This window comes from Burkholderia sp. ABCPW 14 (assembly GCF_001523835.1).
Classification (GTDB): Bacteria; Pseudomonadota; Gammaproteobacteria; order Burkholderiales; family Burkholderiaceae; genus Burkholderia; species Burkholderia mayonis.
Genome location: NZ_LOVS01000192.1, coordinates 1 through 84,588, shown reverse-complemented (window position 1 = coordinate 84,588; position 84,588 = coordinate 1). Strand labels below are relative to the sequence as shown.

Sequence of the window (84,588 nt, the reverse complement as noted above, 5' to 3'; positions counted from 1 at the left end):
CGGCAGCGGCGGAGCCGCGAGCTGCGGGGGCTCGGGCGGCGGCGGTGCCGGCGGCGGAGGTTCAGGCGGCGGTGCTTCGGGCGGCGGTGCTTCCGGCGGCGGTGCGTCGGGTGGCGGTGCTTCGTGCGGCGGTGCTTCGGGCGGCGGTGCTTCGGGCGGCGGTGCTTCGGGTGGCGGTGCTTCGGGTGGCGGTGCTTCGGGCGGCGGTGCTTCGGGTGGCGGTGCTTTGGGCGGCGGCACTTCGGGCGGCGGCACGTCCGGCGGCGGAACTTCCGGTGGCGGAACTTCCGGCGGCGGAACTTCCGGTGGCGGAACTTCCGGTGGCGGAGGCCATGGTGGACACAGCGGCGGCAACGGCAGTGGTCAAGGTAACGGCAGTGGTCAAGGTAACGGCGGTGGCGCTTGTGGGGGCGGCGGCGGCGGGAACACGCCGGCGATGACAGCGGCGGCAATGGCGGAGGTCACGGCAACGGCGATGGCAATGGCAATGGCAATGGCGGTGGTCACGGTAGCGGCAACGGCGGCCATGGCAACGGCAACGGCAACGGCAACGGCGGCCATGGTAACGGCAGCGGCAATGGCGGCAACGGCGGCCATGGCAACGGCGGCAGCAACGGCAATGGCAACGGCAGTGGCGGCGCCGGCAACGGTGGTGCTAACGGCGTTGGCAATGGCAACGGCAATGGCGGCAGCAACGGCGGCCATGGTAATGGCGGTGGTAATGGCGGTGGCAATGGCGGCAGCAACGGCAGTGGCGGCACCGGCAACGGTGGTGCCAACGGTGTTGGCAATGGCAACGGTGGCAGCAACGGCGGCCACGGCAACGGCAACGGCAACGGCGATGGCAATGGCAATGGCAATGGCAATGGCAATGGCGGTGGTCACGGTAGCGGCAACGGCGGCCATGGCAACGGCAACGGCAGCGGCAACGGTGGTGCCAACGGCGGTCACGGCAACGGCGGCAGCAACGGCAACGGCAATGGCAGCGGCGGCGCCGGCAACGGTGGTGCCAACGGTGTTGGCAATGGCAACGGCAATGGCGGCAGCAACGGCGGCCATGGCAACGGCGGCCACGGGAACGGCCACTGATCCGCGGCGTCGCTCAGGTCAAAGCAATGGGAGCGAGCGTTTGCTGCGCGGCGGATCGAAGTGCGCGTCGAGCTGCGCGCGCTCGTCATCGCTCGACACGAGATCGAGCGCGGCGCGGTTGTCGCGCACGTGCTCGATCCGCGCCGCCTTCGCGGCCGCGAACACGCCAGGCTGAATGAGCACCCAAGCGAGCGCGCCGCGCAACCGTGCGATCTCGTCCAGGGCGAACGCTTCGGCAGGCACGCGCGATCGACCAGGCTATAGGGCATCGCCGGCATTCGACGCTCTGCGAGCCGCGGCAGCAGGTCGAATTCCGGTCCGCGTCCCGCGCGATGTTGTAGGGAATCTGGTTGGTCACGCATGTCGTGCCGCCTGCGTCGTCGACGCGCTCCTCCATGCCGGCCGTGTCGAAATTGCTCACGTCCCAGTGGCGGACATGGCGCTGCACGGCCCATGAAACGAAAGCCCGTCCGGCAACGGACGGGCTTTTTGTTGCCTGCCTGCGTACGATTCGATCGGGCGGGCGCGACGCGCTGCCCGCGCATTGCGCGAACCGCCGCCCGCTCGCATCGATCGCGTCGCCGCGGCGCGCGCCGCTACAGCATTTCGAGCGGCCGCTTGCCGCGCGGCGGTTTGAAGTGCGCGTCGAGCCGCGCGAGCTCGCCGTCGTCGAGCACGAGATCGAGCGCCGCGCGATTGTCGCGCACGTGCTCGACGCTGGCCGTCTTCGGAATCGCCAGAACGTTCGGTTGCCTAAGCACCCACGCGAGCGCAACGCGCATCGGCGACACGCCGCGCTCGCGCGCGATGTCGTCGAGCGCCGTGCGCTTCGGCAGCCGCATGTGATCGATCGGGCTGTACGCCATCGCCGGCATCTCGCGGCGCGCGAGCCATGGCAAGAGATCGAACTCGGGGCCGCGGCGCGCGAGGTTGTAGAGAATCTGATTCGTCGCGCAGGCGACGCCGCCCGCGACGGCTGCGAGTTCCTCCATGTCGTCGACGTCGAAATTGCTGACGCCCCAGTAGCGGATCTTGCCCGCGTCGCGCAGCGTCTCGAAGCCGGCAATCGTCTCAGCGAGCGGAATCGAACCGCGCCAGTGCAGCAAATAGAGATCGATGCGGTCGGTGCGCAGGCGCTTCAGGCTCGCCTCGCACGCGGCGACGACGCCCGCGCGGCTCGCACGATGCGGCAAGACCTTACCGACGACGAAGAGGTCGTCGCGCACGCCGGCGAGCGCTTCGCCGACGAGCGTCTCGGTCGCGCCGTCGCCGTACATCTCCGCGGTATCGATGAGCGTCATTCCGAGGTCGACGCCCTCGCGCAGCGCGGCGATCTCGGCCGCGCGCTTCGCGTGCCGCTCGCCCATTTCCCAGGTGCCCTGCCCGAGCTTCGGTATGCGTTCGCCGCCGGGCAGCGCGATGGTTTCGAGCATGCTGGTCATATCGCTCCTCGTCACGTGTTCGAGCGCGGAACGCGTCGCATGCGGCCCGCGCGTGATTCGTCAGTGTAGCGATTCGCGCGGCTTCGGGCGGCATTCAGCGCAAAACCCGGCTATAAGCGCGGCACGCGATGTCTTAGAATGGCCGCACCGTTTTCTATCTCCACTCCATGAAGCCATCGACGGAAGACCGCTGGTCCGACCTGCGCCCCGACCCCGACAACGACACGCCGCTCTATCTGCAACTCGCCCGCAAGCTGGGCGACGCGATCCACGACAACCGCTGGACCGCGGGCGAAGCGCTACCGTCGGAGCGGTTGCTCGCGGAATCGCTCGGCGTGTCGCGGATCACCGCGCGCAAGGCGATCGCGCTCCTCGTCGAACAAGGGCTCATCCGGCGCACGCAAGGCGCGGGCAACTTCATCCAGCCGCGCTATGAAGATCCGCTGTCGCGGCTGTCGAGCTTCAGCGAGATGCTGAAGCGCCGCGGCTTCACGCCGAGCTCGACGTGGCTCGCGCGCGAGATCCAGCCCGCGAACCGCGACGAGGTGATCCAGCTCGGGCTGTCGCCCGCCGCGTCGGTCACGCGCCTGAAGCGCCTGCGGCTCGCGGACGGCATCGTGATGGCGGTCGAGAACTCGACGTTTCCCGCCACGATCGTTCCCGATCCGCAGGCGATCGGCGATTCGCTGTACAGCTATCTCGAGCAGCGCGGCACGCCGATCGTGCGCGCGCTGCAGCACTTCCGCGCGGTCAACGCGACTGACGAAATTGCCCGGCAGATGGGCATCGCGCCGCACGACGCGCTCCTGCTCATCACGCGAATCGGCTTCACGCACGATCAGCGTGCGATCGAACTCACCGACACTTACTGTCGAAACGATTATTACGATTTCGTCGTCGAGCTGCGCAAGTAGGCCGCCGGCGGCAAGCACGCGTCACGGCAGCCAGCGCGGCGCATCGCTGCCGAGCGGCACGGGTCCGCGCGCGAAGCGCGGCGGCGTCGCCGACAGCCTCTCCGCCGGCCGCACTCCGCGCACCGCGCCGAACGGCGATGCGAGCGCGTCGTCGAGACAATCCTGCACATCGTCGAGCGTCGTGTCGGGCACGCGCTCGCCGCCTTCGACGAGACCGAACGACTGCAGCCACCGCCCCGTCTGCGCGAGCGACACGCGCACATGCCAGCTGCCGCCTTCCCGCGCGCGCCGCACGAGCGCCGTCATCGCGCCGAACGCGGCGAGATAGCCGGTCGCATGATCGAGCGCCTGACACGGCAGATGCCTGGGCACGCGCCCGCCCGCCGCCTGCCGTTCGACCCACGCGATGCCGCTCGCCGACTGCACGAGACTGTCGAAGCCGCGCCGCGACGCCCACGGCCCGTCGCCGCCGTATGCGCACACCGATACGCAGACCATGCCCGGATGACGCCGCGCGAGATCGTGCGCGCCGAAGCCGCACGCATCGAGCGCACCCGGCCGATACGACTGCACGAACACGTCCGCTTGCGACGCGAGCGCATCGAGCGCCGCCCGGCCCGCCGCGTCGCGCAGATCGACGAACGCCGAACGCTTGCCTCGGCCGTTATCGATCACGAAAGCGGGAATGTTCGGCAGATGCGGGCCGGTGACGAGCAGCGTCTGCGCGCCGTGCGCGGCGAGCGTGCGTCCCGCGACGGGCCCCGCGATGATCCGCGTCAGATCGAGCACGCGCGCGCCGGACAGCGGCTGCGCGGCCGCCCCCGAGCCGATCGGCCGAGGCGGCGCATCGCCGATCCGCTCGATCTCGAAGAGCGGCCGCCGCGCGAGCGCGCGCGCCTGCTCGTGCGTCTGCCATTCGCCGGGAGACCGTATCAGTGCCGCGCACAAGCCCGCATCGGCGAGCGCGGCGTCGAGCGCCTCGCCGTCCCGGCTGCGAATCGCCGCCGCGACCCGTTCGCGCTCGCCGCCGCAGCCGAGCACGTCGAGCACGCCTTGCAAGTGATGCGGGAAATTCGCGTGCACTTGAATCCAGCGCGCGTCGCGCGTCTCGTAGAAGCCGGTGACGGGATGCCGCGGCTCGGGCGGCGCGCGTCCGTCAACGCGCAGATACCGTTCGCCGCGAAACGCCGCGAGCGCGTGCCGCACCGATACGCGGACACGCTGCGCGCGCCCTGTTCGCACGCGATCGCATTCGGCGGCGGCGAGGCCCGCCGCCGCGATCGAGGCCGCCGCGAGCGTGCCGACCCGATGGACCGACGGCAGGCATGGATCGTCGCCGTCTAGATCGACGCGTTCGAGCGCGGCCGGATCGCCGCCCGCGAGTTGCCACAGATGCGTCAATGCGTGCCGGGGGTTCATCGCGTCGGCCTCGTCGTGGTGAACATGCAAACGAGTCTAGAATTGCGCGCAGACGCATTCAATCCCGATTGCAAGAATCCATGCTCGACGAACGGCCGCGACGTAAACGCCCGCGCGCGCCGCATCCGGTCGTCCGGTCTTCGACACGAGGAACCGTCGCCATGTCCCGCTTGAGCGCGAACGAGGCCGCGCAACTGCTCGGCGTCAGCGTGCCGACTCTCTACGCGTATGTGAGCCGCGGTTTGCTGCAGTCGCGCGCCGACGGCACGAGCAAGCGCCGCTATTACGACGCTGACGAGGTCCGCCTGCTCGCGCGGCGCGGCGCGGACGCGAAGCGCGCGGGCAACGTCGCCGAACGCACGCTCGATTGGGGCGTGCCCGTCCTCGAATCGCGGATCACGCAGATCGCGGACGGCAAGCTCAGCTATCGCGGCCGCGATGCGATCGCGCTCGCGACGACCGCGACGCTCGAAGAAGCCGCACAAGCCGCGCTCGGCGAGAAGCCGACGATCGATTTCGCGCTCGCCGCGCTCGAACGCATGCTCGCGCTGCCGGCGGGCGCGGCATTCACGCTGTTCGCCGCGGGGCGCGTCGCGGGCTGGATCGCCCATGCGCTCGAGCAGCGCGCGGACGGCAAGCTGATTCGGCCGCGCGCGCGTTACGTCGGCGTCGACCCCGCGGCGTGACCGCGGCGCCGGCGCGCCGACCACCACGCGCCGACGTGCATCGCGATCGCGCGAAAGCACGGTTGCACGCCGACGACGGCAGCCCGCGCCACTTCGATCCGCGCGCCGCCGCGTCCCGCGCCGATCCACACGCGCCATCCGCGCGGCAGCGCGAACGATTGGCCGGCCGCGAGCCGATAGTCGTCGCGGCGGCCATCGACGGTGAGCCAGGCTTCGCCCGCTGTCACGCGCAGCGTCGCGTGCGGCGCGCCAGGCGGCGGCCGGCTCGCGACAGTCGAGAACGCGGGGGCGGATTTCGCGCATCGCCCGCTTCGGTAGCGAAGATCGTTTGATATCCCGATTATCGCGACGCACGCGCGTCGCATCCCATGCACACTTGCGTGCGTATCGTCCCGCGCTGTACCGGCGCGCGCTCAGGCACGGCCGGTCAGGCACGGCCGGTCAGGCGTAGCCGGTCAGGCACGGCGGCCGCACAGCCGCGCTGCACGCATCGCCGGCTTTCCCTACAATGTCGGCTGCCTGCTCCGAACGCGCTCGCCGCGCCTCGCCTTCATGCTCCAAGCCCCGCCCGCCGTCTCCCCCAGCGAGAAATCGCTGACCGTGATGCTGTGGCTCGTCGCCACCGGCTTCTTCATGCAGACCCTCGATGCGACGATCGTCAACACGGCGCTGCCGTCGATGGCGGCAAGCCTCGGCGAATCGCCGCTCAGGATGCAGTCGGTCGTGATCGCGTACTCGCTGACGATGGCCGTGATGATCCCCGTGTCCGGCTGGCTGGCCGATACGTTCGGCACGCGGCGCGTGTTCTTCAGCGCAATCCTGATCTTCACGCTCGGCTCGCTGCTGTGCGCGAACGCGCATACGCTGTCGCTCCTCGTCGCGTTCCGCGTGATCCAGGGCATCGGCGGCGCGATGCTGCTGCCCGTCGGGCGCCTCGCCGTGCTGCGCACGTTCCCCGCCGAGCGCTATCTGCCCGCACTGTCGTTCGTCGCGATTCCGGGCCTGATCGGCCCGCTGATCGGCCCGACGCTCGGCGGCTGGCTCGTGAAGATCGCGTCCTGGCACTGGATCTTCCTCATCAACGTGCCGGTCGGCATCGCGGGATGCATCGCGACGTTCTACTCGATGACCGACGCGCGCAATCCGGCCGTGGGCCGCTTCGACCTGAAGGGCTATCTGCTGCTGACGATCGGGATGATCGCGATCTCGCTGTCGCTCGACGGCCTCGCCGACCTCGGGATGCAGCACGCGATGGTGCTCGTGCTGCTGATCCTGAGCCTCGCGTGCTTCGTCGCGTACGGCCTCTACGCGGTGCGCGCGCCGCAGCCGATCTTCTCGCTCGAGCTCTTCAAGATCCACACGTTCAGCGTCGGCCTGCTCGGCAACCTGTTCGCGCGGATCGGCAGCGGCGCGATGCCGTACCTGATTCCGCTGCTGCTGCAGGTGAGCCTCGGCTACAGCGCGTTCGAGGCGGGCCTGATGATGCTGCCTGTCGCGGCCGCGGGAATGTTCTCGAAACGGATCATCACGGTGCTCATCACGCGCCACGGCTATCGCAAGGTGCTGCTCGCGAACACGATCATGGTCGGGCTGATGATGGCGAGCTTCGCGCTGATCGGCGACACGATGCCGACGTGGCTCAAGATCGCGCAGCTCGCGCTGTTCGGCGGCTTCAACTCGATGCAGTTCACCGCGATGAACACGCTGACGCTGAAGGATCTCGGCACGGGCGGTGCGAGCAGCGGCAACAGCCTGTTCTCGCTCGTGCAGATGCTGTCGATGAGCCTCGGCGTGACGGTTGCAGGCGCACTCCTCGCGACCTTCACCGGGATGATGCCGAGCGTCACGCCGACCCACTCGCTGCCCGCGTTTCATGCGACGTTTGTTTGCGTCGGCATCATCACCGCCGCGTCCGCATGGATCTTCGCGCAGTTGTCGCCCGACATCCGCGGCGCCGCGCGGCGCAAGACCGATCCGTCCGAGCGCGCGTGACGCGGATGTGACCGGCGCGTGACTGACGGACATGCGGCTCGCGCCGCGGCGGCGGCGTGCTCGCGGCGGCCGCCCGGTGCGCGGGTGTTCGGCGCAGATCGGGCCGGACCGACGCACGGCTACGCTGGCGTCGCGGTGCCGGCGTAAAGCGCGCTCGCGCGAGAGGCGCTCGCATCAAAGGCGCTCGCTTCCGAATCCGAATCCGAATCCGAATCCAAGTCCGAGTCCGAGTCCGAGTCCGAGTCCGATTGTCGCAGCGCGGCCGGCTCCGCCGCCGCCCGGCGTCCGTTCGCGGGCGCCCCGGAGAATCGGCCCGACGTCCGCGCACCCTGCTCCCGCGCCACCGCGAAGCGCGGCGCACCACGCGGGTGCACGAACCCCGCGCCGCGCGCGATGCGGCGGCACGCCGGGGCGGCTTTTTGCGCACGGTTCTTGCTCGCCTATTCTGTAGGTAAACTGACGGTTCTCAAGCAGCCGACATCATGAGCATGATCGACATCGATCCCCCAAGCTTCCAGTCGCCGCGCCCGATCGCGGGTGACGACGGCAACCGGCGCACCGTGCTGTACGGCGACTACACCGTATTCAGCGTGTTCCAGCCGGTCTTCTCGGTGTCGCATCGCCGTGCGATCGGCTACCACGCGTCGCTGCGCGCGCACGATTCGCACGGCAACCAGGTGCCGTCGCACGAGGTGTTCACGCAGGCGGCGCGCCGCGGCGACCTGCTCGAGCTCGGCCGCCTCGCCGAATCGCTGCATCTCGGCAATTTCCATACGTTCGACAGCCACGACGAATGGCTCTTCCTGAGCCTGCATCCGGCCGCGCTGATGGACACCGTCTACGGCGACGCGCTCCTCGCGAACCTGAAGACGCTCGGGCTGCCGCCGCAGCGCGTCGTGCTCGAAGTGCCCGAGCAGGCGGGCGGCGAGACGCCGCGCTTCGCGGCGATCGTCGACGGGCTGCGCAAGGCGGGCTTCCTGATCGCGCTCGGCGGCTTCGGCGCGAAGCACTCGAACATCGATCGCGTCTGGCACCTGCATCCGGACATCGTCACGCTTGATCGCGGAATCCTCGCGCAGGCGAGCGAGCATTCGCATCTTGAGCGCGTGCTGCCAGGCCTCGTGTCGCTGCTGCACGAATCGGGGCAACTGGTGCTGATGGGCGGGATCACGACCGAGCGCGAGGCGCTCATCGCGCTCGAATGCAACGTCGATTTCGTGCAGGGGCAGTACTTCGCCGGACCGAGCGTCGAGCCGGTGCAGCCGCAGGTCGCGGCGGGAATCATGGATACGCTGTCTGCGGCGCTGCGGCTGCGCGTCGCCGAGCGCGCGCGCGCGCAGGACGCGCGCCTCGCGCCGTACGTCGCGGCACTGCTGCAGGCGGGCGCGCTCTTGCGCGGAGGCCGCAATCTGACCGATGCGTCGAAGGACCTGCTCGAGCTGCCGGAGGCGGCGCGCTGCTTCCTGCTCGACGCGTCGGGCCGACAGATCGGCGACAACGTGCTGCCGCGCGTCCACGCGTCGCAGCGCGCGAAGCGCTTCAGCCCGCTGCTGCATTCGGAAGGCGCGAGCTGGGAGCGCCGGCCGTACTTCATCGAGGCGATGCGGGTGCCGGGGCGCGTGCATTTCACGCCGCCCTATCTGTCGATCAACGAAGCGCACCTGTGCGTGACGGCGTCGATCGCGACGCCCGCCGCACAAGGCATGCAGGTGCTGTGCGTCGACATCAACTGGGAAGCGGCCGCGCACCGCGACTAGACGAGGCGCGCCTGCGCCGCCCCCGCTGCTCCGCCGATCGCGCGCGCAGCCGGCATCAGCCGGCCGCGCGCGCGTCCTTCCTGACGACGAGCCGGTGCACGCGTTTGCCGGACGACTCGCTCACCTGCTCGTGCTCGAACAGCACCTCGCATGCGTCGCCGAGCGCCGTGTGCACGCGCGGCGTGTCGACGACTTCGTAGAGACGGCCGCGGCCGTCGCGCTGCGCGTCGCCCGTGGTCACGCGCCAGCTCAGATACAGCGTGCCGCCCGGCGCGAGCAGCGCGACGAGCCGCGCGAGCGCCGCGTCGACGTCGCTGCTCGGCAGATGCATGATCACCGTCTCGCACAGCACGTTGCGGAACGCGCCGGACGGCACGCCCGCGAGTTCGGGCAGCAGCGCCTGCTCGAAGCGCAGCGCCGGATGGCTGCGCCGCGCTTCGGCGACGAGCGACGCGCTGCCGTCGTAGCCGCACGCATCGAAGCCGCGGCTCGCGAGCCACGCGACGTCGCGGCCCGCGCCGCAGCCGACGTCGACGGTCGGCCCGGGCTCGAAGTAGCGTTCGAGCAGCGCATACATGTCGTCGGGCGCGGGTTGTTCGTGCCATTCGCGCGCATAGTCGGCCGCGTGGCGGTCGTACACGTCGAGCGTCGTGCGGTCCATCGTCGTCTCCTCGGTTGACGGTTGCGCGCCGTGGTGCGCGGGGCGCGAACGCGCGCTGACGCCATGTTAATCGCGGCGGGCGATCCGCCCAGGCGAGCGCCGCGCGTCGACGACGGCGCAGCGACCTGCTCGAACGGCCCCGCCCGCTACGCCCGCCGCTCGGCGACCACCTTCCCCGCCCGCGCCGCCGCGCGCAAATCGGCGAACAGCGCGTCGCCGCCCCACGCCGGCCGCGCACCCGCACGCTCCGCGTCATGCACGAGCGCGCAGAGGCGCGCGTTGACGGGCGCCGCGCGCCCGAGCCGCTCGGCAAGATGCACGATCTCGCCGTTGATCCAGTCGACCTCGGTTATCCGCCCGGCAGCCAGATCGTCCGACATCGACGAGCGCGCAAGCGGATCGATTTCGAGCATCGTCCGGCCAAGCCGCGCGAACAGCGCGTCCGGCATGCTCAGGAATCGCGGCACCCACGCGGCGGGCAGCGGCGTGAGCCGAGCCGGACGCACGCCCGCATAGGCGAGCAGACGCAGCGCTTCCGTCTGCGCGAGCGCGAGACAACGCCGATAGCCGCGCGCCGAAAGCTCGTCCTTCAGCGGCCGGTTCGCCAGCGCGTTGATCGCGTTGTTGAGATTGAGCAGCAGCTTCGCCCATTGGACGGCGCACATGTCCGCGCGCTGAACGAGCGGCAGTCCCGCGCATTCGAATGCGTCCGTGAAACGCCGCAGCGCGGGCGCGGCCTCGACCTGCAGGTCGCCCGCCGAGCCTTGATGAAATCCGCCCGCGCCGCGCGCGATCACATTAAACGGCACCATTCCGGCGAGCACGGTCGCGCCCGGCAGCGCCGCGCGCAGCGCGTCGGCGTTGCGCATGCCGTTCTGGAAGCTGACGACGACCGCGTCGGGCCGCGCGACATGCGCAAGCGCGGCGGCGACGGCGGGCGTCGCGGCCGACTTCACAGTCACGAGCACGAGCTCGGCGGTAGCGGCCGCGACGTCGCTCGTCGAAAACGCGATCGCGGACGGCGGCACCCGCGCGTCGCGGCCGCGGTAATCGGACAGCGCAAGACCGTGCGCGCGCAGTTCGGCGCCGATCCGCTCGCGGCCGATCAGCGCGACGTCCGCGCCGCCCGCGAGCAGCCGGCCGCCGATGTAGCAGCCGACCGCGCCCGCGCCATAGATGCAGATCGTCGCCATCGACGCGGATCAGACGCGCGCATTGCGCGCGCCGACGCGCACCGGCCCGACGCGCCGCTCGACCTCGTCGCGCACTTCGCCGCGCAGCCCGGCAAAGAACGCGACTTCGGCGACGACGAACAGCGGCCCGACGATGAGCCCGACCAGATCGTCGACGAACGCGGGCTTGCGCCCCTCGAAGTAATGGCCGACGAACTGGATCACCCAGCCGACTAAAAAGAGCCCGAGCCCGGCGCCGAGCCACAGCGCGGTCGTCTGCGCGGCGAGCGCGCGGCCGGCCCAGAGGCTCAGCGCAAGCAGCACGGCCATCGCGACGCCGAAACGCAGATCGAGCCGCAGATAGAAGATCACCGCCGCGAGCGCGACGAGCGCCGCGGGCGTGAGCGCGAAAGCGCCCGAGACGCCGAACGCCGGCCGCGACAGCAGCACCGTCACCGCGACGACGATCATCGGAATGCCGACCAGATGCGTCGCGATGTTGCGCGCATCGCGGTGATAGGCCGCGTACTGCGCGAGTTGATCGACCAAGGTTTTCATCGTGTCTCCTCCTGATGCGAGTGCGCGCTATCATGCCCGTCACGCGACGATTTCTCTGTCAGCTACCCGACACCGCAACCGCCGATGCATCCGCTTTTCGAACCCTACCGATCCCAGCTCGATGCGCATCCGTGGTTCGGCGCGCTGCCCGCCGAGCTGCGCGATGCGCTCGTCGCGGCGGCGGCGCAGCGCCGGCTCGCGGCGGGCCAGATCCTGTTCCGCCGCGGCGACGCGCCATGCGGGCTCTACGCGGTGCTGAGCGGCGCGCTGTCGGTGGGCGCCGTCGACGCGAGCGGCAAGGAGGCGCTCCTCACGGTCGCCGAGCCGACGACGTGGTTCGGCGAAATCGCGCTCTTCGACGAGCTGCCGCGCACGCACGACGCGATCGCGCTCGAGGACGCGCTGCTGATACACGTCCCGCAAGCCGCACTGCAGCAATTGCTCGATGAAACGCCGCGCTACTGGCGACATTTTGCGCTCCTGATGGCGCAAAAGCTGCGGATGTCGTTCATGAACGTCGAGGCGCTGACCCTGATGCCCGCCGCGCAGCGGCTCGCGTCACGGCTTCTCATGATCGCGGACGGCTACGGCGGGATCAGCGCGCGGCATCGGCGGATCAAGCTGTCGCAGGAGCGGCTCGGCGCGATGCTGTCGCTGTCGCGGCAGACCGCGAACCAGTTGCTGAAGGATCTCGCGGCGCGCGGCGTCGTGAAGCTGCACGTCGGCGAAATCGAGATCGTCGATCTGGACGCGCTGCGGGCGGCGAGCGGCGCGGCGGATCGTGCGGCGGATCGTGCGGCGGATCGTGCGGCGGATCGTGCGGCGGATCGCGCGGACGGCGGCGCGCACGGTTCGAGCGATGCGCACGGCGTCGACGATGTCGCGCGTGGCGGCGGCCGAGGACAAGGCGATGCACGGGCTTCCGGCAATGTGGACGCCACTGGCGACGCAAGCGGCGCGGATACATCGCGCGCATCCCGCAGCCGTCCGTAGTCACGCAGGCGGCGACAGCCGCGCGAACGTGCGCCGTCGTCGATGCCCTTCTCCGCGCAATGCGCACGCTCGTTTGCGCGCACTGCGGCAAACCATGACGACTGCGATGCGGAACGTCGAAGCAGAGCGCGCAACACGCGTGCCGTTCGTTTCGTGCGTTCCGTGCGTTTCGTGCGTTTCGTGCGTTTCGTGCGTTTCGTGCGTTTCGTGCGTTTCGTGCGTTTCGTGCGTTTCGTGCGTTTCGTGCGCATCGATCGCTCGCTTTCGTCGAGCCGCCCGCGACAAGGGTATTCACGCCCGTCCCACGGCGCGCTCGCGTTTCGCACCGAACCATTCCCGCGCGTTCCGCCGACGCCCACGCGCGTCCGCTATCATCGCGCATCGTCCTCCGTCCGCACGCACGCGCGCAGCCGCCACCACATGCCCGAATCCCGCACCGCCCACGGCCGCGCCTGGCCGATCTTTCTCGTGTTCCTGCGACTCGGCCTCACGTCGTTCGGCGGCCCGATCGCACACCTCGGCTACTTCCGCGACGAATTCGTCGTCCGCCGGCGCTGGCTCAGCGAGCGCAGCTACGCCGATCTCGTCGGCCTCTGCCAATTCCTGCCCGGTCCAGCGAGCAGCCAGGTCGGCATCGCGATCGGCCTGTCGCGCGCGGGCTATGCGGGCGCGCTCGCCGCGTGGGCGGGCTTCACGCTGCCGTCTGCGCTCGCAATGATCCTGTTCGCGTACGGCGTTGCCGGCGCGGCCGGCCACACGCTCGCGCCGGGCGCGCTGCACGGACTGAAGATCGTGTCGGCGGCCGTCGTCGCGCAAGCCGTCTGGGGCATGGCCCGCAACCTGTGCCCCGACGCGCGGCGCGTGACGATCATGACCATCGCCGCGAGCATCGCGCTCGTCGCGCCGTCGACGTGGACGCAGCTCGCCATCATCGCGGGCGCGGGCTGCATCGGGCTCCTGCACGTCGATCCGGCGCGCGACGGCACGCACGACCCGCTGCCGATCTCCGTGGGCCGCCGCGCCGGCGCGGTCTTTCTGGTGCTGTTCGGCGCGCTGCTGATCGGTCTGCCGTTCGCCGCGCGCGCGTCGGGCAGCCATGCGCTCGCGATCGTCGATGCGTTCTATCGCGCAGGCGCGCTCGTGTTCGGCGGCGGGCACGTCGTGCTGCCGCTGCTGCAGGCGTCCGTCGTTGCGCCCGGCTGGGTCGGCGATCAGGCGTTTCTCGCGGGCTACGGCGCCGCACAGGCGGTGCCCGGGCCGCTCTTCACGTTCGCCGCGTTTCTCGGCGCATCGATGAAGGATGCGCCGTCGGGCTGGATCGGCGGCGCGCTCGCGCTCGTCGCGATCTTCGCGCCGTCGTTCCTGCTCGTGACGGGCGCGATCCCGTTCTGGGAGCGCTGGCGACAGAACGCGCGGATGCAGGCCGCGCTCGCGGGCGTCAATGCGGCCGTGGTCGGCTTGCTGCTCGCCGCGCTCTATCAGCCGGTATGGACGAGCGCGATCCGCGCGCCCGCCGATTTCGTGCTCGCGCTCGTCGGCTTCGTCTCACTGACGTTCTGGCGCGTGCCGCCGTGGATCGTGGTCGTCGTCGCGTGCATCGCGGGGTGGGTTGTCGTGACTGCGTGATCGGGCGTCACCGGCCGTCGGCCCATCGTGGCGACCGGATCGCCGCCGGCTATCGAACGCTCGACGATTACCGTCTCGCGGCAACGGCGGCACGCTCGGTTTCAACATCGAGCGCCCGCCCGACTGAGCAGCGGGCCGGACGAAATTTGAACATTGCACGCGACCCGCGTCCCGAATCGTCGGATACGTCGATGCTTGTCGCCACCACGCTCGCCGATTTCGAGCGAGGCGGCGCATCCGCCTCCGGCCGGCCCGAGTCGCCCCGAGTCGCCCCGAGTCGCCCCGAGTCGCCCCGAGTCGCCCCGAGTCGCCCCGAGTCGCCCCGAGTCGCCCCGAGTCGCCCCGAGTCGCCCCGAGTCGCCCCGAGTCGCCCCGAGTCGCCCGCGCAGCCGTCGCCGGCTGCGCGGGCGCGCCGGACGCCCCTCGCGGGCGCATCCGGCGGCGGCGGAGGCGGAATCCGGCCGGCGCTCGACGCTACCGGCCGGACTCACGTCCCGCTCAGGGGAACGCCTTCGTCCCGAGCAGCGCCGCGACCGCGAAACCGGAGACGTTCAACTCCTGGTCCGGCGAGCCGGGGTAATCGTGGATGCCGTACGTCTGCGGATCGAGCACGTTGTTCACGATCCACGGCAGCGTCGTCGACGGCGCCTGCATGCCCTGCGTCGGCGCCCCGAGCAGCAGGATCACGTTGGAGAGCGCGTAGGCGGGATCGGTCGACGGCGAGCGAATGCTGCCGTCGGCGGCCGTCTGATTGATCATCCACTGGATCGAACCCATGCTCTGCGAATTCGCGCCGAACACCCACGGCAGGTAGCCCTGCGGGAAGATCGTGTCGATGCCGAGATCCGAATCCAGCGGAGCGCCCGTGTCGCGTCCGACCGAGTAACGCTGCGCGTTCGCCATGTAGAACTGCGACGGCACGTTGCTCTTCAGGAAGGACGCCTTCGCCGCGTAGTTCGGATTGTCCGGGAACAGCAGCCCGCCCGCGTTCATGCCGAGATAGACGTCGCCCTGGTCCGCCGCGTACTCGTACGGCCAGAACTGCCACGTGGTGCTGCCGACGGGCAGTTGCCACGAGCTGCCCGAGTAGCCGCTCGGGTTGATGTTCTTCGCCAGGACGAAGTCGAGTGCCGCACGCGCGTTGGCGCCGTACTGGGTCACGAGCGCCGTGCTGCCGGTCAGCTGACGGTCGAGGTACAGCAGGTAGGCGAACAGCGCGGACGTCGCATCGACACCGCGCACGTCGGCAATGCCGGTGCCCGGCGACGTCGGGATCGGATTGTACGGCGGCGTCATCGAATACACGTAGCGCCAACTGCCTTTCCAGTTCGGATCGGTCATCTCCTCGCGGGCGGCCAGCCACGCGATGCCCTTTTCGAGGCCGGTCAGGTATTTGGCGTCGTGCGTGGCGCCGTAGGCAGCGGCGAGGCCGATCAACGCGTACTCCATGTCGGAGTCCGTGTTGGCGGTGCCGGAGTCGGCCTCGTCGGGAATCGCGCCGTTGATGTCCTGCTGCGCGAGGATGAAGTTCGCCATCTGCAGCGCCATCGTGCTCTGGGTGCTGGTGCTGCCGGTGCCGCTCGTATTGCCGGAACCACTCGATGTGCTCGAACCGTGCGGCGATTTAAGGATGCTGGCGCTCGTCGCGCCGCCCGAATCGTCCGAGCCGCCGCAAGCGGCGGTCATCAGGGTAACGGATGCGCAAAGCGCCGCACCGATCAAGGTCCGAGTGCCTCGTGAAAGTGCCATGGTGTCTATCTGCCTTTTCCAATAAGAAAGAAAAGTACCGCGCCCCCCCGGACGCAACGGCACGCTATGTGCCGGACGACGGTACGAACACCGCCGTCCGGCGAAATCGGGCACGGCGGGTATGCCGCCACGCCCTTAAAAAACGATGGAACCGCAATCGCTCACGCGAAGCGCACGGTGAACGGAGCATCGGTCGGCCGCTGCGATTCGACCCCTGGCGAGCGGGTGCGCGTTGCTCGTCGGCGAAAAAATGCACGACCACCGGCCAATCTGCTGATGGAACGACAACGTGACGCAAGTAGGGTGGGCCCCCGTCAACGGCGAAAAAAAAGCCCTCCGATGGAGGGTTTTTTCTTCGAGACCGATTCGAAATCCTGTCACTACGTATCGCTCGATTTTTTCCGAACTGAAATGGTCAGATGACGAAGGCCGCTTACGCGAAGTTCTTCGCCGCGAAGTCCCAGTTCACGATGTTCCAGAACGCTTCGACGAACTTCGGACGCGCGTTGCGGTAATCGATGTAGTAAGCGTGCTCCCACACGTCGATCGTGAGGAGCGGCTTGTCGGCCGTCGTGAGCGGCGTTGCGGCGTTGCTCGTCGACACGATGTCGAGCGAACCGTCCGCCTTCTTCACGAGCCACGCCCAGCCCGAGCCGAACGTGCCGACCGCGGCCTTCGTAAACGCTTCCTTGAACGCGTCGAACGAGCCCCACTTCGCGTTGATCGCGTCGCCGAGCGCGCCCGTCGGCGCGCCGCCGCCCTGCGGCGACAGGCTGTTCCAGAAGAACGTGTGATTCCAGATTTGCGCGGCGTTGTTGAAGATGCCGCCCGACGACTTCTTCACGATCTCTTCCAGCGGCAGGTTCTCGAACTCGGTGCCGGGGATCAGATTGTTCAGGTTCGTCACATAGGTCTGATGATGCTTGCCGTAGTGATACTGGATCGTCTCCTGCGAGATGTGCGGAGCGAGCGCGTCTTCAGCGTACGGCAACGGCGGGAGCGTATGAGCCATGATCGGTTCCTTCGAAGTGTATGTAGGGAGGGCAATATTGGATGCCGCGGAACGCCTGATTGTAGGCGACTCCGAATAACCCCGCAAACCCGCGGGCCTTTATCCGTCGTATCCGAAAAATCGACGTTGATGCGGCGTGCGCGGCCCGCCGATCGACGCCTGGAAAAGCGCGCGTCATCTGCGGGCCGCGCACGCGGCGCACAATCAGAATGTATCCGAAAGACGTGGTTGCACGTCGGCAAGCGACACGTCCGCCGAGCCTTCCGCGAGATGCACGGTCAGCCGGCGCTGCGGCTTGAGCGCCGCGGGCGCACGCACCGCGCGGCCCGTCTGCGCATCGATGAGCGCCGCGTAGCCGCGCTCGAGCGTACGTCGCGGGCTCAGCACCTCGAGCCGCGCCGCGCACGCGGCGACGCGTGCGGTGTCGCGCTCGTGGCGCCGCTGCAGCGCGGCGTCGAGTCTTTGCGCGAGCGTCGCGAGCACCTGGCGGGCTTGCGAGACGTCGGGCCGCGCGCGCTGCCAGCGCAGTTGCACGAGCGCGAAGCGCGCACGCGCGTCGCGCACGGGCCGCGCGCCCGCCGCCGCGAGCCGCGCCGCAAGCTGGCCCACGTGCATGGATTGACGCTGCAGCCGCTCGGCCGGACTGATCATTCGACGCGCGAGCCAGTCGAGCTGCTGCGCGCGCAGATCGAGGCCGCGTCTCAGGCCGCGCGCGAGCGCGTTCTGCCGGTCGTTCAGCTCGCGCAGCAACAGCGCGCGCTGCGGACTCACCAGCTCGGCCGCGCCGGTCGGCGTCGGCGCACGCACGTCGGCCGCGAAATCGGCGATCGTGAAATCGGTCTCGTGGCCGACGCCGCAAACGACGGGCACCTCGCTCGCCGCGATCGCGCGCGCGAGCCCCTCGTCGTTGAACGACCACAAGTCTTCGATCGAGCCGCCGCCGCGGCAGACGATCAGCACGTCGACCTCGCGCCGCGCGTTCGCGGTCTCGACCATCGCGGCGAGCTTCTCCGCCGCGCCCGCGCCCTGCACGGGCGCCGGGTAGACGATCACCGGCACGTGCGGCGCGCGACGCGACAGCGTCGTCAGCACGTCGCGCAGCGCGGCTGCCTGCAGCGACGTGACGATGCCGATCGAACGCGGATGCGTCGGCAGCGGCCGCTTGCGCTCGGGCGCGAAGAGCCCTTCGGCCTCGAGCTGCGCCTTCAGCCGCAGGAACGCTTCGTAGAACCGCCCCTGCCCGGTGCGCCGGACCGCCTCGACGTTCAGTTGCACTTCGCCGCGCGGCTCGTACATCGTGACGAGCGCGCGCACTTCGATCTTGTCGCCTTCGCGCGGCGTGAACTCCGCGTGCTGCGCGCGGCCGCGGAACATCACGCAGCGCATCTGCGCCTGCTGATCCTTGATCGAGAAGTACCAGTGGCCGCTCGCCGCGCGCGTGAAGTTCGACACTTCGCCCGCGACCCACAGCAGCGGGAAGGTGCGCTCGAGCATCGTGCCGATCGCGCGGTTGAGCGCGGACACGGGAATCACGCCATCGCCCGCGGGCGTGCCCCCGGGGCCGGCGAAGGTGGTTTCGGAATGCATGGACGCTCGGAAAATTTCAGGCGGCCCAACGATAGACCGCCTCGGCGCGCGCGGCAAGCTGCTCGTGCAAGGCCTCGCAAGTGTCCACACCACGCGGGAAACGGGGACGGGATTGTAACAATCTCCTCGAAACCCCAGATGATTTCGATCAACCCTTTGATTTCAATCATTTTTTTATAGAATTCGACGCGCATATCGCCGACCGGAAGCCCGCCGCACGGCCCTGCCGGACGCATCGGCGCGGAGTTTTTCACAGAGTTATCCACAGGTCGTTCAAATCCGCGACAACGCGGCGCGCGCCGCTCGCCGCATCCGTGCGACTTGCCGGCCGCGCGGCCGGCGCGCTAGAGTGCCGCCTTTCGAAGACCGCGCGGCCGCCGGCCGCCTTCCGGAGAAACGTGTTGACGAATCCGTCCTCAGCCGCGCTGCGCGGCGCCCCGCGCTTCGCGTCATGAACGCACAGCCGGGACTCCTCGCGCGCGCCGAAGCGCGCCTGACCCGCGAGTGGCAGCGCCGCGGCGCGCTCGCATGGGCGCTCACGCCATTCGCATGCGTGTTCGGCGCGATCGCCGCGCTGCGCCGCGCCGCCTATGCGCGCAGCTGGAAGGAGCGGATCGATTGCGGCGTACCCGTCGTCGTCGTCGGCAACGTGACGGTCGGCGGCACCGGTAAAACGCCGACCGTGATCGCGCTCGTCGACGCATTGCGCGCCGCGGGCTTCACGCCGGGCGTCGTGTCGCGCGGCTACGGCGCGAAGATCGTCGCGCCCACCGCGGTCACGCCCGCGTCGCCGCCGCAGCGGGCGGGCGACGAGCCGCTCCTGATCGCGCGCCGTACGCTCGCGCCCGTGTGGGTGTGCCCGGACCGCGTCGCGGCCGTGCGCGCGCTCACGGCCGCGCATCCGGGCGTCGACGTCGTCGTCAGCGACGACGGCCTGCAGCACTACCGGCTCGCACGCACGGCCGAGATCGTCGTGTTCGATCATCGCCTGGGCGGCAACGGCTTCCTGCTGCCCGCCGGGCCGTTGCGCGAGCCGCTTTCGCGCCGCCGCGACGCGACGCTCGTCAACGATCCGTACAGCCGCGCACTGCCGCCGTGGCCCGACACGTTCGCGCTCACGCTCGCGCCCGGCGACGCGTGGCACCTCGATCAGCCGTCGCGCCGCAAGCCGCTCGCGCAGTTCGCGGGCGAGCGCGTGCTCGCCGCGGCGGGCATCGGCGCGCCCGAGCGCTTCTTCGCGACGCTGCGCGCGGCAGGCGTCGCGCCCGCGACGCGCGCGCTGCCCGACCATTACGCGTTCGCCGACAACCCGTTCGTCGACGATCATTTCGATGCGATCCTGATCACCGAGAAGGATGCAGTAAAATTGGGGACTTCGTGGCGCGACGCTCGAATCTGGGTCGTCCCGGTCGAAGCCGCGCTCGACCCCCGCCTTATCGCTCTCGTTGTGGAGAAACTCCGTGGACGCACGCCTGCTTGAAATCCTTGTATGCCCCATTTGCAAGGGCCCGCTCCACTACGACCGCGGTGCGCAGGAGCTCGTCTGCAACGCGGACAAGCTCGCGTACCCGATCCGCGACGGCATCCCGGTGATGCTCGTCGACGAAGCGCGCCAGACGGTCGAAGGCACGCCGGTCGATCCGGCCGGCCCGGCCCAGGGCCGCTGACGAACGCGCCGCGCGCCGATCGTTTCGCATCGCGCGCGCCTTCGTCGTTCCGCCCGAGCGCCGGCGCCGAACCGCTGAGCGCTCGGCACAACGCCGCCGCCCGCCTCGCCAGGCGGGCGCATTTTCCGAACCCTATCCGCTTCGCGCACGTCCGATGACCTCCCCGCTCCCTTTCGTCGCCGTCGTTCCCGCCCGTCTCGCGTCGACCCGCCTGCCGAACAAGCCGCTCGCCGATCTCGGCGGCAAGCCGATGGTGGTGCGCGTCGCCGAACGCGCGCGCGAAGCGGGCGCGCAGCAGGTGCTCGTCGCGTCCGACGCGCAGAGCGTCCTCGACGCGGTGCGCGAACACGGCTTCGACGCGGTGCTGACGCGCGCCGACCACCCGTCCGGCACCGACCGTCTCGCGGAAGTCGCCGCGAAGCTCGGCTTTGGCGACGACACGATCGTCGTCAACGTGCAGGGCGACGAGCCGCTGATCGATCCGCAACTGGTCCGCGACGTAGCGTCGCACCTCGCCGCGCATCCGTCGTGCGCGATCGCGACGGCCGCGCACCCGCTGCACGACGCGCAGGACGTGTTCAACCCGAACTACGTGAAGGTCGTGCTCGACGCGAACGGCGTTGCGCTGTACTTCTCGCGCGCGCCGATTCCGTGGTCGCGCGACGCGTACCTGCCGCACTGGCCGAACGTCGCCGCGATGCCCGCGCCGACGTGCCCGGTCTATCGGCACATCGGCCTTTACGCGTATCGCGCGCGCTTCCTGCGCACGTATCCGACGCTCGCGCAAGCCCCGATCGAGGCGGCCGAGCAGCTCGAGCAACTGCGCGCGATGTGGCACGGCGAGCGCATTGCCGTGCTCATCACCGAGCACGCGCCCGAAGCCGGCATCGATACGCCGGCCGATCTCGAACGGGTGCAGGCCCTTTTTCGGTCTCGCGCCAAATAACCCATGGCATAATCAGGCGATTGTGCGAGCGATCCGCCCGCGCCGCTCACCGAGATTCGCTCCAAGCCCGCCGTCATTCGCCGGCCGCCGCGTGTTGCTTCCGACACGCCGCAGTCAGACCGGCCGACCCCGCTTGCGGCAGAACCGCCGAGCCGCGCAACCGATGCCATAGCGTCTCGCGCCAAAGCATTCACATACCGGAGATATCACCATGCGTTTGATCCTGTTGGGCGCGCCCGGCGCGGGAAAGGGCACCCAGGCAAACTTCATCAAGGAAAAGTTCGGCATCCCGCAAATTTCGACGGGCGACATGCTGCGCGCCGCCGTGAAGGCCGGCACGCCGCTCGGCGTCGAGGCGAAGACCTACATGGACGAAGGCAAGCTCGTGCCGGATTCGCTGATCATCGGCCTCGTCAAGGAGCGCCTGAAGGAAGCGGACTGCGCAAACGGCTATCTGTTCGACGGTTTCCCGCGCACGATCGCGCAGGCTGACGCGATGAAGGAAGCGGGCGTCGCGATCGACTACGTGCTCGAGATCGACGTGCCGTTCTCGGAGATCATCGAACGGATGAGCGGCCGCCGCACGCACCCGGCGTCGGGCCGCACGTACCACGTGAAGTTCAATCCGCCGAAGGTCGAAGGCCGGGACGACGTGACGGGCGAACCGCTGATCCAGCGCGACGACGACAAGGAAGAGACGGTGAAGAAGCGTCTCGAAGTGTACGAAGCGCAGACGAAGCCGCTCATCACGTACTACGGCGACTGGGCGCAACGCGGCGAGGAGAACGGCCTGAAGGCGCCCGCGTATCGGAAGATCTCCGGCCTCGGCGGCGTCGACGAAATCCGCGCGCGCGTGTTCGATGCGCTGAAGTAACCACGCCGGGACGAAGCGCGGCGCACGCCGCCCGTCCATGACGACAAGGAAACCGCCCTCCCCGGGCGGTTTTTTTTCGTCCGGTCGTTCGCTTCGCGCCGCGCTTGGGCGGCCGCTCGTACAATCGTCGCAAGGCGCGTGGCGCGTCACGACATTCGAACGACATTCATTCCAATCCAGGAGAAGGAGCAATCATGGAGATTCGCGACAACGTCTTTCTGATCACGGGCGGCGCATCGGGGCTCGGCGCGGGCACCGCGCGCCTCTTGACCGAAGCGGGCGGCAAGGTCGTGCTCGCCGACCTCAATCAGGACGCGGGCGAAGCGCTCGCGCGCGAGTTGGGCGGCGTGTTCGTCAAGTGCGATGTCGCGCGCGAGGACGACGCGCAGGCGGCCGTCGCGGCCGCGACGAAGCTCGGCACGCTGCGCGGGCTCGTCAACTGCGCCGGCATCGCGCCCGCGTCGAAGACGGTCGGCAAGGACGGCCCGCACCCGCTCGACCTGTTCGCGAAGACGATCACCGTGAACCTGATCGGCACGTTCAACATGATCCGCGTCGCCGCCGCCGCGATGGCCGCGAACGAGCCGACGCAAACGGGCGAGCGCGGCGTGATCGTCAGCACCGCGTCGGTCGCCGCGTTCGACGGCCAGATCGGCCAGGCCGCGTACGCGGCGTCGAAGGCGGGCGTCGCCGGCATGACGCTGCCGATTGCGCGCGACCTGTCGCGCAACGCGATCCGCGTGATGACGATCGCGCCCGGCCTCTTCGAAACGCCGATGCTGCTCGGGATGCCGAAGGAAGTGCAGGACGCGCTCGGCGCGATGGTGCCGTTCCCGCCGCGCCTCGGCAAGCCGGCCGAGTACGCGATGCTCGTCAAGCAGATCGTCGAGAACCCGATGCTCAACGGCGAAGTGATCCGCCTCGACGGCGCGATCCGGATGCAGCCGAAGTAAAAGCGGCCGCGTGCGAAAACGGCGCTGCGCGTGCACCGCCGCATCGCCCGCCGAACGAAGAAACGCCCGCGAGATGCATCGGCATTCGCGGGCGTCGTTACATCGTATGGTCAGAGCCGAGCGGACATTCGAAGCGCGTCGCGCCCGCTCGCTCGATCGATCGTCTGCGTTTGCGCACGGCGTCGAGCCCCCTGCCGCTGCCCGTCGATCAATCAATCGTCTTCGTCGCGCTGCATCCGCTGTCGCAATTCGCCGACCTGCGCCTCGACGATCGTCGCATCGGCCGCGTCGGGCCGCTCGCCGAGATACGTCTCCAGATCCTCGAGCGCGGGCCGCAGGTAATCGAGCCGCGCATACGCGAAGCCGCGGTCGCGCACTTCGTCGAGCTGTCCCGGCAGCAGGATCACGAGCCGCTCCTGCACGCCGAGCAGCCGCTGCCAGCGTTCCGTCTGCAGATAGACTGCCTTCAGATTGTTCAGCATCCGCGCGACGACCTCGCGATCGGTCGCCGGCTGCAGCAGCGCGCGCAGCACGCTCGTCGTGCCGCCGTCAGCGCGGGCGACGTACGGCTCGAGCATCTCGACGAGTTCCGACTCCGACAACGAGCGCCCTGTCGTCGGATCGAGGATCGCGTCGCCGTCGGGCAGCGCGATGCGCAGCAGGAAATGCCCGGGAAACGACACGCCGCGCGCCGGCACGCCGACCTGCTCGGCGAGCTCCAGATACAGCACCGCGAGCGAGATCGGAATCCCGCGGCGGCGCTTCAGCACCATGTTCAGATAGCTGTTGTCCGGATCGTAGTAGTCGTTGTGGTTGCACGCGAAGCCGAGTTCGCGGAAGAAGAAGTCGTTCAGCAGCGCGAGCTTGTCGCTCGCGCCGGCGCCGTGCGGCAGGCGCTTGACGAGCCGCGCCGCGAGCGCGTCGAGCTCGGCCAGCGCGCCTTGCAGGTCCACGTCGGGATAGGCGTCCTGCGCGAGCGACAGCGCCGCCTCGGTGAGCGGCAGACCATCGTCTTCGGCGACGAGCGAACTGAAATAGTCGAGAACGCGAGTCATGGAATCCGTTACTTGGCGCGTCGTCTGAAGTACGCGTATTTGAAGCCCATCAGCCACAACATACCGAAATATAGTGCAGCAAACAGAACGAGGCAGGCGCCCATCAGCGCGATCCGCTCGAACGGCACTGCGCGCATCGCGGTCCAGTCGAAGTTGAGCGCGAGCCAGTGCATCACGCCCGCGAGCACGAGCGACGCGCCCGCGAGCTGCACGAAGAAGCGCAGCCAGCCGGGCGACGGCTGATAGATGCCGCGGCGGCGCAGCCCGACGAACAGCAAGAAAGAATTCAGGCACGCGCCGACGCCGATGCTGAGCGTCAAGCCCGCCGCGCCGATGATCGGCACGAACACATAGTTCGACAACTGCGTGACGACGAGCACGCCGATCGCGATCTTCACGGGCGTCTTGATGTCCTGCTTCGCGTAGAAGCCGGGCGCGAGGATCTTGATGAGGATGATGCCGACGAGGCCGATCCCGTACGCGGCGAGCGCGCGCGCGACCATCGTGACCGTGTGCGCGTCGAATTTGCCGTAGTTGAAGAGCGTCGCCGTCAACGGCTCCGCGAAGAAGAACAGCGCGAGCGCACTCGGCGCGGCAAGCAGGAAAGTGACCCGCAGCCCCCAGTCGAGGAGCGCCGAATACTCGGTCGAATCGGCATCGACGTGCGCCTTCGACAGGCTCGGCAGCAGGATCGTGCCGAGCGCGACGCCGAGGAGCGCGGTCGGGAACTCCATCAGCCGGTCCGCGTAGTTGATCCACGACACGGCGCCCTGCCCGAGCCGCGACGCAATGTTCGTATTGATGATGAGCGACAGTTGCGCGACCGACACCGCGAACGTCGCGGGCACCATCTTCGCAAGCACGCGCTTCACGCCCGGATGCGCGAGCGCGCGCAGCGGATTGACGCCGATCGCGGGCACCATGTCGATCTTCTTCAGGCCAGGCAGCTGCACCGCGAACTGCAGGAGGCCGCCCGCGATCACCGCCCACGCGAGCGCGTAGACGGGCACCTTCAGATGCGGCGCGACAAACACGGCCGCGACGATGAACGCGACGTTCAGCAGCACGGGCGCGAACGCGGGCAGCGAGAAGCTCTTGTACGTGTTGAGCACACCCGACGCGAGCGTCGTCAGCGAGATGAACACGATGTACGGGAACATGATCTGCGTCATCGTGACGGCAAGCGGGAATGCCTGCCCGTCCGTGCGCAGCCCCGACGCGACCGCGAACACGACCCACGACGCGCCGGCGACCCCGACGAGCGACAGGAGCGCGAGCGCCCACGCGAGCACGGTCGACATCGCGTCGACGAGCGCCTTCGTCGCATCGTGCCCTTTTTGATTCTTGAACTCGGCGAGAATCGGCACGAAGGCTTGCGAGAACGCGCCTTCGGCCGACAGCCGGCGCAGCAGGTTCGGAATGCGGAACGCGACGTAGAACGCGTCGGTGAATTGACTGGCGCCGAACGCTCGGGCGATCAGCGTCTCACGGGCCAGACCGGTCACGCGCGACAGCAGCGTGAAGCCGCTGACCGTCAGCAGGGCTCGGAATAGATTCATGGGGCGCTTATTATACGGACCTGGGGCGTCGGCAGCCGGTAAGCCTGAGGAAAAGGCCGGCATACCGGCGTGGGTGATCCGGCAAGATGTGGCACGCGCTTGCCACCCGTTTGATTTTGTTGTTATAATTGCCGGTTTCTGAGCCTGTCATACGCATTGCGTGCGTCGCCAAGCGTCGTTTCGCGGTCAAGCGTGTCGGCCGGCCTCGGTTAAAACCGACGTTTTTTTGCGCTCCCGGGCAATCGCTCCCGGGAGTCGAATCGAAAAGCAGCGCTTGGCCGTCAGGCTCCAAGCTCTGGAAACAGGACAGGATAAGGAACCGTCATGGCTAACTCCGCACAAGCACGCAAGCGCGCCCGCCAGGCAGCGAAGGCAAACTCGCACAACTCGGCGCTGCGCTCGAAATTCCGCACCGCGATCAAGGCCGTCCGCAAGGCGATCGACGCCGGCGATCACGCCAAGGCCGCCGAAGTCTTCAAGGCCTCGTCGAAGACGATCGACACGATCGCCGACAAGAAGATCGTCCACAAGAACAAGGCAGCTCGCCACAAGAGCCGCCTCGCTGCAGCCGTCAAGGGCCTGCAAGCGCAAGCTGCGCAGTAAATCCGGCGCGCCCGCGAAGCGGGCGCCCTGTTTCCTCTGCGATCGACAAAAAAGCCCGCTTCATGCGGGCTTTTTTGCTGGGTCTTCGGAGGACATTTCGACGGCCATCTCTCGACACCTCCTTTCGATGCCTCGATTGTCGGCTTTGCCGGGCTGCCGCCCGAGCGATCCGACGCCACCGCCTCATCGCGTCACTTCTGCGCCCTGTCGTAATCAGGCAGTTCGCACGCCTCGGTGACGACGAGGTTGTTGTCCTTCGCGAAATTCATCACGAAATCGAATGCCATCGGCTCGATGTCGCGCAGCCGGGCATCGACGATCACGCATTTGAGGTCGCCGAGCAGCGTCGGCCGCACGTAGCGCGAATACTGAAGGCGGGCATTGGGCCCGCTCGCCCCTGGGCCGTAGCACGACATCACGCCAGCCAGGCGTTCGGACCAATCGCTCGGCCGAAACTTTTTCCCATCTTTCGTGATGCCCTGAATGAAATATTCGGTCGGGAGAGTTTCAGCCATGAGGGTACCCAAGTGACGGCCCAGCAGTGCACCGGCGAAGCTTCGCCTGGACACTTCGAACACAATGGAGCGGTTTCGCGGCGGCCCGCGACGAGCCCGCCTGAACGAGCGTTCCGGCTTGCGGCGCATCGCGCGCAGGCAAGCCGCCGCCCTGGCCGATTGTGTCCGGCAGACCAAGCATGAACCTTGCCCGCCGGGCTTGAGAAAACTTCGAAATTATACCGCAGCGCGCCATCGCGCGTCGTGTCGAACGCATGCCGGAAACCGGAAGCGCACCGTCCCGCGCGGCGGGCGGCGGCGGCGCGCGGCTCGTCAAAGCGGAAAAAATCCTTTATGCTGCATCGAGTTATCACATCCGACGGCGGCGCCGTCCGGCGCGTTCTCCGCCGGGTGAGTCCGCCGCGTTTCGTTTCATGACCGCCAAAACCATTCGTCACTACCTGCAGTTCAAGGATTTCTCGCTGGAAGACTACGAGTACGTGCTCGAACGCACGGGTATCCTGAAGCGCAAATTCAAGAACTACGAGACCTATCACCCGCTGCACGACCGCACGCTCGCGATGATCTTCGAGAAGAGCTCGACGCGTACGCGCCTGTCGTTCGAAGCCGGGATCTTCCAGCTGGGCGGCCATGCCGTGTTCATGAGCACGCGCGACACGCAGCTCGGCCGCGGCGAGCCTGTCGAGGATTCGGCGCAGGTGATCTCGCGAATGGTCGACATCATCATGATCCGCACGTTCGAGCAGGACATCATCCAGCGCTTCGCCGAGAATTCGCGCGTGCCGGTGATCAATGGTCTGACGAACGAATACCACCCGTGCCAGGTGCTCGCCGACATCTTCACGTATTACGAACACCGCGGCCCGATCCGCGGCAAGACGGTCGCGTGGGTCGGCGATGCGAACAACATGCTGTACACGTGGATTCAGGCCGCGCGCATCCTCGACTTCAAGCTGCGCCTGTCGACGCCGCCCGGCTATACGCTCGACGCGAAGCTCGTCGATCCGGAAAGCGCGCCGTTCTATCAGGTGTTCGACGATCCGAACGAAGCATGCAAGGGTGCGGATCTCGTCACGACCGACGTCTGGACGAGCATGGGCTTCGAAGCGGAGAACGAAGCGCGCAAGCAGGCGTTCGCCGACTGGTGCGTCGACGCGGAGATGATGTCGCACGCGAATCCCGACGCGCTCTTCATGCACTGCCTGCCCGCGCACCGCGGCGAGGAAGTGACGGCGGGCGTGATCGACGGGCCGCAGAGCGTCGTGTGGGACGAGGCGGAAAACCGCCTGCACGTGCAGAAGGCGCTGATGGAGTTCCTGCTGCTCGGGCGGTTGAATCACTGACGCGGGCTCGCACGGCCGCCGCGACGGCGGGGTCGAGCGCCGACGCGCCCTCCTTCGGCGCCACGAAAAACCTCGCTGCGAACCAGCGGGGTTTTTTATTGCCGATGCGCGCGTGTCCGCGCTCCGCCTACAGGCACACCGGCTCCCCCTCCAGCTCGACGCCGAAGCGCTCCAGCACGTCGCGCTGGATTGCGCGCGCGAGCGCGAGCACGTCGGCGCCCGTCGCGCCGCCCCGATTGACGAGCACGAGCGCCTGCCGCTCGTGGACGGCCGCCGCGCCGAGCGTCCGCCCTTTCCACCCGCAGCGGTCGATAAGCCAGCCGGCCGCGAGCTTCACGCGGCCGTCCGGCTGCGGATACGACACGACGTCCGGCTCCCGCGCGCGCAGCGCGGCGAACGCATGCGCGTCGATCACCGGATTCTTGAAGAAGCTGCCCGCGTTGCCGAGCTCGAGCGGATCGGGCAGCTTCGCGCGCCGGATCGCGACGACAGCGTCGAACGCATCGCGCGCACTCGCCCGGCTCGCGTCGATCCCGCGCGCGGCAAGCTCGCGCGCGACGTCCGCGTAGCCGAGCCGCGGCGTCCACGCCTTCGGCAGGCGAAACGTCACCGCCACGATCGCGAAACGGCCGCGCCCTTCCCGCTTGAAGAAGCTATCGCGATAGCCGAATGCACAGCGCCGCGCATCGAATTCGACGATGTCGCCCGTCGCGAGCTCGACCGCACGCAGCGACGCGAAATGTTCCTTCATCTCGATCCCGTACGCACCGATGTTCTGGATCGGCGCCGCGCCGACCGTGCCGGGAATCAGCGCGAGATTCTCGAGCCCCGGCATCCCTTCTGCGAGAGTCCATTCGACGAACGCATGCCAGTTCTCGCCGCCGCCCGCCTCGACGTACCATGCGCCGTCGTCTTCGCGCACGAGCGCGCGACCGCGGATTTCGTCGAGCAGCACGAGGCCGTCGAAGTCGCCGGTGAACACGACATTGCTGCCGCCGCCGAGCACGAGCGTGTCGAGCCCCGCGACGCGCGGATCGCCCGCGAGCGACGCGAACTGCTCGGGCGAGCCGATCCGCGCCGCGACGCGCGCGCGCACGTCGAAGCCGAACGTGTTGTGCGCACGCAGCGGATAGTCGGGAATCAATTGGACGGAAGAATCGGGACGGGACATCGGCATTCGCGGTTGCGCCGGCGCGCGGTCAAACCAGCGGCCTTGGGCAAATGTAGGGGCGCCGGTAAAATGGCGGTCAGCCCGTAATTATAGCGAGTGACCACGCGCAGGCCGCGCGCGGCACGCTCTACAGGAGAATGCCATGCCATCGTTCGACGTCGTTTCCGAAGCGAACATGATCGAAGTGAAAAATGCAGTCGAGCAATCGAACAAGGAAATTTCCACCCGCTTCGACTTCAAGGGCTCCGACGCGCGCGTCGAGCAGAAGGAGCGCGAACTCACGCTCTACGCCGACGACGAATTCAAGCTCGGCCAGGTCAAGGACGTGCTCATCGGCAAGTTGGCGAAGCGCAACGTCGACGTGCGCTTCCTCGACTACGGCAAGATCGAGAAGATCGGCGGCGACAAGGTGAAGCAGGTTGCGACGATCAAGAAAGGCGTGTCGGGCGACCTCGCCAAAAAGGTCGTGCGCATCGTGAAGGACAGCAAGATCAAGGTGCAGGCGAGCATCCAGGGCGATGCGGTACGCGTGTCCGGCGCGAAGCGCGACGATCTGCAAAGCGTGATCGCGCTGCTGCGCAAGGACGTGACCGACACGCCGCTCGACTTCAACAACTTCCGCGACTGAAGCCGGACGAGCCGCTCGCCAGTCGTGTCGTGGCGGGCGGCTTCGGGTCAGGGCGCGCCGGTCGCGGCGTGACAAGTCGTCGAAGGTCGATTCGCCGCTCGCCGCACGCCGCGCACCGTATCGCCTGAAGCGGATGCGTCGTTCGCGGCGTGACGATCGGCCGAACGAGCTGACGCACCGTTCGCCAAGCGGCAAATCGTCGAGGCTGAGCACGTCTTCCTCGCATGCGCCGCAGCGGCTTGTGTGGCTTGTGTGGCTTGTGTGACCGATGCGCGAGCGCGACGGACTCCGGAACACGCGGTGCGCCTTGCATCCGCGCTCGTTCGCATGGCGCCCGCGCCAACTGCAGCACCAACGTTTGGGGATGCGATCAACGCCCGAATCGCGTGCGCCGCCGATGCCAAACCACCCTTCCCGCTCCGATCGAACGCCTCTCGATGCGCGACGGCACCGCGACGCGCAGCGCGTCGCATCCGCGCGCCCCGAACGAAACCGAACGAAACCGAACGAAATCGGGCGAATCCGCGCGAATTACACGCCTGTCTTCTTCTGCCCGATGCGGCTTTCCTCGCCTGCAATGAGCTTCGAAATATTCGAGCGATGCCGCCAGATCAACAGCACGCTCATCGAGAACACCGCCCACGCGACCGGGTTGTTGCGCGTGCCGAACAGGAACATGTCGAAAACCGGCGCAAACACGGCGGCGACGAGCGCCGCAAGCGACGAATAGCGGAAGAAGAACGCGACGATGACCCAGGTCAGCGCGGTCGCGAGGCCGAGCACCGGATGCACGGCAAGCAGCACGCCCGCCGCGGTCGCGACGCCCTTGCCGCCCTGGAAGCGGAAGAAGACCGGATACAGGTGGCCGAGGAACACGGCGATCGCCGACAGCGCGACGCCGATCTCGCCGCCGATGCCGAAGCGCCTGACGAGCCAGACCGCGAGCCAGCCCTTGAACGCATCGCCGACGAGCGTGAGAACCGCCGCCTTCTTGTTGCCGCTGCGCAGCACGTTGGTCGCGCCGGGATTCTTCGAGCCGTACGAGCGGGGGTCGGCGAGCCCCATCGCGGCGCTGATGACGACGGCAAACGACACCGATCCGATCAGATAGGCGGCGACGGTAGCGAGCAGGATCTGCATGCGAAGGACTCTTGTTTCAACGTATGGGTTGGATGGACGGCCTCGGTCGCGAGGTCGCGGCGGCGCTCATTCTACCGAACCGGCGCGGTGCGCCACGCGGGTGAAACCCTCAGTCGACACTTGCGCACTGCACGGGCCGTGCGTCCAGGAGCGTCATCAGCGCCGCGGGCGCGAGGCTCACGAGGTAGCCGCGCCGGCCGCCGTTCAGGTAGATCGACGGCAAGTCGAGGATCGTCGATTCGACGAAGACGGGCATCGCCTTCTTCGTGCCGAACGGCGACGTGCCGCCGACGAGGTAGCCCGAATGCCGGTTCGCGACCTCGGGCTTGCACGGCTCGACGCGCTTCGCGCCGATCTGCCGCGCGAGGTTCTTCGTCGACACCGTGCGGTCGCCGTGCATCAGGATGATGAGCGGCTTCGCGTATTCGTCTTCCATCACGAGCGTCTTGATGACGGCGTGCTCGTCGACACCCAGTTGCCGCGCCGATTCGGACGTGCCGCCATGATCGACGTAATCGTAGACGTGCTCGCCGAACGCGACGCCGTGGCGGCGCAGGAACTGCGTCGCGGGTGTTTCGGAAACGTGTTTGGATTTGCTCATGTGCGCATTTTAATTGCAGGCGGCGCGCGGGACTATTGTCCGAATGGCAGATTGTTCGCGCGGCCGCGGCGTGGCACGATCGTCGGCACACGGTCGGCGACGGCGCGACGCCGCGCTCGCGCCGACCACCCGGAGGCACCATGACAACCCAGTTTTCCGCTGGCGCGGCGATCGACGTCGACGCGCTGATCGCCGCGTTGCCGTCGCGGATCGCGGCGCTGCCCGCGCGCATCGCCGAACGCATGCCCGATCACGTCGCACTGATCGAGGACGCGCGACGGCTCACGTACGCGCAGCTCGCGCATGCGATCGACGCGGCCGCCGACCGGCTGCGAGGCCTGGGCGTGCAAGGCGGCGACCGCGTGATGATCGTCGCGGAGAACAGCGTCGCGCAGCTCGTGCTGCTGTTCGCCACGACGCGGCTCGCTGCATGGGCGATCGTGTCGAACGCGCGCCTTGCGGCGGCCGAGCTCGATGCGATCGCCGCGCATGCGCAGCCGCGCCTGATTGCGTTCGTCACCGACACGTCGCCCGATGCGTGCGCGCATGCCGAACGTCGCGGCGCGCAGCCAGCCGCGCCGTTCGAGCTCGACATCGGCGCGTGGTCGTACACACTCGATGCGAGCGTGCGCACGGAACCGATCGAAGCGGACGGCGCCCGCCAGTGCGCGGCGCTCATCTATACGACGGGCACGACCGGCACGCCGAAGGGCGTGATGCTGTCGCACCGCAACCTGCTGTTCGTCGCGGCGGTGTCGAGCACGCAGCGGCGCGTCGCGCCGACCGACGTGGTCTACACAGTGCTGCCTGTGTCGCACGTCTATGGGCTCGCGTCGGTATGCCTCGGCAGCCTCTACGCGGGCGCGACGCTCAAGCTCGTGCCCCGCTTTTCGCCGGAGGCGCTGCGCCGCGCGCTCGCCGACGAGCGCGTGACCCTCTTCCAGGGCGTGCCGGCCATGCACGCGAAACTGCTTGAGCATCTCCGCGCGCACGGACACGCGTGGCACGCACCGCATCTGCGTTTCGTCTATTCGGGCGGCTCGCCGCTCGACGCCGATCTGAAAGCGCGCGTCGAACGCGTCTACGGTCTGCCGCTGCACAACGGCTACGGGATGACCGAGAGCAGCCCGACGATCACGCAAACGCCGATCGACGCGCCGCGCGCCGATTGCTCGGTCGGCATGCCGATTCCGGGCGTCGCCGTCCGCTTCTGCACGGCGGACGGCGACGACGTTGCGCCGGGCGAAGTCGGCGAGCTGTGGGTGCGCGGACCGAACGTGATGCTCGGCTACTACCGCAATCCGGAAGGCACGCACGCGGCCGTCACGGCGGACGGCTGGCTAAAGACAGGCGACCTCGCGCGCGCGGCCGACGACGGCGCGGTGACGATAGCCGGCCGCAGCAAGGAGCTCATCATTCGCTCGGGCTTCAACGTCTATCCGTCCGAAGTCGAACAGGCGCTGAACGCGCATCCGGACGTCGTGCAGTCGGCCGTGATCGGGCGCGCGGTCGAAGGCAACGAGGAGGTGATCGCGTTCGTCGAGCTCGCGCCGAACGCGGCCGCAACCGAAGACGATCTGAAGGACTGGTGCGCGGGCCGGCTCACGCCGTACAAGCGCCCCGCGCAAATTCGCGCGCTTGCCGCGCTGCCGGCCGCGTCGACGGGCAAGGTGCTCAAGCACAGGCTGCGCGAGATGCCGTGACGCGGCGGGCTCGCACGCCGGCGTCCGACGCACACGGAGAGCGGATGCCGGAAGGACAAAGATGTTCCGCAATGTTCCGCAAACGACCGATGCCCGAATGATCGATGCGTGAAGGATCGATCATTCGCACTCGACGCGCGCACCGCGCCGCGGGCAGCCACGTGACGCCCGCGCGGTGGATGCGCGAGTTGCGCACGCGACGAATGGGCGCAAGGTCACCGCGGGTCGCCGCGGGCGTCACCCGCGCGGATGATGCGCCGCATGCAGCGTCTTTAGCCGCTCGCGCGCGACGTGCGTGTAGATCTGCGTCGTCGAGATGTCGCTGTGGCCGAGCAGCAGTTGCACGACTCGCAGGTCCGCGCCGTGGTTCAGCAGATGCGTCGCGAACGCGTGCCGCAGCGTATGCGGCGACAGATGTGCGCGGACGTCCGCCTGCTGTGCGTGGCGTTTGATGATGTTCCAGAATTGCTGGCGCGTCATCCCGTCGCCGCGCGCGGTGACAAAGAGCGCATCGGCCGCGCGCGCGCCGAGGAGCGCGGGCCGCCCGTCGCGCAGATAGCGCTCGATCCAGCCATGCGCGACTTCGCCGAACGGCACGAGCCGTTCCTTCGAGCCCTTGCCCGTTACGCGCACGACGCCTTCGTTCAACCCGACCTCGACCGACTTCAGCGTGACGAGTTCGCTCACGCGCAGCCCGCTCGCGTACATCAATTCGAGCATCGTCCGGTCGCGCAGGCCGAGCGGTGTATCGATGTCGGGTGCGGCAAGCAATGCCTCGACCTGCGCCTCGGACAGCGTCGACGGAAACCGCGGCGCCTGCTTCGCCGATGCGATCCTGAGCGTCGGGTCGGCGGCCGCGCGATGCTCGCGCAGCGCCCAGCCGTAATAGCGGCGAAACACCGACAGCCGGCGGTTCGACGACGTCGCCTTGCCGTCGCTGCGCGCGGCGATGTAGCCCGTCAGCATCGCCTCGCTCGCCTGATCGACGTTCACCGCATGTTGCGCGGCGAGCCATTGCGCGAATAGCTGCAGGTCGCGCCGGTACGCGTCGAGCGTGTTGCGCGACAGCCCGTGCTCGAGCCACATCGCATCGCAGAACAGATCGATCGACGTGCGGCTGTCGACCCATGCGGGCGACGCGGCCAGCTCGTCGGACGGACGATCGGACGACGGCGCGTGCGCACGCTCGGGCTCGACGAGCGACGCGGGGGCCGCGGAGGCACCTGCTGCGCGCGCCATCAGTACTGCACGCCCTCGTGCGCAAGCAGCCAGCGCTTGACCTTGAGGAAGTAGCCGTCGTCGTCGTGGTTCGCGAAGCCGCCGATCCCGCCCGACGCGACGACGCGATGACACGGAATCACGAGCGGAAAATAGTTCGAGCCGCACGCCTGGCCGACCGCGCGCGGCGCGCTGCCGATCTGCTTCGCGATCTGCCCGTAGGTCAGCACGACGCCGGGCGGAATCGCGCTGATCGCGTTCCACACGCGATGCTGGAACGGCGTGCCGACTGCGGCGAGCGGCAGGTCGAAACGCGTGGACGCACGCTCGAAATAGCGCTCGATCTGGCGCGCGGCCCGCTTCGCGAGCGTCGTGTCCGGCGCGACGCTCTTCATCGATTCGGGCAGATAGACGATCTCGCGCACGACCGACGCATCGGTGCGGATACCCATCTTGCCGAATGGCGCATCGATTACTGCGTTGAACATCGTTGCCTCCTGAAAGGGGCGCGCCCGCGACATGCGCCGGCCGCCCGCCAAACCGTCACTTTACGCCGCCTTCACGCAGCGCGCAGCGCCCACTCGACGTGCTCGCGCACGAGCTCGGACGCATCGTCCGCACGCGCGCGCAACGCCGCGACGATCGCCGCGCGCGCGACGGGCTCGACGCTGCCGGGCGCCGCGCGCAGCGCGTTGCCGAGGCCCACCGCGAGATTGCGCAGCCAGCGCTCGTAGCCGATCCGGCGAATCGCGCTGCCTTGCATCCGCTCGTCGAATTGCTCGGCAGTCCACGCGAACAGCTCGACGAGCGACGCGCGATCGAGCCCGTGCCGCACGTCGAAGTCGGCCACGGGCGCCGCCTGCGCGAACTTGTTCCACGGACAGACGAGCTGGCAGTCGTCGCAGCCGTACACGCGATTGCCGACGAGCGGCCGCAACGGCTCGGGAATGCTGCCGTGCAATTCGATCGTCAGATAGGAGATGCAGCGCCGCGCGTCGACGCGATACGGCGCGACGATCGCACCGGTCGGGCACGCGCCGATGCAGCGCGTGCAACTGCCGCAATGCGCGCCGGGCGTCTCGGGCGCTGCGGCGGGCGACGTCTGCGCGTCGGTCGGCAATGGCACGTCGACGTAAATCTCGCCGAGAAAGAAGAACGAGCCCGCGTCGCGCTGCAAGAGCAGCGTGTGCTTGCCGCGCCAGCCGACGCCCGCCTTCTGCGCGAGCTCGACTTCGAGCACCGGCGCGGAATCGGTGAACACCCGATAGCCGAATGCGCCGATCTCGGCTTCGATCCGCTCGGCGAGCGTCTGCAGCCGGTGGCGCAATACCTTGTGATAGTCGCGGCCGCGCGCGTAGACGGACACGACGGCCGCCAGCGGATCGGCGATGCGCGCGGCCTCGCGCGCGCGCCAGTCGCGCGGCGCGGCGCTCGAATCGGGTGCGTCGCCGAGCGTCGCGGCGGGCAGATAGGCGAGCCGCGCGGAGATCACGCGTCGCGTGCCGGCCACAAGTTCGGCCGGCCGCGCGCGTTTCATCCCATGTTTGGCCATATAATCCATCTCGCCGTGGCATCCGGCTTCCAGCCAGGCGGCGAGCCCCGCTTCGGCATCCGAGAGATCGGTATCGCTGATGCCGATCGCCCCGAAACCCAATTCGCGCCCCCACGCCTTGATGCGCGACGCGAGCTCGGCGAGCTTCGCATCGTCGAGGCGAGACGGCGCGGCGCGCCCGTCCTGCGAGGGGCGCGCATCTGCGACTTCGAGTTCCGGAATTCGGTCCATCGCTCTATTTTACGAGAATGTCCGAGCAGCCTAGCCACGCGCATGCCGCGCCCTTCCTGCCCGCTCCGATCGCCGAGCGCACGCTCGCGCTCGCCGACGAGGCGGCGACGATCGCGTTCGGCGAGCGCTTCGCGCACGCGCTCGACGCGGTGCGCGGCGAGCGCGCCGCCGCGCACGCGTTCGACGGCCTGCAAATCCAGCTTTACGGCGATCTCGGCGCAGGCAAGACGACGCTCGTGCGCGCGATGCTGCGCGGCCTCGGCCACGCGGGCCGCGTGAAGAGCCCGACCTACACGCTCGTCGAACCGTACGCACTCGCGCGTTCCGATGGGGAACTCGAGGTCTATCACTTCGATCTGTACCGTTTTAGCGATCCGGCCGAATGGGCCGACGCAGGCTTTCGCGAGTATTTCAATTCCGGCGCGATCTGCGTCGTCGAATGGCCGCAGCGGGCGGGCGCGCTCCTTGGCGTGCCGGATCTCGTGTTCTCGCTCGACGTGGACGGCGAAGGCCGGCTCCTCACCGCCCGGGCGTACAGCGCATCAGGAAAGGCATGTCTCGAAAGATGTTGATCAAACCGTTCCGCTCGATCGAATCGGCGGCCACCGCGACCCATAACTGGCGACGCCGGCAGATCCTGCGCGCCGGCGCGTCGACGCTCGTGCTCGGGCTCGCGCTGCCGCGCCTCGCGCACGCGTCGTCGGTGCTCGGCGTGCGCGTGTGGCCCGCGCGCGACTACACGCGCGTGACGATCGAATCCGACCAGCCGCTGCAGAACTCGCAGCAACTGCTGCAAGGACCGGACCGGCTCGTCGTCGATCTGAACGGCCTCGATCTCGACCAGGCGCTGCGCGACCTCGTGTCGAAGATCACGCCGAACGATCCGCAGATCCAGTCGGTGCGGGTCGGCCAGTATCAGCCGCACGTCGTGCGGATGGTGTTCGACCTGAAGGGCTCGGTGAAGCCGCAGGTGTTCACGCTGCCGCCCGTCGGCACCTATCGCTACCGGCTCGTGTTCGACCTGTATCCGGCCGTCGCGCCCGATCCGCTGTCCGACCTGATCGCGCAGACCGAACGCAAGGAACAGCAGCTGAACGACACGATGCGCGCGCAGCAGGCGCAGCCGCCGACGGCCGCGCTCAACGGCCCGGCCGCCGCGCCGCCCGCCGCGGCCGACAACAGCGACGCATTCTTCCAGCGCTTCGCGCAGAACAACCCGCCGCCCGCGCACGCCGCGCGCCCGGCGCCGGGCGCGCCTGCCAATCCGCCCATCGCACAGACGCCGCCTGCCGCCCCGCCGCGGCCCGCGGTCAAGCCGCCGCCCGTCATCGCGCGCAAGAACGACGACGATTCCGGCGATGCCGACACCTACGCGTTCACCGCGCCGAAATCCGGCCGCGGCACCGTGCGCCTCCTCACCGTCGCGATCGATCCGGGCCACGGCGGCGAGGACCCGGGCGCGATCGGCGGTGGCGGCACGTACGAGAAACACGTCGCGCTCGACATCGCGAAGAAGCTGCGCGCGAAGATCGACGCCGCGCCGAACATGCGCGCGATGATGACGCGCGACGCCGACTTCTTCGTGCCGCTCAACGTGCGCGTGCAGAAGGCGCGGCGCGTCGGCGCGGATCTGTTCGTGTCGATCCACGCGGACGCGTTCACGACGCCGTCGGCGCGCGGCTCGTCGGTGTTCGCGCTGTCGGACCACGGCGCGTCGAGCGCGGCCGCGCGCTGGCTCGCGAACAAGGAGAACTCGTCGGACCAGATCGGCGGGATCAACATCAAGACGCAGGACGTCGCGGTGAACCGCGCGCTTTTCGACATGTCGACGACCGCGCAAATCCGCGATTCGCTGCGCTACGGCGGCTACGTGCTGAAGGAAGTCGGCGGCATCAACAAGCTGCACAAGGGCTCGGTCGAGCAGGCGGGGTTCGCGGTGCTGAAGGCGCCCGACATTCCGTCGATCCTCGTCGAAACCGCGTTCATCAGCAATCCCGACGAGGAGCGCCGGCTGAACGACGACGCGTACCGCGACCAGATGGCCGATGCGATCTTCCGCGGGATCAAGCGCTATTTCGCAGCGAATCCGCCGCTCGCGAAGAGCCGGATGACCTGACGCACCCGCGTCTTGCGCGGCGCGGCGGCGTCCCGCGCCGCCGCGCGCGCGAAACGCTCGAGCCCGCCGATTCGGCCCGCGCGCCTTCGCGATATTCCCTTCGTCATATTGCGCGCGGTACCGCGTCTCGCACGCCGATCTTCCCGGCGGTGCACATCGCTTCGACACGCTCGCCTTTGCCGTCCCGCCGCTGCCTTCGTCGATCGCCGTCGCCACGCGCGAATTCCGCGACCGGCCGATTAGCACATATCCGCCGTACGATCCGGCGCCGGGCATCGCTCCGAATACCCTTGTTGCCGTGCGCCTTTTCGCCGTCGGAACCGCGCGGCGCGATCACGACGCCGCTGCGAAGAACCGCCGCGCGAGCCGGTCGCCGAACACGTTGACCGCGAGCCCGGCCATCACGAGCGCCGCGCCCGCGAGCTGCGCGTGCGTCAACTGCTCGCCGAGCAGCAGCGACGACGACGCGAGGCCGACGATCGGCACGAGCAGCGAGAACGGCGCGACCTGCCCGGCCGGATAGCGCGACAGCAGGCGGCTCCACAGCCCGTAGCCGAGCAGCGTCGCGACGAACGCGAGATAGACGACCGCGAAGACCGACGCGCCCGACAGCGACGTCAGCGCGGTCTCGATCCGCTGCGGCCCCTCGAAGCAATACGACAGCACGAAGAACGGCACGGGCGGCACGAGGCTCGCCCAGACGACGAGCGACACGAGATCGACCTTGCCGAGCTTCTTCGTCAGCACGTTGCCGAGCGCCCACAGCGCGGCGGCGCCGATCGTCAGCAGAAAGCCCGCGAGCGTCATGCCGCGGCCGCCCTGCACGGCGATCACGACGAGACCGGCCGCCGCGATCGCGAGGCCCGCGAGATTCTGCGCGCGCAGGCGCTCGCCGAGGACGAGCATCGCGAAGAACAGCGTGAAGAACGCCTGCGACTGCAGCACGAGCGAAGCGAGTCCGGCCGGCATGCCGACGGACATCGCCGAAAACAGGAACACGAACTGGCCGAGCAGGATCGTCGACCCGTACAGCGCGAGGAGACGCCACGGAATCTGCGGGCGGCGCACGAAGAACACCGCGGGCACCGCCGCGAGCAGGAAGCGCAGCCCGCCGAGCAGCATCGGCGGCACGCCGTGCAGCCCGACCTTGATCACGACGAAGTTCACGCCCCACGCCAGGATCACCACCAGCGCCAGCAGCAAGTCTCTCGGGGCCATCGTCGTCTCCGTGTTTTTTTGCGAGCCATCGAGTCTACCGGCGTTTCGCCAAGCCTGCAGACAGCCGCGCGCGTCCGCGAGCGCACCCGCCGCGACGGCCGCTACCCCGTTACAATGGGTCGCATTCCGCCGCACGAACGCTTCGAAAGCCTCGAACGCCGCCCGCCATGACCGACTCGATCAAAACCATCCTGAAGCCGCACGTCCGCGACATCGGCAACCTGAGCGTGCGCCGCACGCTGCCCGCGCTCGCCGCGCGCACCGTCGGCCCGTTCATCTTCTTCGATCACATGGGCCCCGCCGAGCAGCCCGCGGGCGCGGGCCTCGACGTGCGCCCGCATCCGCACATCGGCCTCGCGACCGTCACCTATCTGTTCGACGGCGCGATCATGCATCGCGACAGCCTCGGCTCCGTGCAGAAGATCGTGCCGGGCGACGTCAACTGGATGACGGCCGGACGCGGGATCGTCCATTCGGAGCGCACGCCCGACGAGGCGCGCGCGAGCGGGCAGACGGTGCACGGGATCCAGACCTGGGTCGCGCTGCCGCTCGCGCACGAGACGCGCGAGCCGTCGTTCGAGCACCATGCGGCCGCGACACTGCCGAAACTCGAGCGCGACGGCGTCGCGATGACGGTGATCGCGGGCGACGCGTTCGGCGTGCGCTCGCCCGTCACGACGTTCTCGCGCACACTGTACGTCGCCGCCGTGTTCGCGCCGGGCGGCGCACTCGCGCTCGATGCCGAGCACGAAGAGCGCGCGGTCTATCTCGTCGACGGCGACCTGACCGTCGACGGCACGCCGCTCGAAGCCGCGCGGATGGCGGTGCTCGCGCCGGGCGCGCGGGTCGCGCTCGCAAGCGCCGGCGGCGCGCGCGCGATGCTGCTCGGCGGCGACAAGCTCGACGGCGAGCGCTTCATCGAATGGAATTTCGTCGCGAGCTCGCGCGACGCGATCGAGCGCGCGAAGCGCGCGTGGGCGGCGCAGGAGATGGGGACGGTACCCGGCGAAACCGACTGGATTCCGTTGCCCGAGCGCCGCGCGCATTGAAAAAAGGCCGCGCACCCTCACTGTGCATTCATCCAATACTGACGAGGACGCCATGGACACCACGCTCGCCACTTTCGAACGAGACGTCATCGAAGCATCGCTTGCCGCCCCCGTGCTGGTCGACTTCTGGGCGCCCTGGTGCGGTCCGTGCAAGACGCTCGGTCCGCTGCTCGAAAAGCTCGAGCGCGAATACGAAGGCCGCTGGAAGCTCGTCAAGGTGAACGTCGACGAAAACCAGGAGCTCGCCGCGCACTTCCAGACGCGCAGCATTCCGCACGTGATCGCGTTCGCGGGCGGGCAGCCGGTCGACCAGTTCGTCGGGGTGCTGCCCGAGGGGCAACTGCGCGTGTTCCTCGACCGTCTCGTGCCCGCGCCCGACGAAGCCGAGCGCCGCGCCGCGCAAGTCGCGCTCGCCGAAGAACGCATCGACGACGCGATTTCGCACCTCGAAAACGCGCTCGCGCTGAATCCCGGCTACGACGAGGCGCGCCTCGATTTCGTCGAGCTGCTGCTCGCGCTGAACCGGATCGACGACGCCCGCGCCGAAGCGGAACGCCTGTCGCCGCAGATAACGGGCGGCGCCGACGCCCGCTACCAGGCGATCAAGACGCGCTTCGACGCGCTCGACGCGGCTGCCGATCTGCCGCCGACCGACGCGCTCGAGGCGCGGATCGCGAGCAACCCCGCCGATCTGGAAGCGCGCTTCGATCTCGCGCAGGCCCTGATCGCGCGGCGCGCGTACGAAGGCGCGCTCGAGCAGCTGATGGAGATCGTCCTGCGCGACCGGACGTTCGGCGACGACGTCGGCCGCAAGACGATGATTTCGGTGTTCGATCTCGCGGCGGACCAGCCGGCGCTCGTGTCCGCGTGGCGGCGCAAGCTGAGCGCGGCGCTGAACTGACGAACCCGGGGCAACCGACGAACCCGAGGCTTAAGGCCGGAGCGGCCATGCGGCGGCACGCGTTGCGCGTCCGCCGCTTTTTCCTTTCAACGCCATTTCACGACGGCTACGCCGTCCTTCCTTTCAATGAATGGGCCGCGTCGGCGCCGTGCCGCAATCGCGCTCAGACAATTCCGCGCCGGGCGCGAACGCGACTACGGCGGCGATCGCCTCGCGCGTCAAGATGAGCGTGATCGCCCCGCCCGCGCGGCGAGCGCGCGCAGCGCGTAAGCCGCCGCCGCGAAGCCGAAGCTCGCAGTCACGCACACGCTTGAGCCGAAGCCCGCGCAATTGAGCCCCGTCGGCCCCGGCGCCTGCGCGCCCGTCGCCGTGTGCATCGCGACGTCGTCGACGTCGCACACGGCCGCCTCCGGATAGATCAGCGGCTCGTCCGAATAGACGGCGCACACCTTGAATTTCGCTTTCGGCCCGCGCGGAAAGCCGTGCTGCTTGCGCAACTGCGCGCGCACCTTCGACAGCAGCGGATCCTGGATCGTCTGCGCGAGATCGTCGGTCCGGATGCGGGTCGGGTCGAGCTGACCGCCCGCGCCGCCGACCGTGACGAGCGGCTGCCCGCGCGCGACGCACCACGCGATCAGCGCGACCTTCGTGCGCACACTGTCGATCGCGTCGACGATGAAATCAAAGCCGCCGCCAAGCAGCGCGTCGAGATTGTCCGGCTCGACGAAATCCTCGATCTTCATGACCTGGCACGCCGGATCGATGAGCGCGATCCGCTCGGCCATCGCGTCGACCTTCGGCTTGCCGTAGTTGCCGTCGAGCGCGTGAATCTGCCGGTTCGTGTTGCTTTCGGCGACGTTGTCGAGGTCGATCAGGGTCAGCTCCCCGACCGCGCTGCGCGCGAGCGCCTCGGCCGCCCACGAGCCGACGCCGCCGATGCCGATCACGGCGACGCGCGCGCGCTCGAACGCGGCGAGCGCGTCGACGCCGTAGAGCCGGGCGACGCCGCCGAAGCGCCGCGCCCGATCCGCGTCAAGCTGTCCGGATGGCTGCGGAGTAAGATCGTGAGGCGTTGCAATGGCGTCGGTACGGGACATACAAGCTGAATGAAACGAAAGGCGATGGCCCGCTATTTTGCCTGATCGCCCGTCGGCAAACACGCGCCGAACCGTTGCAACGCAGGATTTTTCCACCTTCGCTATACTGGCCCCGATTGAGCGCTCGCACACCAATGACGACACTTGCCGATCTCCGCACCAACTATTCCCGCGCGTCGCTCGACGTCGCGGACGTGAATCCGAATCCGTTCGTCCAGTTCGACGTCTGGTTCAAGGAAGCGCTCAGCGCACAGTTGCCCGAGCCCAACACCATGACGCTCGCGACCGTCGACGAATCCGGGCGGCCGTCCGCGCGGATCGTCCTCATCAAGGGCGTCGACGAGCGCGGCTTCGTGTTCTTCACGAACTACGAGAGCCGCAAGGGGCGCGAGCTCGCGCACAACCCGAACGCGGCGCTCCTCTTTTACTGGATCGAGCTCGAGCGGCAGGTGCGCGTCGAAGGACGCATCGAGAAGACGAGCGAAGAAGAAAGCGACCGTTACTTCGCGTCGCGGCCGCTCGGCTCGCGGATCGGCGCGTGGGCGTCCGACCAGAGCGCGGTGATCGAGAACCGCGCGATGCTCGAGGTTCGCGAAAAGGAAATCAGCGCGCGCTTCGGCGAGAATCCGCCGCGCCCGCCGCACTGGGGCGGCTATCGTCTCGTGCCGACCTCGATCGAATTCTGGCAGGGCCGCCCGTCGCGGCTCCACGACCGCCTGCTGTATGCGCGCGATGCCGCGTCGGCGAGCGGCTGGAAGATCACGCGCCTCGCGCCGTAGTTCGCCGCGGCGCGCCCGCAACCGCGTCCGCCCTGCCGTGCGTTTCGTTTTGCTCGCGGGCGGTCGGCGTTTCCGAACGCCGGCCGCCCGCCCGAAAACTAGGCTTCATTTCATTTCAACGAACAACGGAGATTCCAAATGTTCTGGGAAAAGAAACTGGCACAGTGGGCGGACGAAGTACGGGAGAAGTCGAACATACCGGCGCGCCTCGTCCTCTGGAACGGGCAGCAACTCGATTTCGGCACGTTCGCGGCGCCGCAGGTGACGCTCAAGGTCAACAGCGCGTCGGCGCTGCCGCTGCTGCTCGAACCGAGCCTCGACAATCTCGGCGAGGCGTACGTGAAGGGCAAGATCGACATCGAGGGCAAGCTCGCCGACATCATCAACATCGGCTACTCGCTCGCGCGCAGCACGGTGACGAACGCAAGCAAGCTCGCGCGCGTGCGGCGCTACTTCAATCACTCGAAGCACTCCGACAAGAAGGCGATCCAGTATCACTACGACGTGTCGAACGCGTTCTACGGGCTGTGGCTCGACGAGAACATGGTCTATTCGTGCGCGTACTTCGAGAACGGCGACGAAGACCTCGGCACCGCGCAGATCAAGAAGATCGACCACATCCTCACCAAGATCCAGGTGCAGCCCGGCCAGCGCCTGCTCGACATCGGCTGCGGCTGGGGCGCGCTCGTGCTGCGCGCGGCGGGCAAGTTCGGCGCGCGCTGCGTCGGCGTCACGCTGTCGCAAAACCAGTTCGATCTCGCGACCGAGCGCGTGAAGAAGGCCGGCCTCGAAGACAAGATCGAAATCCGGCTGCAGGACTATCGCGAAATCGAAGGCCAGTTCGACCGGATCACGAGCGTCGGGATGTTCGAGCACGTCGGCCGGAAGAACCTGCCGCTCTACTTCTCGCGGATCCGCGAGCTGCTCGCGGACGACGGCGTCGCGATGAATCACGGCATCACGTCGACCGATGCCGACAGCGGCGAAACGGCGCTCGGCGGCGGCGAGTTCATCGACCGCTACGTGTTCCCGGACGGAGAGCTGCCGCACATCAGCCTCGCGCTCGAGGCGGCGCAGCGCGGCGGGCTCGAGGCGGTTGACGTCGAGAGCCTGCGGCGGCACTATGCGCGCACGCTCGACATCTGGACCGAGAACTTCGAGGCGAAGGCCGAAGAAGCCAGAAAGCTCGTCGACGACGAAAAATTCCGCATCTGGCGCGTGTACCTGGCCGGCTGCGCGTATGCATTCGAGCACGACGACGTGTCGATCTTCCAGATCGTGTGCCGCAAGGCCGGGCAAAGCGCGAAGACGCTGCCGTGGTCGCGGCGCTACATGTACGAACACGCGCTGCCGCGCTGAAGGCGGCGCCTTTTTGCGATGACGGATGGGTGACGGCAGCACGCGGCGCAAACCAGCGCAGCCACGACGACAAGACGACGCGCCAAGCGATCAGTTCGATCTGTTCGGGACGGAGCCGCTGCAGGCGCCGCCCTCTTCATCCGCTTCACCCCCTTCACCCGCTTGCGCATCGGGAGCGAAGCGAAAGCGCGCGGCGGACGGCAAGCCGCGCGACGTGACGCACGATGCGGCGGCGAGCGATGCGCCGCTGCCGGACGATGTCGCGCGGACCGCCGAGCCGGCGGTCGGTGCTGCGCCAGGTGCCGGCGATGCCGCCGATGGGGAAGTCGATGCCGGCGAGGATGCGGATGCGGATGCGGATGCGGATGCGGATGCGGATGCGGATGCGGATGCGGATGCGGATGCGGATGTCGATGCCAAAGCCGAAGCCAAAGCCAAAGCCGAAGCCGAAGCCGAAGCCGAAGCCGAAGCCGAAGCCGAAGCCGAAGCCGAAGCCGAAGCCGAAGCCGAAGCCGAAGCCGAGAATAACCCCGAGGCCGACGGTCCGCGCAAGCCGGCCGATACCGCCGCCCCAACCGACTCTGCCGCGACGCCCCCGCTCCCCGGCTTCGACGCACCTCCCCCCGCCGCCCCGCCGAAGAAGCGCCCCCGCCGGCGCGGCGTCACGCCCGCCGCGATCTCCGACGAAGTCGCCGCCATCGCCCGCGAACTGCCGCCGCACGTGCGGCTCGGCACGTCGTCGTGGTATTTCCCCGGCTGGAAGGACATCGTCTACGGCGACGACTACGCGCAATCGAAGCTGTCGCGCGAAGGGCTCGAAGCGTACGGCGCGCATCCGCTCCTCAAGAGCGTGAGCCTCGATCGCTCGTTCTACGCGCCGCTCACCGTCGCCGACTATCTGCGCTACGCGCAGCAGGTGCCGGACGACTTCCGCTTCGTCGTCAAGGCGCCCGCGCTCGTCACGGACGCCGTGCTGCGCGGCACGCGGGGCGAGCCGACCGGCCCGAACCCGGCGTTCCTGAACGCGCAGCTCGCCGCCGACGAATTCGTGCGCCCGTGCGTCGAAGGCCTCGGCCGGAAGGCGGGCGCACTTGTGTTCCAGTTCCCGCCGATGCCCGACGCGATGCTCGCCGACCCGGCCGCGCTCGTCGACCGCCTGAGCGCGTTCCTCGGCACGCTGCCGCCGCTGCCGGACGATACGGACGATCCGGACGGCCCGCGCTACGCAGTCGAGATCCGCGACGCGAGCCTGCTGACGCCGCGCTTCATCCGCGCGCTCGCGGCGGCGGGCGTGCGCTACTGCGTCGGGCTGCACGCGAAGATGCCCGATCCGCTGCGGCAGGCGGCAGCGCTCGCGCTCCTCGACGGCGAGCCGTCGGGCCCGCTCATCGTCCGCTGGAGCCTGCACAGCGGCTTCAAGTACGAACAGGCGAAGGCGAAGTACGAGCCCTTCGATCGGCTCGTCGACGAGGATCCGCACACGCGCTCGGCGCTCGCGGAACTCGCCGCGCGCTACGTGCTCGCCGGGCAGCCGGTGCTCATCACCGTGAACAACAAGGCGGAAGGGTCGGCGCCATTGTCGTGCGTCGCGCTCGCGAAGGAGATCGCGGCCGCGTGCGCGCGCTGGCGCGGCGAGGCGGCGTAACGCGCGTTGCGTCGAGCCCAGCCCGCGGCCGGGACGCCATTCGTCGTCGACGACGCGGCGAAACGCTCGGTGACGCTGCGCGCGTCAACTCGCACGGAGAAGCGCGGCAGCCTGGCACACCGACGTGACGAAGCGGTACGGCTCGCGTTGGCCGTCGGGTTCGGCTCACCGCCGGCGCCATTCGCCGTCGACCACGCGGCGACAAGCCCGGCACCGCTGCTTGCGTCAGACTCGCAAAGAAAAGCTTCATCGAGGAATTCCGGGGAACGCGGCGCGGATTTTGAGGAAGAAATATTCCTCGTCGCGGTACCCGTAAGCGCGACGACCCATGTGCGCCGACATGCCGACACGGCACACGGCAAGACGCGCGTGACTCGCCACGCATGCCATTTAGCCTGCGCCTTTCATGGCGAACGGCAACGCAAGCAGCTCGACGCCGCGGCACGCATCGCACCCGCAAAAGCGATCACGAACACGACGCGGCACGCCGAACCGGCGACACGGCACAGCGACACGATGCACGGACACGCGATGCACCCGTGCTCGCCCCGCCGCCGTCAAGCGCCGCGCGACTTCAGCCGATGCGCGAACTTCTGGCGAAACTTCGCGAGCTTCGGCCCGATCACGACCGAACAGTAGCCCTGCCCCGGATTGCGCGCGTAGTAGTTCTGGTGATACGCCTCGGCCGGCCAGTAGTTGCCGTTCAGCGGCTCGACCTGCGTGACGATCGGATTGTCGTAGAGCCTGTCGCGCTCGAGCGTCCGGATCAAGTCGAGCGCGGTGTCGCGCTGCGCGTCCGAGTGCGTGAAGATCGCCGACCGGTACTGCGTGCCGACGTCGTTGCCCTGGCGGTTCAACTGCGTCGGATCATGCGTCGCGAAGAAGATCTCGAGGATTTCGCGATAGCCGATCCGGCTCGGATCGAACGTCACGTTGACGACTTCCGCATGACCCGTGTCGCCGCCGCACACGTCGCGATAGCCGGGGTTGCGCGTGCGGCCGCCCGCATAGCCCGATTCGACGGCCGTCACGCCGTCGACGTCCAGGAACACCGCCTCCTGGCACCAGAAACATCCGCCGCCCAGCGTGGCCACTTCGTTCGTTGCTTGACTCATACCGGTTTCCCTTTCGTTCGTTACGTCCGTTGCACGCGCCGCGTGCAGCACGCGTCCGCCGCGCGCCATGCTTTTCCGGCGGCTCGACGCGCATGCGCGCCCCGCCGGCAGATCGCGTCGCCATCGCAGCACCTGCGTCCGCACGCGCAAAAACGCGCGACGCATTCCGCGAAAAATGTGGCGTCGGCCACTCGCCGGGCGCGGCGGCCCGTCGCAGCTCCGCGCGATTCCGCTAAAATCGTCCCCAACCAGACGAATTTTCCGATGACCGTCCTGCTCACTTCCCGCCATTCCGCACGCGGCGCCGCCGCCCGTTCCCCCCGCCGCAGCGCGCTTTCGTCGCTCGAGGCCGTCACGCGATGAAAAAAGAACAGGCCAGCCCTCCGAATTTCGATGCCGGCGCGTTCCGCCAGGCGCTCAGCCAGTTCGCAACCGGCGTGACCGTCGTCACGACGCGTGCGCCGTCCGGCCAGTTGATCGGCATCACCGCGAGTTCGTTCAACTCGGTGTCGCTCAATCCGCCGCTCGTGCTGTGGAGCCTCGCGCACAAGTCGGCGTCGATGCCGGTGTTCCGCACGAACAGCCATTATGTCGTCAACGTGCTCGCCGCGTCGCAGCATGATCTGTGCATGCGCTTCGCGACGCTGAAGGGCAACCGCTTCGAAGGCGTGTCGCACGCGGCGGGCGACACCGGCATGCCGGTGCTCGACGGCGCGCTCGCGTGGTTCGAATGCCACAACCGCAGCCGCTATGACGAAGGCGACCACGTGATCTTCGTCGGCGAGGTCGAACGCTGCGGCGTGCACCCCGACGCCGCGTCGCTCGCGCCGCTCGTGTTCCAGAACGGCGGCTTCCACCGTCTCACACGACTTTGACGGCGCCCGTGCGCGCCAGCGCGACGGGCGGCCCCGCTTCGTCCTTCAGCGTCTGCAGCACGATGTTCGAGCGGATGTCGAGCACGCCGGGCGCCTTGTACAACTGATTCAGCACGAAATCGGAGTAGTGCCTCAGGTTGTGCGCGAGCACGCGCAGCAGATAGTGCGTCTCGCCCGTCACGACGAATGCGCCGACCACCTCCGGCCATTCGCGCACCGCTTCCGCGAAACGCTCGTGCCATTGCGTCTGGTCGTTGCGCATCGACACCTGCACGAACGCCTCCAGCTCGAACCCGAGCTTCTCGCGGCTCAGGCACGCGCGATAGCGTTCGATCACCCCCTGCTCTTCGAGGAGCCGCATCCGCCGCAGGCAGGCGGACGGCGACAGCGAAATGCGCTCCGCCAGGTCGAGGTTGCTGATCCGGCCTTCCTGCTGCAGGACCGCGAGAATACGGCAATCGGTTGCGTCCAGCGTGATCGCATGCATTTTTGGTCTCCGTTTTAGGTCTATTTCGAATTATCTGCCATATTGGTGGATTGTCCATGCTTATTTCGCAAGCACCTGCCTCGCGTGTTTGCCTATCATCCGAAGCATCCAACGCTCTTCGATATCGCATGGACACGATCTGGGACATCTCCCCGTCAATCGCCGCCGAAACGCCCGTCTGGCCGGGCGACACGCCCGTCGGCGTCGAGCGCGTGTGGCGCATGGAGGCGGGCTCGCCCGTCAATGTCGCGCGCATCACGCTGTCGCCGCACACGGGCGCGCACGCGGACGCGCCGCTCCATTACGACGAGCACGGCGCGCCGATCGGCGCGGTGCCGCTCGACGCGTATCTCGGGCGATGCCGCGTGATCCATTGCATCGGCGCCGGCCCCGCCGTCGCGCCCGACGACGTGCTCGCGGCGCTCGCCGACGCGCCGCCGCGCGTGCTGCTGCGCACGTACGGCCAGGCGCCGCAGCGCGCGTGGGACAGCGCGTTCTGCGCGGTCGCGCCGGACACGATCGATCTGCTCGCCGCGCACGGCGTGCGCCTCGTCGGCATCGACACGCCGTCGCTCGACCCGCAGGAATCGAAGACGATGGACGCGCACCGGCGCATTCGCGCGCACCGGATGGCGATTCTCGAAGGACTCGTGCTCGACGACATCGCGGCGGGCGACTACGAATTGATCGCGCTGCCGCTCAAGTTCGCGACGCTCGACGCGAGCCCCGTGCGCGCGGTGCTGCGCCCGCTGCCCGGCGCGCCGCGCTGAGGGCGCGCCCCCCTTTCCCAACCAGGTTCGACATCATGAAAACACGTGAAGAAGCGCTCGCGCTCGACCGCGACGACCCGCTCGCGTCGCTGCGCGACCAGTTCGCGCTGCCCGACGGCGTGATCTATCTCGACGGCAATTCGCTCGGCGCGCAGCCGCGCGCCGCGGCCGCCCGCGCGCAGCAGGTGATCGGCGCCGAATGGGGCGAAGGCCTCATCCGCAGCTGGAACACGGCCGGCTGGTTCGCGCTGCCGCGCCGCCTCGGCGACCGGCTCGCGCCGCTCGTCGGCGCGGCGGCGGGCGAAATCGCGATCACCGACACGATCTCGATCAACCTCTTCAAGCTGCTGTCCGCGATGCTGCGCCACCAGGCGCGGCACGCGCCGAAGCGTCGCGTGATCGTGTCTGAGCGCTCGAACTTTCCGACCGACCTGTACATCGCGCAGGGCCTGATCGCGCAGCTCGGCGGCGACTACGCGCTGCGCCTCGTCGACGATCCCGCCGACCTGCCCGATGCGCTCGACGACGAAACCGCCGTCGCAATGATCACGCACGTGAACTACCGGACGGGCTACATGCACGACATGCCGTCCGTCACGCAGACGGTTCGCCAGGCGGGCGCACTGATGCTGTGGGATCTCGCGCATTCGGCGGGCGCCGTGCCCGTCGACCTGAACGGCGCGCTCGCGCACGGCGCGGTCGGCTGCACGTACAAGTATCTGAACGGCGGCCCCGGCTCGCCCGCGTTCGTCTGGGTGCCGAAGCGCCATCAGCATGCGTTCGAGCAGCCGCTCTCCGGCTGGTGGGGCCATCGCGCGCCGTTCGCGATGCAGCCGGCGTTCGAGCCCGATCCGGGCATCGCGCGCTTTCTGTGCGGCACGCAGCCGATCGTGTCGATGTCGATGGTCGAATGCGGGCTCGACGTGTTCGCGCAGACCGACATGCACGCGATCCGCCGCAAGTCGCTCGCGCTGACCGACGCGTTCATCGCGCTCGTCGAATCGCGCTGCGCGGGCCAGCCGCTCAAGCTCGTCACGCCGCGCGCGCATCATCAGCGCGGCTCGCAGGCGAGCTTCGAGCATCCGCACGGCTACGAAGTGATGCAGGCGCTGATCGCGCGCGGCGTGATCGGCGACTACCGCGAGCCGCACATCCTGCGCTTCGGCTTCACGCCGCTCTACACGCGCTTCGTCGACGCGTGGGACGCGGTGGAGACGCTGCGCGACATCCTCGAAACCGATGCATGGCGCGCGCCCGAATTCGCGACGCGCGCCGAGGTGACCTGAGCCGGCCCGATCGCGCGCCGTGCGCGCCGCGCCGCGACTCGCCGCTCACCCCGCAACGCATTCTCAATGGAGACATCCGTGAATTCAGGTCACATGCAGCCGCCCGGCGACGGTAACGCGCCCGGCTGCCCGTTCGCCGGCACCCATGCGCACGAAGCGCCGCACGTGCCCGCCGCCGAAGGCGAAGACGCGCCGGCCGGCTGGCACCGCGCGCAGCTCGACTTCTCGCAAACGATGAGCTACGGCGACTACCTGTCGCTGTCGACGGTGCTCGACGCGCAGCATCCGCGCTCGCCGGACCACAACGAGATGCTGTTCATCATCCAGCATCAGACGAGCGAGCTGTGGATGAAGCTCGCCCTCTTCGAGCTGCGCGCGGCGCTCGCGTCGATCCGCGACGACGCGCTGCCGCCCGCGTTCAAGATGCTCGCGCGCGTGTCGCGCGTGCTCGAGCAGCTCGTGCAGGCGTGGAACGTGCTCGCGACGATGACGCCGTCCGAGTATTCGGCGATGCGGCCGTATCTCGGCGCGTCGTCGGGATTCCAGTCTTATCAGTATCGCGAGCTCGAGTTCATCCTCGGCAACAAGAACGAGCAGATGCTGCGTCCGCACGCGCACCGGCCGGAGATCTACGCGCATCTCGAGGCGTCGCTGCAGGCGCCGTCGCTGTACGACGAAGTGATTCGCCTGCTCGCGCGCCGCGGCTTTCCGATCGCGCCCGAGCGGCTCGACGCGGACTGGTCGCAGCCGACGCGCCACGATCCGACGGTCGAGGCCGCGTGGCTCGCGGTCTACCGCGAGCCGAACGCGCACTGGGAACTGTACGAAATGGCCGAAGAGCTCGTCGATCTCGAAGACGCGTTCCGCCAGTGGCGCTTCCGCCACGTGACGACGGTCGAGCGGATCATCGGCTTCAAGCAGGGCACGGGCGGCACGAGCGGCGCGCCGTATCTGCGCAAGATGCTCGACGTCGTGCTGTTCCCCGAACTCTGGCACGTGCGGACGACGCTGTAGCGCGCGCCGTCCGCCCATGCGGGCGGCCGCGCGTCAGGGCGTCGTGCGCGCGAGCTCGTCGCTCGCCGGCAGTCCGCCGCGACGCAGCCGCGGGATGTGCCGGCGCAGCGCGAGCAGCGCGACGAGCACGACCATCATCACGGCGGCAAGCATCGTCAGATACGCGTTCGCGCCGCCCGCCGAGATCACGTACGCGCCCGCGAACGCACTCAGAATCGCGCCGATGCGGCCGAACGCGACGGCGCCCGCGGTGCCCGTCGCGCGCACGGGCGTCGGATAGATGAACGTGCAGAGCGCGTACATCGTCGATTGCACCGCGTTGACGAAGAAGCCGTGCGCACCGAGGCCCACGATCAGCCAGCCGGTGTGGCTCGCCGCATCGACGCCGAGCAGCCACGCGGCGCTCGCCGCACCGCCCGCGCAACAGAACGCGAGCGGCCAGCGCGACCCGAAGCGTCCGATCGCGAACGCACAGCCGAGCGCGCCCAGCACGCCGCCCAGGTTGTACGCGGTGAGCCCCGAACCCGCGACCGACACGCTCAAGCCCTGTGCAGCCAGCATCGTCGGCAGCCAGCTGAATGCGCTGTAGACAGCGAGCAGGCACATGCAGAACGCGCACCACAGCGCGATCGTGTCGCGCGCGTAGCCGGCCGAGAACAGCACGCGCATGCCGCGCTGCTGGCCTTCGTGCGCGCGCGCTTCGGCGAGATCAGTGAACGCGGTGCCGTCGGCGACGGGCCGCCCCATCCGCGCGAGCAGCGCGCCGAGCTCGCGCCAGCGCGCCGGATTGCGCGCGAGATAGCGCGGCGATTCGGGCAGCGCGCGCACGAGCAGCAAACCGAGCGCGAGCGGCAGCGCGCCGCCGATCCAGAAGAGGCCGCGCCAGCCGTACGCGGGCAGCACCTCGTGCGCGAACAGCCCCGCGAGCATCCCGCCGAGCGGCACGCAGACGATCGTCGCCGTCACCATCATCGTGCGGCGGCGCGCGGGCGTGTATTCGGCCGTCATCGTCGTCGCGGTCGGCAGCGCGCCGCCGATCCCGAGCCCGGCGACGAAGCGCAGCGCGGCGATCGTCGCGATGTTCGGCGCGAAGCCGATCGCGCACGTGGCCGCGCCGAATACGAACACGCTGCCGATGATCGCCCAGCGCCGGCCGAAGCGGTCCGCGAAAAGGCCCGCGCACGCGCTGCCGACGCCCATCCCGAACAGGCCCGCCGCGACGGCGGGCGCGAACGCGCCACGCGTGATCCCCCACTCCTTGATCAATACGGGAATCGCAAAGCCGATCAGCTGGCTGTCGAAGCCGTCGAGCACGATCGAGAACGCGGCGAGCAGCACGGCGAAGCGCTGCATCGCGGTGAACGATCCGTGGTCGAGCGTCGTGCCGATGTCGACCGCAAGCGGCGCGCTGCCATGACGGGCGCTCATGCGAGCCCCCGGCGCGCGGCGGTCGAACAACGAACGCGGCGGTGCGCCGCGGCGAAATACGGGGTCGGGGTGTGCTGCATGTTGTCTCCTGAATGTCCTCTGGATCGGCGCGTCGCGCTGACCCGCCCGCCCGGCTTTCTTCGGAACCGTTTGCGATGTCGCGGGCAAACCCTGCGGCGCTAGGGCTTCATCGGCCTCGCACAGCCGCCGCGCGGCGCCGGCTGGCGGCATCCGCACGACATAACATTGATCTGGCGCAAGGCTATGAATTTACGCATAGTAAAACTAATTTCGATTAGTTGAATTATTGAAAACCCCTAGCGCCGCTGGCATGCGCTCGCGCGGCGGACGTCGAATGCCGGCGTGCGCATCGATCCTCCTGACGAATGCGGACGACGTCGGCTCGACGGCAGACGATGCACGCGCTGTCGATGCCGATGCCGATGCATCGATCGGAACGGCCGGCTGCGCGAACGGCCGGCCGAACGCCTGCCCGAGTCTGCGTCTGTGCCCGCATCTGCGTCTGCATCTGCGCCCGCGCCCGCGTCATCCGACGCGCGCGTCGATCAGCCTGACGAGCTGCAGCAGCGTCTCCGCATGCGGCGTCGCGACGCCAACCCCGCGCGCAGCCGCGACCACCGCGCCGTTGATCGCCTCGATCTCGGTGCGCCGCCCCGCGAGCACGTCCTGCAGCATCGACGGCCGATGTCCGTGATGCGCTCGGATCGCGTGCAGCACGTTGTCGCGCATCTTGCGTTCGTCGACGCCGATGCCCTTCGCACGGGCGACCGCCGCCACCTCCGCGACGATCGCGAGCGCGAGTGCCGGCCCGTCTTCGCGCGCGCCGAGTTCGTCGACCGTGCAGCGCGTGACCGCGCACAGCGTGTTGAGCGCCGCGTTGAATCCAACCTTCTCCCAGATCGTCGCCCACACGCCGGCGTCCACCGCGCAGTTCAGCCCGGCACGCTCGAACGCATCGGCGCTCGCCTGCACGATCGGACGCATCGCGCCGTCCGCGCTCATCAGCCGGGTCCAGCCGGCGCCGTGCGAGCGCACGTGCGCGGGCCCGGCGAGATCGGCGGGCCACGTCGTCACGCCGACGAGAATCCGCTCGAGCGGCACGAACTCGCCGAGCGTCTCGACGTTGCCGAGCCCGTTCTGCAGCGTCAGCACGAACGTCTGCGGGCCGAGCAGCGCGCGCACGCCGGCGAGCGCCGCGCGCGTGTGCAGCGTCTTCGTGAATACGATCAGCAAGTCGGGCGGCGTGTCGGCGCCCGCCTGCACGTCGTCCGGCCGCAGCGCGCGCAGCCGCGCGACGCGCCGGTCGCCGCGATCGGTGTCGAGCCGCAGCCCGTCGCACGCGATCGCGTCGACGTGCGCGGCGTTCACGTCGACGAGCGTCACGTCGTGCCCCTCTTCCGCGAGCAGGCCGCCGAACAGCGAGCCCATCGCGCCCGCGCCGAGAATCGCAATCTTCATCGTCGTCATCGTTCAGAACGGATAGTGGCGTGGCGCCGTCTGCACGGTGATCCAGCGCAGATCGGTGAATTCGGCGATGCCCGCCTGGCCGCCGAAATGGCCGAAGCCGCTCTCCTTCACGCCGCCGAACGGCATCTGCGCTTCGTCGTGGACGGTCGGCCCGTTCACGTGGCAGATCCCCGATTCGATCCGCGCGGCGACGCGCATCGCGCGCGCGACGTCGCGGCTGAACACCGCCGACGACAGCCCGAACGCGTTGTCGTTCGCGCACGCGATCGCTTCCTCTTCACCCGCGACTCGCACGATGCCCTTCACCGGCCCGAACGATTCGTCTTCATAGATCCGCATCGCGGGCGTCACGCGATCGACGAGCGTCGCGGGCATCAGCGTGCTCGCCGCCTTGCCGCCGCAGAGCAGCACCGCGCCTTTCGCGAGCGCGTCGTCGATGAGCGCGTTGCAGCGCTCGACGGTGCGCATGTCGATGACCGAGCCGAGCACGACGGGCCCCTTGCGCGGATCGCCGAGGGGCAGCGACGCGGCCTTGTCGGCGAGCTTCGCGACGAACGCGTCGGCGATCCGCGCATCGACGATGATCCGCTCGGTCGACATGCAGATCTGCCCGGAATTCGCGAACGCGCCGAACGCGGCCGCCGCGACGGCCGCGTCGAGATCGGCGTCGTCGAGCACGACGAACGGCGCCTTGCCGCCGAGCTCCAGCACGGCGGGCTTCAGATGCTGCGCGCAGCGCTCGGCGATGATCCGGCCGACACGCGTCGAGCCCGTGAAGTTCACGCGGCGCACGGCCGGGTGCGCGATCATCGCGTCGACGATCGCGCCGGCGTCGGCGGGCGCGTTCGTCACGAAGTTCACGACGCCGGGCGGCAGCCCTGCTTCCTGCAGCGCGTCGACGATGAGCCCGTGCGTCGCCGGACACAGCTCCGAGCCCTTCAGCACGACGGTGTTGCCGCACGCGAGCGGCAGCGCGATCGCGCGCACGCCGAGGATCACGGGCGCGTTCCACGGCGCGATGCCGAGCACGACGCCCGCCGGCTGACGCACGCCCATCGCGAGCGAGCCCGGCACGTCGGACGGAATCAGCTCGCCGCCGATCTGCGTCGTCAGCGCGGCCGCTTCGATCAGGCCGTTCGCGGCGAGCTGCACGTTGAACTGCGCCCAGATCGCCGAGGCGCCCGTCTCGGCCGCCATCGCGGCGACGAACGCGTCGCGCTTCGCTTCGAGCGCGGCGGCCGCCTTCAGGAGCAGCGCGCGGCGCGCGGTCGGGCCGAGCGCGGCCCACGGCGCGAAGGCGGCCGCTGCAGCGTCGACGGCCGCGCGCGCATCGTAGACGGTCGCGGCGCTCGCGCGTGTCGCGACTTCGCCGTCGAGCGGATTGCGGCGCTCGAACGTCGCGCCGCCCGTGGCCGAGCGGCGCTCGCCGCCGATCAGCATCGAGATGTCCTGCATGCGGGTGTTCTCCTTCGGGTTGCCTATTTACGCTTGCAATGCGTGGTCATGCGGATGAATGCAACAACGGCGCGACCGCGCGCGTCACGCGATCTCGACGTCGACGACGACGGGAGTCGGCGACGTGAGCGCCTGTTCGAGCGCATCGCGCAGGCGCGCGCCGGCGGCGACGCGCACGCCCGCGCAGCCCATCCCATGCGCGAGCGACACGAAATCGAGATCGGGCAGCGCGGTGCCCTGCACCGGCTCGCCTTCGCGAAAGCCGAACACGGGCGCGAAGTCCTGCAATGCCGCGTAGCGCGCGTTGTTCAGGATCACGAACGTGATCGGCAACTTCAGGTGCGCGGCGCTCCAGAGCGCCTGGATCGAATAGAGGCTGGAGCCGTCGCCGATCAGCGCGATCACGCGCCGCCCCGGTGAGCCAAGCGCGACGCCGACCGCGGCCGGCATGCCGTAGCCGAGGCCGCCGCTGTCCATCGTGTAGAACGTGTCGCGGCGCGTGAACGGCAGGTGCCGCTGCATCACCGACCGCGCGCTCGGCGCTTCCTCGACGACGACGTCGCTTGAATCGCGCACGTCGGCGAGCGTCTGCAGCGCGAACGCAACCGGCATCCGCCCGCCCGGCGCGCCCGGGCCGACGCGCTCGCGCGACGCCTGCGGCGCGGGCATCGGCCGCGCACGCGGCGCGGGACGCGCGAGCAGATCGCGCGCGGCGAGCCGCAGATTGCCGACGACCGCATCGCCGACGGGCGTCCATGCGGCGACCGACGGATCGTCGACGAGCTGATGAAGCGTCGCGCCCTCGGGCACGTGCGGACCGAAGCCTTCGACGTGATACGTGAACGCGGGCGCGCCGTACGCGAGGATGAAGTCGTGGCCCGCGAGCTGCTCGACGATCCGCTCGCGGATCGCCGGCAGGAAGCCCGCGAACAGCGGATGATCCTCGGGAAAGCTGCAGCGTCCCGACATCGGCGCGACGAACACGCGCGCGCGATGCCGCTCGGCGAGCTGCACCGCCTCGTCCCACGCGCCCGCGCGCGCCACCGCCGCGCCGATCACGAACGCCGGGCGCTCGCTCGCGTCGAGCGCGTCGGCGAGGCGCGCGAGCGCGTCGGGCGCGGGCCGCACTTCGGCGCTCACCGTGCGCGCGGGCACGGGCTCGGCGGGCCGGTCCCAATCGTCGGCCGGAATCGACACGAACACGGGCCCGCGCGGCTCCTGCATCGCAACGTGGTAAGCGCGGGCGATCGCCGCGGGCACGTCCTCCGCGCGCGCGGGCTCGATGCTCCACTTCACGTACGGCTTCGGCAGCTCGGCGGCCTGCACGGACGCGAGAAACGGCTCGAACGGCAGAATCGAGCGCGCCTGCTGGCCGGCCGTGACGATGAGCGGCGTCCTGTTCTTGTACGCTGTGAAGAGGTTGCCCATCGCGTTGCCGACGCCCGCCGCCGAATGCAGGTTCACGACGGCGGCATTGCCCGTTGCCTGCGCGTAGCCGTCCGCCATCCCGACCACGACCGCCTCGTGCAGGCCGAGCACATATTGGAAATCGTCGGGGAAGTCGCGAAACATCGGCAGCTCGGTCGAGCCCGGATTGCCGAATACCTTGTGGATGCCGAACTGGCGCAGCAGATCGATTACGGCGTCGCGGACCGTGTACGGGGTGCGCATCGGCGCGTCGGCGCGAAGGTCGGGGGTGGTCATGCGTGCCTGTCTCCTCATTATCGATTTCCACAGTATCGACGGCGGACGCATTCCCCGATACTGTATTTTCTGCAATAAGCCATTACGTAACGGCATGACTTTCGATCTGCGCCAGTTGCGCGCCTTCACGACCATCGCCGCGAGCGGCAGCCTCGGCCGCGCGGCCGACGCGCTGCACGTCACGCAGCCCGCGCTGAGCCGCATCCTGAAGCGGCTCGAGGATCAGATCGGCGCGCCGCTCTTCGAGCGTCATTCGAAGGGAATGCAGCTCACCGCGATCGGCGAGGCGCTCTTGCCGCATGCGACGCTCCTGCAGCACGAGGCCGAGCACGCGCGCGAAGAAATCGACGCGCTGCGCGGGCTCGCGAAGGGCGCGATCAAGGTCGGCGCGGTCGGCAGCATCGCGAGCCTCGTGCTGCCCGTCGCGATCGGGCGCGTGCTCGACCGATGGCCCAACCTGCGCATCGAGATCGTCGAAGGCGTGTGGGACCGGCTCGTCGAAGCGCTCCTGACGCACGAGATCGACGTCGCGCTCAGCACGCGCGTGCCGGACACCGACGACGTCGTCGGTGTCCCCGAATGCCGGTGGAACGACGTGAGCCACGTCGTCGCCGCGCCCGATCATCCGCTGCGCGGCGCCGGCATGCCGCTCGCGCTCGCCGACACGCGCGCCGCGCGCTGGGCGATCCCGCCGCGCGGCACCGCGCCGTACGAGCAGATGCGCGCGGCGTTCGACGCGCAAGGGCTCGCGCCGCCTGACATCGCCGTCGAAACCCGCTCGGTGACGGCGCTCAAGAGCCTCGTCGCGCATGCGGGCTTCCTGAGCTGGATGGCCGAGCCGATGTACCGCGCGGAGCGCCGCGCGCACACGATCGATACGCTGCCCGTCGAAGGCGTCGCCGCGACCCGCACGCTGACCGCGTTCCGCCGCCGCCACGGCATCCTGCCCGGCCCGGCGGCGAAGCTGCTCGAGCAGCTCGCGCTGCTGACTCGCCAGCCTTTCTGACACTTCGCGCCGACGCATCGCCCCTCACGCGCGTCGCGCGCGGATTGGCGCGCCGCAGCATCGAAACCGCACGCGATCGCCTTGACTTTCGCCCATCCGGATACGATCATTCGCTCCAATCAAGAGCAAATGATCCATACGAGATTCGGCAGGCGCCCGCCGGCCGTCAGGAGACACGGGATGAGCAGTCCATCCAGCGCCGCGCCGACGATCTTGCACATCGGCGTCGGCTCGTTTCACCGCGCGCATCAGGCGTGGTACCTGCATCGCGTCAACGAAGCGTCGCCCGCCGGCGAGCGCTGGTCGCTCGTCGTCGGCGACATTCGCGACGACATGCTTGCGATACGCGACGCGCTCGCCGCGCAGCACGGCGTCTACACGCTCGAAACGGTCACGCCGCAGGGCGGGCGCGCATACGAAACGATCCGCTCGATCTCGCGCGTGCTGCCCTGGTCGATCGACCTCGCGGCGCTCGTCGACGCGGGCGCCGATCCGGCGTGCAGGATCGTGTCGTTCACGGTGACGGAAGGCGGCTACGCCCTCGACGAGCACGATCGGCTCGACACGTCGAATCCCGATCTCGCGGCCGATCTGCAAGGCGCGCGCGTCACGATCTACGGCGCGCTCGCGGCGCTGCTCGCCGAGCGCGTCGCGCGCGGCGCGGGCCCCGTCACGCTGCAGAGCTGCGACAACCTGCGCAACAACGGCGCGCGCTTTCGCGCCGGCATGCGCGAATTCCTGTCGAGGCGCGGGCTCGTCGATCTGCTCGCGTGGTTCGACGCGAACGTCGCGTGCCCGAACTCGATGGTCGACCGCATCACGCCGCGCCCGACACCCGACGTCCGCGAGCGCGTGCTCGCGGCGACGGGCGTCGACGACGCGTGCCCGGTCATGGGCGAAGCGTTCATCCAGTGGGTGATCGAAGACCGCTTCGCGGCCGGCCGACCGGCATGGGAGAAGGCGGGCGCGGAGCTCGTCGGGGACGTTCATCCGTACGAGGAAGCGAAGATCCGGATCCTGAACGCGACGCACAGCTGCATCGCATGGGCGGGCACGCTCGCGGGCTACGCGTACATCCACGAAGGCACGCACGACGCCGGCATCCGCCGCTTCGCGCACGCGTACGTGACGGACGACGTGATCCCGTGCCTCGCGCCGAGTCCGCTCGATCTCGCGCGCTACCGCGACGTCGTGCTCGACCGCTTCGGCAATCCGCACATCCGCGACACGAACCAGCGCGTCGCGGCCGACGGCTTCTCGAAAATTCCCGGCTTCATCGCGCCAACGCTCGCCGAATCGATCGCGCGCGGCGTCGAGCCTGCGTCGACCGCGGTGCTGCCCGCCCTCTTCCTGCGCTTGCTGCAACGCTGGGCGAAAGGCGCGCTGCCGTACGCGTACCAGGACGGCGTGATGGACCCCGACGCCGCGCGCGCGATCGCGGGCGCGGACGATCCCGTCGCCGCGCTCGCGGGGCAGCGCCCGCTGTGGGGATCGCTCGCCGGCACGGCCGCGCTCGACCGCGCGCTGCGCGCGGGCCTCGCGCGCGTCGACGCGTGGCTCGCGAGCCGCTGAACGGCCGTGCGCGTCACTCGGGTCAAATCGCCATTGGCACGGCAGCGGGCGCGCAGCTAAAGTAGCGGCTCCCTGTCGACGCACCGTTTTCCGCCCATGTATCTCGGCATCGATCTCGGCACCTCCGAAGTCAAGGTGCTGCTGCTTTCGCCCGACGGCATCGTCGTCGGCACGGCGGGCACGCCGTTTACCGTCGCGCGCGCGCATCCGCGCTGGGCCGAGCAGCATCCGGACGACTGGTGGACGGGCACGCTCGCCGCGCTCGCCGCGTTGCGCGCGCGGCATCCTCGCGCCTTCGGCGACGTGCGCGGGATCGGCCTGTCCGGCCAGATGCACGGCGCGGTGCTGCTCGATCGCCACGATCGCGTGCTGCGCCCGGCCATCCTGTGGAACGACATGCGCAGCGCCGACGAATGCGTGGCGCTCGAAGCCCGCGCGCCCGATCTGCATGCGATCGCCGGCAATCTCGCCATGCCGGGCTTCACCGCGCCGAAGCTCCTGTGGGTCGCGCGACACGAGCCGCACGTGTTCCGCGAGATCGCGTGCGTGCTGATGCCGAAGGATTATCTGCGCCTGAAGCTCACAGGCGCGAAAGTGTCGGACCCGTCCGACGCGGCGGGCACGCTGTGGCTCGACGCCGCGAAGCGCGACTGGTCCGACGCGCTCCTCGCCGCGGGCGGCATGGCGCGCGCGCAGATGCCGCGGATCGTCGAAGGCAACGCGCCGTCCGGCACGCTGCGCGCGGACGTCGCACGCGAGCTCGGGCTCGCCGAGGCGGTCGTCGTCGCGGGCGGCGGCGGCGACAATGCGACGAGCGCGCTCGGCATCGGCGCGACGCAGCCGGGCGACGGCTTCGTGTCGCTCGGCACGTCGGGCGTGCTGAGCGTCGTCGGCGACCGCTTCCGGCCGAACCCGGCGTCGGCCGTCCACACGTTCTGCCACGCGATTCCCGAGCGCTGGCAGCAGATGAGCGTCGTGCTGTCGGCGGCGAGCTGCCTGCGCTGGATCTGCAAGCTGACGTCGACCGACGAGCCGGCGCTCCTCGCCGAAGTCGCCGCGCTCGATCCCGCCGCCTGCGGGAACGCGCCGTACTTCCTGCCCTATCTGTCGGGCGAGCGCACGCCGCACAACGATCCGTACGCGCAAGGCGTGTTGTTCGGGATGACGCACGGCACCGACCGCGCGCTCCTCGGCTACGCGGTGCTCGAAGGCGTGACGCTCGCGCTCGCCGACGGCTTCGACGCGCTGATCGCGGGGGGCACGCAAACCGACGCGCTGTCGCTGATCGGCGGCGGCGCGAGGAGCGCGTACTGGGCGCAACTGATCGCCGACGCGCTCGGCGTGCGCACGCGCCGGCACGGCGGCGGCGAGACAGGCGCGGCGCTCGGCGCGGCGCGGCTCGGCTGGCTCGCGGTCGGCGGCGATCCGCGCGAGGTGCTGAAGAAGCCGCCGCTGCGCGATGCGTTCGCGCCGAACGCGGCTCGCCACGCGGCGCTGCGCGAGCGGCTCGACACGTTCCGCGCGCTGTACCGTCACGTGCGGCCGCTGTTCGAGCCGTCGCGCGAGCGGCTCGCGTGAGCGCCGTGCGCTACAGTGCGAACTTTTCCCCGGCGCTCGACGGCCCGCCTGACGCCCGCCTGACCTGAGATCCCTCTACCGTGTCCAAATCCTCCGAAAAACTCGATCTCGCGACGCGCGCCGCGTGGCTCTACTACGTCGCGGGCGACACCCAGAACGAAATCGCCGAGAAGCTGCAGGTGTCGCGCCCCGTCGCGCAGCGCCTCGTCGCGTTCGCGGTCGAGAAGAACCTGATTCGCGTGCGCGTCGACCATCGCGTCGCCGACTGCCTCGATCTCGCCGCGCAGCTATCGCAGCGCTACGGCCTCGCGATGTGCGAAGTCGTGCCGATCGACGGCGACGCGCCCGACGCGATCGACCGCAAGCTCGCGGTCGCGGGCGCGCAGGTGATGGAGCGCTATCTGAACGAAGAAAGGCCGATGGTGGTCGCGGTCAGCAGCGGCCGGACGCTGAAGGCCGCGGTCGCGCAGATCGCGCAGCTCGAGCGGCCGCAGCACCGGCTCGTATCGATGGTCGGCGCGATCGCGCAGGACGGCTCGTCGAACCCGTACGACGTCGCGCAGCACATCTCCGAGAAGACGGGCGGCAAGCATTTCCTGCTGCCCGCACCGCTCTTCGCGGACAGCGACGCCGAACGCGCGCAGTGGTGCAATCACCGGCTGTACCGGATCGTCGAGAAACTGTCGGCGCAAGCGGACGTCGCGTTCGTCGGCGTCGGCAACATCGGCGCGCACTGCCCGCTGTTCGAGGACGGCTTCATCACCGCCGACGAGCTGGGCGAAATGGTCGAACTCGGCGCGGTGGCCGAAATGCTCGGTCTGCCGATCGATGCGCAAGGCCGGCGGATCGAGGCGTCGACGAGCGCGCGCGTGACGAGCGTCGCGCTCGACGCGCCGCCGAGGCGTCCGACGATCGGCTTCGCGGGCGGGCCGCGCAAGCGCGTCGCGGTGCTCGCGGCGCTGCGCGGCGGGTGGCTGTCGGGGCTCGTGACCGACGAGACCTGTGCGCGGGCGGCGCTCGTCGAGCAAGCCTGCTAGCGACACGCCGCGTGCTGCGCCGCATCAGTCGCGTTTCGACAGACAAACGTCCGATTTCGTCGGGTAGTCCGTTTTATGGAAAGCGATGCTGACCGGCATCCCGTCGCTTCCGGCGGATCGGGCGGCGTCATTTCCGTCGTTCCGCTTCGCCACGCGCATCCCTTCGGAGAACCTCGATGAAAACAGGACGTCGACACTTCGTTCGCTCGTTGGCGAGCGCCTCGGCCGCGATGGCCGCCGCCGCATGGTCTCCGGCGCGCGCCGCGTCCGACGCGTCCGCCACGCCCGCCGCCCCGCTGTCGCTGACGCCCGGCCGCTGGTCGCCGCACAACGTCGCGCGGCTGCGCGCCGTGCTCGCCGCGCACGGTGCGTCGAGCCCGCGCTACCGCGCCGATCGCCGGCCCTACGCGGTGTTCGACTGGGACAACACGAGCATCATGAACGACTGCGAAGAGGCGTTGCTGATGCACCAGATCGACGGGCTGCATTACCGGCTGACGCCTGGCCAGTTCTCCGCGATCCTGCGCCAGGGCGTGCCGGACGGCCCGTTCGACGCAAAGCTCGGCTACACGACGATCGACGGCAAGCCGGTGCGGATGGAGGACATCGCGGCCGACGTCGACAATGACTATCGCTGGCTGCACGCGAACTATCAGGGCCTCGGCGGCGACAAGCCGCTCGACGAGATCCATCGCAGCGAGCAGTTCTTGGATTTCCGCGCGAAGCTGTATTTCATGTACGACGCGATCTGCGACACGTATCCGGTCGAGATCGGCTACAAGTGGATCATGTACTGGTACGCGGGCATGACGCGCGACGAGTTGCAGGCGATGGCGTATCAAAGCAACGTCGCGAATCTCGGCGACGCGCTGCGCAAGGTCACGTACGAAAGCTCGCGCGCGCTGCCCGGCCGAGCGGGCGTCGTCGCCGCGACGCACTTCCACGGCATCCGCATCCACGAGGAAATCCGCGCGATGATGGACACGCTGCGCTCGAACGGGATCGACGTGTACGTCAGCACCGCGTCGCTCGACGACGTCGTGCGCGTGTTCGCCGGCCATCCGGCGTTCGGCTACGGCGTGCCCGACGCGAACGTGATCGGCATGCGGCTCGTGACGGCCGACGGCAAGTACGTGAACGAATACGCGCCGAACTGGCCGTTCAACTACGGGCCGGGCAAGACCGTCGGCATCCGCAACGAGCTGCAGTCGAAGAAGGGCTACGGGCCGCTCCTCGTATTCGGCGACAGCGACGGCGACGCGTGGATGCTGCGCGACTTCGCCGACACCGCCGTCGGCGTGATCGTCAACCGGATGAAGAAAGGCGAGATCGGTGTCGACAGCCGGAAGGCGGCCGAGCAGATCGGCGCGAAGGACGCGCGTCTCGTGCTGCAAGGACGCAACGAGAACACCGGGCTGATGGTCGCCGACGAGCGCTCGATCAAGTACGGCAAGAGCGATCCCAAGCTGCTCGCGTGATCGCGCCGGCGCGCGCGCATCGCACCGCAATGCGCACCGCAACGCGCACCGCAATGCCCGCCGCGACGCGCGCCGGATCGGGCGACAGGCCAGATCCGGCGCGGCCCTCGCGTCAAGCCGCCATCGCGTGCTTCGGCTTCCGCTTGAACGCGCGCCCCGCTTCGTCGAACAGATGGCAATGCTCGGGCTGCGCGCCGACGCGCAGCCTCTCGCCCGCGCGATACGTGTCGAGCGGCGGAATCCGCGCGATCAGCCCGTCCGGCGCGATGGGCGACTCCGCGTACAGATAGGCGGCGTCGCCGAGCGACTCGACCGCCATCGTTCGCGCGACGATGCCATCGCCGCCCGCGATGCCGACGTGCAGATGCTCGGGCCGGATGCCGACCGTCACGCGCTCGCCCGCGCGCAGCGCCGCCGCATCGACGGCGACGCGCTGCGTCTCGCCCGATTCGAAGCGCACGAGCGCGCCGTCGGCCGACGCGGATTCGACGACGCCCGCGAGAAAGTTCATCTTCGGCGAGCCGATGAAACCCGCGACGAACTGGTTCGCGCTCGCGTGATACAGCGCGTTCGGCGTGCCGACCTGCTGGACGCTGCCCGCCGACAGCACGACGATCTTGTCGGCGAGCGTCATCGCCTCGACCTGATCGTGCGTCACGTAGATCATCGTCGTCTTCAGCGCGTCGTGCAGCCGGGCGAACTCGAGCCGCATCTTCACGCGCAGCGCCGCGTCGAGGTTCGACAGCGGCTCGTCGAACAGGAACACCTTCGGCTTTCTCGTGATCGCGCGGCCGATCGCGACGCGCTGCCGCTGGCCGCCCGACAGTTGTTTCGGCTTGCGGTCGAGCAGATGGTCGATGTGCAGGATCTTCGCCGCCTGCCTGACCGCGTCGTCGATCTCCTGCTTCTTCGCGCCCGCGAGCTTGAGGCCGAACGCCATGTTGTCGTAGAGCGTCATGTGCGGATAAAGCGCGTACGACTGGAACACCATCGCGATGCCGCGCTTCGCGCTCGGCACATCGTTGAGCTTCGCGCCGTCGATCAGCAAGTCGCCGCTCGAGATGTCCTCGAGCCCGGCGATCATCCGCATCAGCGTGGATTTGCCGCAGCCGCTCGGCCCGACGAACACGACGAACTCGCCGTCCGCGATGTCGAGATTGACGTTGCGCAGCACTTCGTTGTCGTCGTAGCGCTTCGCGATATTGCGCAGGAGCACGCTTGCCATGATTTGTCTCCGTTCAGTTAGGCGGCCGCGCGACGATCGAACGCGCGCGGCGCGATCGTTCAGTGCGGCTGCACCGCGCCCGTCGCGACCCATTGCGCGACGAGCCCGGGCAGCTCGCGCATGTCGTCGAACACGCGCCGCGCGCCGATCCCGCGCAGCGCACCGACCTGCGCCGGCGACGTGTGAGCGCCGCCGACGAAGCCGAGCACCGTCATGCCCGCCGCCGCCGCGGCCGTCACGCCCGTCGCGCTATCCTCGACGACGAGGCACCGCGACGGCGCGACGCCGAGCGCGCGCGCGGCGGCGAGATAGACGTCGGGCGCGGGCTTCGGCCGCGCGACGCCGTCCGCGCAGAAAAGCCGCTCGCCGAAGAAACGCTTCAGGCCCGTCCGGCGCAGCGCGGCGTCGACGTAATGCCGCCGGCTGTTGCTCGCGCACGCGATTGTCAGATCGATCTGCGCGAGCGCCGCGTCGATGCCGTCGACGATCGGCGCCTCGACGGCCGCTTCCTCGACGCTGCGCCGAATCGCTTCGACATCCGAATCGGCGAGCGCACGGCCTGCGCGCGCGCTCGCGCTGCCGAGCACGCGCTCGGTCCGCAGGCCGAGGAGCGGCATCACGATCGGACGCACCGCGACGCCCGGCCAGCGCGCTTCGAGCTCGCGCACGAGCACGTCGGCCGCGATCGCCTCGCTGTCGATCAGCACGCCGTCGCAGTCGCAGACGAGCACGCGCGCGTCGTTCGCCCGCGCCGTCGCATTTGCCGTCGCACTTGCCGTCATTTGACCGCCCCGAACGTGAGGCCGCGCACGAGCTGCTTCTGCGACAGCCAGCCGACGACGAGGATCGGCGCGACCGCGAGCAGCGACGCCGCCGACAGCTTCGCCCAGAAGAGCCCTTCGGGGCTCGAGTACGACGCGATGAACACGGTCAGCGGCGCGGCGTTCGAGCTCGACATATTGATGCTCCAGAACGCTTCGTTCCACGACAGGATCACGAGCAGGAGCGCGGTCGACGCGAGCCCCGGCAGCGCCATCGGCATCAGCAGATAGACGATCTCCTGCCACGTCGACGCGCCGTCGATGCGCCCCGCTTCGAGGATGTCCCTCGGAATCTCGTTGAAGTACGTGAAGGTCATCCACACGGCGATCGGCAGATTGATCAGCGTGTAGACGATCACGAGCCCCGAGACGGTGTCGAGGAGCCCCGCGTTCTTCCACAGCAGATAGATCGGCACGAGCACGCCGACGGACGGCATCATCTTCGTCGACAGCATCCATAGCAGCACTTTCTGCGTGCGCTTGCCGGGAAAGAACGCCATCGCGTACGCGGCGGGCACCGCGAGCAGCAGGCAGATCACGGTGACGCCCGCCGAGAGCAGCACCGAGTTCCACGCGAACGCGAAGTAGTTGCTGCGCGCGAACACCTCGCGGAAGCTGTCGAGCGTCGGCACGAAGACGAGCGCCGACGAATACGCCTGCTGCTCGGTCTTGAACGCGGTGATCGCCATCCAGAAGATCGGGAAGAACAGCACGAGCGCGACGAGCCACGCCAGCACGCCGGGCAGCGCGCGCTTCACGGCGCCGAACGCGGCGGGCAGCCCGCCGCCCGCGCCGCGCGAAGTCCCATGCGAAGTCGATACGGTCAGATCGCTCATGCTTCGTACTCCCCTTTCAGATTCCGCGCGAGCATTCTCACGAGGAAGAACGACACGACGTTCGCGAGCACGACGGCGAGAATCCCGCCCGCCGATGCAAGCCCGACGTCGAACTGCTGCAGGCCGAGCGCGTAGATCAGGTACGACAGGTTCGTCGTCGCGTCGCCCGGGCCGCCGCCCGTCGTCGTATAGATTTCCGCGAAGATCGACAGCAGGAAGATCGTCTCCATCATCACGACGACCGCGATCGCGCGCTTCAGGTGCGGCAGCGTGATGTAGAAGAACATCGCGATCGGGCCCGCGCCGTCGATCCGCGCGGCCTCCTTCTGCTCCTGGTCGAGCGACTGGATCGCGGTGAAGAGAATCAGGAAGGCGAACGGCAGCCATTGCCACGAGACGATCATCACAATCGACGCGAGCGGATATTGCGCGAACCAGTCGATCGGCTGCATCCCGAGCGCGCGCATTGAACGCGCGACGAGCCCGTATACCGGATGCAGGATCATGTTCTTCCAGATGAGCGCCGACACCGTCGGCATCACGAAGAACGGCGCGATCGCGAACAGGCGCGCGACGCCCTGCCCGTAGAACTTGCGGTCGAACAGCACGGCCATCAGCACGCCGCCGGCCACCGTGATCGCGAGCACCGAGCCGATCAGCGCGAGCGTGTGCCAGATCGCCGGCAGGAACGACGGATCCGTCGCGAGAAAGCGGTAGTTGTCGAGGCCGGCGAAGCCTTGGACGTCGGGGTTCAGCAGGTTGTAGCGCGAAAGCGAGAACCAGATCGTCATCGCGAGCGGGATCGCCATCCACAGGAACAGCACGGCGACGGACGGCGTCGCGAGCCAGCGCGCCGGCTTGCCGCGCGCGCGCTCGCCGGCAGCGGGCCCCGCGTCGCCGAGCGACGCCGAGTGAGCGAGAGGAAGACGTAAGTGACGCATGATCGGGACCACCTCTTTCGATGCGCGGGCGCGCGTGCCGCTTGCGCCCGCGTCACTGCGATGCCGTGCGCGCCGCGCCCGCGAGCGGCGCGGCGCGCGCGGCGCCTCACTTCCGGTAGCCGGCCTGGCGCACCGCGCGATCGGCCGCGGCCTGACCGGCGGCGAGCGCCTGATCGACGCTCATCTGCCCCGCGACCGCGCCCGCGATCGCCTGGCCGACGACCGTGCCGAACGACTGGAATTCAGGAATGCCGACGTACTGGACGCCCGTGTACGGCACCTTCTTCAGCGAAGGATCGTTCGGATCGGCGGTCTGGATCGCCTTCAGCACGAAGTCGGAGAACGGCGCGGCGGCCTTGTACTCGGCGCGCTGATAAGTCGATTGGCGCGTGCCCGGCGGCACCGACGCCCAGCCTTCGTCCTTGCCGACCATTTCGACGTACTGCTTCGACGTCGCCCATTCGATGAACTTCTTCGCCGCGTCCTGCTGCTTCGATGTCTTCGGGATCGCGAGCGCCCATGCCCACAGCCAGTGCGAGCCCTTCGGCGTGGCGGCCACGGGCGCCGCCGCGAAGCCGATCTTGTCCGCGACCTGCGACTGCTGCCTGTTGTACAGCATGCCCGCCGCGACCGTCGCGTCGATCCACATCGCGCACTTGCCCGACGCGGTGAGCGTCAGGTTCTCGTTGAAGCCGTTCGAGCTCGCGCCCGGCGGCCCGTTCTTCCTCAGCAGGTTCACGTAGAAGTTGATCGCCTTCTTCCATTCGGGCGACGTGAGCTGCGCGTTCCAGTTCTCGTCGAACCAGCGGCCGCCGAACGTGTTGACGACCGTCGACACATACGCCATGTTCTCGCCCCAGCCGGCCTTGCCGCGCAGGCAGATCCCGTACGTGCCGTTCGCCTTGTCGGTCAGCTTGTCGGCGAACTCGGCGATCTGGTCGTAGGTCGGCTGCTCGGGCATCTTCAGGCCCTTCGCCGCGAACAGATCCTTCCGATAGAACGTCATCGAGCTCTCGACGTAGAACGGCAGCGCGTAGAGCTGGCCGTTGTACGACAGCGAGTCGCGCGCCGTCTTGATCACGTCGTTCAGATCGTAGTCGGCGGGCAGATTCGTCATCGGCGCGAGCCAGCCGCGCTTGCCCCACTGCGGCGCCTCGTACGTGCCGATCGCCATCACGTCGAACTGGCCGCTGCCCGTCGTGATGTCGGTCGTCGCGCGCTGGCGCAGCACGTTTTCTTCGAGAATCACCCAGTTCAGGCGAATGTCCGGGTTCGCCTTCTCGAACGCGGACGACAGCTTCTTCAGCTCGATCATGTCCGGGTTGTTGAGCGTCGCGACCGTCAGCGTCGCCGCCTGCGCGGCGAGCGCCGACGACGCGAGCGCGGCGCCCGCGAAGAGGCGCGCGGCGGCGGCGATGAACGTCTTTCGTTGCATGGCATGTCTCCTGTCTTGATATCGTGTTTGCCGCCCGTCGGGCGGGCTGCTTCAAGCGCTTTGCTGCATTCCGCACGCGCGCGCGTAGCGCGAGATCACGTCCCGGATTCGATGGCGCACCCACGCGACCGGCTCGCGCGCGAGCTCGCCGCGACGGCACGCGGCATACACGTCGGGCAGCCACTGCGCGACGAGCGTCTCGGGCGGCGCGCGGTGCGCGAGGTTGTCGAAGAGGCGCGCGAGCGCCGCCGCGACGGCGGGCTGCAGCCAGTAATAGCGGATCCGGTCGCTGTAGCTGAACTGGCGCGCGAGCCGCTGCGCGAGCGCATCTCCGCGGTAGTACGGCGCCCAGTATTCGGGACGCTCGCGCATCGCCGCGTCGATCACGTCGCGCAGCTGCGAGCGCTCGGACGCGTCGTCGAAGAGCGCATCCTCGATGTAGGTCAGCGCGAACAGCGCCTCGCGCAACGCGAAGGTCAGCGCCGGCCCGACCTTCAGGATCGCGAAGTGATCGCGCACGAGCGCGGCGAGCGCGTCGTCCGTCTGATAATCGGTCGAATGCGCTTCGAACACGAGCGGCGGCGTGCGCAGGATGCTCGCGCCGAGCTCGGCTCCGCGCGCCGGATCGTAGTCGAGCACGCGACGATCGTCGAAGTCGACGCCCGGCTGCGCGACGATCGCGATCACGCGCGAGCACGCGTCGCGCAAGCCGTGCCGCGCGAACGCGTCGCGATGCGCGGCGAGCGTCGCGCTCACGCTGTCCGCGCGCGTGACTTCGATTTGCGCAAACGCGCCGCGATGGCCGGCCGCCGCGCCGCGCGCATCGCTCGCGGGGGGATTCGCTTCGCCGCCATGCTCGTTCGCCGCGCCATGCGCCGCTTCATGCGCCACGCCGGTTGCCGTGTTCGTTGCCGCCGCGCTCACCTCGCCGCCCGGCGTCGGCACTTCAGTGCCGATCACGTAGACGGGCGACACGCCCGCGGCGGCGGCCGCCTCTTCCGCGGCCGCGCAAAGCTGCGCCGCGCGCTCGGCGATCGTCGCGTCGGACAGCGGCGCGGCATCGTCCGCGCACGCCATGCTCGCGTCGAGATGGATCTTCATGAAGCCCGCGGCGACGTACGCGGCGACCATCGCTTGCGCCTCGCGCATCGCGTCGCGCGCACACAGGTGCCGCCACGGATTCGGGCCGAGGTGATCGCCGCCGAGAATCAGCGCCTGCGCCGGAAAGCCCGCGTCGCGCGCGAGCGCGTCGACGTCGCGCCGGAAATCCGCGGGCGTCATCCCGGTATAGCCGCCGCGATGATTGACCTGATTGCAGGTCGCCTCGACGAGAAGCGGCGATTCGTCGGCGCGCGCCGCTTCGAACGCCGCTTCGAGCACGAGGCGATGCGCGCTGCACACCGAATAGATGCCGCGCGCGCGGCCCGCGCGGTTCGCGTCGAAGATCTCGCGTAGCATCTGCACCGGGTGGCCGGTCGCACGCGGTTGTTCGGCGACGGTGCTCACGCCGCGCATCGCCCCTCCCGCTCGGCGAGGAAGCGATCGATTTCGTCCGGCATGCTGTTGCCCTCCATCGGCCCGACGCGCGACACGGCGAGCGCGCCCGCCGCGTTCGCGCGAGCGAGCGCGGTCGCGACCGGCAGCCCCGCGATCACGCACGCGACGAACGTGCCGCCGAAGCAGTCGCCCGCGCCGGTCGGATCGACTTCGGCGGTCTCGTATGCGGGCGCGGCGACGCTGCCCGTGCGGTCGAACGCGGCGCTGCCCGCCGCGCCGCGCTTCAGCACGACGCGCTCGAGGAGCGGATGCGTCGCGAGCAGCCCCGCGATCGCGCGCTCGGGCGGCTGCGGCCCGCAGAAGAACGGCAGATCGGCGTCGCTCGGCAGGAACAGGTGGCACGCGTCGAGCATCTCGCGCAGCGCCGAGCGCATCGGCGCGAACGCGAGCATCTCGGCGCGCACGTTCGGATCGAACGAGATCTTCGCGCCGACGCGCGCCGCCTCGATCACGCCGCGCTTCACCGCGGCGATCGCGTTCTCGCTCGTGAGCGACGAGCCCATCACGTGGAAATAGCGGCAGCCCGCGAACATCGACGGCTCGACGTCGGCCGGCTCGAGGAGCGCGGATGCGCTGCCTTCGATGCTGAATACGAATTGCCGGCCGCCGTCCGCGCGATAGGCGACGCATGCGATGCCGGTCGGCCGCGCGGCGCGGCGAACGTGCGCGACGTCGACGCCGTGGCCCGCGAGCCGCGCGACGATCGCATCGCCGAACGCGTCTTTCCCGACGCAGCCCGCGTACGCGACCGACACGCCCATGCGCGCCGCCTGGTCGGCGAAGATCGCGGGTGCGCCGCTCGGAAACGGGCCGGCGAACGCGCCCGGCACATCGAAGCCCTGGCCGCGCTGCGCGGCGACGAATTCGGCGAGCAGTTCGCCCGCGGCGACGATCGCGGCCATCACATCGGCTCGCGCAGGGCCGCCCCGAGGCGGCTGACCGCCCCCGCGCGGGAGAAAGAGCGACGAAAGCATGGGAATCGTTTCATGTCAGCTCATCCAGTTGCCGCCGTCGACGTTGAGCGTCTGGGCGGTGATGTAGTCGGCATCGGCCGACGCGAGGAACAGCGCGGCGCCGGTGAGATCGTCGGGCGCGCCCATTCTGCCGAGCGGCACCGCTTCGCCGACGAGCCGCTTCTTTTCGCCGAGCGGGCGGTTCTCGTAGCGCGCGAAGAGCGCGTCGACCTGCTCCCACATCGGCGTGTCGACGACGCCGGGCGCGATGCCGTTCACGTTGATCCGGTGCTTCGCGAGCGCGAGCGCGGCCGACTGCGTGTAGCTCAGCACCGCGGCCTTCGTCGCGCAGTAGTGCGACACGAGCGCCTCGCCGCGGCGGCCCGCCTGCGACGACATGTTGACGATCTTGCCGCCGCGCCCCTGCTCGACCATCCGCTGCGCGACCGCCTGCATCAGGAAGAACATTCCCTTCACGTTGACGGCGAAGAGGCGGTCGAACACGTCCCACGATTCGTCGAGGAGCGGGCGCATGTCGAAGAGCGCCGCATTGTTGAAGAGGATGTCGACGCCGCCGAAGCGTTCGACCGCCGTGGCGACGATGCGCGCGATGTCGTCGCGGCGCGTGACGTCCGCCGGCACGGCGATCGCGCGGTCGGAATGCGCGGCGATGAGCCGCGCGAGCGAGCCGTCGGCCGGTTTCAGATCGGCGAGCACGCAAAGCGCGCCCTCTTCCAGATAGCGTCGCGCCACCGCTTCGCCGATGCCGCTTGCCGCGCCCGTCAGGATCGCGACCTTCTCCTGCAGTCTCACTGGTGTCTCCGATTCGTTATACGTCGCGCCGCCGGCCGTCGAATCGAGCGTTCGCCCGCCGATCGATCATTTGCTCTATATGCGAACGAATGATCGACCACGAATCCGGCACTGTCAAGGCGGAAAAGCGGTCTTTCGATGATGCGCCGCCGCATCGCGAATGCGGGCGGCTCAGGCGGGAGAAGGGCGACAGGCGGGGTCGCAGGCGGGGTGCGCGGCGCGAGGATGCAATGCGCCCGGATACGTTATATCATCACGCCATCTTCCGTCCGACCGGTTCGCACGATGGCCTCGACCCACTCCCTCGCCGCCCGCCTCTCCCGCGCCGACGCGTTCGCCGCCGAGCACGGGCTCGCGTGGACGCCGCTGCGCCGGCAGGTCTACGAGCGCGTGCTCGCCTCCGGCCGGCCGATCGGCGCGTACGATCTGCTCGCCGAGCTCGAGCCGCAGCGTGGCCGCGTACCGCCGACGACCGTCTACCGCGCGCTCGAATTTCTCGTCGAGCACGGCTTCATCCACCGGATCGAATCGAAGAACGCGTTCATCGCGTGCTGCGAGATCGGCAAGCCGCACGAAGGGCAGTTCCTGATCTGCGAGGAATGCGGCGAAACCGTCGAGATTCCCGGCGGCGATCTCGCCAAGCAGCTCTCGGCGAGCCCGCCCGCGCACGGCTTCGAGGTGCATCGGCAGGTCGTCGAGCTAACCGGCCTCTGCGGACAGTGCAAGACGAAGCACGCGCACCACGGCTGAGCCGCTCGACATCTTTTCCGGCTGCCTTTCCCGGCTTTTCATTCCGTCAACCGAATCGAGGATCGACCGCATGTCCTTTGCCGCCACGTTGCGTGCGCCGTTGCGCACGTTTGCATCTTTGTCGCGCGCGCCGCGTTCGGCAGGCTCGCCGCTCACGCTGCGCGCGTCGCGCGTGACGCGCACGCTCGCCGCCGGCGTCGCCGCGCTCGCGTTCGCCGGCACCGCGTTTGCGCAGAACGCGACGTTCAAGATCGTCGCCGCCGAGAACTTCTACGGCGACGTCGCGAAGCAGATCGGCGGCGCGCACGTCGTGGTGTCGAGCATCCTCAGCAATCCCGATCAGGATCCGCATCTGTTCGAAGCGAGCCCGAAGGTCGCGCGCGAGCTGCAGCGCGCGGACCTCGTGATCTACAACGGCGCCGACTACGATCCGTGGATGGCGAAGCTCCTCGCCGCGTCGAAGAATACGAAGCGCAAGGCGGTCGTCGTCGCGGAGCTCGTCGGCAAGAAGGCGGGCGACAACCCGCACCTGTGGTACGACCCGGCGACGATGCCCGTCGCCGCGCGCGCGCTCGCCGCGGCGCTCGGCTCGGCGGATCCCGCGCACAAGGCGGAGTACGACGCGAACCTCGCGAAGTTCGTTGCGTCGATCAAGCCGATCGACGCGAAGGTCGCCGAGCTGCGCGCGCGCTACAAGGGCGTGCCCGTGACCGCGACGGAGCCCGTGTTCGGCTACATGGCCGATGCGATCGGGCTCGAGATGCGCAACCCGCGCTTCCAGCTCGCGACGATGAACGACACCGAGGCGAGCCCCGCCGATATCGCCGCGTTCGAGAACGATCTGAGAAAGCGCCAGGTGCGCGTGCTGATCTACAACAGCCAGGCGGTCGAGCCGATGACGAAGCGGATGCTGACGATCGCGCAGGATGCGCGCGTGCCGACGGTGAGCGTCACCGAAACGCAGCCCGCCGGCAAGACCTTCCAGCAATGGATGCTCGCGCAGCTCGACGCGCTCGCGGCGGCGCTCGGCCAACGTCCGTAACGACATGACCCAATCCATGCATGCGCTCGAACTCGAACACGTGACGCTCGCGCTCGGCGGCCGCACGATCCTGCGCGACGTGAGCTTCGCCGTCGAGGCGGGCGAGTTCGTCGGCGTGCTCGGGCCGAACGGCGCGGGCAAAACGACACTGATGCGCGCATTGCTCGGCCTCGTGCCGGCCGAATCCGGCGCGATCCGCGTCGCGGGCGAGCCCGTCGCGCGCGGCAATCCGGCGATCGGCTACATGCCGCAGATCCGCAGCGCGCTCGCCGGACGCCGCGTGCGCGGCCACGACTTCATCGCGATGGCGGCGGACGGCCATCGCTGGGGGCTGCCGCACGCGAGTGCGTCGGTTGCGGCCGACGTCGACCGCGTGCTCGAGCTCGTCGGCGCGACGGCCCTCGCGAAGCGGCCGCTTTCCGAGCTATCGGGCGGCGAGCGCCAGCGCCTGCTGCTCGCGCAATGCCTGCTCGGCACGCCGAAGCTCCTGCTGCTCGACGAGCCGCTCATCAGCCTCGATCCGAATCATCAGCGCGGCGTCGTCGAGCTCGTGCGGCGCGTGCAGCGCGAGCTCGGCATCACGGTGCTGTTTTCCGCGCACGAGCTCAACCCGCTGTTGAACGCGCTCGATCGCGTGCTGTATCTCGGCAACGGCGTCGCGGCGCTCGGCACCGTCGACGAAGTGATCACGAAGCCCGTGCTGTCGCGGCTGTACGGCTCGCCGATCGACGTGATGCGCGTGAACGGCCGCATCTTCGTGATGTCGGGCAACGTCGAGGTCGAGAAGCACGATCACGGACACGAAGACGAGCACGACCACGAGCATGCTCACGGACATGGCCACGCCCATTCACACGGCGCCGGACACTCACACGATGTTTGAATACGAATTCATGATCAACGCGTTCGCGGCGGCGGGGATCGTCGCCGTGCTCGCGGGCATCGTCGGCTACTTCCTCGTGCTGCGCGGGCAGACGTTCGCGGGCCATGCGCTGTCGCACGTCGGCTTCACCGGCGCGACGGGCGCGGCGCTCCTCGGCCTGTCGCCGATCTGGGGGATGGTCGGCTTCACGCTCGCCGCCGGCATCGGCATGGGCGCGCTCGGCGAGCGGCTCGCGGGCCGCGACGTCGCGATCGGCGTGATCCTGTCGGTCGCGCTCGGCTGCGGGCTGCTGTTCCTGCATTTCTACACGAGCTACGCGACGCAGGTCACCGCGCTCCTGTTCGGCAACGTGCTCGGCGTGAGCCACGCGACGCTCGTCGTGCTCGCCGCGATCGGCGCGGTAAGCCTCGTCGCGCTCGCGGCGATCGCGCGGCCGCTCCTCTTCGCGTCGCTGCAGCCGGAGCTCGCGGAAGCGAAGGGCGTGTCGCTGCGGCTCGTGTCGATCCTGTTCCTGTCGATCTGCGCGCTCGCCGTCGCCGCGTGCACGCAGATCGTCGGCGTGCTGCTCGTGTTCACGCTGCTCGTCGGGCCCGCGGCCGCCGCACAGAATCTCGCGACACGCCTCACGGCGGGCGTCTGGCTCGCGGCCGCGTTCGCGCTCGGCGAAGCGTGGCTCGGCATCACGCTCGCGTATTACACCGACTGGCCGACGAGCTTCTGGATCACCGCGCTGTCAGCCGTCGTCTATGGCGCGAGTCTCGCCGGGCGGCGGCACAGCGCGTGAGTTCGGCGGCGCGCGAAGCACGCCGATCGGCCGATAGAAAAGCCCACGCCGCTCGCCTGAGCCGTGTGGGCTTTTTTTCGTTGCCGGGTCGCTCTCGCGAGCGATCTATCGCATGCTCATCGGCACAGCACGCGCGCGTGATGCTCGATGTGATCGGCGATGAACGTCGAAATGAAGTAATAGCCGTGATCGTAGCCTTCGTGACGGCGCAGCGTGAGCGGCTGCCCCGCCGCGCGGCACGCGGCCTCGAACACGTCCGGGTTCAGCTGCGTCGCGAGGAACGGGTCGGCGAGTCCCTGATCGATCAGGATGCCTTCGCCGAAATGCGGCGCGTCCGCGCGCGCAACCAGTTCGCTTGCGTCGTACTGCTTCCACGCGTCGCGATCGGCGCCCAGATAACCGGAAAACGCCTTCTCGCCCCACGGGCAACGCGTCGGCGCGGCGATCGGCGCGAACGCCGACACCGACCGATACACGCCCGGATTGCGCAGCGCGAGCACGAGCGCGCCGTGGCCGCCCATCGAATGGCCGAAGACGCCGAGCCGCGCGCCGTCGATCGGCAACCCGGCCGTCACGATCTCGCGCAGCTCGTCGACGACGTACGCATCCATCCGCCAGTGCGTCGACCATGGCGCTTCGGTCGCATTCACGTAGAAGCCCGCGCCGACGCCGAAATCCCACGCATCCGCCTCGCCCGGCGCGCCGGCGCCGCGCGGGCTCGTATCGGGCGCGACGAGCGCGATCCCATGCCGCGCGGCGAAGCGCTGCGCGCCCGCCTTGATCGCGAACGTCTCCTCGGTGCACGTGAGGCCCGCCAGATAGAACAGCGCCGGCACGCGGCCGTGCGCCGCCTGCGGCGGCACGTACACCGAGAACTGCATTGGCAGTCCGATCGCCTTCGATTCATGGCGATAGAAACGCTGCTCGCCGCCGTGACACGCGTGCGACGAAACGAGTTCGAGCATTGTCCGTCTCCTGTCGATCAAATGCCGACCGAACCAGGCGCCTTGGCGCTTGGTTCGGTCCGATGCGAAGCTGTTAGCGCATTGGCGCCGGCTCCGCTCGCATGCAAGGTCCGCGATCAGTACAGCACGACCGAGCGGATCGACTCGCCCTTCTTCATCAGATCGAAGCCGTCGTTGATCCGCTCGAGGGGCAGCGTGTGCGTGATCAGGTCGTCGATGTTGAGCTTGCCTTCCATGTACCAGTCGACGATCTTCGGCACGTCGGTGCGCCCGCGCGCGCCGCCGAACGCCGAGCCTTTCCACTCGCGGCCCGTCACCAGCTGGAACGGCCGCGTGCTGATCTCCTCGCCCGCCGCCGCGACGCCGATGATGAACGACTGGCCCCAGCCCTTGTGCGTGCACTCGAGCGCCTGGCGCATCACCTTCACGTTGCCGATGCATTCGAACGAATAGTCCGCGCCGCCGTCCGTCAGCTGCACGATATGATCGACGACGTTCTCGACCTCGCTCGGGTTGACGAAGTGCGTCATGCCGAATTTCCTCGCCAGCTCGACGCGCTTCGGGTTGAGGTCGACGCCGATGATCTTGTCCGCGCCGACCATCTTCGCGCCCTGGATCACGTTCAGGCCGATCCCGCCGAGACCGAACACGACCACGTTCGCGCCCGCCTCGACCTTCGCCGAGTAGACGACCGCGCCGACGCCCGTCGTCACGCCGCAGCCGACGTAGCAGATCTTGTCGAACGGCGCGTCCTCGCGCACCTTCGCCACCGCGATCTCCGGCACCACGATGTAGTTCGAGAACGTCGACGTGCCCATGTAGTGGAAGATCGGCTTGCCGCCGATCGAGAAGCGCGAGGTCGCATCGGGCATCAGGCCCTTGCCTTGCGTCGCGCGGATCTTCTGGCACAGGTTCGTCTTGCGCGACAGGCAGAACTTGCACTCGCGGCATTCGGGCGTGTAGAGCGGAATCACGTGGTCGCCCTTCCTCACGGTGCCGACGCCCGGACCGACGTCGACGACGACGCCCGCGCCTTCGTGGCCGAGGATCGCCGGGAAGATGCCTTCGGGGTCCGCACCGGAGAGCGTGTAGTAGTCCGTGTGGCAGATGCCCGTTGCCTTCACCTCGATCAGCACCTCGCCCGCGCGCGGACCTTCGAGATCGACCTCTTCGATCGTCAGCGGTTCGCCCGCCTTCCAGGCGATCGCGGCTTTTGTTTTCATGCGTGTTCTCCAGAGAAGTAGCTGGGTTGAGTGCCCAAAGTGTATCCGCATGCACGGCCGGCCCGGCGGCAGCGGCAAGGAAATTGGCAGGAATCGGCGGAAAGTTGTCAGGACCCGGCGGGCGTCGCAATGCCCGTTCCTGCGGCGCCGCCCGCTCCGCTCCTCCCGCCCGGCCGCGCAGAGGCCCGGGAGCCGAACGCCCGCGACGGGCGACGGGCGACGGACTACGGGCGTCGCCCGCGCATCCGGAGCACGCGCGCCCCCGCCCGACGGGCGGACATGCCGCCCGTGATTGTGCCCCAACTCGCCGCACGCCGCCGTTCGTCGACGGGGCGCGATCGGTCGCGACGCGCGAGCGACCGGATAAACGAACCGGCAATACCGGTGCAGGCGCGCCGCCGGACGCAGCGCGCTCCATGCCCCAGGGCAGCCGCGCCCGCCGGGAGCGCGCGCGAACAACGGCGACCGTGCGCGCCGGGGTGCGCTCCCGCGGCGCGAGCGATCGTCCGGATCGATGAAACGGGTTAAGATCGGCGCCGTCTCGGCAAGTCGATGGTGAAGCGGCATGGCAGCGGAAATTCCCCCCCGGCATCGAACGACGACCGTCGATGTCGTGATCTATCCGGGGTTCAAGGCAATTGAAGCCGTCGGCGTCATCAACGTGTTCGATTATGCGAACGCGCGGCTCGCCGCCCGCCGGACACGCGCCCGTCTATGATCTTCAGATCGCCGCGCCCGCGAAGGGCACAGTCAAGTCCGACACCCTCATCGTGCTCGAAGCGACCAAGGCGATCGACACCCTCGCCGTGCCGGACACGGCAATCGTCGTCGGCGCGCGCGACATCGAACGCGCGCTGCGCGACACGTCGATGCTCGTCGGCTGGTGCCGCGACGTGTCCGGCCGGATCGGCCGGATGGTGGGGCTGTGCTCCGGCTGCTTCTTTCTTGCCGAGTCCGGGATGCTGGACGGCCGCCGGGCGACGACGCACTGGAGCGTCGCGACCATGTTGCAGGTTCGCTATCCGGCGGTAAAGGTGGAACCCGACGCCATTTTCGTGCGGGAAGGCAACGTGTGGACTTCGGCGGGCGTCACGGCCGGCCTCGATCTCGCGCTCGCGATGGTCGAAGAGGATCTCGGCCGGGAGATCGCGCTCGCCGTCGCGCGCGATCTCGTGATCTACCTGAAACGGCCCGGCGGACAATCGCAGTTCAGCGTCTATCTGGCCAGTCAGATGACCGCTCACTCGTCCATCCGCGACGTTCAGGACTGGATTCTGAATTCGCTGGACGAGCGTTTGACCGTTGCGCAGCTCGCGAAGCGCGCCGCGATGAGCGAGCGCAACTTCATCCGCGTCTTCGTGCGGGAAACCGGATATCGTCCGGCCGAATTCATCGAAATCGCGCGACTGGAAAAAGCGCGTCGAATGCTCGAGCAAGAGGGACTGCCGCTCAAGACCGTCGCCGTTCGCAGCGGATTTCATTCCGACGATCAACTACGGCGCGTGTTCGTGCGCCGCCTGGGCGTGACGCCCGGCGCCTACCGCGAACGGTTCTCCGGCACCGGCGTGCGCGAGCTGCCCGCGAGCGGCGACGCGGACTGAAGCGCCGGCCGCGCCGGCGGTCTCCCGCCAGGCGCCCGGCGAAACGCCGTGCGTCGCCGTGTCCGACCACCGTTTTCGGCAGCGCGGCGATGCGATTCGCATGGCGAACACATCGCTTTCACGACGCTGTTCGCGTCGCGCCCGTCGAAGCGGCGTCGACGCCGGCCGACGCGACGGAAACACTCACACGCCCGCCGCGAGCCATGCTTCGGTGCGTCGGTAAAGTTCGACGAAGCGCGCGCGGCGCGCGGCAAGCGCGGCATCGTGCGTCGGCGCGCCGACGCGGGTGGCCCCCGGCGCGAGCGCGGCGAGCTCCGCCGCCCGCCAATGGCCCGCCGCGACGCCGCCGAGCAGCGCCGCGCCGCGCGCGGCGGCGTCCGCGCCGTCGACCGCGAAGAGCTCGACGTCGAGCGCATCGGCGAGCAGTTGCCGCCAGCGCGGCTCGATCGAGCCGCCGCCCGCGAGCCGCAGCGCACGCACGGGCGAGCCGTCGGCGCGGATCGCGTCGAGCCCCGCGCGCAACGCGAACGCGACGCCTTCGAACGCCGCGCGCATCAGCGCGCCGCGCGAGTCGCCGAGCGACAAGCCGAGCCAGCCGCCTCTCGCGGCGGGATTCATCCACGGCGAGCGCTCACCCGTCAGATACGGCAGGAAGCTGATCTGCGGCGACGCGTTCGCGCCGAACGCGTCGTCGTAGGCGGCGCGCCAATCCGGATAGACGAGCCAGCCGCGCGCCGATTCGAGCGCGATCCCGACGTTCTGCATCGCGGCCATCGTGTAATAGCGCGCGCCGCCCGCCGCACGATAACGGTGCAAGCCTGCGCGCGGCGCGGCGCCCTGCGCGGTCAGCACGACGATCTGGCCGCCCGTGCCGGTCGTCAACAGCGCGTCGCCGTCGTGCGCGAGGCCGCTGCCGAGCGCCGCGCACGGCGTGTCGCCCGCGCCCGTCGCGAGCGCGATGCCCGCAGGCAGGCCGAGCGCGCGCGCCGCATCGGCCGACAACGTGCCGCACCGCGCGTCCGATGCGCTCGGCGGCGCGAACAACGCGCGCGGCAAGCCGAGCGATTCGATCAGCGCATCGTCCCAGTCCCCGTCCGGGCCCGCGAGCGCGGTCGCGCACGCGTCGGACGGATCGCTCGCGACATCGCCGCCCAGCGCAACGCGCAGCCAGTCTTTCGGCTGCAGCGCCCAGCGCGCGGCGCGCAGCGTGTCGGGCTCATGCGCGGCGAGCCACGCGAGCAGCGGCCCCGCCATGCCGGGCGATACGGGATTGGACGCCGCGGGCCAGCTCGCGACGAGCGCGGTCGCGCGCGCATCGGGCCACAGCATCGCGGGCCGCAGCGCGCGCCCGGACGCGTCGGTCAACACGACGCCGTGCATCTGCCCGGAAAAGCCAATCGCCCGCACCCGCGCGCGCTCGCGTTCGGGCAAGCGCTGCGCGGCGTCGGCGAGCGCGCGCCACCACGCGGCGACGTCGATCTCCGCCCAGCCGGGCCGCGGCGTCGCGACCGCGTACGCGGCGCCCGCCGACGCGCACGCGCGCCCGTCGCCGTCGACGATCGCGAGCTTGAGGGAACCGGTCCCCAGATCGATGCCGAGAAATCGCATAACGAAACATGGATTCGAATGAGCCGACGCCGATGATAAACGTCTGCTCGGCGGCGCTCACGCAATCCGCGCACACCCCCCAAATTTCCGCACGAAACGGCTGCGCGCGGGTTAACCCGGTGCGAATTTCGCGCGTCGCGCGCGGCCACTATGCCGAGCCGTCGATACAGACCATAAACCAGACGATATTTGGCGACGTCGACCGATCAATTTTGGCCGGCGATAAAACCGCGACACCCACTTGCCCCGCAGGTCCCCGAGATGAACGCATCGCTCCCCGACGCCCCGCGCGCATATCGACGCAGCAAAGCACGGAATAGAACCCAGTGCTCTTGTTGCGGTTCGTCGATGCGCATACCGTTGAATCATCTTCAAAACAAGATCATGGAGTGAGACAGATGCAATCGAACACGGTCCATCCGTGCGATGACGTGCTGCCGTCCGGCAAGCTGCTGACGCTCGGGCTGCAACACGTTCTCGTCATGTATGCCGGCGCCGTCGCGGTGCCGCTCATCGTCGGCGGCGCGCTCAAGCTGCCGAAAGACCAGATCGCCTTCCTGATCAGCGCGGACCTGTTCGCGTGCGGGATCGCGACGCTGATCCAGACGCTCGGCCTGTGGATCTTCGGGATCCGCCTGCCCGTCATCATGGGCTGCACGTTCGCGGCCGTCGGCCCGATGATCGCGATCGGCACGAACCCCGGCCTCGGCATCCTCGACATCTTCGGCTCGACGATCGCGGCGGGCGCGATCGGCATCGTGCTCGCGCCGATGATCGGCAAGCTGCTGCGGTTCTTTCCACCCGTCGTCGTCGGCACCGTGATCTCGGTGATCGGTCTGTCGCTGATGGAAGTCGGGATCAACTGGGCGGCGGGCGGCGTCGGCAATCCGAATTACGGCGATCCGGTCTATCTCGGCCTGTCGCTCCTCGTGCTGATGCTGATCCTCCTCATCAGCAAGTTCGGCCGCGGCTTCATCGCGAACATCTCCGTGCTGCTCGGCATGGTCGCGGGCTTCGCGATCGCGTTCGCCGCGGGCCGCGTGAACACCGACGGCGTCGCGGCCGCGCCCTGGGTCGGCTTTGTGATGCCGTTCCATTTCGGACTCCCGCATTTCGATCCGCTGTCGATCGCGACGATGGTGATCGTGATGTTCGTCACGTTCATCGAGTCGACCGGGATGTTCCTCGCGGTCGGCGACATGGTGGAGCGGCCCGTCGATCAGGACACGCTCGTGCGCGGGCTGCGCGTCGACGGGCTCGGCACGCTGATCGGCGGCATCTTCAACTCGTTCCCGCACACATCGTTCTCGCAGAACGTCGGGCTCATCGGCGTGACGGGCGTGAAGAGCCGCTTCGTCTGCGCGACGGGCGGCGCGATCCTCGTGCTGCTCGGGCTCTTTCCGAAGATGGCGCAGCTCGTCGCATCGGTGCCGCCGTTCGTGCTCGGCGGCGCGGGCATCGTGATGTTCGGGATGGTCGCGGCGAACGGCGTGAAGGTGCTGTCGAAGGTCGACTTCGTGCGCAACCATCACAACCTGTTCGTGGTTGCGGTGAGCATCGGGCTCGGGCTCGTGCCCGTCGTGTCGCCGAACTTCTTCTCGAAGCTGCCCGCCGCGCTCGCGCCGATCCTCCATAGCGGCATCTTGCTCGCATCGGTGTCAGCCGTCGTGCTCAATCTCGTGTTCAACGGCATGAAGGGCGAGAAGGATGCGCGCAGCGACATCCGCCGCGCGGGCCGAGACTTCGACAGACAGCCTGCCGACCTGCATTGAGCCGCGACTGCGCGCCGCCCGCCGCCCGCCGCCGCGCAGTCGATCGGACAAAAACGCCGCTTTTCGAATGGCATCCCAAAAAGCCGGACACTGATCCGATCTCCGGGGTACGGTTCATTTCGCGGCACATTCCGTTTCTCGACGCGTCCGCCGCGCTGAAGACAAAAAACCCCGCGTTCCGAAGAACGCGGGGTTTTTGTTCACGCATCGCGATGCGACGCAGCCGCTTCCGCTCGCACGGCGCGCGACGAACGAATCGACCGCCTTCGTCCGCCGTGCGGCGCGCGCGAACGCTCAGCCGGCCGTCGTCGCGCTGGCCGCAGCGGCGGGCGCGGCCGACGCCGGCGCCGCCGCCTTGCCGTAGTCGACCGGCGCGTCGGCCGGGCGCGGCGTCTCGCCCGCGCGCTCGATCCAGCCGCCGCCGAGCGAACGATACAGGTCGACGAGATTCGACCAGCGTGCGAGCCGCGCGCTGATGAGCTGCTGCTGCGCCGAGTACAGATCCG

At 69.0% G+C, this 84,588-nt stretch carries 75 protein-coding genes and 4 pseudogenes; 40 read left to right on the top strand and 39 right to left on the bottom strand.

The window, feature by feature from the left end:
- Positions 1-440: hypothetical protein (locus WS62_RS38530; RefSeq protein WP_231748440.1), on the top strand; the 440-nt coding region annotated here is incomplete at its 5' end.
- Positions 403-1,089 (top strand): hypothetical protein, encoded by a 687-nt coding sequence (locus WS62_RS38525; protein ID WP_156441175.1) that lies wholly within the window; start codon positions 403-405, stop codon positions 1,087-1,089. The genes WS62_RS38530 and WS62_RS38525, both read left to right, overlap by 38 nt.
- 18 nt (positions 1,090-1,107) lie before the next feature.
- On the opposite strand, the pseudogene WS62_RS28350 reads toward WS62_RS38525, so the two are convergent.
- Positions 1,108-1,525 (bottom strand): annotated as a pseudogene (locus WS62_RS28350) (aldo/keto reductase); the annotation flags it as partial.
- 160 nt (positions 1,526-1,685) lie between these two features.
- A complete protein-coding gene (locus tag WS62_RS28345) occupies positions 1,686-2,531 on the bottom strand; it encodes an aldo/keto reductase (protein ID WP_066578024.1) in 846 nt (281 codons plus the stop codon).
- Positions 2,532-2,698: 167 nt separating this feature from the next.
- Here WS62_RS28345 and WS62_RS28340 point away from each other — a divergent pair, with 167 nt between their 5' ends.
- Complete coding sequence (locus tag WS62_RS28340; protein WP_066578021.1) at positions 2,699-3,445, top strand: GntR family transcriptional regulator; 747 nt, start codon at positions 2,699-2,701, stop codon at positions 3,443-3,445.
- Between the two features lie 21 nt (positions 3,446-3,466).
- Here the strand turns inward: WS62_RS28340 and WS62_RS28335 are convergent, their stop codons facing one another.
- Positions 3,467-4,864 carry a CoA transferase gene (locus WS62_RS28335; RefSeq protein WP_066578046.1) on the bottom strand — a complete coding sequence of 466 codons (1,398 nt, stop codon included), beginning with the start codon at positions 4,862-4,864 and terminating at the stop codon, positions 3,467-3,469.
- A 161-nt stretch (positions 4,865-5,025) separates the two neighbouring features.
- Between WS62_RS28335 and WS62_RS28330 the strand changes: the two genes are divergently transcribed.
- A complete protein-coding gene (locus tag WS62_RS28330; RefSeq protein ID WP_082721359.1) occupies positions 5,026-5,550 on the top strand; it encodes a citrate/2-methylcitrate synthase in 525 nt (174 codons plus the stop codon).
- Here the strand turns inward: WS62_RS28330 and WS62_RS28325 are convergent.
- Positions 5,523-5,777, bottom strand: coding sequence for a DUF2917 domain-containing protein (locus tag WS62_RS28325; protein ID WP_231748439.1), 255 nt, complete (start codon positions 5,775-5,777; stop codon positions 5,523-5,525). The genes WS62_RS28330 and WS62_RS28325 overlap by 28 nt on opposite strands.
- A gap of 325 nt (positions 5,778-6,102) precedes the next feature.
- Here WS62_RS28325 and mdtD point away from each other — a divergent pair, with 325 nt between their 5' ends.
- Together mdtD and WS62_RS28310 are read left to right on the top strand one after the other, a co-directional pair.
- Positions 6,103-7,542, top strand: a complete 1,440-nt coding sequence (gene mdtD, locus WS62_RS28320; RefSeq protein WP_066578018.1) for a multidrug transporter subunit MdtD — start codon at positions 6,103-6,105, stop codon at positions 7,540-7,542.
- Positions 7,543-8,024: 482 nt separating this feature from the next.
- Positions 8,025-9,299, top strand: coding sequence for an EAL domain-containing protein (locus WS62_RS28310; protein WP_066493647.1), 1,275 nt, complete (start codon positions 8,025-8,027; stop codon positions 9,297-9,299).
- A 55-nt stretch (positions 9,300-9,354) separates the two neighbouring features.
- Here the strand turns inward: WS62_RS28310 and WS62_RS28305 are convergent, their stop codons facing one another.
- The 3 genes from WS62_RS28305 to WS62_RS28295 all read right to left on the bottom strand — a co-directional run bounded on the left by WS62_RS28305 (position 9,355) and on the right by WS62_RS28295 (position 11,690).
- Positions 9,355-9,960 (bottom strand): class I SAM-dependent methyltransferase, encoded by a 606-nt coding sequence (locus WS62_RS28305; protein WP_066578016.1) that lies wholly within the window; start codon positions 9,958-9,960, stop codon positions 9,355-9,357.
- Positions 9,961-10,106: 146 nt separating this feature from the next.
- Complete coding sequence (locus tag WS62_RS28300; RefSeq protein WP_066578008.1) at positions 10,107-11,153, bottom strand: 2-dehydropantoate 2-reductase; 1,047 nt, start codon at positions 11,151-11,153, stop codon at positions 10,107-10,109.
- A 9-nt stretch (positions 11,154-11,162) separates the two neighbouring features.
- On the bottom strand, positions 11,163-11,690 hold the full coding sequence (locus WS62_RS28295) for an Mpo1 family 2-hydroxy fatty acid dioxygenase (protein WP_066578006.1): 528 nt from the start codon (positions 11,688-11,690) through the stop codon (positions 11,163-11,165).
- An 84-nt stretch (positions 11,691-11,774) separates the two neighbouring features.
- Between WS62_RS28295 and WS62_RS28290 the strand changes: the two are divergent.
- Positions 11,775-12,554: pseudogene (locus WS62_RS28290) on the top strand (Crp/Fnr family transcriptional regulator); the annotation flags it as partial.
- Between the two features lie 549 nt (positions 12,555-13,103).
- Positions 13,104-14,309 (top strand): chromate efflux transporter, encoded by a 1,206-nt coding sequence (chrA, locus tag WS62_RS28285; RefSeq protein ID WP_066578038.1) that lies wholly within the window; start codon positions 13,104-13,106, stop codon positions 14,307-14,309.
- A 498-nt stretch (positions 14,310-14,807) separates the two neighbouring features.
- Here chrA and WS62_RS28280 read toward each other — a convergent pair whose 3' ends face one another.
- On the bottom strand, positions 14,808-15,845 hold the full coding sequence (locus tag WS62_RS28280; RefSeq protein WP_231748438.1) for a hypothetical protein: 1,038 nt from the start codon (positions 15,843-15,845) through the stop codon (positions 14,808-14,810).
- On the opposite strand from WS62_RS28280, the gene WS62_RS38520 reads away from it, so the two are divergent.
- Positions 15,832-16,083: a hypothetical protein gene (locus WS62_RS38520; protein WP_231748437.1), complete on the top strand. Its 252-nt coding sequence runs from the start codon at positions 15,832-15,834 to the stop codon at positions 16,081-16,083. The two genes, WS62_RS28280 and WS62_RS38520, sit on opposite strands and share 14 nt — an antisense overlap.
- A 408-nt stretch (positions 16,084-16,491) precedes the next feature.
- Here the strand turns inward: WS62_RS38520 and sodB are convergent, their stop codons facing one another.
- Positions 16,492-17,070 (bottom strand): superoxide dismutase [Fe], encoded by a 579-nt coding sequence (sodB, locus tag WS62_RS28275; RefSeq protein WP_010102043.1) that lies wholly within the window; start codon positions 17,068-17,070, stop codon positions 16,492-16,494.
- Between the two features lie 204 nt (positions 17,071-17,274).
- Positions 17,275-18,657, bottom strand: a complete 1,383-nt coding sequence (gene xseA, locus WS62_RS28270) for an exodeoxyribonuclease VII large subunit (RefSeq protein ID WP_066578001.1) — start codon at positions 18,655-18,657, stop codon at positions 17,275-17,277.
- 451 nt (positions 18,658-19,108) lie between these two features.
- Between xseA and lpxK the strand changes: the two genes are divergently transcribed.
- The 5 genes from lpxK to WS62_RS28245 all read left to right on the top strand — a co-directional run bounded on the left by lpxK (position 19,109) and on the right by WS62_RS28245 (position 23,097).
- On the top strand, positions 19,109-20,137 hold the full coding sequence (lpxK, locus tag WS62_RS28265; RefSeq protein ID WP_066577998.1) for a tetraacyldisaccharide 4'-kinase: 1,029 nt from the start codon (positions 19,109-19,111) through the stop codon (positions 20,135-20,137).
- A complete protein-coding gene (locus WS62_RS28260) occupies positions 20,118-20,324 on the top strand; it encodes a Trm112 family protein (RefSeq protein WP_006024783.1) in 207 nt (68 codons plus the stop codon). The genes lpxK and WS62_RS28260 overlap by 20 nt, the downstream gene beginning before the upstream one ends.
- A 154-nt stretch (positions 20,325-20,478) precedes the next feature.
- Positions 20,479-21,270, top strand: a complete 792-nt coding sequence (gene kdsB / locus WS62_RS28255; protein WP_066577996.1) for a 3-deoxy-manno-octulosonate cytidylyltransferase — start codon at positions 20,479-20,481, stop codon at positions 21,268-21,270.
- A 211-nt stretch (positions 21,271-21,481) separates the two neighbouring features.
- Positions 21,482-22,144, top strand: coding sequence for an adenylate kinase (adk, locus tag WS62_RS28250; protein ID WP_066577994.1), 663 nt, complete (start codon positions 21,482-21,484; stop codon positions 22,142-22,144).
- Between the two features lie 194 nt (positions 22,145-22,338).
- The gene (locus tag WS62_RS28245) at positions 22,339-23,097 is read left to right on the top strand and encodes a 3-hydroxyacyl-CoA dehydrogenase (RefSeq protein ID WP_066577992.1); all 759 of its coding nucleotides are present in this window, start codon (positions 22,339-22,341) and stop codon (positions 23,095-23,097) included.
- Positions 23,098-23,309: 212 nt separating this feature from the next.
- Here WS62_RS28245 and WS62_RS28240 read toward each other — a convergent pair whose 3' ends face one another.
- Both WS62_RS28240 and murJ read right to left on the bottom strand, forming a co-directional pair.
- The gene (locus WS62_RS28240; RefSeq protein WP_066493634.1) at positions 23,310-24,152 is read right to left on the bottom strand and encodes a SirB1 family protein; all 843 of its coding nucleotides are present in this window, start codon (positions 24,150-24,152) and stop codon (positions 23,310-23,312) included.
- Positions 24,153-24,160: 8 nt separating this feature from the next.
- Positions 24,161-25,711: a murein biosynthesis integral membrane protein MurJ gene (gene murJ, locus WS62_RS28235; RefSeq protein WP_066577988.1), complete on the bottom strand. Its 1,551-nt coding sequence runs from the start codon at positions 25,709-25,711 to the stop codon at positions 24,161-24,163.
- Positions 25,712-26,035: 324 nt separating this feature from the next.
- Here murJ and rpsT point away from each other — a divergent pair, with 324 nt between their 5' ends.
- Positions 26,036-26,314 carry a 30S ribosomal protein S20 gene (rpsT, locus tag WS62_RS28230; protein WP_066577985.1) on the top strand — a complete coding sequence of 93 codons (279 nt, stop codon included), beginning with the start codon at positions 26,036-26,038 and terminating at the stop codon, positions 26,312-26,314.
- A 191-nt stretch (positions 26,315-26,505) separates the two neighbouring features.
- On the opposite strand, the gene WS62_RS28225 is transcribed toward rpsT, so the two are convergent.
- Positions 26,506-26,829 (bottom strand): DUF3579 domain-containing protein, encoded by a 324-nt coding sequence (locus WS62_RS28225; protein WP_059473640.1) that lies wholly within the window; start codon positions 26,827-26,829, stop codon positions 26,506-26,508.
- A 413-nt stretch (positions 26,830-27,242) separates the two neighbouring features.
- Between WS62_RS28225 and argF the strand changes: the two genes are divergently transcribed.
- Entirely contained in the window at positions 27,243-28,172 is a 930-nt protein-coding gene (argF, locus tag WS62_RS28220) for an ornithine carbamoyltransferase (RefSeq protein WP_066577982.1), read from the top strand.
- A gap of 127 nt (positions 28,173-28,299) precedes the next feature.
- Here the strand turns inward: argF and murB are convergent, their stop codons facing one another.
- Positions 28,300-29,349 carry a UDP-N-acetylmuramate dehydrogenase gene (gene murB / locus WS62_RS28215; protein ID WP_066577980.1) on the bottom strand — a complete coding sequence of 350 codons (1,050 nt, stop codon included), beginning with the start codon at positions 29,347-29,349 and terminating at the stop codon, positions 28,300-28,302.
- 136 nt (positions 29,350-29,485) lie between these two features.
- On the opposite strand from murB, the gene WS62_RS28210 reads away from it, so the two are divergent.
- Complete coding sequence (locus tag WS62_RS28210; RefSeq protein ID WP_066577977.1) at positions 29,486-29,971, top strand: YajQ family cyclic di-GMP-binding protein; 486 nt, start codon at positions 29,486-29,488, stop codon at positions 29,969-29,971.
- A gap of 531 nt (positions 29,972-30,502) precedes the next feature.
- On the opposite strand, the gene plsY is transcribed toward WS62_RS28210, so the two are convergent.
- Together plsY and ybaK are read right to left on the bottom strand one after the other, a co-directional pair.
- Positions 30,503-31,111, bottom strand: coding sequence for a glycerol-3-phosphate 1-O-acyltransferase PlsY (plsY, locus tag WS62_RS28205; protein WP_066577974.1), 609 nt, complete (start codon positions 31,109-31,111; stop codon positions 30,503-30,505).
- A 109-nt stretch (positions 31,112-31,220) separates the two neighbouring features.
- Positions 31,221-31,712, bottom strand: a complete 492-nt coding sequence (gene ybaK / locus WS62_RS28200) for a Cys-tRNA(Pro) deacylase (protein WP_066577971.1) — start codon at positions 31,710-31,712, stop codon at positions 31,221-31,223.
- Positions 31,713-31,852: 140 nt separating this feature from the next.
- Here ybaK and WS62_RS28195 point away from each other — a divergent pair, with 140 nt between their 5' ends.
- Positions 31,853-33,415, top strand: a complete 1,563-nt coding sequence (locus WS62_RS28195; RefSeq protein ID WP_066578035.1) for a class I adenylate-forming enzyme family protein — start codon at positions 31,853-31,855, stop codon at positions 33,413-33,415.
- A 237-nt stretch (positions 33,416-33,652) separates the two neighbouring features.
- Here WS62_RS28195 and xerD read toward each other — a convergent pair whose 3' ends face one another.
- The 3 genes from xerD to queG form a co-directional block, all read right to left on the bottom strand.
- Positions 33,653-34,654, bottom strand: coding sequence for a site-specific tyrosine recombinase XerD (gene xerD / locus WS62_RS28190; RefSeq protein WP_066577968.1), 1,002 nt, complete (start codon positions 34,652-34,654; stop codon positions 33,653-33,655).
- Positions 34,654-35,121 (bottom strand): methylated-DNA--[protein]-cysteine S-methyltransferase, encoded by a 468-nt coding sequence (locus WS62_RS28185; RefSeq protein ID WP_066577961.1) that lies wholly within the window; start codon positions 35,119-35,121, stop codon positions 34,654-34,656. Before WS62_RS28185 ends, xerD begins: the two co-directional genes overlap by 1 nt.
- Positions 35,122-35,192: 71 nt before the next feature.
- A complete protein-coding gene (gene queG / locus WS62_RS28180; protein ID WP_066577954.1) occupies positions 35,193-36,416 on the bottom strand; it encodes a tRNA epoxyqueuosine(34) reductase QueG in 1,224 nt (407 codons plus the stop codon).
- Between the two features lie 17 nt (positions 36,417-36,433).
- Here queG and tsaE point away from each other — a divergent pair, with 17 nt between their 5' ends.
- Both tsaE and WS62_RS28170 read left to right on the top strand, forming a co-directional pair.
- The gene (gene tsaE / locus WS62_RS28175) at positions 36,434-36,988 is read left to right on the top strand and encodes a tRNA (adenosine(37)-N6)-threonylcarbamoyltransferase complex ATPase subunit type 1 TsaE (protein WP_066493625.1); all 555 of its coding nucleotides are present in this window, start codon (positions 36,434-36,436) and stop codon (positions 36,986-36,988) included.
- Positions 36,970-38,532, top strand: coding sequence for an N-acetylmuramoyl-L-alanine amidase (locus tag WS62_RS28170; RefSeq protein WP_066493624.1), 1,563 nt, complete (start codon positions 36,970-36,972; stop codon positions 38,530-38,532). The genes tsaE and WS62_RS28170 overlap by 19 nt, the downstream gene beginning before the upstream one ends.
- Before the next feature lie 333 nt (positions 38,533-38,865).
- Here the strand turns inward: WS62_RS28170 and WS62_RS28165 are convergent, their stop codons facing one another.
- On the bottom strand, positions 38,866-39,750 hold the full coding sequence (locus WS62_RS28165; protein ID WP_066577952.1) for an EamA family transporter: 885 nt from the start codon (positions 39,748-39,750) through the stop codon (positions 38,866-38,868).
- A 167-nt stretch (positions 39,751-39,917) separates the two neighbouring features.
- Between WS62_RS28165 and WS62_RS28160 the strand changes: the two genes are divergently transcribed.
- Together WS62_RS28160 and trxA are read left to right on the top strand one after the other, a co-directional pair.
- Entirely contained in the window at positions 39,918-40,799 is an 882-nt protein-coding gene (locus WS62_RS28160) for a pirin family protein (protein ID WP_066577943.1), read from the top strand.
- Positions 40,800-40,851: 52 nt separating this feature from the next.
- Entirely contained in the window at positions 40,852-41,700 is an 849-nt protein-coding gene (gene trxA, locus WS62_RS28155; RefSeq protein WP_066577935.1) for a thioredoxin, read from the top strand.
- Between the two features lie 218 nt (positions 41,701-41,918).
- Here the strand turns inward: trxA and WS62_RS28150 are convergent, their stop codons facing one another.
- The gene (locus tag WS62_RS28150; RefSeq protein ID WP_066577933.1) at positions 41,919-42,797 is read right to left on the bottom strand and encodes a tRNA threonylcarbamoyladenosine dehydratase; all 879 of its coding nucleotides are present in this window, start codon (positions 42,795-42,797) and stop codon (positions 41,919-41,921) included.
- Between the two features lie 134 nt (positions 42,798-42,931).
- On the opposite strand from WS62_RS28150, the gene pdxH reads away from it, so the two are divergent.
- The 3 genes from pdxH (at position 42,932) to WS62_RS28135 (ending at position 46,580) form a co-directional block, all read left to right on the top strand.
- Positions 42,932-43,576 carry a pyridoxamine 5'-phosphate oxidase gene (gene pdxH / locus WS62_RS28145; protein WP_066577932.1) on the top strand — a complete coding sequence of 215 codons (645 nt, stop codon included), beginning with the start codon at positions 42,932-42,934 and terminating at the stop codon, positions 43,574-43,576.
- Positions 43,577-43,714: 138 nt separating this feature from the next.
- Positions 43,715-44,935: an SAM-dependent methyltransferase gene (locus tag WS62_RS28140; RefSeq protein ID WP_066577931.1), complete on the top strand. Its 1,221-nt coding sequence runs from the start codon at positions 43,715-43,717 to the stop codon at positions 44,933-44,935.
- A 25-nt stretch (positions 44,936-44,960) separates the two neighbouring features.
- The gene (locus tag WS62_RS28135) at positions 44,961-46,580 is read left to right on the top strand and encodes a DUF72 domain-containing protein (RefSeq protein ID WP_066577930.1); all 1,620 of its coding nucleotides are present in this window, start codon (positions 44,961-44,963) and stop codon (positions 46,578-46,580) included.
- A gap of 557 nt (positions 46,581-47,137) precedes the next feature.
- Here WS62_RS28135 and msrA read toward each other — a convergent pair.
- Positions 47,138-47,695 carry a peptide-methionine (S)-S-oxide reductase MsrA gene (msrA, locus tag WS62_RS28130; protein WP_066578032.1) on the bottom strand — a complete coding sequence of 186 codons (558 nt, stop codon included), beginning with the start codon at positions 47,693-47,695 and terminating at the stop codon, positions 47,138-47,140.
- 359 nt (positions 47,696-48,054) lie between these two features.
- Here msrA and WS62_RS28125 point away from each other — a divergent pair, with 359 nt between their 5' ends.
- Positions 48,055-48,570, top strand: coding sequence for a flavin reductase family protein (locus tag WS62_RS28125; protein WP_066577928.1), 516 nt, complete (start codon positions 48,055-48,057; stop codon positions 48,568-48,570).
- Here WS62_RS28125 and WS62_RS28120 read toward each other — a convergent pair.
- Complete coding sequence (locus tag WS62_RS28120) at positions 48,557-49,057, bottom strand: Lrp/AsnC family transcriptional regulator (RefSeq protein ID WP_059473657.1); 501 nt, start codon at positions 49,055-49,057, stop codon at positions 48,557-48,559. The genes WS62_RS28125 and WS62_RS28120 overlap by 14 nt on opposite strands.
- A 128-nt stretch (positions 49,058-49,185) precedes the next feature.
- On the opposite strand from WS62_RS28120, the gene kynB reads away from it, so the two are divergent.
- From kynB to kynA, 3 genes are all read left to right on the top strand, one after another.
- Positions 49,186-49,827, top strand: a complete 642-nt coding sequence (gene kynB, locus WS62_RS28115; protein WP_066577920.1) for an arylformamidase — start codon at positions 49,186-49,188, stop codon at positions 49,825-49,827.
- A 35-nt stretch (positions 49,828-49,862) separates the two neighbouring features.
- Entirely contained in the window at positions 49,863-51,113 is a 1,251-nt protein-coding gene (gene kynU / locus WS62_RS28110; protein ID WP_066577918.1) for a kynureninase, read from the top strand.
- Between the two features lie 93 nt (positions 51,114-51,206).
- Positions 51,207-52,127, top strand: a complete 921-nt coding sequence (gene kynA / locus WS62_RS28105; RefSeq protein ID WP_066577914.1) for a tryptophan 2,3-dioxygenase — start codon at positions 51,207-51,209, stop codon at positions 52,125-52,127.
- Between the two features lie 33 nt (positions 52,128-52,160).
- Here the strand turns inward: kynA and WS62_RS28100 are convergent, their stop codons facing one another.
- The 4 genes from WS62_RS28100 to mdlC form a co-directional block, all read right to left on the bottom strand.
- Positions 52,161-53,555 (bottom strand): MFS transporter, encoded by a 1,395-nt coding sequence (locus WS62_RS28100; protein ID WP_066577911.1) that lies wholly within the window; start codon positions 53,553-53,555, stop codon positions 52,161-52,163.
- Positions 53,556-54,101: 546 nt separating this feature from the next.
- Positions 54,102-55,034, bottom strand: coding sequence for a ketopantoate reductase family protein (locus WS62_RS28095; protein WP_066578029.1), 933 nt, complete (start codon positions 55,032-55,034; stop codon positions 54,102-54,104).
- Positions 55,035-55,046: 12 nt separating this feature from the next.
- Entirely contained in the window at positions 55,047-56,498 is a 1,452-nt protein-coding gene (locus tag WS62_RS28090) for an aldehyde dehydrogenase (protein ID WP_066577905.1), read from the bottom strand.
- 84 nt (positions 56,499-56,582) lie between these two features.
- The gene (mdlC, locus tag WS62_RS28085) at positions 56,583-58,202 is read right to left on the bottom strand and encodes a benzoylformate decarboxylase (protein WP_066577902.1); all 1,620 of its coding nucleotides are present in this window, start codon (positions 58,200-58,202) and stop codon (positions 56,583-56,585) included.
- Between the two features lie 94 nt (positions 58,203-58,296).
- Here mdlC and WS62_RS28080 point away from each other — a divergent pair, with 94 nt between their 5' ends.
- From WS62_RS28080 to WS62_RS28060, 5 genes are all read left to right on the top strand, one after another.
- The gene (locus tag WS62_RS28080; RefSeq protein ID WP_066577899.1) at positions 58,297-59,208 is read left to right on the top strand and encodes a LysR family transcriptional regulator; all 912 of its coding nucleotides are present in this window, start codon (positions 58,297-58,299) and stop codon (positions 59,206-59,208) included.
- Positions 59,209-59,337: 129 nt separating this feature from the next.
- The gene (dalD, locus tag WS62_RS28075; RefSeq protein ID WP_066577897.1) at positions 59,338-60,780 is read left to right on the top strand and encodes a D-arabinitol 4-dehydrogenase; all 1,443 of its coding nucleotides are present in this window, start codon (positions 59,338-59,340) and stop codon (positions 60,778-60,780) included.
- 96 nt (positions 60,781-60,876) lie between these two features.
- Positions 60,877-62,358, top strand: a complete 1,482-nt coding sequence (gene xylB, locus WS62_RS28070) for a xylulokinase (protein ID WP_066577895.1) — start codon at positions 60,877-60,879, stop codon at positions 62,356-62,358.
- A gap of 80 nt (positions 62,359-62,438) precedes the next feature.
- Positions 62,439-63,395 (top strand): sugar-binding transcriptional regulator, encoded by a 957-nt coding sequence (locus WS62_RS28065; RefSeq protein WP_066577893.1) that lies wholly within the window; start codon positions 62,439-62,441, stop codon positions 63,393-63,395.
- 176 nt (positions 63,396-63,571) lie between these two features.
- Positions 63,572-64,873 carry a haloacid dehalogenase-like hydrolase gene (locus tag WS62_RS28060; protein WP_066577889.1) on the top strand — a complete coding sequence of 434 codons (1,302 nt, stop codon included), beginning with the start codon at positions 63,572-63,574 and terminating at the stop codon, positions 64,871-64,873.
- Between the two features lie 112 nt (positions 64,874-64,985).
- On the opposite strand, the gene WS62_RS28055 is transcribed toward WS62_RS28060, so the two are convergent.
- From WS62_RS28055 to WS62_RS28020, 8 genes are all read right to left on the bottom strand, one after another.
- A complete protein-coding gene (locus tag WS62_RS28055) occupies positions 64,986-66,098 on the bottom strand; it encodes an ABC transporter ATP-binding protein (RefSeq protein WP_066577886.1) in 1,113 nt (370 codons plus the stop codon).
- A 59-nt stretch (positions 66,099-66,157) separates the two neighbouring features.
- Positions 66,158-66,880, bottom strand: coding sequence for an HAD family hydrolase (locus tag WS62_RS28050; protein ID WP_066577883.1), 723 nt, complete (start codon positions 66,878-66,880; stop codon positions 66,158-66,160).
- Complete coding sequence (locus tag WS62_RS28045) at positions 66,877-67,755, bottom strand: carbohydrate ABC transporter permease (RefSeq protein WP_066577880.1); 879 nt, start codon at positions 67,753-67,755, stop codon at positions 66,877-66,879. The genes WS62_RS28050 and WS62_RS28045 overlap by 4 nt, the downstream gene beginning before the upstream one ends.
- Complete coding sequence (locus tag WS62_RS28040) at positions 67,752-68,696, bottom strand: carbohydrate ABC transporter permease (protein ID WP_066577877.1); 945 nt, start codon at positions 68,694-68,696, stop codon at positions 67,752-67,754. Before WS62_RS28040 ends, WS62_RS28045 begins: the two co-directional genes overlap by 4 nt.
- Before the next feature lie 106 nt (positions 68,697-68,802).
- Positions 68,803-70,131 (bottom strand): ABC transporter substrate-binding protein, encoded by a 1,329-nt coding sequence (locus WS62_RS28035; RefSeq protein WP_066577875.1) that lies wholly within the window; start codon positions 70,129-70,131, stop codon positions 68,803-68,805.
- 51 nt (positions 70,132-70,182) lie between these two features.
- Positions 70,183-71,646, bottom strand: a complete 1,464-nt coding sequence (locus WS62_RS28030) for a class II D-tagatose-bisphosphate aldolase, non-catalytic subunit (protein ID WP_066577872.1) — start codon at positions 71,644-71,646, stop codon at positions 70,183-70,185.
- A complete protein-coding gene (locus WS62_RS28025; RefSeq protein WP_066577871.1) occupies positions 71,634-72,590 on the bottom strand; it encodes a sugar kinase in 957 nt (318 codons plus the stop codon). Before WS62_RS28025 ends, WS62_RS28030 begins: the two co-directional genes overlap by 13 nt.
- Positions 72,591-72,677: 87 nt before the next feature.
- Positions 72,678-73,454 (bottom strand): L-iditol 2-dehydrogenase, encoded by a 777-nt coding sequence (locus WS62_RS28020; RefSeq protein ID WP_066577868.1) that lies wholly within the window; start codon positions 73,452-73,454, stop codon positions 72,678-72,680.
- A gap of 285 nt (positions 73,455-73,739) precedes the next feature.
- On the opposite strand from WS62_RS28020, the gene WS62_RS28015 reads away from it, so the two are divergent.
- From WS62_RS28015 to WS62_RS28000, 4 genes are all read left to right on the top strand, one after another.
- Positions 73,740-74,204 (top strand): Fur family transcriptional regulator, encoded by a 465-nt coding sequence (locus WS62_RS28015; protein ID WP_010101957.1) that lies wholly within the window; start codon positions 73,740-73,742, stop codon positions 74,202-74,204.
- 70 nt (positions 74,205-74,274) lie between these two features.
- A complete protein-coding gene (locus tag WS62_RS28010; protein ID WP_066577865.1) occupies positions 74,275-75,246 on the top strand; it encodes a metal ABC transporter solute-binding protein, Zn/Mn family in 972 nt (323 codons plus the stop codon).
- Between the two features lie 16 nt (positions 75,247-75,262).
- Positions 75,263-76,129, top strand: a complete 867-nt coding sequence (locus WS62_RS28005; protein ID WP_066577864.1) for an ABC transporter ATP-binding protein — start codon at positions 75,263-75,265, stop codon at positions 76,127-76,129.
- Entirely contained in the window at positions 76,122-76,913 is a 792-nt protein-coding gene (locus WS62_RS28000; RefSeq protein WP_066577862.1) for a metal ABC transporter permease, read from the top strand. Before WS62_RS28005 ends, WS62_RS28000 begins: the two co-directional genes overlap by 8 nt.
- A gap of 116 nt (positions 76,914-77,029) precedes the next feature.
- Here the strand turns inward: WS62_RS28000 and fghA are convergent, their stop codons facing one another.
- The gene (gene fghA, locus WS62_RS27995; protein ID WP_066577856.1) at positions 77,030-77,878 is read right to left on the bottom strand and encodes an S-formylglutathione hydrolase; all 849 of its coding nucleotides are present in this window, start codon (positions 77,876-77,878) and stop codon (positions 77,030-77,032) included.
- Between the two features lie 116 nt (positions 77,879-77,994).
- Complete coding sequence (locus tag WS62_RS27990; RefSeq protein WP_059596722.1) at positions 77,995-79,101, bottom strand: S-(hydroxymethyl)glutathione dehydrogenase/class III alcohol dehydrogenase; 1,107 nt, start codon at positions 79,099-79,101, stop codon at positions 77,995-77,997.
- Between the two features lie 565 nt (positions 79,102-79,666).
- Between WS62_RS27990 and WS62_RS27985 the strand changes: the two are divergent.
- A pseudogene (locus WS62_RS27985) lies at positions 79,667-80,702 on the top strand (GlxA family transcriptional regulator).
- Between the two features lie 183 nt (positions 80,703-80,885).
- Here the strand turns inward: WS62_RS27985 and WS62_RS27980 are convergent.
- Positions 80,886-82,310 (bottom strand): xylulokinase, encoded by a 1,425-nt coding sequence (locus tag WS62_RS27980; RefSeq protein ID WP_066577854.1) that lies wholly within the window; start codon positions 82,308-82,310, stop codon positions 80,886-80,888.
- Between the two features lie 398 nt (positions 82,311-82,708).
- Here WS62_RS27980 and WS62_RS27975 point away from each other — a divergent pair, with 398 nt between their 5' ends.
- The gene (locus WS62_RS27975; RefSeq protein WP_066577846.1) at positions 82,709-84,082 is read left to right on the top strand and encodes a nucleobase:cation symporter-2 family protein; all 1,374 of its coding nucleotides are present in this window, start codon (positions 82,709-82,711) and stop codon (positions 84,080-84,082) included.
- Positions 84,083-84,376: 294 nt separating this feature from the next.
- Here the strand turns inward: WS62_RS27975 and WS62_RS27970 are convergent.
- Positions 84,377-84,588, bottom strand: a pseudogene (locus WS62_RS27970) (multidrug transporter); the annotation flags it as partial.

Coding starts and splice junctions, on each gene's coding strand:
- WS62_RS28345 (WP_066578024.1), bottom strand. CDS start 2,531: ATGACCAGCATGCTCGAAACCATCGCGCTGCCCGGCGGCGAACGCATA.
- WS62_RS28340 (WP_066578021.1), top strand. CDS start 2,699: ATGAAGCCATCGACGGAAGACCGCTGGTCCGACCTGCGCCCCGACCCC.
- WS62_RS28335 (WP_066578046.1), bottom strand. CDS start 4,864: ATGAACCCCCGGCACGCATTGACGCATCTGTGGCAACTCGCGGGCGGC.
- WS62_RS28330 (WP_082721359.1), top strand. CDS start 5,026: ATGTCCCGCTTGAGCGCGAACGAGGCCGCGCAACTGCTCGGCGTCAGC.
- mdtD (WP_066578018.1), top strand. CDS start 6,103: ATGCTCCAAGCCCCGCCCGCCGTCTCCCCCAGCGAGAAATCGCTGACC.
- WS62_RS28310 (WP_066493647.1), top strand. CDS start 8,025: ATGAGCATGATCGACATCGATCCCCCAAGCTTCCAGTCGCCGCGCCCG.
- WS62_RS28305 (WP_066578016.1), bottom strand. CDS start 9,960: ATGGACCGCACGACGCTCGACGTGTACGACCGCCACGCGGCCGACTAT.
- WS62_RS28300 (WP_066578008.1), bottom strand. CDS start 11,153: ATGGCGACGATCTGCATCTATGGCGCGGGCGCGGTCGGCTGCTACATC.
- WS62_RS28295 (WP_066578006.1), bottom strand. CDS start 11,690: ATGAAAACCTTGGTCGATCAACTCGCGCAGTACGCGGCCTATCACCGC.
- chrA (WP_066578038.1), top strand. CDS start 13,104: ATGCCCGAATCCCGCACCGCCCACGGCCGCGCCTGGCCGATCTTTCTC.
- WS62_RS38520 (WP_231748437.1), top strand. CDS start 15,832: ATGAAGTTCGCCATCTGCAGCGCCATCGTGCTCTGGGTGCTGGTGCTG.
- WS62_RS28280 (WP_231748438.1), bottom strand. CDS start 15,845: ATGGCGAACTTCATCCTCGCGCAGCAGGACATCAACGGCGCGATTCCC.
- sodB (WP_010102043.1), bottom strand. CDS start 17,070: ATGGCTCATACGCTCCCGCCGTTGCCGTACGCTGAAGACGCGCTCGCT.
- xseA (WP_066578001.1), bottom strand. CDS start 18,657: ATGCATTCCGAAACCACCTTCGCCGGCCCCGGGGGCACGCCCGCGGGC.
- lpxK (WP_066577998.1), top strand. CDS start 19,109: ATGAACGCACAGCCGGGACTCCTCGCGCGCGCCGAAGCGCGCCTGACC.
- kdsB (WP_066577996.1), top strand. CDS start 20,479: ATGACCTCCCCGCTCCCTTTCGTCGCCGTCGTTCCCGCCCGTCTCGCG.
- adk (WP_066577994.1), top strand. CDS start 21,482: ATGCGTTTGATCCTGTTGGGCGCGCCCGGCGCGGGAAAGGGCACCCAG.
- WS62_RS28245 (WP_066577992.1), top strand. CDS start 22,339: ATGGAGATTCGCGACAACGTCTTTCTGATCACGGGCGGCGCATCGGGG.
- WS62_RS28240 (WP_066493634.1), bottom strand. CDS start 24,152: ATGACTCGCGTTCTCGACTATTTCAGTTCGCTCGTCGCCGAAGACGAT.
- murJ (WP_066577988.1), bottom strand. CDS start 25,711: ATGAATCTATTCCGAGCCCTGCTGACGGTCAGCGGCTTCACGCTGCTG.
- rpsT (WP_066577985.1), top strand. CDS start 26,036: ATGGCTAACTCCGCACAAGCACGCAAGCGCGCCCGCCAGGCAGCGAAG.
- WS62_RS28225 (WP_059473640.1), bottom strand. CDS start 26,829: ATGGCTGAAACTCTCCCGACCGAATATTTCATTCAGGGCATCACGAAA.
- argF (WP_066577982.1), top strand. CDS start 27,243: ATGACCGCCAAAACCATTCGTCACTACCTGCAGTTCAAGGATTTCTCG.
- murB (WP_066577980.1), bottom strand. CDS start 29,349: ATGCCGATGTCCCGTCCCGATTCTTCCGTCCAATTGATTCCCGACTAT.
- WS62_RS28210 (WP_066577977.1), top strand. CDS start 29,486: ATGCCATCGTTCGACGTCGTTTCCGAAGCGAACATGATCGAAGTGAAA.
- plsY (WP_066577974.1), bottom strand. CDS start 31,111: ATGCAGATCCTGCTCGCTACCGTCGCCGCCTATCTGATCGGATCGGTG.
- ybaK (WP_066577971.1), bottom strand. CDS start 31,712: ATGAGCAAATCCAAACACGTTTCCGAAACACCCGCGACGCAGTTCCTG.
- WS62_RS28195 (WP_066578035.1), top strand. CDS start 31,853: ATGACAACCCAGTTTTCCGCTGGCGCGGCGATCGACGTCGACGCGCTG.
- xerD (WP_066577968.1), bottom strand. CDS start 34,654: ATGGCGCGCGCAGCAGGTGCCTCCGCGGCCCCCGCGTCGCTCGTCGAG.
- WS62_RS28185 (WP_066577961.1), bottom strand. CDS start 35,121: ATGTTCAACGCAGTAATCGATGCGCCATTCGGCAAGATGGGTATCCGC.
- queG (WP_066577954.1), bottom strand. CDS start 36,416: ATGGACCGAATTCCGGAACTCGAAGTCGCAGATGCGCGCCCCTCGCAG.
- tsaE (WP_066493625.1), top strand. CDS start 36,434: ATGTCCGAGCAGCCTAGCCACGCGCATGCCGCGCCCTTCCTGCCCGCT.
- WS62_RS28170 (WP_066493624.1), top strand. CDS start 36,970: ATGTCTCGAAAGATGTTGATCAAACCGTTCCGCTCGATCGAATCGGCG.
- WS62_RS28165 (WP_066577952.1), bottom strand. CDS start 39,750: ATGGCCCCGAGAGACTTGCTGCTGGCGCTGGTGGTGATCCTGGCGTGG.
- WS62_RS28160 (WP_066577943.1), top strand. CDS start 39,918: ATGACCGACTCGATCAAAACCATCCTGAAGCCGCACGTCCGCGACATC.
- trxA (WP_066577935.1), top strand. CDS start 40,852: ATGGACACCACGCTCGCCACTTTCGAACGAGACGTCATCGAAGCATCG.
- WS62_RS28150 (WP_066577933.1), bottom strand. CDS start 42,797: ATGTCCCGTACCGACGCCATTGCAACGCCTCACGATCTTACTCCGCAG.
- pdxH (WP_066577932.1), top strand. CDS start 42,932: ATGACGACACTTGCCGATCTCCGCACCAACTATTCCCGCGCGTCGCTC.
- WS62_RS28140 (WP_066577931.1), top strand. CDS start 43,715: ATGTTCTGGGAAAAGAAACTGGCACAGTGGGCGGACGAAGTACGGGAG.
- WS62_RS28135 (WP_066577930.1), top strand. CDS start 44,961: ATGGGTGACGGCAGCACGCGGCGCAAACCAGCGCAGCCACGACGACAA.
- msrA (WP_066578032.1), bottom strand. CDS start 47,695: ATGAGTCAAGCAACGAACGAAGTGGCCACGCTGGGCGGCGGATGTTTC.
- WS62_RS28125 (WP_066577928.1), top strand. CDS start 48,055: ATGAAAAAAGAACAGGCCAGCCCTCCGAATTTCGATGCCGGCGCGTTC.
- WS62_RS28120 (WP_059473657.1), bottom strand. CDS start 49,057: ATGCATGCGATCACGCTGGACGCAACCGATTGCCGTATTCTCGCGGTC.
- kynB (WP_066577920.1), top strand. CDS start 49,186: ATGGACACGATCTGGGACATCTCCCCGTCAATCGCCGCCGAAACGCCC.
- kynU (WP_066577918.1), top strand. CDS start 49,863: ATGAAAACACGTGAAGAAGCGCTCGCGCTCGACCGCGACGACCCGCTC.
- kynA (WP_066577914.1), top strand. CDS start 51,207: ATGCAGCCGCCCGGCGACGGTAACGCGCCCGGCTGCCCGTTCGCCGGC.
- WS62_RS28100 (WP_066577911.1), bottom strand. CDS start 53,555: ATGAGCGCCCGTCATGGCAGCGCGCCGCTTGCGGTCGACATCGGCACG.
- WS62_RS28095 (WP_066578029.1), bottom strand. CDS start 55,034: ATGAAGATTGCGATTCTCGGCGCGGGCGCGATGGGCTCGCTGTTCGGC.
- WS62_RS28090 (WP_066577905.1), bottom strand. CDS start 56,498: ATGCAGGACATCTCGATGCTGATCGGCGGCGAGCGCCGCTCGGCCACG.
- mdlC (WP_066577902.1), bottom strand. CDS start 58,202: ATGACCACCCCCGACCTTCGCGCCGACGCGCCGATGCGCACCCCGTAC.
- WS62_RS28080 (WP_066577899.1), top strand. CDS start 58,297: ATGACTTTCGATCTGCGCCAGTTGCGCGCCTTCACGACCATCGCCGCG.
- dalD (WP_066577897.1), top strand. CDS start 59,338: ATGATCCATACGAGATTCGGCAGGCGCCCGCCGGCCGTCAGGAGACAC.
- xylB (WP_066577895.1), top strand. CDS start 60,877: ATGTATCTCGGCATCGATCTCGGCACCTCCGAAGTCAAGGTGCTGCTG.
- WS62_RS28060 (WP_066577889.1), top strand. CDS start 63,572: ATGAAAACAGGACGTCGACACTTCGTTCGCTCGTTGGCGAGCGCCTCG.
- WS62_RS28055 (WP_066577886.1), bottom strand. CDS start 66,098: ATGGCAAGCGTGCTCCTGCGCAATATCGCGAAGCGCTACGACGACAAC.
- WS62_RS28050 (WP_066577883.1), bottom strand. CDS start 66,880: ATGACGGCAAGTGCGACGGCAAATGCGACGGCGCGGGCGAACGACGCG.
- WS62_RS28045 (WP_066577880.1), bottom strand. CDS start 67,755: ATGAGCGATCTGACCGTATCGACTTCGCATGGGACTTCGCGCGGCGCG.
- WS62_RS28040 (WP_066577877.1), bottom strand. CDS start 68,696: ATGCGTCACTTACGTCTTCCTCTCGCTCACTCGGCGTCGCTCGGCGAC.
- WS62_RS28035 (WP_066577875.1), bottom strand. CDS start 70,131: ATGCAACGAAAGACGTTCATCGCCGCCGCCGCGCGCCTCTTCGCGGGC.
- WS62_RS28030 (WP_066577872.1), bottom strand. CDS start 71,646: ATGCGCGGCGTGAGCACCGTCGCCGAACAACCGCGTGCGACCGGCCAC.
- WS62_RS28025 (WP_066577871.1), bottom strand. CDS start 72,590: ATGGCCGCGATCGTCGCCGCGGGCGAACTGCTCGCCGAATTCGTCGCC.
- WS62_RS28015 (WP_010101957.1), top strand. CDS start 73,740: ATGGCCTCGACCCACTCCCTCGCCGCCCGCCTCTCCCGCGCCGACGCG.
- WS62_RS28010 (WP_066577865.1), top strand. CDS start 74,275: ATGTCCTTTGCCGCCACGTTGCGTGCGCCGTTGCGCACGTTTGCATCT.
- WS62_RS28005 (WP_066577864.1), top strand. CDS start 75,263: ATGCATGCGCTCGAACTCGAACACGTGACGCTCGCGCTCGGCGGCCGC.
- WS62_RS28000 (WP_066577862.1), top strand. CDS start 76,122: ATGTTTGAATACGAATTCATGATCAACGCGTTCGCGGCGGCGGGGATC.
- fghA (WP_066577856.1), bottom strand. CDS start 77,878: ATGCTCGAACTCGTTTCGTCGCACGCGTGTCACGGCGGCGAGCAGCGT.
- WS62_RS27990 (WP_059596722.1), bottom strand. CDS start 79,101: ATGAAAACAAAAGCCGCGATCGCCTGGAAGGCGGGCGAACCGCTGACG.
- WS62_RS27980 (WP_066577854.1), bottom strand. CDS start 82,310: ATGCGATTTCTCGGCATCGATCTGGGGACCGGTTCCCTCAAGCTCGCG.
- WS62_RS27975 (WP_066577846.1), top strand. CDS start 82,709: ATGCAATCGAACACGGTCCATCCGTGCGATGACGTGCTGCCGTCCGGC.